Raw genomic sequence first — 115,343 nt, 5'->3', positions numbered from 1 at the left:
CCGAGCGTGGTGGCCGAGCGGGTGGTCGCATGGCTGTCGCACTCGACCGTCCTCCTCCAGGGCGCGGAGGCCGGCTTCTACCGCCGCTTCATGAAGAGCCTGGCGTTTCAGGTTCGCTACCTGCGCAAGATCGCTGGCTGCATTCCCGCCGACGAGACCCGGCTTCGTATCCGCATCGCGCTCGCCATGGCATCGGTTTCCATGCCCACCCGTGCGGCTTTCATCCGCCGCGAAGGTGCGCGGCTCGACCGTGAACTGGAATTCCAGATTCTGGCCGATGGCGGCCATCTCTCGCGCAATCCGCGCTCGATGCTCGATGCGCTGCTCGATCTTCTGCCGCTGCGGCAGACCTATATCAATCTCGGCCATGATCTGCCGCAAAAGCTGATCCCGACGATCGACCGCATCTATCCGGCGCTGCGCTTCTTCCGCCACCAGGATGGCGATCTGGCGCTGTTCAACGGTGCCACGGCGACACCGGCAAGCGAGCTGATGTCGGTGCTGCGGTATGACGAAAGCGGTGGCAAGCCATTCAAGGCGCTGCCGCATATGAACTATCACCGGCTGACGGCCGAGGACACGACGCTGATCGTCGATACCGGCTGGTCGGAGCCGGAATTCTCGCGCACGGCCCATGCCGGTTGCCTCGCCTTCGAGCTCTCGTCGGGCCGCAACAGATTCATCGTCAACTCGGGCTCACCGAAATTTTCCGGGCGCGGCCACCGCAGGATGGCGCGCTCGACGGCGGCGCATTCGACACTGACGCTGTCGGAGACGTCATCGAGCCGGATCGCCAAGTCGAAGCTTGCCGGGCCCATCCTGCTTCCCGGCGTCTCCGACGTCACGATCGACCGACGCGACGATGCGCATGGCAACGACTGGCTGCGGGCGACCCATGACGGGTATCTCAAGGAGTTCGGCTATCTCTACCACCGCGAGATCGGCCTCAACACGACCGGCAACAAGATCAAGGGCCATGACCGGCTGTTCGTGCCCGATGGCGAAGAGCCGGGCGACGAGAGACTGGTGGCCGTGGTTCGCTTCCACATCCATCCTGCCATCCGGCTGGTGCGGCGCGACCCCGAAAGCGTCGTGATGCAGGCGAGTGACGGCGAGAAATGGCTTTTTTCGGCGCCGGGTCTCGAGGTCATGATCGACGAGGACATCTTCTTTGCGGATGTTTCCGGCCCTCGCCCGAGCCAGCAACTGGCGATCGAATTTACCCTGCCCGAGGTCACCGAAATCCGCTGGATGCTGCGTCGCGCCGATTAGCCTTGGTTGGAATAGGGTTTCCCTGAAGGGGTAGCTGTGCTAACCGGCGGCCAATCCCTTTTAGCCCTTTCGGGGCACCCTCTTTCAGGAGAGACCGATGGCCGTCGCATCCAAAAAAATCCCAGCGCCAGACCGCGTCAAGATCCGCACAGCGCTTCTTTCCGTGTCCGACAAGGCCGGCATCATCGAGCTCGCCAAGGCGCTGACCGAGCAGGGTGTGAAGCTGCTATCGACCGGCGGCACGCACAAGGCGATCGCCGCCGCGGGTCTTGCCGTCACCGACGTCTCCGAAGTCACGGGCTTTCCTGAGATCATGGACGGTCGCGTCAAGACGTTGCATCCGACCGTACATGGCGGTCTTCTCGCCATCCGCGACGATGAGGAGCATGTCGCGGCGATGAAGACACACGGCATCGAGAGCATCGATCTTTCGGTCATCAATCTCTATCCGTTCGAGGAAGTGCGCGCGGCAGGCGGTGATTATCCGACGACGGTCGAGAATATCGATATCGGCGGCCCGGCGATGATCCGTGCGTCCGCCAAGAACCATGCCTATGTCACGATCGTCACCGATCCCTCCGACTACCCTGCCCTGATCGAGGCGCTGCAGGCCAATGGCGGCGAAACGGACTATGCGTTCCGCCAGAAGCTTGCCGCCAAGGCCTATGCCCGCACCGCAGCCTATGACACGGCGATCTCCAACTGGTTTGCCGAAGCGCTCGAGATCGAGACGCCGAGCTATCGGACAATCGGCGGCGTGCTGAAGGAAGCCATGCGCTACGGCGAGAACCCGCACCAGAGCGCCGGCTTCTACGTGACCGGCGAGAACCGCCCCGGCGTTGCCACGGCGGTGCTGCTGCAGGGCAAGCAGCTTTCCTACAATAACATCAACGATACCGATGGCGCCTTCGAGTTGATCGGCGAATTTGCGGCCAATCAGGGACCGGCTTGTGCCATCATCAAGCACGCCAACCCTTGCGGCGTCGCGACCGGCTCGACGCTGAGGGACGCCTATCTGCGGGCGCTGGCCTGCGACAGCACCTCTGCCTTCGGCGGCATCATCGCGCTCAACCAGTTGCTCGACGCCGAGACGGCGGAAGAGATCGTCAAGCTGTTTACCGAAGTAATCATCGCACCCGAGGTTTCCGACGAGGCGAAGGCGATCATCGCTTCCAAGAAGAACCTGCGCCTGCTGGTGACCGGCGGTCTGCCGGACCCGCGTTCGCGCGGCATTACGGCAAAGACCGTTGCCGGCGGCCTTCTGGTGCAAAGCCGCGACAGCGGTGTCATCGAGGATGTCGATCTGAAGGTCGTGACCAAGCGCGCACCGACGCCGACCGAGCTTGAAGACATGAAGTTTGCCTACAAGGTGGCAAAGCACGTCAAGTCCAACGCTATCGTCTATGCCAAGGACGGCCAGACGGCGGGCATCGGCGCCGGCCAGATGAGCCGGATCGATTCCGCCCGCATCGCCGGCCTCAAGGCCGAAGATGCGGCGAAGGCCATGGGCTGGGCCGAGCCGATGACCAAGGGGTCAGCGGTCGCATCGGAAGCCTTCTTCCCGTTTGCCGACGGTCTCCTCTCGGCGATTGCTGCCGGCGCCACAGCTGTCATCCAGCCCGGCGGCTCGATGCGCGATGCGGAAGTGATTGCGGCAGCCGACGAGCATGATGTGGCGATGGTGTTTACCGGCATGCGTCACTTCCGGCACTAATCTGAGCCGAAGACTTTCTATCCGGCCGGTCTATCGGCCGGATAGGGAACGGTCAGAAGCAGGATCAGGCCGGTGCCAAGAAAGACTGTCAGCGTCGCCATGCCGAGATGGGCCGAGCCCGTTGCATAGGTGACGATGGAAAACGACAGCGTGGCGAGGAAGCTCGTCGCGCGTCCCGACAGCGCGTAGATCCCGAAATAGCGGCCGGCCTCCGAGACATCGATGCTGCGGGCAAGGTATGACCGCGACGAGGCCTGGACCGGGCCGAAGGCGGCACCGATCAGAAGCCCGAACAGGATATAGGCCTTTTCCGCCGCGGTGCCGAACATTCCACCTGAGTCCTCCATGGAAAGCGGCATCAGGCCGAAGAAGACCTCGCCCGGGCTGGTGGAAACGATGCCGAGTGTTGCGATCAGCAGCAGGACGAGACTTGTAACCACCACCGTCTTTGATCCGAGCACGCGGTCGAGGACCCCGGCGGCGATACAGCCGAAAATCGCCACGACATTCAGGATGATGCCGTAGATGCCGATCTCGATGGTCGCCCAGCCGAACATGCCCGCCGCAAACGTGCCGCCCAGAATGATCAGGCCGTTGACGCCATCCTGGTAGAGCATGCGGGCAATCAGGAAACGGATGATGCCCGGGCGTTGCTTGAGTTCACGCAAGGTGCCTGCAAGTTCACGGAAGCCGGAGCCGACGGCCTTTGCGAGAGGCAGGCCTTTCGGGGCATCCGGCGTGAAGAAGAACATCGGCAGGATGAACAGAAGATACCAGATCGCCGCGATCGGGCCGGTGATGCGGGCGTCCTCGCCGAGCGCCGGATCCAGACCGAACAGCGGCGGAATGCCGATGAGCGTCAGACCCGTTTCCGGATTGGCCGCAAGCAGCGCAACGACCGCGATCAGGACGACCATGCCGCCGAGATAACCCAGACCCCAGGCGATGTTCGAGACCCTGCCGATATCGACCTTGGACACCAGACGCGGCATCATGGAATCGTTGAAGACGATCGAAAATTCGGCCGCGATCGAGGCAAGGATGATGCAGGTGACCGGCAGGGTGAGCGGAGAGCCGGGTGCCGCCTGCCAGAGCATGACGAGGCTTGCGACCTTGATCAGTGCAAAGCTTGCGATCCATGGCTTTCTGGCGCCCGACTGATCGGCGATCGAGCCCAGGATCGGAGACAGGATGGCGATGACGACGGAGGATGCCGTCGCCATGTTGCTCCAGGTGGTCTGGGCGGAGATCGGGTCGTCGGTGAGGCGCGCGACGAAATACGGGCCGAAGATGAAGGTGATGACAACGGTAAAGAACGGCTGTGCTGCCCAGTCGAACAGCATCCAGCCCCAGATGCCGCGCCGGCCTGGTTTAGCCGGCGCCTCGTCAAGTCCTGTCTCGGCCATCTTCTTTTCCCCGCAGCCCCTGCCCTCAAGTCGACCGTGCGTGTGCCAGATCTCCCAGCAGGCCGGCGGCGACGGAAATCTTCGAGAGGGTCAGATCGCCGCTTTCGCTGAGGCTCATCAGTTCAGCGCCGATGCGATTGACGCGCAGTCGATCGCCAGCGATCCAGGCTTCCACCGGCTTCTTGTCCTTGCGGTGCTCGGTCAAGACGGCAATGACGATGTCACGGCGGGCCGATGCGAGCTGTTGCAGGCTGCGTGACAGTGCCAGGCTTTCGTAATGGTCGCTTGTGCCAATCCGCTCGCCGGCCACGATCAGCCGGTTGACGCGGAACGTTTCGGTGACGGCGAAATAGCTCTCGATGGCGCGCGCCATGCTTTCGCCGGTCCGGTCGGCAATCCGCATGATCTCCGGCACGATGACGAGGGCCGATAGCAGGCGTATTTCTTTCACGAGACCGGACGGCGCCCCTTCGGCCTCAAGTTCTGCGGCAAGCGGGCCCGTTTCGGCGATGATATCGTCGGTCACGGCGGCGCGCAGACCCTTGATGGCGGCCCGGAGCCTGGCGATGGCCTCGGTCAGCTCCGTCGTGCCGATCTGCGTCTGAAGCGCGAGATAGGTGCCGATGCCGATGATGCGGCTAACCTGGGCGTAGAGATCATTCTGAACCCTGCCCGAGATCTTGCCATCCAGTTGGTCGATTTCGGCCCAGATGTTTTCGAGATCGAAGCCGTCGCGAACGAGGAAGAGTGCCTTGACGACATTGGCCGAGGTGGCCCCCGTCATGTCGCTCATCATGTGGACAAAGCCCGGGCCGCCGCGGTTAATGGCTTCGTTTGCCAGCGCCGTCGCGACGATTTCGCGGTGCAGGCGGTGGCCGGCGATATCCGCGGCATAAGCCTTCTGCATCTTCGCCGGGAAATAGGCTTTCAGCACGGAAGCAAAATATGGGTCGTCCGGGATGGTGCTGTCGATGAGTGCGTCGAATAGGACGATCTTCGAGTAGGAGACGAGCACGCCGATCTCCGGTCGTGTCAGCGGTCTCCCACTGGCGTAGCGCTCGGCAAGCTCGGCGTCGTCGGGCAGAGTCTCGACCTTGCGGTTCAGCCGCCCTTCGCTTTCGAGGACCGACATCAGGCGGGCGAGCTGCTCGCGATTGGCGGCACCCTTGCGCTCGACGAGCGAAATCGCCAGTGGTTGCAGGTAGTTGTTGCGCAAGACGAGATGACCCACGTCTTCCGTCATGGAGGCGAGCAGCGTGTTGCGCTTGGCGCGGGTCAGCCTGCCGTCCTGCATGGCCGGATTGAGCGCGATCTTGATATTGACCTCGACGTCGGACGAATTGACGCCGGCGGAATTGTCGATCGCGTCGGAATTGCAGCGCCCGCCGGCCAGCGAATAGGCGATGCGGCCCTTCTGGGTAACGCCGAGATTGGCGCCCTCGCCGATCACGCTGGCGCGCACTTCTGCGGCCGTGATGCGGATCGGATCGTTGGCGCGGTCGCCCACTTCGGTATCGGTTTCCGATGCCGCCTTGATATAGGTGCCGATGCCGCCGAACCAGAGAAGATCCACCTGGCTTTTCAGGATCGCCGTCAGGATCTCGAAGGGCGAGGCCGTCATCTTGTCGATACCGATCGCCGCTGCCGCCTGCTTGGTCAGTTTGACGGATTTTTCCGTGCGCGAAATGATCATTGCACCTTCAGACAGCGTCGAGCGGTCGTAATCCTGCCAGCTGGAGCGGGCAAGGGCGAACATGCGGCTGCGTTCGGCGAAGGACTTTTCGATATCCGGATCCGGATCGATAAAGATGTCGCGGTGGTCGAAGGCGGCGATCAGACGGATCTTTTCCGACAGAAGCATGCCGTTGCCGAAGACGTCGCCCGACATGTCGCCGACACCGGCGACCGAGAACGGCGTCGTCTGGATGTCGATGTCCTTTTCGCGGAAATGCCGCTTGACCGCTTCCCACGCGCCGCGGGCGGTAATGCCCATCTTCTTGTGGTCGTAGCCGGCCGAGCCGCCCGATGCGAAGGCATCATCCAGCCAGAAGCCGGCTTCCTGCGCCAGACCGTTCGCGGTGTCGGAGAAGGTTGCCGTTCCCTTATCGGCAGCGACGACAAAGTAAGGATCGTCCTCATCGATGCGCAGCGTGTTTTCGGGCGGGACCACCTCTCCGTCGATGATGTTGTCGGTAACCGACAGAAGCGTGCGGATATAGGTCTTGTAGGCTTCCTTGCCGGCGTTGAAGAAGGCGTCGCGCGCGGCGGCGGCGGGAAGCATCTTCGGGAAGAAGCCGCCCTTGGCGCCGACGGGAACGATGACGGCGTTCTTCACCTGCTGCGCCTTCACGAGGCCCAGCACTTCAGTGCGATAATCCTCGCCGCGGTCCGACCAGCGGATGCCGCCTCGTGCGACCTTGCCGAAGCGCAGGTGAACGCCCTCGACTTCGGTGCCGTAAACGAAGATCTCGCGGAACGGGCGCGGCTCCGGCAGGCCGTCGAGCATGTCAGGATCAAGCTTGAACGCCAGCATCGGCTTTGCGCCGCCGTTCTCGTCCACCTGGAAGTAATTGGTGCGAAGCGTTGCGTCGATCGCGTTGACGAAGCGGCGAAGCGTGCGGTCCTCGTCGAGGTTCGGGACGTTGCCGAGCGCTTCCTCGATCGTCTCGTGCAGCTCGGTCAGCTTCTTGATGCGGGCTTTTTCGGCAATCTTCGGATCGAACCCGTCGCGGAACAGGCGGAAGACGGCGGCGGAAATTTCCGGATACTTGTTGAGCGTATCGGCAATATAGGTCTGCGAGTAGACGATGCCGGCCTGGCGCAGATAGCGGGCATAGGCGCGCAGCACGGTCACTTCGCGGGCGGAAAGACCCGCAAGGAGAACGAGGCGGTTGAAGCCGTCATTGTCGATCAGTCCCTCGAACGCCCTGAGGAATGCGTCTTCGAGCCGCTGTCCCTCACGCGCAAGATCGATCTCGCGGGCACCGTCGAGCTGCAGTTCCATGTCGTGCAGGACGATGAGGTCCGCCTGCGGGCCGGCGTGGATTTCGAATGTCTGCTCGCTGACCACGTGAAAGCCGAGATTTTCGAGAAGCGGCACGCGGCGCGACAGGGAAAGATGCTGGTCGCGGTGGAAGATCTTTAGCGAAACTGTGTTCGCATCGTCACCGGGGCGCCGGTAGAAGTCGATCCGGATGGTCTCGCCGGCAGCGCAGGCGGCAATATCGGGCAGGTCGGCAAAGGTTTCTTCCGGAGAGAACGCTTCCTGGAAAGCGCGGGTGACGGAAAGGCGGGGGCTGTCTTCCGCAAGCAATGCGAACCTGTCTTCCCACGGCGTCGCGATAAGGCGCACAGCCTCCTCGAGCTTTGCCTGCGCGACACGCGGCGTCTTGCCGCCGCTGCGACCAATGATCATATGGACGCGGGCAACGCGGGCTTCCGGGAAGGCCGGGTAATAGGCCGAGACGTGGCCGTCGAAGATCTCGCAGAGATATGCGCCGACCTTTTCGCGGACGATCGAATTATAATCCTCGCGCGGCACGTAGACGATGACCGAAACGAAACGGTCGAAATGGTCGATACGCGGCAGCACGCGCACGCGCGGCCTCTCGCTCAGCTCCATGATCTGTTCGCAGAAGCTCGAGAGCACGTCGAGATCGATCTGGAAGAGATCGTCGCGCGGGTAGGATTCCAGCGTGTTTTCGAGCATGCGGCCCGAATGGCTTTCCGGATCGAACCCGAAATTCTTTTCAATACGGGCGATCTTTGCGCGCAGCAGCGGCACGTCGCGGACGGACTGGGTATAGGCAGTGGAGGTGAACAGGCCGACGATGCGCAGTTCGCCGACCACATTGCCCTTCTCATCGAAGCGCTTCACCCCGACGTAATCCATATAGGCGCGACGGTGCACGACGGATTTGACGTTGGCCTTGGCGACGATGAGGAAATCCGGGCCGTCGAGAAATTCGAGGATTTCTGGCGTCGTCGTGACCTGATCCTTGCCCTGACGCAGGACGAGCACATCCGGATCGGACAGAATGCCGAGGCCCCTGCCCTTGCCGCGCTCCACCTTGGCATCGGCGCCCTTGCCCGAATAGGTGTATTCGCGCATGCCGAGGAAGGTGAAATTGTCGTTCCTGAGCCAGTCGAGAAAAGCATACGCCTCGTCGGCATCGGCCTTCTTGCCTTTTTTAGCGTTGACGAGTTGGGCCTGGGCGTCTTTGAGAACGCCGAGCATCGCGGACCAGCCGGTAATGGCCTGGTGCACCTGGTTAAGAACAAAGCGGATTCGCTCGACCAGCCCGTCGGCTTGCTCGTCGTTGAGCTGAGGCACATGGATCTGGATCAGGCTGACGTGATGGGCCGGGTCGCCGGGTCGCTCGCTCGAGTGAAGCGTCGGCTGCTTGCCCGGTTCGATGACCAGGATCGGATGGACGGCCATCGTGAGGTCGCGATAGGCCGTCGTCACTTCACCCATGACCGAATCGAACAGAAACGGCATGTTGCGATCAATCACCGTAATGATCGAAACCGGCATTCCATCGGGCTCGACACCATCAAGGGTTTCGATTGTGATGTCGGCCTTGATTCGCGTCCAGGCTTTCAGCCGTCTTGCGGCATGTCCCGCGCACAGGGCGAGCATTTCTGGGGTGTAGTTTTCGAGATCGTCACTGCTGGCGCGGCTGAAGATCAGGAAGGGATCGAGATTGTCCTCCATGCCGGAAGCGGCCGCAATCTTGCCCGCCTTCTCGATCTGCTTGTCCCGCTTCGGGTTTTGCCGGCCTGCCATCTGTCTCTCCCTAAATTTTTTCTCAACGTGCGATAAAACGCAGCCAATGTCATTATGCTTTGCCGCGGTGTCTCACCGGTGCTTGCGGCTGGAATTTGTCATAGGCGTGTCACGTCTTGTTGACATGCCGACACAGAGATCCGATCAACGGTTCGATAACGTCGAAAGCAAGCATCATGCAGGGTAATTCAGGCGCGGTCATCGTCATTTCCAGCCATGTGATCCGTGGCTCGGTCGGTAACCGGGCCGCCGTCTTCGCGCTCGAGACCCTGGGATATCCCGTCTGGGCCATGCCGACCGTCGTGCTGCCCTGGCATCCCGGGCACGGTCCTTCGACGCGCCTGACGTTTCCCGAATCGGATTTCGACGAGGCTATAGACGATCTCATCCGGGCGCCATGGCTCGGCGAAGTGAAGGCGGTGCTGACCGGGTATTTCGGAAATGCCGCGCAGCCGCGCGCCGTGGCACGACTGATCGAGGCGCTGCGGAGAAACAACCCGGACCTTATCTATGTCTGCGATCCCGTGATGGGCGATCTCGGCGGGCTCTATATCCCGCAGCCGACAGCCGAAGCAATCCGCGACGAGCTTCTGCCGCTTGCCACCATCGCCACGCCGAACCGATACGAGCTTGCCTGGCTCTCGGGTGCACCGCTCGATGATAACAATGCGATCATGGAGGCAGCGATCGCGCTCGGGCCGCCGCGGATGCTGGTGACCTCGGCGGTGCCGATGATGACAGGCAGTACAGGCAATCTCTATCTCACCGGCAATCATGCGCTGCTGGCTGAACACCGGCTGATCGACCACGCCCCGAACGGGCTCGGAGACCTGCTCTCGGCGGTTTTTCTCGCCCGCGTCATGTCCGGCATGGATGAAGAGAAAGCCCTGCAGACAACGACTGCCAGCGTGTTCGAAGTGCTGGCGCGTTCGGTAAAGCGCGGGGCCAACGAGCTGACGCTGGAAATGGATGCCGCCAGCCTCTCGATGCCGATGGCGATGGTCCAGATGCGCCGGCTCGTGCATCCCCTTAAGAGGCGCAAGCCGTAAGCTCAAACAGCATGCGCATCCACACAATGGCCGTTGATTCTCGTCTGGCTGCACGATAATCGTGAGCCATGAGCGAATTTCCAGAAAAACTGCTTTCGGGCTACCGTAACTTCATGAGTGGTCGCTACAGCGACGAGCGGGAGCGCTATCGCGCGCTTGCCGATACCGGCCAGAAGCCGCATACGCTCCTGGTTGCCTGTTGCGACAGTCGCGCGGCGCCCGAGACGATCTTCGACTGCGGTCCGGGAGAACTCTTCGTGGTCCGCAACGTCGCCAACATGGTACCGCGCTACGAGCCCGACAGCCAGTTTCACGGGACATCGGCTGCGGTTGAATACGCGGTGCAGGTGCTTGAGATCCGCAATATCGTTGTCATGGGCCACGGCCGCTGCGGCGGTATCCAGGCAGCGCTCGACGCTTCCATGAAGCCGCTGTCGGAGGGGGATTTCATCGGCAAGTGGATGGGTTTGGTCAGGCCTGCGGCCACGCAGATCCAGAGCAACGACCTGATGACCCAGAGCGAGCGTCAGACAGCGCTCGAACGGGTGTCGATCCGCAATTCGATCGCCAATCTGCAGACCTTCCCCTTCGTCCGCGATCTCACGGAAAAGGGAGAACTCGACATTCACGGCGCCTGGTTCGATATCTCGACCGGCGAGTTGTGGGTGATGAACGAGAAGGGCGATTTCACCCGGCCAGACATCAGTGTACCGGCGATCGAGGCCGAGCAGAGCCCGGCCTGATCATTTCAACCGTGTAACGGCTCAGCCGCCGTCGATCTGGGCGCCCATGTATGCGATCGCCTGCTGGTAGACGGTTGCCGCGTTCCAGCCTTGGATGGCGACGAAATTCGGCTCGCCCTGCTGGTAACCGGCGCCTGTACGCCAGCCATGACCCTTGAGGAAGTTGGCGGTCGATGCCAGCGCATCGGCGCGCGAACGGACCATGTCGATATGGCCGTCGCCATCACCATCAGCGCCGTAGCGGATGACGTTGAGCGGCAGGAACTGCGTCTGGCCGATTTCGCCATGCGCTGCACCCTTTGCAGTGGTGCTGAGATCACCGCGGGCAACGAGCTGCAGGGCAGCGTAAAGCTGTTCGGTAAAGTAGGCCGAGCGGCGGCAGTCATAGGAAAGCGTCGCGACGGCCGACAGCGTATGCTGGTCGCCCATGTAATTGCCGAAACCGGTTTCCATGCCCCAGATTGCCAGGATCGGGCCGGCCGGAACGCCGTAGCGGCGCTCAATCGACGCAAACAGCGCTGCGTTGGATTTCTTCATGGACTTGCCGCGCGAGATGATCGTTGCGCCACCGCGCTTCTTCATGAACTCGTCGAAGGAAAGCTTGAAGCTTTTCTGGCCGCGGTCGGCGCGAATGGTCGGGCGGTTGTAGACGACGTTAGCAAAGGCGCGGTCGAGAACTGCAGGGCTGATACCCTTGGACGGTGCCTGCTGCTTGAAATCGGCGACCCAGCGGTCGAAACCGGCTCCATCATTGCCGCAGGCGGCGGCAAAGGCCGGGGCTGCGGTTGCAAGCGTTGCTGCTGCGATCAATCCTGCCAGAATAGTCTTCATCATGCGGTCAAACCCGTCGAAAGTCCGGATTGCTTGGCCGAAAGCTTCCGGAAGAATTGCGCTATATTCGGCCTTATGACCCCAGTGGCGGATAATCGCAATTCATCTTCCCATGAATAGTTCGTGAAGAGAGACGAATCGAAAAAACCCCGTCATTTCTGACGGGGCTTTCTAAGCGGATTTGCTTAATAAAGTACGTTACTTATTAAGCAGCAACCTTGCGTGGCTTGATCAGACCGCGATTGACCAGAAGTTCGGCGATCTGGATCGCGTTCAGCGCGGCACCCTTGCGCAGGTTGTCGGAGACGACCCAGATGTTGAGTCCGTTTTCGACGGTTGCGTCTTCGCGGATACGCGAAATGTAGGTCGCGTCTTCACCGGCGCATTCGAGAGGCGTGATGTAACCGCCGTCTTCGTGCTTGTCGATGACAAGGCAACCCGGCGCTTCGCGCAGGATATCGCGGGCCTGATCGGCCGTGATCTCGTTTTCGAACTCGATGTTGACGGATTCGGAGTGGCCGATAAAGACCGGAACGCGCACTGCCGTGCAGGTAACGCGGATCTTCGGGTCGAGCATCTTCTTGGTCTCGGCCAGAACCTTCCACTCTTCCTTCGTGTAGCCGTCTTCCATGAAGCTATCGATATGCGGGATGACGTTGAAGGCAATACGCTTGGTGAACTTCTTCGATTCGACCGGATCGGCCACGAACACGGCGCGCGTCTGGGTGAAGAGTTCGTCCATGCCTTCCTTGCCGGCACCGGACACCGACTGGTAGGTGGAAACGACGACGCGCTTGATCTTGGCAAAGTCATGCAGCGGCTTCAGCGCGACGACGAGCTGGGCCGTCGAGCAGTTCGGATTGGCAATGATGTTCTTCTTGGAGAAACCGACGATGGCGTCGGGGTTCACTTCCGGAACGATCAGCGGCACTTCCGAATCGTAGCGCCAGGCGGACGAGTTGTCGATGACGACGCAGCCCTGCGCACCGATCTTCGGCGACCACTTCTTGGAGGCATCGCCGCCGGCGGACATCAGGCAGATGTCGGTATCGGAGAAATCGTGGTTCTCGAGGTTGGAAACCTTGAGCGTCTTGTCGCCGAAGGAAACTTCCGTGCCCTGGCTGCGGGCGGAGGCGAGTGCGACGACTTCATCAGCCGGAAAACCACGTTCCGCGAGAATGTTCAGCATTTCCCTGCCGACATTGCCGGTTGCACCGGCGACTGCGATCTTGAAACCCATTTCTTTGCTCTCTTTCTGTCTCTCCTCGGTTTTCTGAGGGGGAAGCCCGTGTCGCGCGCGACGCGGTGTTCCTTGTCCCCGGCCGTACCGGGGAGAGAGCGGTGGCCAGAGACGTCAGACGATAATTTTCGTCGTCGTTTTGGCCGTGGTTTTGTCGGAAACCGAAAGGGCAACATCCAGCCGCCCGGCAGATACTGCCAGGTCATAGCACGCAGCAAAGCGAAAGTCGCGGCGAAGCATGGACACTCCTTTTCCAAAGCTGCTCATAAAAGATTTTGCCGCAGAGTCAAGGTTGATGCGATCGGACCTCGGCGCCGTTATCACGTTTCTGTCATTGCACTGTCATGGCATGGGGCTATCCCCGAACCTCTATGCGACGCAACGACGGGGGTTTTCCATGCGTATGCTTCTTGCTGCCTTTGCAGCCACCACAATTCTTTCCGGCGGCGTGCAAGCCGCCCACGCCGCGAACGTCTTTCCGCTTGATCGGGCGACGATCCTGACAGGCTCTCCATTCGATTTCAAGGTCGAGTTCAGCTCGGTCGTAAAGCCTGAGGACGTCAAGATCACCGTCAACGGCCAGGACTACAAGTCTGTGTTCGGCAAGGATGTCGAGTTCGTTGCAGAAGAGAAAAACAAGGACAAGGTTCTCGGTTCCGCCGTCGTGCTGCGCGCACTGACGATCGCGAATGCCGGCGACTACAAGGTTGAAGTCTCTGCTGGTTCGGAAACCAAGAGCGTGACCTGGAACGTTTATGGCACCGCGGCGCAGCCAAAGGCCAAGAACGTGATCTTCCTGATCGGTGACGGTCTTTCCGTGGCGCATCGCACCGCTGCCCGCATCATGGCCAAGGGCATGACCGAGGGCAAGGCGAACGGTCGTCTCGCAATGGACGACATCCCGCCGGCAGCCTTTGTCGGGACGTCCGCGACGGACGCTGTCGCCACCGACAGCGCCAACACGATGTCGGCCTATATGACCGGCCACAAGACAGCCGTGAACGCAATCGGCGTCTATGCCGATCGCACGCCTGACTCGATGGACGATCCGAAGGTTGAAACATACGCGGAAGCGGTCCGCCGCCAGACGAAGAAGTCGATCGGCATCGTCACGACCGCAGAAGTTCAGGACGCAACACCCGCAGCCGTCGTCGCCCATACCCGCAAGCGCGGCGACAAGGCGGAAATCAACGGCATGCTGTTCGACGTCAAGCCGGACGTCCTGCTCGGCGGCGGTTCCGCCTACTTCCTGCCCCAGGCGACGCCTGGATCCAAGCGCAAGGACGACAAGGACTATATCGCCCTGTTCAAGGATGCCGGCTACATGCTTGCGACCAGCAAGGCTGAACTGGCAACGGCAGCCGGCACCAATACCGGCAAGATCCTCGGCCTGTTTCACACCGGCAACATGGACACGACGCTTGACCGCGAATTCCTGAAAAAGGGCACGACGGCGAAGTTCCCGGATCAGCCGGGCCTCGTCGACATGACCAAGGTCGCGCTCGACACGCTGTCGAAGAACCCGGACGGCTTCTTCCTGATGGTCGAAGCTGCCAACATCGACAAGATGTCTCATCCGCTGGACTGGGACCGCGCAGTCGTCGATACGATCGAATTCGACAAGGCAATCGCCGCAGCCCGCGAATTTGCCGACAAGAACCCCGACACGCTGATCATCGTCACCGGCGACCATACCCACGGTGTTTCGATCATCGGTACGGTCAACGATGAAAAGCCGGGCGACGACATGCGCGAAAAGGTCGGGACCTATGCCGAGGCAGGTTTCCCGAACTATATGGACGAGAACAAGGATGGTTATCCTGACAAGGTCGATGTTACCAAGCGCCTGTTCCTGAACGCCAATAACGGCCCTGATCATTACGAGACATTCCGTCCGAAGCTCGACAATCCCTTCGTTCCCGCCATCCAGAACGAGAAGAAGGAATATGTCGCCAACGAAGCCTACAAGGATATCCCGGGCGCTGTTCTCGTGACCGGCATCATTCCGAAAAGCGCCGACAGTGGCGTCCATGCGGTTGACGATGTCGTGCTTCAGGCTGCCGGCCCAGGTTCAGAAGGCTTCCGCGGCTACATGGAGCAGAGCGACGTCTACAAGGTTCTCGCGGAGACTTTCGCGCTGGGCGCCAAGCAGACCAACTGATCAGACCGACTGGGTCTGAACGACCATGGTTAAAGAGGGGGCATGTCCTGAGGCGTGCCCCTATCTACTTCAGATATCGCGGGACTTGAAGATATGCCTCAGCTGCAGGATGATGACGGCGCTCGACAAGGGAGAGTGATCATGGGAGCGCTCGAGATGGTCGACCGTCGCCAGATGCTCAAGACCTCGCTTGGCATCATTGCCGGCCTGCCGCTGCTGATATCAGGCGCAACCGCCCGCGCAGAAAACGGCCTTTCCTTCGACGAACTCTATGGCAAGGTCAGCGTTCTCGGTCTGGAATTTTCCGACAAGGTCAGGCGGCTGAACGGCCAGGAGATCGCCATGCGCGGTTTCATGGCGCCACCGCTGAAGGCGGAAGCCTCGTTCTTTGTTCTGACCGAAGTGCCGATGTCGATCTGCCCGTTCTGCTCCACCGATGCGGACTGGCCGGACAATATCGTCGTTGTCTATCTCGATGAGAAGCAGACATTCACCCAGCCAAGCCAGACGATCGAGGTGCGCGGCACGCTCGAGATGGGCTCGTGGACCGATCCGGACACCGGCTTCGTGAGCCTGCTGCGGATCCGCCAGGCTGAATACGGTACGGTCTGACGACATGATGCCTCTTAAGGTGCAATCTCTCGCCATCTCGTTTCCCGGTCTGGCGACACCGGTTCTTTCCATCGATGCTCTCGAGATCGCCGCCGGCAGCCGCGTTGCGCTGACGGGCGGTTCGGGATCCGGCAAGAGCACGCTTCTCAATATCATTGCGGGGCTCGAGCGTGTTCGCACCGGTGAGGTCATCTGGGGTGGGCAGGATATTGCCAGACTGTCGGAAGGCCGGCGAGACCGTTGGCGGGCCGAAAATGTGGGTCTCGTAATGCAGGATTTCCATCTCTTTGCGGGTCTTTCGGCGCTGGATAACGTGCTGCTGCCGGCACGGCTTTCGCGGGTCTCGACCCCGAATCTGGTGAAAAGAGCGCATGAGCTGATCGAGACCGTGGGGTTGAAGCGACCCGGTCAGTCCGTCGAGACCATGTCGCGCGGCGAGATGCAGCGGGTGGCGATCGCCCGGGCGCTGCTGCGCAAGCCGGGTATCATCATTGCCGACGAGCCGACGGCAAGCCTCGATCTCGAAAACGGCGAGGCGGTGGGGGATCTGCTTCTGTCCGTCGCGGCCGGTGCCGGCAGCACGCTTGTTGTGGCGACCCACGACCAGCGCATGATCGAACGCCTCGACCGGCGCATCGTGCTCAGGGGCGGGTGCATCGTCGGCGATGATGTTGTCGGGAAGGTGCCGGTATGATCCGTTTTATCATCGCCGACCTGCGGCGTCTCTGGCTGGGCTGCGCCGTCGTGGTGCTTCTGGTTGCCTTAGCTACGGCGCTCGGGGTTGCCGTGACCCTGCAGGAACGGTCGCTGCGGCTCGGCAGTGCGCGTGCCGCCGACAAGTTCGATCTGGTGATCGGCGCCTCCGGCAGCGAAACGCAGCTGATCCTCTCGTCGATCTTCCTGCAGCCGGCACCCTTGCCGCTGGTCGATGGAGAAGTGCTGGCAAAACTTGCCGCCGATCCGCGCGTCGCCTGGGCAGCTCCCGTCGGTTTCGGCGATTCCTTTGCCGGCTATCCGATCGTGGGAACGACGACGAGGCTTGTGACCAGCACGACGCCGGGCTTTGGCGAGGGGCGCTTGTTTGCCGCGGAAGGCGAAGCGGTTCTCGGCGCTTCCGTCACTCTTCCGGTCGGCGCCGACGTCAAGCCGATGCATGGAACAGCCGAAACCGGTGGTCCAACCCATACGGACATCGCATACAAGGTCGTGGGCAAGCTGAAACCGACCGGCACGCCATGGGACCGCGCCATTCTCGTGCCGATCCAGGCCGTATGGCACGTTCATGGTTTAGGCGCTGAGCATGAGCACGAGGACGCAAGCACGGAGCCTGCGGCAGCTGTCGCCTCTACCAGCCATGACGAAGACCATCATCACGGCGGCATCGATCCGGATGCGCCGCTCGTCGAGGATTTCGGGGCTGATACCCCCGGCCTTCCAGCGATTCTGGTCAAACCGAAGTCGATTGCCGATGCCTATCGCCTGCGTCAGGCCTATCGCGCCAATGGCACGGTGGGGGTCTTTCCCGGCGAGGTGCTGACCGGCCTTTATGCGACGCTTGGCGATGCGAAAATGGTGTTGAGCGCGGTCGCTGCGGGATCGCAGGCTCTTGTCGCGGCGGCACTGGTGCTGGTGACGGTCATCCATGTGGGGCAACGGCGCCGGCAGATCGGCGCGCTGCGCGCGTTCGGGGCACCGCGCGGCGCCGTGTTCCTCATCGTGTGGCTGGAGCTGCTTCTCCTGGTTGCGGTCGGCATCGGGCTCGGCTTCGTCTGCGGGCTACTGGCGGCGCAGTTCGGCGCCCATCTGTTTACCGCGAAAAGCGGGGTCATCCTGCCGGTCGGGTTCACGAGAGACGACGTACGTCTGGCACTTTTTCTGCTGGGCTTTGCAGCGGTCCTTTCGGCCGTGCCGGCACTTCTTACCTATCGCCAGTCGCCCGCCCAGGCGCTTCGCTCCTGACCACTCCGGGCTACGTCATTAGACGAAAGTCATAAGCCGAAAGCATGTCTCATCCGGCGTGCCAAATTCTGTCACTCTGCAACGATTGCGCTAACCTGTCTGGCCGAGGAGGAGAATGGCCGGACAGGAAGGCACGGAGTTCATCTTGTTGGGAGGACGACAATGGCACACGTCGCAACGGCAGCCCGGACGAAGGCTAGCCCCATGACGCGCGAGGAAAAGAAGGTCATCTTCGCCTCGTCGCTGGGTACCATTTTCGAATGGTATGATTTCTATCTCTACGGAACGCTTGCCGTCATCATCGGCCGGCAGTTCTTTTCGGCGTTTCCGCCCGCCACGCAGGCCATCTTTGCACTGCTGGCCTTTGCTGCAGGCTTTCTCGTCCGCCCCTTCGGCGCACTGGTCTTCGGACGGCTCGGCGATCTTGTCGGACGCAAATATACCTTCCTCGTCACGATCGTGATCATGGGCCTATCGACATTCTTTGTCGGTCTTCTGCCGAGCTACGAGCAGATTGGTGCAACGGCGCCCATCCTTCTCATCGCGCTGCGCATGTTGCAGGGCCTGGCGCTCGGTGGCGAATACGGTGGTGCTGCTGTCTATGTGGCGGAGCACGCCCCGCCCGGTCGCCGCGGATTTTACACGGCCTGGATTCAGACGACGGCGACGCTTGGCCTGTTGCTGTCGCTCGCCGTCATCGTGACGCTGCGCGTCAACATGGGTGAAGAAGCCTTTGCCACAAGCTATCCGGTCATATTCGGTCTGCTGGGCGGCTGGCGCATTCCGTTCCTCGGATCGGCACTGCTGCTTGCCGTCTCCATCTACATCCGCTTGCAGATGAACGAGTCCCCCGTCTTCCAGAAGATGAAGGAAGAAGGCACCCGTTCGAAGGCACCGCTGACGGAAGCCTTCGGCACCTGGAAGAACGGCAAGATCGTCCTGATCGCACTGTTCGGTCTTGTCGTCGGCCAGGCCGTCGTCTGGTATACCGGCCAGTTCTACGCGCTGTTCTTCCTGCAGAGCATCCTGAAAGTCGACCTTCTGACGGCGAACGTACTGATCGCCTGGTCGCTTCTTCTCGGCACACCATTTTTCCTCGTCTTCGGTGCGCTGTCTGACCGCGTGGGCCGCAAATGGGTCATTCTGGCAGGCTGCGCGCTCGCAGCGGTCACGTACTTCCCGCTATTCCACGCATTGACCAATACCGCCAATCCGACCTACGCGGCAGCGATCAAAAACGTCCAGATCCAGGTTTCGGCGGATCCGGCGACATGCGGATCCCTGTTCGACCCGGTTGGTATCAGGACCTTCACGCAGCCCTGCGACGTCGCGAGACGCACGCTGTCGCAGCAGGCGTTTACCTACACGCTGGTGCCAGCAGCCGCCGGTGCGCCAACCACGGTCAGCGTGGCGGGCACGGACGTTCCCGTTGCCAATGTGACGTTGCCGGACGGCAAGACCGAAACCTTCGCCCAGCGTCTCGGCCCGGCCAGCGTGGCAGCCGGCTACCCTGCCGCCAACGATGCTGCCAAGGTGCGTGTGGATGGCTTCTTCGCGGTGTTCGGCAATGCCCAGGCTTTGACGGTCATCGCCATTCTCTGGGTCATGGTCGTCTATGTGACGATCGTCTACGGCCCGATCGCCGCGGCGCTGGTGGAGTTTTTCCCGACACGCATCCGCTATACCGCCATGTCGCTGCCGTATCACATCGGCAACGGCTGGTTCGGCGGGCTGCTGCCGGCCACCTCCTTCGCGATCGTTGCCTCGACCGGGGATATCTATGCCGGCCTCTGGTACCCGGTCGGCTTTGCCGTTCTCACGATCATCATCGGCGCGGTCTTCGTGAAGGACCGGCGCAATATCGATCTCAACGACTGATCAGTCAGCAAAAAAGAAGGGCCCGGCGGAAACGCCGGGCCCTTTTTCGTTTCAGGGAAGTGGTCCCCTCGCGGGATGCCTCAGGCCGAGAGGCCGGCAAATTCCTTGAGGATGGCGTCGCCCATGTCGCCGGTGCCGACCTGGCGGCAGCCGTCGGCCATGATGTCGCCGGTGCGGATGCCCTGGTCGAGAACGTTGGCGATCGCCTTTTCCAGGTTGTCGGCTTCGGTGATCATGTTGAAGGAATAGCGAAGACACATGGCAAAGGACGCGATCATGGCGATCGGGTTGGCAATGCCCTTGCCGGCAATATCCGGTGCCGAACCATGGACCGGCTCGTACAGCGCCTTGCGCTTGCCGGTCTTGCCATCGGGTGCGCCGAGGGAAGCGGACGGCAGCATGCCGAGCGAACCCGTCAGCATGGCCGCAACGTCGGACAGCATGTCGCCGAACAGGTTGTCGGTGACGATGACGTCGAACTGTTTCGGCGCGCGAACCAGCTGCATGCCGCCGGCATCGGCCAGCATGTGGTCCAGCTTCACATCGGAATACTTGGCCTTGTGGATCTCGGTGACGACCTGGTTCCACAGCACGCCGGATTTCATCACGTTGCGCTTTTCCATCGAGCACACGGCATTCTTGCGGGTGCGCGCCAGTTCGAAGGCAACGCCTGCGATGCGTTCGATCTCGTAGGTGTCGTAGATCTGGGTATCGATGCCGCGCTTCTGGCCGTTGCCGAGATCGATGATTTCCTTCGGCTCACCGAAATAGACGCCGCCGGTCAGTTCGCGGATGATCAGGATGTCGAGCCCGTCCACCAGTTCGGGTTTCAGCGAAGAGGCGGCGGCAAGCGCCGGATAGCAGATGGCCGGGCGCAGATTTGCGAAAAGCTCCATATCCTTGCGCAGGCGCAGCAGGCCGGCTTCCGGGCGCACCTCATAGGGCACACTATCCCATTTCGGACCGCCGACGGCGCCGAACAGGACGGCATCGGCCGCCATCGCTTTTTCCATATCCGCGTCGGAAATGGCGGCGCCATGCGCATCATAGGCGCAGCCGCCGACCAGACCTTCGTCGGTGACGAAATCGGCACTCATGGCGTCGTTCATATGGGCGATGATCTTGCGCACTTCGCCCATGGCCTCTGGACCGATGCCATCACCGGGAAGCAGGAAAAGGTGTTTTGCCATTGTGCAGATGTCCTTGATTGTTCAGGCGGCGGTTGGGCAGCTGTTTCAGGAAGCGCCGGCACCGATGCGTGCGGTCACTTCGATCTCGATTTTCATTTCAGGGGTGGTGAGGCCGCAGACGATCATGGTCGCTGCCGGCCGAATCTGGGCAAATACCGATCCGACGACCTCGACCACGGCATCGTAGTCGGCCATGTCGACGAGATAATAGCGCACGCGGACCACGTCCTTCAGGCTGCTGCCGGCTTCGCCAAGCGCTTTTGCGATAGTGGCGAGCGCGTTGCGGGTCTGGTCGGCAACATCGTCAGGCATCGTCATCAGGGCATAGTCATAGCCCGTCGTGCCCGAGACATAGACCATGTCGCGGTCGACAACCGCGCGGGAATAGCCGATCCGTGCTTCGAAGGGTGATCCGGAGGAGATATGCGTGACCATCTGATGACCCTCAGAGCCAGGGGCGTTCCGTGCTGTTCTTGTCCTCGAAACTCGAGATCACGGTGTCGCTCTTCAGCGTCGATGCAATATCGTCGAGACCTTCGAGAAGGATCTGGCGGCGGCCGGGATCGATGTCGAAATGGAGCGAGCCGCCATCCGGGCCGGTGATCTTCTGCGCTTCGAGATCGATCGAAATGACGGCATTGGAGCCGCGATCCGCATCGTCGAGCAGCTTTTCGAGATCTTCCGGAGATACGATGATCGGCAGGATGCCGTTCTTGAAACAGTTATTGTAGAAAATATCGGCAAAGCTGGTCGAGATCACGCAACGGATGCCGAAATCGAGAAGTGCCCAAGGCGCGTGCTCACGCGACGAGCCGCAGCCGAAATTGTCGCCAGCCACCAGGATCTTGGAATTGCGATAGGCCGGCTTGTTCAGGATGAAATCCGGGTTTTCTGACCCATCCTGATTGTAGCGGGATTCTGCAAACAGTCCCTTGCCGAGACCGGTTCGCTTGATCGTCTTCAGGTAGTCCTTGGGAATGATCATGTCGGTGTCGATGTTGACGACCGGAAGCGGCGCTGCGACGCCTGTGAGTTGCGTGAACTTGTCCATGATCTGCCTCCAAGGGAGTTGTCGTGAAGGCCAAATAAAGCAATTTGCCGCCGATTTGAAGGGCATTATGCCTTCAACCGGTACTCCGCTGCGCCAGAGCGCGCAGGCGGAGCGAACATGATGACGCTAGAGGTCGATGATGGTACCGCGGCCGTCGTTCCACACACGGATATCGCGGCTGGCCGGCTTTGGTCCGAACGATTTCGCTCGCACGGGTACAGGGTTCAACCTGGTCGAGATCGCCCTACCAATTGAAAGAAGGACGAGAATGCCGGCAAATGCGACGGTCAGAGACGCTGTAAAGAGCGCCGCCATGGCAAGCACCGCAATAGCTGAGGCGACGACGAAAAATGCACGAATGTTTTGCATGGATCATACCTTTCAACGTCTGAAATGTGGGACCGGCCGGCCCCGCTTACAAGTGGTTTCACGACCTCCTGTCTTGCCGAGGGCCAAAAAGCTTGTCACAACCACGTTATGACTTTTCCCAATGATTACATGGTCCCGAAGCGATGGCCGCTCTGATCCGGCGCTCGCTCCTGAGCGTTCCCGCGAGCAACACCCGTGCGCTTTCGAAAATCCCGCAGCTCGACTGCGACGGCGTGATTTTCGATCTGGAGGATTCCGTGGCATTCGCGCAGAAAGCGGAAGCGCGGGATAACCTCCGCAGAAGCTTTGCCGAGCTGAATTCCGATGGTCTCGAGACGGCTATCCGGATCAATCCGCTCACAAGCGAATTCGGTCCTGCGGATCTCGAGCTCATCGTCGAACTTCTGCCGGATGCGGTGGTCATTCCCAAGGTTGAGCATGCGGACGACGTCCGGTTGATCGCCGAGCGCCTTTCTCAGGCGGGCGTGCCGGAGAGGGTCTCTATCTGGGCGATGATCGAAACGCCGCTCGGCGTCCTCAACGCCGCCGAAATCTCGAGCGTGGGCGGACGGATCAAATGCCTCGTCGTGGGGCTCAACGATCTTCGCAAGGCAACGGGTGTTTTGCCGCAACCGGGGCGGGCCAATCTCATACCCTGGTTGATGCAGGTCGTGCTGGCGGGCAGGGCCTATGGTGTCGATGTGATCGACAGCGTGTTTAACGATTTCAGGGACGAAGTCGCGTTCGAAGCCGAGTGCGCCCAGGGCCGCGCCATGGGATTTTCAGGCAAGATGCTGATCCATCCGGCGCAGATCGACGCGGCCAACCGTCATTTCGGTCCTGATGATGATGCGCTTGAAGAGGCGCGCGCCATCATCGAGGCCTTCCGCCAGCCGGGAGCCGAAACGCTCAACGTCATCAACCTCGACGGTCGCATGGTCGAGCGTCTGCATCTCGAAGATGCGGAAAAGCTCGTCGCCAGCGCGGCGGTCATCGCCAACAGAAAGAGAAAGCCATGAAAGTATATCGTTTCATCACCGGTCCTGACGATGCCGCCTTTTGTCACCGGGTGACGGCGGCGCTGAACAAGGGCTGGGAATTATCCGGTTCGCCAAGCTACGCCTTCAACGGCAAGACGGGCGAGATGCATTGCGGCCAGGCCGTGATGAAGACCGTAGAAGGCAAGGAATACAGCCCCGAGATGAAGCTCGGCGAGCAGTAAAAAGCTAGGCCGAGGTGTGTCGGCCAGCGCTGGATCAGCGCTGGCTTGCTTCCTCGGCGCTCGCCTCGATGCGCTCCATGTCGTCGTCACTCAGGCCGAAGTGATGGCCGATCTCGTGAATGAGGACGTGGGTGATGATATCGCCCAGCGTTTCCTCGTTCTCCGCCCAGTAATCGAGGATTGGCCGGCGATAAAGCCGGATGCGATTCGGCAGTTCGCCGGTTTCCACCGTAAACCGCTCGGAAATGCCACGTCCTTCGAACAGGCCCAAGAGGTCGAACGGCGTTTCGAGCGCCATGTCTTCAAAAACGTCGTCGTCCGGAAACTCCTCGACCTCAATGGTGAGGTTCGTCGTGAGTTTGCGGAATTCGTCCGGAAGGTGGCTGTAGGCTTCTAATGCCAGCGACTCGAACGTGCTGATCGTCGGCGCATGGCGATCCTGCCAATCATCGGTCTGGTCAATGCGGGCCATGGGATCTCCTTCCAACTCAGGCACATATAATACCTGAAGCAGCTATTTCGAGAAAAGAATCATTGCGATAGCTTTTAGAGGAAAAGATTCCTGATCGGGAGCTGTTGACTCTTTGCCACGTGTCTGGAATCCATAAGAACATAAAGCGAACATTATCGATGGAGTTAACGCCATGGCCAAAGGTGCCTGGGCGCGGGAGAGACTTTTGCCCTGCGCAAGCCGATCTCGGAGACGGAAAGCGGTTGGCGAGCTTGCTCCTGATGCTCGCGTCTGGTCTGGATTGGAACCCGCATGACCGCCTGTTTTCGATTCCCTCTGGCGCATCGACAGAGGCGTATTCTGACACTCGTGTTCCCGCGTCTGTCAACCGACAGAATCGCGCGCCGCCGCTGGGGTATGGACTGGCGGTCTTCCCGCCATCATGATCATCCACCGATCGTCTTTGCCGGGCGCCACGCCGACAGGATGTGCCTGACAGCGCTCGACGCCGCCGCCGAACGCCTTAACCTGAAGCTGGGACAGGGCGTTTCAGAAGCGCGAGCGATCTTTCCGGAGCTCGACGTGATGGACGAAGACGATGATGCCGACGCGGCGCTTCTGATGGCGCTCTCCGACTGGTGCGACCGATATACGCCACTGGTGACGCTAGAAGGGCGAAACGGGCTCTCTCTGGATATCACGGGCTGTGCGGATTACGGTGGCGGAGAGCAGGTCTTGCTCGGCAATGCCTCCCGCAGACTCCGTCAGATGGGTTTCGACGTCAAAGGGACACTCGCATCTTTGCCGGGCGTGTGGAGCGATTCCGCTTCTGCCGCGGACGGAACCTGTGGCGGCGCGTTGTTTCGATCGAGTGACATCCGAGCCTTTCCAGAGATATCGCAGCGACACAGCAGCCGGTTAGGCATCACTGCCTCCGATCACGGATCGTTGATAAGGGGGTTATGATATGTCAATTACCGGGCTGGATTCTTTCTTGACATCGCTTGTCCTCTTTTGCAAAAAGTCTGTATCGAGGTCAATGTTCTCCAGGTCGATCCAAAATGCTGGTTTGCAGTTGCAATTACATCACCGAAAGGGAGATCAAGGATACGATCATCCAACTCCTCACTGAGGACTGTTGGCAGCTGATCGTTCCCGTCAAGGTCTACCATGCAATGGAAAAACGCGGCCGCTGCTGCGGTTGCTTTCCCAATGTCGTTGATCTGATCATCAAGACCACTGAGGAATATCACGCCCAGCGGCACTCGACGGAAGCTGACGTGATCGTCTATATGTCGCGCTTGAAACAACTCCACGAAGAAAACAGGAGAGCGGACATTGAAAGGCGACTTACAGGTCATCGAGCGGCTTAACGAGGCACTCTTCCTCGAACTTGGCGCTGTGAACCAATACTGGCTGCACTATCGTCTCCTGCATGATTGGGGTTTTACCAAGCTTGCCAAGAAGGAGAGGGCCGAATCCATCGAAGAGATGCAGCATGCCGATCGCCTGATCGACCGCATCATCTTTCTCGAGGGTCATCCGAACCTTCAGACGCTGGCACCGCTTCGCATCGGCCAGAACGTCAAGGAAGTTCTCGAAGCCGATCTGGCTGGCGAATACGATGCCCGCACCGCCTACAAGGCGTCGCGTGATATCTGTCACGCCGCCGGCGACTATGTCTCCATGAAGCTTTTCGAACAGCTGCTGATGGATGAGGAAGGTCATATCGACTTCCTGGAAACGCAGCTCGAACTTCTCTCGAAGATCGGCGAAGAGAGATACGGCCAGCTCAACGCGGAATCAGCCGACTCCGCTGAGTAAAGCTCAAATCATCGACACTCTATCGCTCGAGCCCGGTGGAAGATGCTTTCACCGGGCTTTGCTTTATCCGACCAGCGCTAACCGGACGTGCAATCAGCCTGCCGGCGCGAGGTGGGCAAATTCGGCGACGACCCTGTCATAGACCGCGCGCTTGAACGGCACGATCAGGCCGGGCAGATCCTGCATCGGCTTCCATTCCCAGGCATCGAATTCAGCCGTATGGCCGCCCGGCGGCGGGTTGATGGCGATCTCGCTTTCATCGCCGTCAAAGCGGAAGGCAAACCAGCGCTGCGTCTGGCCGCGATACTTTCCCTTCAGTCCGATACCGATCAGGTGTTCCGGAAGATCGTAATTGATCCACTCGCCGGCTTCGGCAAGCAGCGCGACGGAACGCATGCCCGTTTCTTCGTACAGTTCACGATAGGCGGCGGGCAGGGGATCTTCGCCCTTGTCGATCCCGCCCTGCGGCATCTGCCACAGTTGCGGAGACCCGTCGAATTCGCTGTTGCCGGCAGCAATGCGGCGTCCCGCCCAAACGAGGCCCTCGCTGTTGAGCACCATGACCCCGACGCAGGGACGATAGGGAAGATCGTCCGCTTTCACCGGTTTCTTGTGATCCTTGGCCATATCATTCCCCTTGCTTCAAGGTGCCACGCTCTCGCGGGCAAGCGTCGATACACCGACGATTTCAACACCGCGTTGCGAGGCTTCGTCGGCCCATTTGCGGATCGCCGCGATGCTCTCGTCGAAGGCGGAGGCGATGCCGATTGCCGTTCCCTTGCGTTGGGCTATCCGCTCCAGTTCGTCAAGTTTCTTGAGGATCGCGTCGGATTGAAGCTGACCGTCCAGGGTCAGGTCACCGAAGGCGTGCGGCAGTTGCATCGCCTTTGCCAGCACCTCCGTCTTCGACTGGGCCGAGGTGCCGTCATCGAGGAACAGCAGGCCGCGGGAGGCCATGTCGCGCAGGACAGGCTCAAGCGCCTTGACGTCGGAGAGATAGCGGCCGCCCTGGTAGTTCATGATCCCCGTATAGTTGGTGATCTCGCCCATCGCCACATGCAGTCGCTCAAGGTTCTTTGCCGCCGGATCCTTGACGAGAAGCGTGCCGGGTCCGGGGTCGTTGGCCGGGTAGTCGTAAGGCTCGAACGGGACCTGGATGAGGATTTCATGGCCCGCGCGGCGCGCTTCCTGCATCCAGCGCTGCAGACTGTTGCCGCTTGCGGCAAGGCCGAGCGTCACGCCTGATGGCAGTTGCTGGATTGCGCGCTGGGTGCCCGTCTGGCTGAGGCCGAGGCCACCGACCACGATCGCGATCCTTGTGCCGCGGGCGCCGGACCAGGGACGTGCATACTGGTCCATGGGCCGGCTGCCGTCCTCGCCGAGGATCGGCAGTTTGCCGTATTCCGTGTCTTCCAGAAGAGACGTATTCGGCTCTGCCGCAAATCGCGGGTCCTGGCCAATTCTCTGGGCATTGATGAGGACGGGACCGTTTCCATCCCTTGCGCGCGGCGTGTATTTTGTCACGACCGAGCCGTCCGCCATCCGGTTCTGCTCAATGGTCGCGCCGGAATTCGGATTGGACCGGGGCATGCCGTTGGGGTTGGCATTTTCGGGAGAAACTGCATCATCGGTAGGTGTCTTGGGGGCGATCGCCGTGGAGGAGGGGGGCTCGCTCGAGGCGATGCGCTCAAGCTGAGGGTCGTTTCGCATCGCATAGATCGACAAGCCGACGACGGCAATCACGCCGATGCTTCCTAAAACGGCAACGGCCGACAGGCGACGCGCCGTTCGTCGCTTCGGCGGCCGGTTTTGACCGAGCGGTGCATGGAGATCGCTGCCCAAGGGATATGCCCGCGTCTGCGCTGCCGAAATGAATGCGGTCAGGCGGCTGTGATGAAACAGCCGCCTGACCGGTTTGCCTGATTAGTTCTTGACGGCGGCCGCAGCCTTGTCGGGGCTTGCCGGGAAGGACGGGTCTGTCTTTGTCCCATGCAGCAGGTCCATGGCATAGTTCAGCTGCAGGTCGTCCTTGGTTTCCGGCGGCACATAGGCAGCCGAACCGGAACCCTCATCGGTCTCGGCCGCGCCCTGGATATGGCCCTTGAGGCTGGATTCGCCTTCGGCGCGGACCTTGCCTTGGAGTTCCGGCGGCAGCGGCTGCTCGACCTTGATGTCAGGCGTAATGCCCGTTCCCTGGATCGACTTGCCCGATGGCGTGTAATAGAGCGCCGTCGTCAGACGCAGTGCTCCGGATTCACCGAGCGGAATGATCGTCTGGACGGAGCCCTTGCCGAACGAGCGGGTGCCGACAACTGTTGCACGCTTCAGGTCCTGAAGGGCACCGGCGACGATTTCAGATGCGGAAGCCGAGCCGCCGTTTACCAGCACGACCACCGGCTTGCCATCGGTCAGGTCGCCAGGGCCAGCATTGAAGCGGCGTGTCTCATCTGCGTTGCGGCCACGGGTGGAAACCACTTCGCCGCGTTCCAGGAACGCATCGGAGACGTTGATCGCCTGGTCCAGCAGACCGCCCGGGTTGAGCCGCAGGTCAAGCACGAAGCCCTTCAGCTTGTCGGCAGGCACGTCAGCCTTGATCTTCTTGATCGCCTTTTCGAGATCGTCATAGGTCTTCTCGGTAAACGAGATGACGCGCACATAGCCGATGTCGCCAGCTTCGACGCGCGATTTGACGGCGCGCACGGCGATGATGTCGCGCATGACGGTGATGTCGAGTGGCTTGTCGGCACCCTGACGGATGACGGTCAGCTTGATGGGTGTGTTGACGGCGCCGCGCATCTTTTCGACCGCGTCTTCAAGCTTCAGGCCGCGAACCGCCTGGCCATCGATTTCGGTAATGAAGTCGCCGGCAAGAATTCCAGCCTTGGAGGCAGGCGTGTCGTCGATCGGTGTGATGACCTTGACGAGCTCGTTCTCCATCGTCACTTCGATGCCGAGACCACCGAATTCACCGCGCGTCTGGGTGCGCATGTCTTCGGCATCTTTGGAATTCATGAAGCTCGAATGCGGATCGAGCGAGCTCAGCATGCCGTTGATGGCATTTTCGACCAGCTTGTTTTCATCCGGAGGCGTCACGTACTGGGCGCGAACGCGCTCGAACACGTCGCCGAAGATCGACAGTTCCTTATAGGTGGAAGCCCCGGCGGCCTGAGCCGGGACACCGGCCGAATAAATGACGCTCATCGCGGTCGCACCCAACAGTGCTCCGACGATGACAAGAGAAGCCCTACGAATCATTTCGCGCCCTTCCAGTTTCTTTGCTGGCCCACCACGGTTTAGAATCAACCGGAGTGCCGTCTTTTCGGAATTCAATGTAAAGCGTCGGACGATCCGTTTCCAGCGCCAACGCGGTCGCACTTGCTACTCTTTTCTCACCCATGGCAGCGATCGGTTCGCCAGCAAAGACAAACTTGCCCTGCCGCGCGTTGACCATGTCCATTCCTGCCAGAACAACATGATAGCCGTCGCCGGCGTTCAGGATGATCATCTGGCCATAGCTCCGGAATGCACCGGCAAACACGACCAGCCCATCGGCCGGTGCCGTCACCACTGCGCCGGGGTTGGAGGCCACGGTCATACCGCGTGCCGGGTGTCCCGTCCCGTCTGCATCGCCGAACGCACGCAATATTTCGCCGGCAACCGGAAGCTCAAGTTTTTGCCTGAGGCTTGAAAACGCGTATGCGGGCGCAATGCGGTTTTTGTCGGGCACACCGCTTTCGGCCAATTGCCGGGCTTTTTCGCGTTCCTCTTCGGACATCTGCCGCCGACGCTCTTCCTCGGCACGGGCCAGATCCATGCCTTCGCGCACGGATGCGATCTGTCCTTCAAGCCCCTGAATAAGATCCTGAAGCGAGGTGGCGCGGCCGACAAGTTCCTGAGAACGCGCGCGTTCTGCGGCCAGCTGTCTTTCGTTCTCGGCATTCAGCTTGGCGTTTTCGGCGAGCAGCAGGTTCATGCGCCGCTCTTCCTCGACGCCTGCCGTGATGGTTTGCGAGACGGCTTCCTTTTCCCGTGCCGCTTCGGCTTGCAGGCTCGCGAGATTTTGAAGATCCGTGACCAGCCTTTCGGCCTCCGCCCGGATGCCGGGCACGACGGCGCCGAGCAGGATGGCGCTTCTGACGGAACCCAGCGCATCATCGGGGGAGACCAGCAGCGCCGGCGGCGGGCTGCGGCCCATGCGTTCCAGAGCACCCAGCACTTCGGCAAGAATGGAGCGACGCCCCCTCAGGGCCACGCGGATCTTGTCCTCCTGCACTTTCAGCGAGGCGAGCTTGTCTTCGCTCACCTGGATCTTCGACTGCAGGTCCTTGCGGCGTGCGGCTGAATCGATCAGGGCCTGGCGCATATCCGCAGACGTCTTCTTGATGCCGGAAATGCTGTGCTCGATCTGAGCGACCTTTTCCGACGAGAGGCTCATGCTTTTGGCCAGCACTTCCAGCTCGCCGCGGGTCTCGTTGCGTCTCTTTTGAAGATCGGCTGTCGGATCCGCCAAGGCTTCGGTCGCGGGCGGGGAGGGTTGGGCCGCAGGCGGTGCCGGCTCCTGTGCCAAGGCAATCCAGTGAAACGGGGGCAGGCGGAGAGGCGCGAAGGCAAGCGCCGATGCCATCGCTGGCAGCGCAAGGCCCAGGGCTATGGCTCTCCTGATCGTCATTGCGTTCTCGAATCTGCAGCGGACCTGCGAAGGCTAGGCTGATTCGCCGGGGCCAGCCATAAACAACATCGTGTTTCGCAACATCGGCCCGGAAGGTAAACGAAGTCTAAACGCGGTGGTAGGGATGGCCTGAAAGGATGGTGACGGCGCGATACAGCTGTTCGGCGATGAGAATGCGGACCAGCTGATGCGGCCATGTCATAGAGCCGAGATTGAGGACGACATCAGCGCGTGCCCGAAGATCCGGGTCCAGCCCGTCGGCGCCGCCGATCGCGAGCATCATGTCGCGCTTGCCGCCGTCCTTGTACTTGTCGATCAGACCGGCAAAGGCTTCGCTATCGAGCGCCTTGCCGCGTTCATCGAGCAGAACGAGGATGGCACCATCGGGAAGGGCCTTCTCGAGTGCGGCGGCCTCCTCGCGCTTTCGCGTTTCTGCATTGGAAGCACGGCTTTCCGGCACTTCGATCATCCTGGCAAGTTCGAGCCCGATCGCGGGCCCGGCCTTGGAGAAACGGTCGAGGTAACGGGACGCAAGATCCTTCTCCGGTCCGGCTTTGAGCCGTCCCACGGCAAAAAGGCTGATGCGCATGTCCTGATCCGTTGTTTTCAGAGCTCTCGGCTGCCACTGCGCCGCCACGTCGTCAACGCGCCGCCGTCAGCATGCAATCGTCGCCCCTTGTCGGCTCAGGAACGCCCCGGCCTGTTAGTGAAGCACTGTGCCTTCCTCGACATCCGGAGCGGCCCACATCTTTTCGATGTTGTAGAACTCGCGGATTTCGGGGCGGAACACATGGATGATGATATCACCAGTGTCAATCAGCACCCAATCACCCGTCTCCATGCCTTCGACACGGGCACCGCCGAGGCCCTCTGCTTTCAGGTCGGTGATGAGGTGATCGCAGATCGCCATGACATGCCGGCTCGATCGTCCGGAGACGACGACCATGTAGTCTCCGAGAGCGGATTTTCCGGCAATATTGATGGTGACGATATCTTCTGCTTTGGAGTCCTCGAGGCTCGTGAGGACCTGATCGAGGGCATGGGCGGCGGCATCATCGCCACGTTCCAGGCTCTGCGGAATGACGGAGGCCGTCCTTCCCTTGGCGTGTACTGTTGTCAGGGTCGTTCCTTTCGTCCGGTAACAGCAACATCCTCTTCGCGCGAATCCCGTCTGATGACCGGCCGCATACCGAAGGTGGCATCGAATGCTTTATCTTTCAAGTGATCGGAATGTTCCAGTTTTAGGAATCGGACGTCTTTCCCGATGCCCGGATTGCCGTTGAACTGAGGGCCGAACGCGGACCGTGGATAAAGGTCCAGGCGGGCGGACGGCGCTTCCACAGCGTGCCGGCATCCGTCTCGTCAACACGGGCATGCTGGAATGTCCGGGCCATCTTTGATGACAGGAAGGAAAGCGTTGCACCCGGCCGGTCTATGACGGCGATCGGGAAGGTGGAGACGATCTCCTGCCACTTCTGCCAATGGTGAAAGGTCCTGAGGCTGTCTGCACCCATGATCCAGATGAAATGGATATGCGGATTGCGCGCTTTGACGAAGGACAGCGTATCGGCGGTATAGGCGCCACCCAGCGCTTTCTCGAACGCGGTGACCTTGATGCGCGGATCCTGGATCAGCCGCTCGCTCATGGCGATGCGGTCTGGGAGCGATGCGAGTTCGGATCGGCTTTTCAGCGGATTGCCAGGTGTCACCATCCACCACAGCTGATCGAGGCCGAGGCGGCGAAGCGCGATCTCGGCGACCAGAAGGTGGCCTTCATGCGGTGGGTTGAACGAACCGCCGAAAAGGCCGACGGCCATGCCCCGTTCCACATGCGGCATGGCGAGATGGCGTCTTTCGATCCGCTCTATCGTCACGTCAGGGCCGGATCTGGCCGGTGCCGTGCACCCTGTATTTGAACGAGGTCAGCTGCTCGACGCCAACAGGGCCGCGCGCATGCATCTTGCCCGTGGAAATGCCGATCTCGCCGCCCATGCCGAATTCGCCGCCATCGGCAAACTGGGTAGACGCGTTGTGGAGCAGGATCGCCGAATCGATCTCGTTGAAGAAGCGCGCGACCACGGCCGGATCTTCCGCAATCACCGCTTCGGTGTGGCTGGACGAATAGGTGTTGATGTGGCGGATCGCACCGGAAATGCCATCGACGATCGCCACCGAAATCACGGCATCGAGATATTCCGTATGCCAGTCATCCTCGTTCGCCGGCTTGAAGCCCGGATGAACCTTGAGCACCGCCGCCGAAGCGCGGATTTCGCAGCCGGCCTGTGTCAGCGCTTCCAGCACCGGCATCAGGTGGGTGCCGATCGCAGCGCTGTCGACCAGCAGTGTTTCGGCCGCACCGCAGACGCCGGTGCGGCGCATCTTGGCGTTGACGACGATCGCCTTTGCCATTTCCAGATCCGCGGAGGCATCGACATAGATGTGGCAAAGGCCTTCCAGATGCGCAAAGACCGGCACGCGGGCTTCGGACTGGACGCGGGCGACCAGGCTTTTTCCGCCGCGGGGAACGATGACGTCGATGGCGCCTGACAGGCCTGACAGCATGGCGCCAACGGCCGCACGATCCGTCGTCGGCACGAGCTGGATCGCATGTTCGGGAAGACCCGCCTTCTTCAGTCCCGCCACCAGGCAGTGATGGATCGCCTGCGATGAATGGATTGAATCCGAGCCGCCGCGCAAAATCACCGCATTGCCGGCCTTGAGGCAAAGCGCGCCGGCGTCGGCCGTCACGTTCGGGCGGCTCTCGTAGATCACGCCGATCACGCCGAGCGGCGTGCGGACACGTTCGATATGAAGCCCGTTCGGGCGATCCCAGGCGGCGATCACTTCACCGACCGGATCCTTGATCGCGGCAATTTGGCGAAGAGCCTCCGCCATGCCGGCGATCGACTTTTCCGTCAGCGTCAGCCGGTCGATAAAGGAGGGGAGGAGCCCCTTGCCCTCGATGTTGCGGAGATCTTCGGCATTGGCGCTCAGGATCTCGGCGCTGTTGGCGAGAACCAGATCGGCCATGGCATTGAGCGCATCATTCTTCTGCTCGGTCGATGCCGTCGCCAATGCGCCGGCCGCAGCCTTTGCGTTGACGCCGATCGCATCCATGATTGCGGCAACGTCGGTCATCTGGACCTTATCCAACATGGACGGCATCCTCCTTGCGGGTGGTCGTGCGCCTGATCGCGCCTGTCATGACAAGGTCGTCGCGATGAACCATGGCGGCACGTCCTGCATAGCCCAGAATGGCTTCGATTTCCGCCGATTTGCGGCCGGTGATTTGGCGTGCCTCGTCGGCATCGTAGCTGACAAGACCGCGGGCAATCTCGCGGCCTTCCGCGCCGATGATCGCGACCGTGTCGCCCCGGTGGAAATTGCCCTCGATGCGGCGCACGCCGGCTGGCAGCAGACTTTTGCCAGATCCAAGCGCGCGTTCGGCGCCTTCGTCGACGACGAGTTCGCCGGCGGGCTGCAACTGTCCGGCAATCCAGGTCTTGCGCGCCGTCACCGGTGTGCCCGACGGGGCAAACCACGAGGAGCGCGCGCCCTGTTCGATGGCGCGCAGCGGATGATTGGGCTTACCGGATGCGATGATCATGGCGCAGCCCGCAGTCGTCGCGATCTTGCCGGCGTCGATCTTGGTGCGCATGCCGCCGCGCGACAGTTCGGATGCCGCACCGCCCGCCATCGCCTCGATCTCAGGCGTGATGACATTGATGATATCGAGAAACTGCGCGTCCGGATCGAGATGCGGCGGTGCCGTGTAAAGCCCGTCGATATCCGACAGGAGAACCAGAAGGTCTGCACCGGCCATGGTGGCGACGCGCGCCGCAAGCCGGTCGTTGTCGCCGTAGCGGATTTCGGATGTCGCGACGGTGTCGTTTTCGTTGATGATCGGGACAGCGCCGATCTTCAAAAGCTGGTTGATCGTGGCGCGGGCATTGAGATAGCGGCGACGCTCTTCCGTATCGCCCAGCGTCAGCAGGATCTGTCCGGCGACGATCCCATCACGGGACAGGCTTTCCGACCAGGCGCGGGCAAGCGCGATCTGGCCGACGGCCGCCGCTGCCTGGCTTTCCTCAAGTTTGAGGGCGCCGTGGGGAAGGTTCAGCACGGTACGGCCGAGGGCGATCGCGCCGGAGGAGACGACGAGAACATCGATACCCTTCGCCCGAAGCGCGGCGATATCGGCGCAGATCGCGTCGAGCCACGGAGATTTCAGGCCGGTCTTGCGATCGACCAAGAGGGCCGAGCCGATCTTGATGACGATCCGGCGATGGTCGCCGAGCGGCTTGCGACCGCCGGCTTGCCCGGAAGAGACTTGCTTGTGACCGATCTCGTGGCCGGGCGTCATTCGTCGACGTCCTCGTCGAACTCCTGAACAGGAACGGAGCGGTTCGGCAGGGCCGTGTCTTCGCCGACGCTTGCCGCGACGATGACATCGCGGAGCGCGCGCAGAACATCGGTCATGCCCGTGCCGGTGATGGCGGAGATCAGGAAAGGTTTCTGGCCGCAGGCTTTCTCAAGCTCCTTGGCCTTCTTCTTCAGTTCCTTCTCGTCGAGCACATCGATCTGCGACAGCGCAACGATTTCGCGCTTGTCGGTCAGACCGCCGCCATAGGCCTGAAGCTCGGTCTTGACCGTCTTGTAGGCCTTGCCGACTTCTTCCTCGATGGAGGAAACGAGGTGGAGCAGAACGCGGGTGCGTTCCACATGGCCGAGAAAGCGATCGCCGATGCCGACGCCTTCATGGGCGCCTTCGATCAGGCCCGGAATATCGGCGAGAACAAACTCGCGGCCGTCGATCGTGGCGACACCAAGGTTCGGGTGCAGCGTCGTGAAGGGATAGTTTGCAATCTTCGGGCGGGCGCGGGTAACCGAGGCCAGGAAGGTGGATTTTCCGGCATTCGGAAGACCGACAAGTCCTGCATCGGCAATCAGTTTCAGCCGCAGCCAGATGGTGCTTTCCTCGCCTTCAAGGCCTGGGTTTGCCCAGTTCGGCGCCTGGTTCGTGGCGTTCTTGAAATGCGTGTTGCCGAAGCCGCCATTGCCGCCCTTGGCAAGCCTGAAACGCTGACCTTCCTTGGTCATGTCGATGATCAGCGTTTCGTTGTCTTCCTCGAAGATCTGCGTGCCGACCGGAACCTTGAGCGTGACACTGTCGCCATTGGCGCCGGTGCGGTTGCGGCCCATGCCGTGGATGCCGACCTTTGCCTTGTAATGCTGCTGGAAACGGAAATCGATCAGCGTGTTGAGGCCGTTGACGGCTTCGACCCACACATCGCCGCCGCGGCCGCCATCGCCACCGTCAGGTCCACCGAATTCGACGAACTTTTCCCGTCGGAACGAAACTGCGCCCGCGCCGCCGTCACCGGAGCGGATATAGACTTTTGCTTCGTCGAGAAATTTCATCGGTCTGGTAGTCCTGTTCTTGGTCGCTCCCGCTCTCCGGCGGGACGTACTTAAGGTTTTCGATACCGTCCGACAGGCTTTAGGTCAAAGCCTATCGACAGAATGCGCTGAAAACGGCCCCGGCGGGCAAGGCATCCGCCGGGGCCGAACGTCAACAAGGCATGATCAGGCGCGATCATGCCGGGGAGTAGTGGCCAGAAGCCGGAAATCCTCCGGTGCAAGCGCCGTCTCGATATGCGGCACCATGACATTGCGGGCACGGTTGAACACATCGCTTGCGCCGGTGATGCGGAAGCCGAGCTTTGTCTGCACATTGAGCGAACCGAGATTATCGGCAAACGCGCCCGAATGGACGACAGTGTCCGGCATGCGGCGGAAGAACCGGTCGAGGACCCCCGACGCTGCCTCGCTCATATAGCCGCGATCCCAGTAAAGCCGGTTCAGCCAGTAACCGAGATGCCAGCGGCCGTGCCTGAGTTCCAGCCCGACAATGCCGATATGCACATCGTCGCCGGTGGTGATCGCCAGCTGCCAGTTTGGCAGGATGCCTGATGTCTGCGGCACCAGCCAGTCGAGCGCATCCTGACGGTCATAGGGCTGTGGCACGCGCGACAGCATGCGGCTGACCTTGAAATCGCTAAGCGTTTCGGCAATCGCTACCGCATCCGACAGGCGGTGCGGGCGAAGCGTCAGGCGCTGCGTGACGATTTCAGGGCAGGGGCCAGGCTCAGTGCGAACCGCTTTTGCCTTTTCGAGAACGACGGCACTCATCTCAGCTCTCCCCAGCTTCTCAGCGACATCCATGTCTTGCGGTCCAGCCGGAACCATTCGACGGGGACCATTCCGCCCACCGCCAGGCATTCGATCATGCCGGTGCCCTGGAACTGGAAGCCGCATTTCTGGATCACCCGCTTCGACGCGATGTTGGTGACCCGGCAACGGGCATCGATGTGATCGATATGGCTGCGGGTGCGGAAGGCCATGTCGATCAGCGCATGCGCCGCTTCCGTGGCATAGCCCTTGTTCCAGTGGGGTTCGCCCAGCCAGTAGCCGATTTCGAGGGTTCGTTCGTCAACCTGGGGTTCGAGCGCGCAGCAGCCGAGAAACTGGCCATTGTCAGCTCGGGTCACGGCATAAACGCATTTGCCAATCTCGCCCGCATTCGTGCGTCGCACGAAATCGGCCGCGTCTTTAGACGTGTAGGGATGCGGCATGCGCGACACCATGGTCGCAATGTTCGCATTGTTGGCGAGATGGGCAAGTGCGTCAATATCGTCTTCGTGCGGTGCGCGCAGAACAAGGCTCTGCGACAGTAAGACGGGGCAATCGCTTCTCAGCCGGTCCGGCCTGAGCCGTTCCTCTGGTCTTGTTTCCGGCGGCCGTAATTGGCCAGCCCTTACTAATTCGCCTTGCATGGTTCAGTCTCCTTTGAGGGATAAAAGAAAAAGGGAAGATGGGTAGCGCCCCATCTCCCCTTTTCTTTGACTGAACCTTCAAACGTTCAACCGGGTCGATGAGACGCCGGTTGCTAAACGCTTGCCGGCTTTATTCTGCGGCTTCGGCTTTCGGCATAACGGACACGTATACGCGGCCATTAGCGCGCGTACGGTAATTCACGTTGCCTGCCGTCAGTGCGAAGATCGTGTGGTCTGTGCCGATGCCGACATTGGCGCCCGGATGCCACTGCGTGCCGCGCTGACGCACGATAATGTTGCCCGGAATGACGACTTCGCCACCGAACTTCTTCACGCCAAGGCGCTTGGACTGAGAATCGCGACCGTTACGCGACGAGCCGCCAGCTTTTTTATGTGCCATTGGTGTTCTCCTTTAACTTTCGAAAACCTGGATTAGCCGAGGATGTCCGTGATGCGGACGACCGTGTGATGCTGGCGATGACCGCGAATACGCTTGGAATTCTGGCGGCGACGCTTCTTGAAGGACAGAACCTTCTTGCCACGGTTATGCTCTACAACTTCAGCCTTGACCGTCGCACCCGAAACGAAGGGAGCGCCGAACTTGGCATCGGCGCCGACGCCGATGACCAGGATTTCGTTGAATTCTACGATTGCGCCAGCTTCTGCTTCCAGCTTTTCGATGGTGAGCACGTCGTTGGCGGCCACGCGGTACTGTTTACCGCCGGTCTTGATGACTGCGAACATTGGTTATCCTTTCATGTTCGTTCCGGCTCTATCCCCAAAAGGACGGCCGTCTTTTTCTCAGTCGGGCTTTAGCAGGGTTGCGAAAGACGGATCTTCCAGAACGCATCTGCCGGTGATTTTCTGCGAGCCTTGGCGCGCAACGTCTAATCTGGACATTTTCCACACTTCGACGCGTCCGGCCTTACGCGAGGCCCTAAAAACTGTCAAGACGAAAGGATATGAAGACTTGCATTTCACCCCTTGCCAGCCCGATTTTTCGCCGCTATGAGACAGCCGCGCATCAAATGCGCCGACCAGCAAAGCGGAGAGGTGGCTGAGTGGTCGAAAGCACCGCACTCGAAATGCGGCATACGGGCAACCGTATCGTGGGTTCGAATCCCACCCTCTCCGCCATGGCTAACCCATTGATTTTCTATGAAAATCACATTGATGTCCGGGTAGAGGAATGGGTATAAACCTTCCGGCGGCTTGTCAACTATCGAAATTCAGGGTGAGCCGACTCGTAGATGATTCGTACGCGGAATGAAGTGTGCGACGGCAGCCGTCAGATGTGAGCCGCGATTCGATCGCCCTTCATGTTGTAGAAGCGGGTGTTGAGATCGAGAAATGCACCGTCGCCGTCAACAAACGTCTGCTGTCGTTCGTCGAGTATGTCCAAGTACCCGACGTTGACGTTCAACCAAAAGCGGAATTCGCCTGCATCGAATTCCCACAAATTTTCCCGAATGCAGTGCGCTTGATCGCGCTCACGCACCTTTCCCAGTTTTGTGACGGTCATCACAAGATTGACTGGAGTGTCGCCTGACATCTTCCAGAGGAAATCATCGTGTTGGAGGAAGTTGATGTCCTCCGGAGAGAAGTCCCAGCCCGAAATTTTTTTCACCTGATTGAGGTCGTCGTACGGATGAGTATGAAAGTCGCCGAGCAGCATGAGGTGCGGCGCCCATCTTTCCATTAGGTTGCTTTTCAGCTCTGCGGCATGCTGATGAGGCTGAACCGCGCTCCGACTTCTTTTGGCCGAGAGGCTGACGCTCATACGATCCAGGAAGAGCGTTGTGCTCTCGTTCTCCACTTTCTTTACACCCCAGATATAGCCGAGAGTTTCAACCTTCTCCCTGTTTCTCCTGCTGGATTGGTCTCCCAGCACATAAGCCTCCAAGGCTGCAAGGGTCATTGACTCGACTAACAGTTCCGACAATTTCACTCGGAAGTAGGGCTTCTCGATTGGGGTCATGGAAACGTCTTTATGATTGCCGTGCGAACGGCTGAAACTGGGAATTATTCTAGGAGGTCGGCCGCCTGCGCATATGCGGCCACCAGTGACGCCAACGTCGCGCTGGGCTTCACCGCGTCATGCGGCACGAGCACATAGGTCCATGGCTTCTCGCCAGTTTCCTTCGCGTGATTGTTCGCATGATGAATCCACTTACGGGCCGCCTTCGCTTTGGCCTGAACGACCGGATCATCCACCTCGTTCTTCGCCTTGATCTCGACGATGAGCTTTTCCTTGTCGGTTTCGACGACGAAGTCTGGTTCGTAGGATTGCCCTGCTGAATACTCGATCCGGAACTGGCCGACGCCTGGCTTCATCCACCGCTGTACCAACATTTCGCTCGCGGCCTCAATGATCACGGCGAATTCTCTTTCCTGGTCGGATTGGAATTTCTGGTACGGATAGCAGCACTTGGTGAAGCCCTCGAAGACGTATTTAGGCGTATCCTTCAGCGGGTTTGCAGATGTTCGGAAATTCCGAATGAAAGCGTCGCTGGGAATATTGTAGGCCTGCGGCTTCAGCATCACGAAGCCGCGCGACACGCTGGCGCGGTAGTCCGTAGGGCTTTCCCAATAGTGGGTCTTCATCTGCTCGAATACGAAGCGCGCTAGATCCCTTCCGTGTCCGATCAGCACGTTCTCGACGTCTTCTGGGCTCGACAGATAGGCTTCCAAGCGTTTGACCATTTGCCCAGCCAGCTTGAAGAGAAGCTCGCTCTGAGTGTCGTAGTCGATCTGCGGCAGGTCCATTAGGTGTCGGACCAGGTAGTTCTCCAACCGTTCTTCCTTTGCACTATCGACAGTGCGAGCGAGGAAGGCGCGGGATTCATCCCGAAGTTTCTGAACCATGATCTGATCAGAGAGTGGCTGCCGGGCGATTGTTTCGAGATTCGAAAGATCGAAATCATGGAAGCCGAAGTTGACCTCACTTGTCGGCAGCACGACAATTTCCGGAATGGAAATGGTGTGCATGACGAGCTGCCTTGTCACCTTGGCGACGGTCGCAGCGACGTCAGTATTTTGTTCGAAAGTTTCGAACGTTCCCTGTTCCGGAGCCATGACCTCCTTCACGATACGCGTGATTTCAGCCTGAACCTCTGGGGTTTCGAGCTTGTCGATGCCTGTCTTGATCTTGCGCTCGAACTCGCGCTCGATCACTTCCCAGGTGACACGGGCGACTTCTCGTTCTTCGAGAGTTTCAAACACATATGGCTTCTGTTCGGATTCTTCGAATGAACCTGAGCCACCCGTCAGCATCGTTTCGACATTCGAAGGAGCGGTAACAATCTGGGCGCCGACATTAGAAACGTCCCCGTTGCCTCCGACAATGACCGTCTTGCGGATCGAGATCAGCGAGTTCGGATCGCGTGCCGCCTTGATGACGTCATCGAAACGGTCATGAGCTATGACGGTGAGACGATCGACTGCTTCAACACCGGTCCGTTGGCCGTAAGGCAAGCGCAGCCCACGCCCAAGCGTCTGCTCAGTCAGAATGTCTGACGCGGAGGCTCGCAGGGGGACGATGGTATAGAGATTGGTAACGTCCCAGCCTTCCTTGAGCTTGTTGACGTGTATGACGATGTCGGTCTGTGCATCGTGCTCCAGGGCCACGAGCTTCGCAGTGGCCTCCTCCGTCTCCTCCGCTTTCGTGCCGGAGTGGACCTCAATGACGCGTCCCTTATAGCGGCCCTGGAAGAACTCCTCGGATTCGACGAACTTCCGAATCTCCCCAGCATGGGTTGTGTCCTGCGCCACGACGAGCATGAAAGGATGAACGAGCTTGCGTCCCGTCTGCTGCGCATAAATGGCCAATTCTGCCTTGGTATGTTCGTGGCAGTGGATGCCGTCTTCCAGCTTCATCCGTTCGAGCTGCTCCGGAGTGACACGATCAGCCCGAAAACCTTCGCGAGTGGCGACAGCCGGGTCCTTAACGTAACCATCCTCCATCGCCTGACCGAGGGGATAGTCGTAAACCACGTTCTTGAACGGAACCGACTTGGTGCCGACCGATCGCGGTGTCGCGGTGAGCTCCAGGCCCATAACTGGCTTGAGTTCCGCGATAGCCGACATTCCCGCCTTTGCACGATAGCGATGGGCCTCGTCCATCAGGAGGACGAGATCCGGCAGGCCGGAGAGATACTCGAAATAGGATTCGCCGATGTACTCGTGGAGCTTGCGAATGCGGCCCTGCTCCTTGTTGATCTTGTCGACGTTGAAGATGAATACGATAGCCGTCTCGCCGAGCAGGTCGCCACGCACGGCATAGCCACGCTCCCAGTTGTCACCCGTTTCCACGATCGGCGGAAGTTGAGCGAACTCGGCGATGCCCCGGAACACATACTTCGGCGATTTCTGCTGACTGAAGTCGGCAACCAGCTTGTTATAGATGGTCGTGTTTGGAGCCAAGATAAAGAAATGCTTCGAGCGCCCGGTAAGGTACAGGTAGGCGATGAAGGCACCCATCAGTCGGGTTTTGCCGACGCCCGTCGCCAAAGCAAAACACACGGAAGGGAATAGGCGCTCGAAATCGGTCACGCTCGGATAAGTGGCCTTGATCGCTTCCAAAGCAGCAACCGAATCCGCACTCTTCGAGAACTCGAAGGTATCAAGGACGTCGGCCAGGATGTCGAGCGCCTCCGACTGCGGCGTCCGAAGGGAAAGCCGAGCCTTGATCTGATGAATCTGCCGCTGCAACATCACTCGTCTCCCATGCTGTCGAACAGCGGCAGCGCGGCTGCCGGTCTGCTGGCATTCGTGGCGTTCCCATCGTTAGCAACATCAGCGGCCTCTTCAGCGACAGACGCTTGCGGCAGGTTCGCTATACGGAGCGAGTAATCGTCTCGCCCCCATTCACATTTTGAGAGGATTGAGTGAGGAATCTTCTTCACGGTGAGGTTCGGAAAGCTGTCTTCCTTGGCGTTGTAAGCCTTGCAACATACCAGTAGCGTCCGATTCGGACCGACTTCCTCAGATAGCTTCTTGAGTGCATCGTAAGTCAGCGACTGGGTGGTGACATAAATGAAATCGGTTTCCGTGGAGTGCCCATGCCGCCAGTAGTCCGCCGAATCGTGGCTGGGCGCATAAATAAAGCCGAGATGACTGCACAATGCCTCAGCGAGCATCGGCGCATTGTATTCTTTTGAAACCACCCAGTTTCCGAAGCGATCCTTTGTCAGCAACGAGGGTGCGAGGGTGTAAAACCGGAACCCACCACCACCCTGCCAACCGACCGCCTCGGTTATACCCCCATGATCGGTGCCGTCGATGACCTGCTGTAGTCGAGGCACGATGTGGGTGAGCGCGTGGTCACCGAGTTCTGCCATAATCCAGCGCCTACGCATTTTGTGCGCAACGGCGCCAGTGGTGCCGGAACCCGCGAACGAGTCGAGTACGATGTCTCCATCGACGGTGCACATCAAAATTAATCGCTCGATCAGTTCCTCGGGCTTGGGCGTCGAGAATTCTTGGCCCGTTCCGAAGATCTCCTTTTGATGCGCCTTCGTTTGGCGAGTCGTTGGCAGGTCGGCCCAAATGCTATTATAGGGCCGCGTTGGGCTTTCCTTTGCGTACTCACGCGTGTAGGGGACCCACCTTTCGGAACCTGGATCGCCTCGCTTCTTCCAGATAAGCTTTCCCTCCGCCACTAACTGGGTAACAGCATCCTTGCCGAGTGCCCAGCGTGCTTCGCGCCCATCATCATGTTCCGGGAATATGTTATTTCCATCCGGGTCGGTGACGCCAAAAAACATGGTTGGCCGGTCGATTCGGAGGCTATTTTTCCCGTTTTTCTTTAGCAGTCGGTCACGATAAAAGCGTCCGTCCTCGTCTGGTCCTCGGTAGGCTTGAAGAAGGGACTCATCGGCCCGTTGATGCAATTTCGCAGAAGATATATTTTTGGCATATCCAAATATAAACTCATGATCAGGTGTCACAGGAACTTTGTTATCATTAGGGCTATCAACCTTTCTCCAAATAAAACTCGATATAAAGTTTTTCCGACCGAATATTTCATCACAAACTACCTTTAAGTAGTGCGCTTCATTGTCGTCGGCTTGAACAAAAAAACATCCGTCTTCCCGAAGTAAACGATGAAGGATGCGAACACGATCAGCAATCATGCTCAGCCACAATGAATGCTCGAGTCCATCATCATAGTGGGCAAAGGCAGATCCAGTATTATAGGGTGGGTCAATGTATATTAGCTTCACGCTGCCGGAGTGGCTTGCCTCTAAAGCCCTGAGAGCGAGCAGGTTGTCACCATGGATGAGGATATTATCAAAAATGTCGTCATCAGATCGCCTCGCTTTGGCGTGACGTGACAACGTGCTATCCTCAAGCAATATGCGCGGCTCTATTTTCGGGCGCTGATCTTTACCAATCCAGGTAAGTTCAAGACGAGTTTTCTTGGTCACGCTACAATCTCCCACCGGATCGTCATCACCGGCGTCACATTTGGGGTAATGGCTAGCTTGGCAGCCACCTCGTCTAGCTTGTCATTCACTTCTTTGCGGATTTCCTTGAGAGTTTTGAACGTTGAGAGCTTCAACTCATCTCTCTCTTCCTCAAGTCTCTTGATCCGGCGCTCTTCGATGAGTTTGTCCGCCAAGGCGACGGATTGGTTGCCTCGCAACGCCTTCCGGGCTGCCCGCGCTTCGACGTCCAATTCCTTCACACGCAGATCATTGGCGCGCTCCAGGTCTTCGGCATAGGCCTCCAGCTTAATCGTCTCTTCATCGAGCCACTTGACGTTCTCGTCTTCTGCGGCCTGCTGCGCGGCTTTCAAAGCAGCGTCGTCGATGCTCGCCATCGCGCTTGTCGGATATTCCGCATCAACGACATCGACGACGGCTGGTAGTTGGAAGAAGCGCTCTGCTGTTTCAGAAGCGAGTACGGTTCCGTCATCCGTAATTGCTGCCAGGACGAGGCTGTCCCGTGAACCCATTGCTGTCTCGGCACGGAGCAAAGATACCCGCATCCATCCACGCTTCCCGACGTGCGCTTCAATGTCAGACAGCTTCGGTTGACCTTCCTCACGGTAGGACTGGTAGTCAAAGTGTAGCTTCGCGTCAGACAGCGGCCGCGAAAGGCTTTCCCGTACGAGGCCGTCGGCCAAGGTGCCGTCGCCGAGACGGAAGAACTGCCACCCCCTATGATCTGCCTCGGGCCACACCGTCGACCATGTTTTTCCGGCATGCTTGAACGATGGGATACCCTCGTTGCTGAATGTCGCCTCCGGGAGTTCTGAACGAGCGAGGAGCCATAGACGACGTTCGAATTCGGACATCGTCCTTTCTATCTCTCCCCCACGCTGGCGCAGCATGTCGACGATCGAGGCGTCGAAGAGATCAAAGAGCTGCTGCCGCGTCTCCGCCATGTCCGCCTTGATCTGATCTTCAAGCTCTGCCTCCAGCTTCTGAAAGGCTTCGTTCACCTGGGCTTCGGTCCGGCAGGATTGAACGACTGCAAGCACCTTCTTCTCGAAGTCGATGCCGGATTCGATGACGCCGAGGACCTGATCGCTGGCTCCGAAAAGCCCCTCGAACAGCCTGAACTTATTGCTCAGAAGTTCATAGATTCGGCGCTCGGCCTGGTTTTTCCGGTTCAGCATATTGACGACGGTGACATCGATCTTCTGCCCATATCGATGGCATCGACCGATGCGCTGCTCGACGCGCTGCGGGTTCCAGGGCAGATCGAAATTGATCAGCAATGAGCAGAACTGGAGGTTGATGCCTTCGGCGCCTGACTCCGTTGCGATCAGGATAGACTTCGCATCTGACTTGAACGCACTGACGATTGCGCTCTTCATGTCGGCGGATTTCGACCCCGAAACGGCGTCGGTTCCCTGTTTTTCCTTAAGCCAGTCCTTGTAAATCTTCTGGCTCTCCGGATCACTATTGGACCCATTCATGAGGGCAATTTGGCCAGAGTACCCGTTCTGTGAGAGGATCTCATAGAGGTAGTTCTGCGTACGAACGGACTCGGTGAAGATGACGGCCTTGCGCTTTCCTTCACGAGCCACGACTTCGTCAAGAACTTCCGGGAGCCGGCTGATGAGCTTCTCTCCCTTGGAGTTCGAACCGATCGATCTTGCAAGCGCAAGATAACCCTCCAGTTCGGAGATTTCTGCAGCGAGCTTTTTCGAGTCGATTTCCGGCCGATCCTCTTCAGAGACGTCCTCAGTAGACCCGTCTGCAGAATCGGCGAGGGTCGCGGCATCCGCTATCTCTTCCTGGATCTCTGCCGTGTCATCGATGTCCTCAACGACAGCTTCTGTCACCACCTGGTTGCGCTTCAATCTTGAAATTACATTCTCAAGAAACATCGCGATCGCTGCGATGGATGAACCGAGCGTTTTGCGTGCGCCGATGAGAACGAGCTGGTTCGGCTTCGAGCCGAAAGCAATGGAATCGGTCTTCTGAAGGTAGCTTGAAACGCCTTCGTAAAGCTGCTCCTCGAGGCTATGGGGCTCGAAGTCGAAAGTCACGGCAAGACGTCGGGTGTAGTTGACGTGGCCAGCGGCTTGCACGTCACGTCGCAGGTGGCGCTTGTAGAGCGGTGCCATTCGACGGCGAAGGGAAATCAGCGACTGCTTGTCGGTACCGCGTCCGTACATCACCCGGAAGGACTGCTCGTCACCAAAGAAGTTGTCGTCGATCATCGACACGAGCCCGAAGAGCTCCATCAACGAATTTTGCATGGGCGTTGCGGTTAGCAGCACCTTGAAACGAGAGGACAGAGCCTCTTTCAACCTCTTCGCCTGAGCCGAAGTGTTCTTCTTGTAGACGTTTCTCAGTCGATGAGCCTCGTCGATGATGACGAGGTCCCAACCGATACGATGGATCTGGTCGGAGTTGGCGGCTGCGTATTGATACGACGTGATGATGATTGCAGAGTCGTTATCGAACGGCGCGCGCTGGCCGTTCTTGACGGCGTCGCGATAGGTCTTGGAGTCGAGGATGACGCTCGGCAGAGAGAACTTCTCCTGCAACTCCTGTTGCCATTGCGTTCGCAAGGAGGCGGGGGCAATGAGCAGGACATTGCGGCGACGCTCTGCCCACTTCTGCGCGATCACAAGGCAGGCCTCAATGGTCTTTCCTAGACCCACTTCATCGGCCAGGATAACGCCCTTGGACAGAGGCGAATGCAGCGCGAAGCGGGCAGCCTCCACCTGATGCGGCTTCATATCCACGCGAGCAGTCGACAAGGACTTTGCAAATGCTTCGTCACTACGCCCTTCTAGCATAATCCGATGCGCGAAAAACTTGCTGTGGAAGGGGGTATAGGCAGACATGAGAACCTCATTTCGAATCGAAAGGATAAGACCAAAGGAGGCGTTGAAGCACAAGTCAAACCTGTAGCAATTCAAACGGCATGCAACTTTTACTAACAAGCGGAAGCATATTAACGTTCTTCGGCTTCCTCGCGTACCAGATCCCCGAAAAACGTAATTTCTGCCAACAGTTGATGGCCACGACGTGCCACGAACTTGCCTGCCCGAGTTGGTTCCTTTCGTTGCGGCCCACCGAATAGTTCGGCCCCGAAGAACTCCTCAGTTCGCTTCACACGGTCAGTGATCACTGATTTTTGGATCGCGTAACGGGCAGCTATACGATCCCTCGCTCCATCAACATTCGCATTTGCCTCAACCAACAGCTCGATCGTCGTTTCCAGGTCTGTCAGTCGCATTCGTTTCTAATCCCATCTGCTGTAGGCGCTCTCATCACCTGTTTCCGCTGGCCACATCTGTCGGTGGTTGGCGAGATACATATGGGTCGGGTATTAAGTAAACGGGAATAGGGTGACGGTTGCCGGAAGCTCTAAAAATGCTGCAAGCACTCATCAACCCTTGACGCAGGCATGCGGTCGCCTGAGCATGAAAAAACCGCCATCACAGAGGTTGGCTCCTCTCCGGCGGTTTCCATGGATGGTGAAAATGCTGACCGAAATCTCAGGTACTGTAAAGCTGCGGATGAAATCGGCATGAGCGCGAATCCAGAAGCATTCGAATTCCTCCGCAAAAGTGCGTATGGGCATGTGCAGCGGCATGGCAACGAAGCAGTTGCACTTCGCAAACATTGCCGGGACGCACTGGATGCGTGGCAGAGCGGCGAAGGTGTAGGCAGCGGCCTGGATCCCAGCGAAGCCGAAGCACTGGTCGAGGACGTGTCGTCCTGGGTGGGCCGAAAGTACCGCCGACCGAAGCGGAAGGCACTGAGACGACGGGAGGAACGCGCAGCGCAAGCGGCGGTCGCTCCGATCTTCCTCGAAGACGCTGCCGAAGCCGGGATGAAGCCGAGCGTGAGGAACGCCGCTCAGATGGCTGGCCGATCGAAATCCACGATGGCGCGGCATCTGCGCTTGCAGGGCATCGCTCCCGTCCGCGACGGCAGGATTGCGGCGCTGCCGACGACGGCGCGGCGCCTTGCCCGTATCCTGGACAGCAGCTTCCCGACCGATGGCGCGTGGCTCGTGCAACTCGATCATTGCATGGCGAGGCTCTGGGACGATCTGGATGCGCTTCCCGAATCCCTGCCGCGCTCCACCAAGTCCGAGCGCCGGAAGAAGCTGCCGGACCTGCTGGCGGCAGTAACGGCAGCGGGCGTCGGCTTCAACATCCTTGTCAACGGCGACCTGATCGCCATCCGCCGGGGAAGACGCTTCCACGGCATGAAGGAGGCTGCGATATGGATGGAGGAAGAGGAGCGAGTCAACGGTTTCAAGTTCCTGCGTAGTCCGGAGACCGAGGGCCGGAGACGGCAATACTTCTGGGCTGATCCGTGGGTTGCCGATGTGCTAGCGGTGATGTTTACGGGTGCCGGGTGGCGAACGTTCTCGTATGCTGACCAGTTGGAACCATGGCTGCGGCTGCTGCGCCCGCTGCTCGATCCTCGCCCGCTCGTCGCCGTCATCGACACGGCGGTTCGCCATGCCATGCAGGATGACTTTGTGGCCGATCTACGCAGCCTGTGCGCGGGCGTGACGGACAAGGAAGTCAGGAAGGCAGGATACACCCTGGCGAGCGCCATGGACACGATCCGATCGTATGCGGAACGGGGTTGGGAGCCCGTCGACTACTTCGGTGATGTCGACCATGAATTCCGGTTCATGGCGTACCTGGCGAGAACCGCGCCGAAGAGCTATGCCAAGCTGGCCTACTTCCGGGACGTCGTGCTTCCGAAAGTCGCGGCAGAGCATGAGGACGATCCCAGCCCGATCTACGCGACGATGAAGCGATGCAGGGCGCTGCCGGACGAGGAGAAGGCGGGGATATGGACGGCACCCACGGCCAAGGAGCTGGCGGCGTTCCTGCCGCCGAAGGAGTGACGCGGGGCGGGGCGTTCGGATTTTGGCAATTCTAAATTTAGAGAAAAGGTCGAATTTTCAGATGGTTAAATATGAATTCGTCCCGTTTTCGTATTATAGTAAGAAATCTACCCTGATTTCTTACTGGCCGGTTCGCCACCGCTGACGCGACAATGACAGGCGTGGAGCGGTGGCGCAAGCATCCGGTCGGCGTGTCAGACGGCGGGGCGGGATGGCAAGCGGCCGCCGTTGCGACGACATTGCGGATCGGCAAGGACAATTGCCGTTACGCAGGCATCACGTAAAATTACGTTATGCCTCGTCGTCCGGGAGGACGGCGATAAGCCCCCGGCAAGGTCCCCCTGAAAGGGCCGATGCTATGGAGCGAAGCGCAATAGCTGTATTCGGACCATACAACTTGTGTTGCGTGCCGCCGGTGACAATCCTGTTCGAAAGAGGAGGCAGTCATGACCATTCGCGTTTTCGATCTTCCAGCCACGATGGAGGCGATCCATCACGAGACCCTGCAACGGGCCTTAGGGCTTCTTTCCAATGTCGTTGAGGCGGAACTGGACGATGCAGCCGTGGCATCTGTCGCCCGCTTCTACATGGGCGCTTTCGATCGATGGGAGCAGTCGAAAGAGTGGCGGGGACGAGTGTTCCCCTGCCGGGACTGACCCATGGCATTCCAGTTCGTTAGGGTCGAGCTTTTCAGCCGCAAGGGCAAGGAGGGGCGGGGAACCGGATTCGTCTTCGATGAGGTCGCCCGCGTTCCGTCCGCGTGTGTCCATGTTCAGAACCCCGGCACGCCGATCGTGGTCCACGGCCTGGCACCGGACGCGCTGCGGGAACTCCACGACGAGAGGGCGGCGGCAGCCCGAACGGAGGTAAAGGGCGGGAAGCGGAGAGCGGTCAGGCAGGACCAGAACACGCTTGCCGGGGTCGTGCTGAGCTATCCCGTCACGATGGACGAATACCGAGCGAAGCCGGAGGTCGTGGCGCGGGTGCGGGACTGGGAACGGCGTTCTGTCGCCTGGTTGCGTGGCCAGTTCGGCGACCGCCTCGTATCGGTCGTCAGACACGAAGACGAGAGCCATCCCCACCTTCATGCGTATGTCCTGCCCGACGATCCGGCTATGACTGCCGCCTATCTGCATCCGGGGTTTCGGGCGAAGGCGGCTGCGAAGGCAGTCGTCATGCAGCCGGGGGAAGATGAGAAGGCCGTCAGCAAGCGCGCCGACGCGGCCTATAAGGCGGCGATGCGAGCGTGGCTGGACGATTATCATGCCAAGGTCGCCCAGCCCTGCGGAATGACGCGGCTGGGTCCTGGAAAGCGCCGTTTGACGCGGGAGCAATGGCATCAGGAGAAGCGGCAGGCCGAGGCGCTACGCGACACACTCGCCAGGGCGGAAGTCCTGAAGACGAAGGGGGATGCCTTCATCACCACAACGAGGGAGAAGGCCGACCGGATCGCACAAGAGGCTGCTGCGACACGCGCCGAAGCGGTCAAGGCGACCGAAACGGCTCAAGCGGCCATGGTTGCCGCGCGGGTGGCGGAGAAAGTAGCCCGCCAGCGAGCGGAAACGGCCCGTACAGCGTCGGAACGTGCCGTTCGCGACACGAGGGCGGCAAAACGGTTGAGTGGCCTTGGCGGGCTTCTTCGGGGGCTTTGGGATGGCTTGAGGAAATCGAAGGTCGCGGCGCGTATCCGCAAGGCCGTCGAATCCGAAGTGGAGGACCTGCGGAAGCAGGCTGCCGCAGCCTCCGACCGGGCGAGCGCCGCCGATGCCGGACGGCGAGAAGCGGAGACACGCGCCAGGAACCTGCGCGACAATCTGACGGACACCGGGCGGCAGCTTGCCGAGGCAAAGCAGGAACTCGCCGCGCTGCGCCCTCGCGCACCTGCTGCGGGTTCTATGCCTGCACGGCCGAGGCCGTAGCTCCGACTTCCGTGCCGGAATCAGCAAGAAACTCCCGTTTGCCTAAAATTTGTGCGTCGAAAGCGGCCCGTACAGCGCGTTTGGCGGGCCGGGTGGTGTCTGTACCCATCCAAAACCGGAGCCGGATCACGCTTGCCGAGGCCGTACCCCTCACTTCGGTTTGCGCCGGTCCCGGCTCCGTCTCATCCTTCTGGGGCAACGAGCAACGGAGCGCGGGACGATGACCAACGTGAGGCAGTTCGAAGCGAAAAAGAGACGTCGGCGAAACTGTGCGGATCGGCTGCGCCGCCATCTGGCGGAACGGCAGCGGCAAAGCCGGGGCGGCGATCCTGCGGGCAAGCTGCTGCTGCAACTGCTCGGGCTGCTCTCCGCCGCGCTCGCGCTGCTGCCGCCGCTGCCTGCCTTTTCCTTCTATTCCGCAAGCCGCCATTCGACAATCGGTCCCACGCCGTCGCGGGAGGCGCTGTCACGATCCGGCCAGCGGGCGAACCTCGATCGTCTCGACACTGAGGACCGCGGCCCGGTTGCCTACGCCATGGAATACGGGATCGAACCTGTCTTCTACCGCCTGTCCAGCCGCGCGGCTCCAACCTGGGCGAGGCTCGTCAAGGATTTGAAGCGCCGCCAAACGAAGGAACGCGCATGCCTACTGCTCGAATACCGCGTCCCTGCGGAAGCGGTCTTGTGGTTGCGGCATGTGATCGATCTTGAGGACTGGTCGGCCCTGCTGCGGCTCGGACGCGACGGTGCCAGCGACGATGAGATTGCCGCTGCGGCGCGGGTCGAAGCGAAGCGATGGGAGGCGACACTTGACCGGACGGCTGAGGACCCCGCGCCTGCTGTGGATGGCGACGCGGGCGCTGCGGCACCTCCGGCAGGCCCGAAACCGAAGTGATAGGGGTGGATCGGCTGGCATCGATGCCTTTGGCCGAAATAGCCTGCATGATCCCTAAATGCCAAAACCTGGCTGATCGGCGCTGCCGTCAACATTCCGATGCGTTTAAACGGTCCGTGGAGCGGTCCTGGCGAGGTAGGGGTGGTGTCTGTACCCATCTGGTTTCAGGATAGAATCCCAAAATTGCCTGTCCTCACGAAAAAGACCTTGACCGCTGCTGCGCCTGCTCTGACCATTTTATGTGACGGATGTCGTCACAGGAAATGATGAGGTGAGCGTGAAAAGTGTTGTAAGTTTGAAACGTGGCGGTGCGGGCTGGGTGGTCAGGGTTATTCGTCATGACTACCCTTATGGCAAGGAGATGGTCGAGCGGCTTGGCTTCGTGTGGCAGCCCGACCTGGGGGTGATTGGAGCCTATACGACTGGTGATGCCGCCACGGCTCTCGCCCTGCTGGATTCGAATGAACTGCATGTCGTTGGCGACAGGGGAGCTGAAGATGAGGTCCGGAAGGCGGCGGCGGCTATTTCCGTGACGGGTGATGCAACAGAAAAGCTTCTGGCGGGCGATATAATTTCGATGACGGAAGCCGTCACGGAAATACAAGCGGCAGAAGACAAAGATTCCGTGATGACAGGCGACACGGAAATTCCTGTGAAGCGTAAGCGTGGCCGCCCCGCCAAGGCGGAAGGGGCGATGACCGCAGCCGAGCGGGCGCGACGATACCGCCGCAAGCACGCACCATCATGGCAGACGCGGCGCGTTGATCTCGCCGCCTCGACCTTCGATCGTATCGAGAGAATCATGTCGGAGACGGGCCTTTCCGCCGATGAGGTGATCTATAACGCGGTGATTGCGGCAATGCCGGAATACTGGGAGCCCTTCAAGGCCGAGCATCATCTTCAACGGGACGCGCGGCGGTTGCTACATCGGGTGCAGGCAAACAGGTCGTAGGACCACGACTCTGCAAACTCCACATTTATCGTTCGCCTCCCGTCACGAAAATGAAAAGGCGGTTGCTGTGGCAAACCGATCAAGCGCACGGACGCCATGCTGCTGCACCGCCTTCAACAGCTCCTTGCCCGTGCCGGGAATACGGGTTCGCCGGACAAGGCGCTGGCTACCGGTCCCGCGTTCCCGCACAAGGATTTCGGCGTAGTAGAACGCGATGCCGACCGCATCGGCCTGCGTCGTCTCGATCACGACGATATCGATCGCCAGCAAACGAATAACGGTTGTCATCGTCTTCATTTACTTATCCCCCAAGCCTCTGAAATTAATGGTTTTATATCAGATTCAGGGAAGCGGACCCAGGCTCGTGGAGACCATCGGTGGAATACCCGGAAGGATGGCGATCGGTTCCTTAACAGCCTTGCTGCAAGCGGAAGGGAGGTCAATGAGAAACTGCGGAAGTGGGGCGGGAGCGGCAGCGACCCGGTTCCGCTGATTGTCGTTGACGGACCTGGAGTGTCCCGATCCTGTCGCCCCGGTCAGGGACAGAAGGCGAAATGCCGCAAGCCCTGATCGGACTAGGCCGAGCGCCAATGAGCGCGGGGGCGGACGAGCCGCAGGCGCGTCAGGGGGCCGAAGCCCCCGTGAGTACCAGGTAGGATGAGCATATCGGAGCCGTGAGCATAGCGCCCCATCGGGTCACGGCGGGAATTCGCGCATGTCACGATCGGTCAAGTGGGCAGCCATAGGAGCGCAAGCATAGCGACCCAACCGGATGTGCGGGACTGACTGCCCCCGACGTGGCATTCCTTGTCCATAAGTGGGATCGAAAGCACCTTTCGAGCCTATTCCTGCCGGGATTTCCTTCGGTCGTTCCTCTCCATGTAAGGACTAAGATCGAGCCCTTCCGGGAGCGGAAGAGCCGTCAACACCTCGATTTCCGTAGGCAGTTCTTCCAGATCCTTTGCTCCGTAACTCCCGGATACGGTCTTGAAGGCGTGCCCGGTCTGCAAATCGCTTGTACGACCATCGACACGCGCAAGCCGCATGATGTCCTTCGCAGTATGCCGGGTGCTATGGAATACCCGTTCCATGGGCTTGTGAATGCCCACATCTTTCAACATGCGATTCATACGCTTCGAAGCGGCGCGCGGGGGATCAGCGACACGCTTTTTGCCATGATAGAAGGAAGCAGGGAACAGCCAGTCGGCAGCTCGACGGCTCCTTACGTAGTCGATGAATCCGGCCTCCGTGAACACTTCATGGAGCGCAATTATGCGTTTCGAGGTCTCGGTCTTGGTCTTGCGTTCTTCAGAGCCGCCATCTTCCGCGACGAGTTCGAAACGCAGATCGATCACCCAATATTTGGCCCCGGTGAACGAGTTTTCCATCTGATAGATGTCCCTGCCCTGCAGGAAGATCAACTCTGCGATGCGCGCACCGGTGATAGCACCAAGCAGGGGCAACCAAATCATTTCTGCGCGCTCTTCCTGAGCGGCATGAGCAAACCACATGTTCAGTTGCTCGACCTTGAAAGGTCGACGCTTGACAGAACCCCGGCCATCCATACGAACGTCGGCATCGCCAAAGGGCGACTGGAAGCGATGTTCAGCGGCCATTTGCCTGAAGAAATGCTTGAGCGGCGAGAAATAGTTCGTTTCTATCGTCTTCGTCGTCATGGTTGCGCGAGGGATTTTGAGCCTGTCGTTATGGTCAGCCGCCTGCTGATGCGTCTTCCCTTTTAGGTGTGGCACTACGCTTATGAGCTTAGGAACGCGGGCAAGTAGGTTCGACCAGCGCTGGAATTCAAGAAACGTGTATTTGTCCACGGCCTTGTCACCCACGAATGCAATGAAATCCTTGATTCGGTTGTAATCTGTGTTGATCTTTTTCGGAGTGACTTTTGTCTTTCTTCTAACATCTGTCCACATTTCCAGCGCTTCGGAAGCATGCGGACGCGGTGGTCCCTCTATTGAGGTTTGAACCCTATCCGACAGGTCGGCGACCTGTTGAGACATGGCGCTGAAGCTCTTCATGATAAGCTTGAGGGAGGCCGGACTTTCCGAGGAGCGACCATCGTCGTGCCGTTGTTGTTGGATGACCTGATTTATTCGAGGCCGCACGTCGGCAATCGTGTCGCCGAGGGTCTTGAGCTTTGCACCGAGGACTTTCTGCCGCCTGTGTTCCTCCAGGAGAATTCGTCGTTCGGTGTTCTCAACTTCTACCGCAACATGCTTTTCGTGAAGGACTTCCATTTCATGAGCGTTGGTGATCAAGGCTGCGACCATATCGGTCAGTTCAGCAATGATCGCGTCCCGGATGTCTGCTGTCATGTTTTCCCGCCGCGATGTTCTGACAGCCGTGAATAGCTGCTCGGCGTGACCGGAGAGTAAACGAGCCTTCCGGCGCGCATCGGCTGCGGAAACGCGCCCGAGTGGGATACGTATCGGCGATCGCCCTATCCTGTCCTGAAGGTCGTTCGGGACGGCGATCTGAAATCGGACGCCGTTTTTTCGATGAGAAAGGTACATGGTTCACCTGGGTAGAGCTGTGGGTATAGCTCCCGGTTCACCATATAAGATCATTTAATATCAATAGGTTATTGGCAACTTGGGGATTTCTCCCACCCTCTCCGCCATGGTTGGCCTTCGGGTTTGCAGCACTTTCCCAACGGCTCTAAAGAGGCACTGTTTTTGTTTCGAAGATGCGCTCTCATCAACCGCCACACTCACGCCGCAACCATGTTCTCACCAATGATCGGCTAGCCTCGTTTTCGGACGTCATCGAACTTCAGGTTGAACCGCGCTAGATATTTTACGAGGCGATCCGCGTCGTTGCTGCTCTTCTTTTCCAGTCGCGAATTGGCGAACAGGGCTCGGCCGGCGGCGCTTGCAGTTGGCTGTTCCCGGCAGGTTCGGATGACTTCGGAAAGCTGGGTTGCGTCGAAGCGATCCAGACACGCGGCCGCTTCGGAACCCAAAAACTCCTCAATCAGTGTATCGGCCGCGTGACCGTCTGATGACGCGCGCCAAAAGGTGTTCAACCGCCGAACCTCGTCATCGACGACGTCCGTGGTGATCCGACCGTGGGGCGCCAACGTCGCCATGCGGGTGATCGAGGCCGACAGGTCACGGAAGTTGGCGCTCCAGATGCCATGCGGGCCGGTTGCGAAGCTGAGGTAACGCTCGCGTGCTTCCCTGTTAAAGGTGATGTTTTCGCCTTCGCGTTCCAGGTGGCGCTTCAATTCGAAATCAAGATTGGGCTCGATGTCCTCCTTGCGCTCTCGGAGGGCCGGCAACTGGAAGGTCCAGAGATTCAGGCGGGCGTAGAGATCCTCCCGGAACTTGCCCCTCCGCACATCTTCGCCAAGCTCGCGATTCGTGCCGGCTAGAAGCTGGAAATCGGCGGAAACTTCCCGATCGGCGCCAACGGGGAGAAAACGTTTCTCTTCGATTGCGCGCAGGCACATGGCCTGCTCGTCGATGCCCAGTTCGCCGATCTCGTCGAGAAACAATACGCCCTTGTCCGCTGACCTCAGCAATCCGGAACGCTCACCGGCGGCCCCCGTAAATGCACCTTTCACGTGGCCGAAGAGAGTCGACATCGCCTGGTCGCCGCGCAGGGTCGCGCAGTTGACCTCAATGAAAGGGCCGCTCACCTTGCGCTGGCTCTTCTTGAGTTCGTAGATCCTGCGGGCAAGCTGGGATTTGCCCGCCCCCGTCGGACCGGTCAGCAGAACAGGTGCTTTCGAGCGAATGACCACCTTCTCGATCTCGTCGATCATCCGGTTGAAGGCGGCGTTGCGGGTCGAAATCCCCGATTTCAGAAACGAGGCGGCATCTTCACGTTCGGAGGCGAAGCGCTTGGCGATCTCGTCGTAACGCGAGAGGTCTAGGTCGATGATCCTGTGCGTGCCGGCAAAGTCCTGGTCCGGTTCGCGGTCGCGTGGCGGCGAAAGTTGCAGCAATTGGCCGGGAATGATGCGGGCCTCGGTCAACAGGAACCAGCAGATCTGCGCTACGTGCGTGCCGGTAGTAATGTTGACGAGATATTCCTCCGTGTCTGGATCAAACTGGTAGCCGCGGGAAAAATCCCGAAGATTTGTGTAGACCTCTGAAAAATCCCACGGATCACGAAAGTTGATGACATTGCTTCGGACCTCCGTTGCCGGCGATACTGTTGCAATATCAGCGGTGATCCGATTGGCTAGCGCGCTGGCATGATTGTCATGGATGAGTTCCAACCGATCGATAAACAGGCCGGTTTGCTGGCAGAGCCCGACATTGGGTCGCCAGCGGCTCCAGCGGTTGTCCCATTTCCCCATGTCCAGGGTGGTTCCCAGTATGCTGATGGCAACACGCCGCTTCATGACTTATCCGTTTCTATAATGAACGATCATTTGGTATACATTATTGGGTAGCTAAGTGTCCTTAAATTGGATCTTCTTCTAATCGATAATATTTTTTATATCGCAATAACAGGTACCTAGAAGGAATTTATTGGAAATAAAGACGGATTCCGGAAACTGGCACGCGTCTTGAATTGTATCTGGCATGAACCAACGAAAAGGTGCTGTCATGGTCAACAAGGCGATCTTCAAAACCTATCTCGGAAAACTGCTTCCGGGCACGGACACGAAAAACCACGAAGCTGCGCCGGCTTACACACTGACGCCGCGCGAAGCGCTGGCGCAGTATGCCGTGACGGGCACGTTCAACGGAACCTTCTATGCGGATGGTGCCGATCAGTTGGAGGCGGTCAAGGCGCTTGCGCTTCAGGTCGAGCCGGAGTTCCTGGCCAAGGTGGCTATCCATGCTGCCGACAAAGGCCACATGAAGGACATGCCGGTCACCCTGCTGGCCATGTTGTCCGGTCTCCAGAGCGAGGCGTTTGCCCGTGCGTTTCCGCGCGTGATCAGGAGCGGCAAGATGCTGCGTGGTTTCGTCCAGGTGATGCGGTCGGGTGCCACCGGACGCAAGTCGCTCGGCACGCGGCCGAAGAAGCTGGTGCAGGCATGGCTGGAACGGGCAAGCACCGAGCAGATCCTGCGAGCGTTGGTCGGCAACGATCCTTCGCTCGCCGACGTGATCCGCATGGTACACCCGAAGCCGGCGTCGGAAGAACGCAAGGCGCTCTATGCCTGGGCGATCGGCAAGCCGCACGACTATGCGGCATTGCCGGACCTGGTCAAGGCGCTGGAAGCCTTCCGTCGCGACCAGACGGGTCCTGTGCCGGACGTGCCGTTCCAGATGCTGACCTCTCTGCCGCTGACGCGGGAGCATTGGGTCGAGATCGCCGAAAAGGGCGGCTGGCAGATGGTGCGGCAGAACCTCAACACCTTCGCACGCAACGGCGTGTTCGACGTCGAAGGGTTTGCCGAAGCGCTAGCTGCGCGGTTGGCCGATCCGGACGAGGTTCGCAAGGCCAAGGTCTTCCCCTATCAACTGATGATGGCGTGGAAGACGGTCAGTGGCCAGGTTCCTGATGTCGTGCGCAATGCGCTGCAGGCCGCGATGGATGTTGCGATCTCCAACGTGCCGTCGCTTGCCGGCAATGTGGTGCTCTGCCCGGACGTTTCCGGCTCCATGGGCTCGCCTGTGACCGGTTTCCGCAAGGGCGCGACATCAGCGGTTCGCTGCATTGATGTCGCCGGTCTGATGACCGCGGCGTTCCTGCAGCGCAACCCAAAGGCACGGGTGCTGCCGTTCGAGAATGACGTCGTGAGCATCTCGCTCAACCGTCGGGATTCAGTGATGACCAATGCCACGAAGCTGGCCGCAGTCGGCGGCGGCCGAACGAACTGTTCCGCGCCGCTGCGCAAGCTCGCAGACGAGAAGGCGAAGGTCGATCTCGTCGTGTTTATCTCGGACAACCAGTCCTGGGTGGATGTGGACAAGAGCGGCCAGCCGACAGGTGTGATGACGGAGTGGGCTAAGATCAAGAGGATCAACCCGGCTGCAAAGCTGGTCTGCCTCGATATCCAGCCCTATGCGACAACGCAGGCACCGACGCGCGACGACGTACTCAACATCGGCGGCTTCTCGGATGCCGTCTATGAGGTCATCACGTCCTTCGCGGCCAATCCGAAGGGAGCAGACAGCTGGGTGAAAACCATCGAGGCGATCGAACTCTGACGCCAAAAGCAATACCTCCGCGCCGGTGTGAACGGCGCGGAGACCGTGACGAATGCCGGAGAAACTACAGGCTGTCACCCTCCAGGTCGCGGGTTCGAGTCCCGCCGGGTCCTCCAATTTGTGGACCCGTAGCTCAGCGGATAGAGCAGGACGTTTCTCCACACCTCGTCGTCACGGACGAATGACATGGCGAATGCAAAGGAAACTACACCAGCCGCGGCAGGTTCAAACCCTGCAGGGGAAGTCACGACCTCAAATGGTAGCGGATGTTTCCTCGAATACTGGTCGCCATGATGACTGAGGCAAAATGCCCGGAAACGATATTGGTGCTCCGCGAATGGAGTTGCAGGTTCGAAGCCTGCTCCGCCGTCGTCTCCCATCGTGGAGGACCGGCGGGACGTTTCCGGGTGATTGTCATTCTGACGTGAATTGCAGCGGCGAATGCCGGACGAAACTACAGCACCGTTGGATGGTCTGGCAGGTTCGACTCCTCCTTGGCACACGCTCTCTGGCATGAGCGGGACCATCCGGTTTCGTCCACACTTGTCGCCGCTGCGACTACGACCCGGCAAATGCCGGCAGGACTACAGGTAGAGCAGCCGCCCGGTTTCCGGTCGGTGTGTCGGATGTTCAAATCATCCCGCGTTCCCGAAGGGAGTGCGTAGCTCAGAGAATACTGTCCCGCCACCCTTGTTGCCGGCGGAATTGAAGGAACGAAATGCCCGGCGAATGCCGGCAGGACTACATGGAAAGAGCAGCCCGCCGATCTTCGGCGGGAAGGTCGGGTGTTCGATTCATCCCGGTTACCGTGAGGTAACGCGTAGCTCAGACAACTGTCCTGTCAAAACTCGTCGCCGGGGTGACGAGAAGATCTTGGGCGAATGCCGCCGGAGACTACAGGGGCCGCATCGCGCCATGACCATGGAATGCGTGCGGTGAGCGATCTCCTGCAAATGCTTGTCGGCTAGGTGGCGTGACGAAATTGAAGTGAACCAGAAGGACTGCAAACGCAGAGAAGACAATGACAGAGGTAATGAGCGGACAGGACTTGATCGATGCCGGCATGAGCCAGGGCAAGTGGTTTCGAGATGCGCTGGAAGCGGCCAACCGGGTGCTGAGCGATGGCGGCTCTACGACCGATGCGCTGGCGGTTGCCCGCGGTTATCAGCCGGGGCCGACCCTGCCGCTTAAGGCGCAAAATGACGTGCTGATCCATATGAACATCCGTGCCGAAAACGCGTTCGAACAGGACAATATCGAGAAGGTGAGTGCGACGATGCGCGAGCTTTGCCGAACGCCGGTCGTGCGTGCAGCCGCGATCATGCCCGACGCCTGTCCCGCCGGCCCGGTCGGCACGATCCCGGTTGGCGGCGTGGTGGCGTCGGAAGCGATCCACCCCGGCATGCATTCGGCCGATATCTGCTGCTCGATGGCGATCTCGATCTTCCCGGGTATCGAGCCCAAGGCCTTGCTCGATGCCGTCCACGCGGTGACGCATTTCGGTCCGGGCGGACGTCCGCGCGGCGCCCAGATCAAGCCTTCCGAGACGACATTGTCGGCGTTCCACGCAAACCCTTTGCTGAGGGAAATCCTCAGTGTGGGCATCGATCAATTCGCCACGCAGGGCGACGGCAATCATTTCGCCTATGTCGGCCAGATGAAATCAACCGGCGAGACGGCGCTCGTTACCCATCACGGGTCGCGCGCTCCTGGCGCACGACTGTATGATCGCGGCATGAAGATCGCCAACCGGTTCAGGGAAGTGCTTTCGCCCGAAACGCATCGGGAGAATGCCTGGATTCCGGCCGAGAGCGAAGAGGGGGAAATGTACTGGTCGGCATTACAGACGATCCGCCAGTGGACGAAGGAAAACCACTACGCCATCCATGACATGACGGCAGAAAAGCTGGCGGCGAAGGTGAGCGACCGTTTTTGGAACGAGCATAACTTCGTATTCCGCAAGTCCGACGGTTTGTTCTACCATGGTAAGGGTGCCACGCCAGCTTTCGACAACTGGGCGGACGACGCGACCGATCTGACGATCATCCCGCTCAACATGGCCGAACCGATCCTGATCGTGCGCGGCTCGAATGCGCCCCATGGCCTCGGCTTCTCGCCGCATGGCGCCGGCCGCAATTTCTCGCGTACGGCGCATATACGTCGCCTCGGCGAGGAATTCGGCGCCGATAACCGGGGTCTCAGCCCGAATAACATCGCGGCTGTCATGGAGAGGGAGACGTCGGGCCTCGACGCCCGCTTCTTCTCCGGCACGCCCGATATTTCGGAGCTGCCGAGCGCCTACAAGAACGCCGCCAATGTCCGGTCGCAGATCGAACATTACGGCCTTGCCGAAATTGTCGACGAGGTCATCCCATACGGGAGCATCATGGCCGGCGACTGGCAGAAGGACGCGCCATGGCGCAAGAAGCGCCGATAGTTGGAAAGTGAGGGCGGGATTTTCCGGCGGCCGACCGGCACGGACCGGCGCGCTTGTCTCCATGGCTCCGTCACATCACTCGATATACTCGCAGCCGGCTTCCTTCAGTACCTTGTCAACCCAGTCGCGGTTGACTGTACCAGCTTCAGTCTCGGCCATCTGCTTGGTTTCGGCGTCGTGCTTCTTGATCGTGGCCGTCAAAATATCATGCGCATCGACCTTCGGCACGCTGACGACGCCGTCGAGATCGCCAAGGATTAGGTCGCCCGGTTCTATGACGGTGCCGTTGATCGCAATCGGAAGACCGATTTCTCCAGGGCCGGTGCGATAGGGGCCTCGATGGGTCACGCCGACGGCGAAAGTTGGAATGTTCCGTTCCAAAAAGGCTTCGGCGTCGCGGATGGCGCCGTTCAGCACGAAGCCGGCCACGCCGCGCCGGATGGCATGGGCAAGCATCAGCTCGCCCATCAACGAATTGGCCAAATCCGCGGCAGCATCAACGACGATTACGTCGCCTGGCTGAGCCATGTCGATTGCCTTGTGCAGCATCAGGTTGTCGCCCGGCCGGGTGCGGACGGTCAGCGCCGAGCCTGCAAGGTTGCCCGACCGATGCATCGGCCGCATTCCTGTGCCGAGCGCACAGATGCGCGACATGGAATCGCTTACATTGGCAACGGGAAGGCTTCGGAAGGACTGGACAAGAGCCGGCTCGATGCGATTCCAGTTCAGTTTGATGCGAAATCCGTACGTCATGAATACCTCAGGCAGAGAGTTCGGTTGGACGTGCAATCGAGCGTTCGTCCGGCGCATTGCCGTCGAGAACGCTGATTATGTGCTGGGCGGCGATGATTGCCATCGCATCGGCGGAGCCGTATGTGACACCGCCGATGTGTGGCGTTGCGATCAGCGTGTTGAAGGCCCAAAGCGGGTTGTCGACCGCCGGCGGCTCGGTGGCGAAACTGTCGAGAGCTGCCCCTGCGACAGTCCCAGCGGCGAGAGCCTCTGCAAGTGCCGCTTCGTTGACAATACCGCCGCGTGCGGTGTTCACCAGAACCGCGGAATTCTTCATCATCGCGAGCCTCCTCGCGTCGATCAGATCGCGTGTTGCCGCGGTCAGCGGGCAGTGAATGCTGAGAATGTCCAGCGCCGGCAGCATGGCGTCGATATCGTCTGAAGTTGCGAAACCATCGGCTTCTGCTGCGTCCGGCGCGAAGGGGTCACAGACCACGACTTCCATGCCAAGAGATTCCGCCATGCGTGCCGTCTCGCGACCGATCCCGCCGTAACCGACAAGACCTATTGTGGCGCCTAGGAAATCCTTGCCGATAAATGTCGGCTTCGGCCATTCACCGCTTTTCACGGCGCAATCGAGCGGCAGTATTTCCTTGATCAGACTGAGCACCAGCGCGATCGTGTGCTCGGCGACGGCACGCGAATTCGAGCCCATCGCCCGAAGCACGGGGATGCCAAGCTTGGCGGCGGCGGTGATATCGACATTGTCGACACCGACGCCATGCTTGGCGATGACCTTGAGATTGGGAGAAGCGGAAATCACCGCTTCGTCGATGCGGCCTTGGCGCACCATCAGTCCGTCAATCTTGAGATCGGCGGCGCGCTTGGCCACCACATCGGACGGATCGTAGGGTGGCGAGAAGAACACGTCGATATCATGCGCATTCAACAGTCTGATCGCCTTTTCAGCGATCTGGTTGTGGCTCACAAGGATGCGTCGGCCACGCCTGCCGTGCTCGACCCCTTGGATGATGTCATGGATCATCAGCTAGCGCGTCCTTTCTGCGATTTGCGAATTAGATTTTCGGCGCGCGTGACGATCGGTGCGTCGATAAACTTGCCGTCCAGCATGAAGGCGCCTCGTCCAGCGGCCGCCTCTCTCTCGTTAGCCGCAACGACTTTCAGCGCCCAGGCGACCTCCTGCGGACTTGGCGCGAAACCTTCGTTGAGGATAGGAACGACGGAAGGGTGAATGCAGCTTGCCCCGTCAAAACCGAAGTCACGCGCCTCCAGTACGGCGGCGCGAAGGGCCTCCTTGTCTGCGAAATCCGCGATGGTTCTGAGAAGCCCGAGAGACAGCACGCCGGCCTCCTTGGCCGCGTAATGGATCATGAGCTTGGGATAACGCAGCACCTCCGGCGTCGGCTTCGCATCCATGGCGGTCGCAAGATCCTCGCCGCCGCAGGCAAGGGCCATGACGCGCGGCCCCTTGGCAATGGACCGAACCTCGAACAGGCCCTGCATGTCCTCTATTAGCGGCACGAAGGCGATCGGCGAGCGATCCTTTTCGTGGTTTTCGAGGCTCTTCGCCAAACGGTCGAGAACATCGGGGCTGCAGACCTTCGGGACGTAAAGTCCGTCGGCACCGGCTTGCGTCGCGGCGATCGCGTCCTCGATCAGCCGCTCAGAGTGGTTGACGCGCACGAACACCCGGCCGCCGGCCTTCTTGATCGCCGGTACCCATCTCGCCAATCCATCTCGGGCTTCGGTCTTGGCTGCCTCGGGTACGGCATCTTCAAGATCGACGATAACGGCATCGGCCCCGCGCTGACCGGCCTTTTCCAGAAAACGGGGCGCGTTGCCCGGTACGTAGAGGAGTGACGAGATCATGCCTTGTCCTCCAGGTCAGCCAAGGTCATGCCGATCTCGGCAAGGATTTCTTCGGTCTGTTCTCCGATGCCCGGTGCCGGATGACGAAAGCCCCCTGGAGTCGTCGAGAAGCGCGGAAAGATGTTGTGTTGCGGAATGCTGCCGAGATCGGCATCTTCCACATCCACGACGATTTGCCGCTCGGCAAAATGCGGGTCTGTGCTGATATCGGCAATGTCATAGACCGGACCAACGGTTGCGCCAGCGGCACGCATGGCTTTCAACGCATCGTCGCGGGTGCGGGTGACGAACCACGCGCCGAGTGCTTCATCCACCAGCTCGCGATGGCGGACACGTTCGACATTGGTCGAAAACCGCGGATCGTCCTTCATCTCCGGGCGGCCGACAATGTCGAAAATCCGCATCGCGATGACCTGGGTCGATCCCGAAAGCGCCACATATTTGCCGTCGCTGCACAGATAGACGTTGCGCGGTGAGACCGTATTGGAGCCTGAGCCGGAGCGCTGCTTGACCTTGCCAGTGACGCTATAGATCGATGCTTCCGGCCCAAGCGAGGCGAAGATCGGCTCCAGCAGGGAAAGATCGATCACCTGACCCTCGGCGTCACCGCGTTCGCGGGCAAACAGCGCCATCATTACGGCATTGGCACCCGTCAGTCCTGAGATCATGTCCGCCAGCGCCAGAGGTGGCAGTACCGGTTCGCGATCCGGAAAACCGGTGCGCGAGGCAAAGCCGCTCATCGCCTCGACCAACGTGCCGAAGCCGGGCAGCTTGGCATAGGGGCCGGTCTGGCCAAAGCCCGAGATCCGCACGATGATAAGCCCCGGGTTGATTTCCAGGAGGCTTTGCGGCGAAAGCCCCATTTCCTCCAGCGTGCCCGGCCGAAAGTTTTCGATGAAAACATCCGCCGTTTCCAGCAGCTTCTTCAGGGTTCTCAGCGCCTGCGGCTGCCGCAGGTTGAGCGCGATCGAGCGCTTGTTTCGGCCATAGGTTTTCCAGTGAAGCGAATGGCCATGGTCGCGCCATTCGCGCAGCGCATCACCCTGTGGCGGCTCCACCTTGACGACGTCGGCGCCGAAATCGCCGAGCTGCAGCGACAGCATGTTTCCGGCAACCACGCGGCTGAGGTCAATGACCCGGATACCGTGCAGCGGGCCCTTTTGTTCCGGCTGAAACCGGACGGTTGTTTTCGTCTCTGCCATGAAAACCTCAATTCGCGCCGGGCTTGTCGGGGAAGACGGCGCAATGTTCCTGAGGAATGCGCACGAGGATCGAATCCTGCTTCAGCTCTGAAGGCGTCTGAACCCGGAACTCGATCGGGCCCGACCGGACCGCATATTGCCAGACCGAGCCGAGATAGGTCCGCTGATCGATCGACACCCGCATCGTGTTCGGGCCAGTCTCGTTCGTGAGCTCGATCTTTTCAGGGCGGATGGCAACGACGACGGAACCGTCCTTGCCGGCGGCACCGGGGGGCGTGACGAGCTCGCTGCCATCGGCCAAGCGGATGCGGGCTTTGTCGGCACCGTTCTCGACCATCGTTCCGTCGAAAAAGTTAGACGAGCCAATAAAGTCCGCGACAAAGCTGTCGGCTGGTCGCTCGTAGATTTCGCGCGGCGTGCCGAGCTGGCGCATCCGTCCCATGCTCATCACCGCAATCCGGTCGGAAACGGCCAGTGCCTCTGCCTGGTCGTGGGTGACGTAGATGGTGGTGACCTTCAATCGTTCCTGCAGCTCTCGGAGCCAGACGCGGGCACGCTCGCGCAGTTTGGCATCGAGGTTGGAAAGCGGCTCGTCGAGGAGCAGAAGCGGCGGGCGGTAGACGAGGGCTCGAGCAAGTGCGACGCGCTGCTGCTGGCCACCGGAAAGTTCGAACGGAAAGCGGTCCGCATAGGGAAGCATTTCCACGAGGCCGAGCGATTCCCGGATGCGCTCGTCACGCTCTGCTCTTCCAATCTTTCGGAGCGTCAGAGGAAAAGCGAGGTTCTCGGCAACGGTCTTGTGTGGCCACAGCGCGTAGGACTGGAATACCAGACCGATATTGCGCTTCTCCGGCGGCACCGTGTTTTTGGCGTTGCCATCGAACAGGATTCGGTCGCCGATGCGGATCGTTCCTGACGTAGCATGGTTGAGACCGGCGACCGCGAACAGCGAGGTCGACTTGCCGCAGCCGGACGGCCCGAGTAACGTCAGAAACTCTCCGGATTGAACATGGATGTTGAGGTTGTCGACAGCCGTGACGGCGCCGTACTTGATGGTCAGGTTCTGAAGGACGAGATCAGCCATAGATTTTGGCTCCCATGACGCGGCGAGCGATGATCACGAACGCGGCGGTAATGACGACTTGTATGGTTGCGAGGGCGGAGACCGGGCCGTTGTCACCTTGAGCGACAAGCTGCAGCATGGTGGTGCCGATGATTTCGGACCCCGGTTGATAGAGGAAGGCCGCCGTCACGTATTCCTTGAAGAAGTGGATGAACAGCAACGCATAGCAGCTGAACAGCGCGGGCTTGAGGATCGGCACAATGATGCGTGTCACGGTCGTCCACCAGTCGGCGCCGGAAATGCGCGCACCGCGGTCGAGTTCCTCACCGACCTGAGCAAGCGCCGGCGCGATGGCACCAAAGCCGACCGGAATATAGCGGATCATGAAAGCAAGGATCAGCACCGCGATCGTGCCGCGGATGACGTCTGCTCCGGGCAGCCAGATAACTGCGTAGAAGAACCCGAGGCCAGCGATGATGCCGGGAAGCGCGCGCGGGAAAAGCGCGATATATTCTAGCGCCCGGCTATGCTTGAAATCCGACCGGCGGGCGACCAACGCGATGACCAGAATGAAGAATGTGCCGATCGCAGCACCGATCGTCGCGACCAGAACGGAATTGACGATCGAGCGCACGTAGGTGGCCGAGCCAAGAACCTGCTCGAAATTGGCGGTCGTCATCACCTTCCAGACTGGAATGAGCGGTGTGAGGAAGCTCACCGCCGAGCGCAGAAAAATGCCTCCGAAGATTGAAATGATCGTCAGGAATGCGAATGCGAAGACGAACAGGAACGCCGGCCAGCGCCAGGCACCGAGATCGAGCGTCGAGGGACGGCTTGCCTTGCCGCGCACGGTGACGAAGCGGCCAGCGCCTTTCATCAGAAAGCCCTGTAACCAGACAAGCAAGGCAACGACGACCAGTAGGATGACGGCAGCCGCGCCCACAATTCCGTATTCTGGCCGTACCGCAGCGTTGATGCCGGCGTTATAGAGAAAGGTCGTGACCGTCTGAATTCCAGACGGACCGCCGAACAGCAGCGGGATGGCCAACATCTCGATGCCAACGACGAAGTTCAGCACGGCCGAATAGATGATCGCGGGACGGATCATTGGGATGGTGACCGAAAACAGGGCTCGGAAGGGACCAGCTCCGGTCGAGCGCGCCGCATCTTCGAGCAGCGGGTCGGCCTTTGTGACGGCGGCAAGACACATGAGATAGGTGAGCGGCGCCTGGCTGAGACCTGCGACGATACCCATGCCAGTGACACTGTAGAGATTCCAAGGCGCACCGCCGAGATAGGTTTTCGCCGCCAGCGTCATGAAGCCTGACGGTCCGTACATGGTGAACCAGCCGAAGGCGATGACGAGGTTCGAGACGAACAGCGGCCAGATAAAGATCTCGCCCAGCCACTTGCGACCCGGCAGGTTGGTACGACCGACGAGCACCGCCATGACAGCACCGAAGACCTGCGCGACGACCATCGTCAACGCACCGAAATAAAGGGTGTTGAAGAAGACGCCGGCTATGCCCGGTTCGCTAAACAGGCGGCTGAAATTGCCGACCGTCATGACAGCCGTATCGTCGTAGAGCGGCTTGTCGAGGAAGGCCTGGAAGACAATCGGGGTGATCGGACCGAATACGAGGATCGTCGTCAGCGCCGCAACGCCCCAGTAGATCGCACGCGATCGGTCTATCCCCCGTCCGGCCGTGCCGGGGTGGCTGATATCCGTCATCGATATTTCCTGTCAGGGTTGATGGAAGGGCCGACGACCAGTCGGCCCTTTGGCTCGGCTTACTTGCCGGCGATCGCAGCGTTCCACTTTGCGACGAAGGGACCGGCTTCCGTAATCAAGCGCTGGTCGAAACCGGCCGTGATCACATTATCCTTGCCGACGATTTCGCTTATCTTCTGAAACGTGTAGCGAACCTGGTCCTCTGGAACGTCCTCGCGATAAGGCACAAGACCGCCCTTGCCGACCTGAGTCTGGCCATCCTGGCTCAGCGCATAATCGACGAAGAGTTTTGCTGAGTTCGGATTAGCCGCGCCCTTCGGAATACCCATGCCGCGCAGCATCATGATCGTGCCGTCGTCTGGAAAGGCAAAGCCGAGGATTTCGCCACCCGGCTGTTCGAGGCGCGGGAAGATGGTGATGCCGGAAACGGCAATGCCCATGAGATATTCGCCGGTGGCGATCTTCTCGTTCATCGGACCGCCCGAGGTTTCGCCGCGGATCATCGGACCGATCTTGCGAAGTCCGGCCCAGCCGGCTTCACCTTTCTTGTCCATATAGGCCCACCATGCGGTAAGGCCGAAGCTGTTGCGGGCCGCATCGTAGGTGGTAATCTTTTCCTTGAACGTATCCGGATCGGCAACGGCGTCTTCAACCAGTGAGGCGAAACCTTTCGGGCGCTGATCTTCCGGCAGAAGAGCGGCATTGTACGTGATGACCAGCGGATCGGTGGAAAGCACATTCACGCCGGGATAGGGGTGGGCGAATTCCGGGAGCTTGGCGATCTCGGGGCTCTTGTAATCCTCCATCAGGCCGTCTTTGCCGTAGGATGCCCAGCGGTCGTTGGCGCCAGAGACCAGCACGTCGGCGGTGCGGGCGCTCGAGCCTTTTTCGGCTTCCCAGCGCGAATGGACAGTGCCTGACCCCAGATCGACAGTCTCGATCTTCACCCAAGGATACTTTGCGTTAAAGCCCTTGATGAGCGGCTGCCAGTTGTTGTCGGCCATGTTGGAATAGATCATCAGGCCCTTTTCGGAGCGCGAGCCTTCGATGATCTTCGAGTAATCAGCGGGATAACCGGCTGGGGCATCCTGAGCCTGCGCGAAACCGGCAATGCCGGCCAAAAGCCCGGCCACGGCCGAAAATGTTACAAATTTCATTCCTTACCTCCCTTTGGATAAACGACGACTGCGGCGCGCCAACTCCTCGGTAATCGCGACTGCAGTTTCCCTGACCACGTGACTGATGCGGTCGGAATTTTGAATGAAGCGCCCTTGCGGGCCAGATATATTGAAAGCAGCGATGGCTTTGCCATTTGCAGCAATGATCGGCGCTGCAGCACCGGCAGCACCTTCAACGACACCCATCTCATTGACGTAAAAACCTGATGCGCGCGCACTGGCGATGGCTTCTTGAAGTTTCGACTGCTCATCCTCGGACAGGGACGACGCTTCCGCATAGGCTTCCACATCCGCATCGCTGCCCGATGCCAAGAGAACGACGCCGCTCGCAACCTTGTGTGCTGGACGCGTCGGCACGATGTCGCGATCGTAAAGGATCTCTCGCTTGGGTAGCACTTTGTTGAGATAGCGGATCGATGGACCTTCCAGCACGGCGATGAACCCGCTCTCCCCCGTCTCTTGGACGGCATTCAAGAGATAAGGTGACACAAGCGCAATCAGCGCCCCGTAGTTTGGACCGTCTGCAGAGATCTCACCCGGGAGCCTGATGAGTTGGTACTCACCGCTGCCCAGTCGGTGTATGTAGCCGCGCTCGGCCAGCGATTGCAGCATGAGAAGCGCGCTCGATTTGGGCATGGCAAGTGCAGCCGCGATCTCTGAAAGGCTCGCGCCCTCCGGTGAAGCCGCAAACCACTCGATCATATCCAAAACACGCTCGACACCACGACCGCTCACGATAACCTCTATCTTCAAAAGTTCAGCATAATGAACAGATACAGAATAGTGAAAATTGACGAGGTAGTCAACACGCGACCATTTTGTTGCGTCTCTCCGTCTCGTGCTGCGGCATGCTGAGAGGCTTGAGTATCAGAGCCGGATACAGCAGCGGCGTGAAGGTTGGCGGCTCATTGACCAAAGCCGCAGTCCTGCGAATGGACGCGATCCAAGCCTGGCCTTGATCTGGCGATCCAGCGCGACAAATAGCTGTCTGATCGATGGGGAAATGCATCCGATGAAGACGCTCGCAAAGGCGGTTACCGCCTCGGTTCTGGTCCTGATCCTTCAGGGTTCGGTCCCATATCTTTTGGGGACATCCCCCGTACAGGCCCAGTCGCCACCCGATGCCACCGTATCTGACGCGTCGATGGGCAAGATGAACACGTACGTCGAGTTTCTCAACCAAACCCTGCGCGCGTCCGAGTCGCTACAGCGTTACGACAGTTGGGTCGACATGAAGAAGGGCCCGACCGGCAAGGAGCGCATCATCTATGGCATGTACTCTCTATACGACGTGAGAGAGTTGGCGGGCAAAGCCTTGGCTTCCGCTCAGGAAGAGCCAAAGCTGCCGGAGCTTGACGCTGCCATGACAGCCTATGTCGAGACCTACCAGCAACTGGCTCCCGTCATCGAGCGGGCGAACAAGTATTACGAGCGCCAGGACTATAAGTCGGACAAGATGGCAGACGGTAAGGCGTTCCATAAGGACATTGCTGCCCTATCGCCCGTCTATGAAGAACGCCGGAAGACAGTGGACGCCGCAATGAGGACCGAAAAGGTCAAGCTCGACCGCGCATCGCTACTCGCGCTCGAAAAGGCCGAGGGCAAGAAATCGCGCTGGCATGTGCGAAACGTCATGTTCCGGGCAGAGGCCGTGATGGACGTTATGCCGACAAACGAAAGGCCCGTGGTCGCCATGCCTGCATTCAGATCAGTGCTTGCCGCCTACGCTCAGGCTGTCCGGGAGTTCGACGACTACGCTCTCCAGCATCCCAACTCATTCCACGTGTTTGAGTCCAGCCCGGCGTCGCTCCTGTCCAAGCTTCGCAATTTCGACGAAAAACTCGAAATGGCCAAAGGCGACGCCCGCAAAGGCGCGGGCGACGATCTCGAATGGCTTGTCTCTGACTACAACACGATGGTCTCCACCTCAGAGTCCGCTACGGTGTTTGCCAAGGACTGATATGCGTATGGCGATGATGGCGAAGGAGTGGCTGCATAGATGAGAACCCATCTCGAGAACGGAACCTGGGTCAACGAGCCTGCGAACTGGGAGGTCTCGGCCGATCGTCTTACCATGACGACCGACCAGAAGACCGACTTCTGGCAGAAGACGCATTACGGGTTCGAGCGGGATAGTGGACATTTTCTTGGAGTTTCGGTCAGCGAAGGATTCACAGCGCGGGTCCGGGTCCAGGGAGTTCCGATCCCTGTATGACCAGGCGGGTTTGATGTTGCGGATTGACGAGACACGCTGGATCAAGACCGGTGTCGAGTTTACGGACGGCGAGCGCTTTCTGTCAACGGTTGTCACCACCGGAAGCTCGGACTGGTCCGTCTCGCAGCCGTTTCAAGGATTGGAAGACTTCATCATACGGATCACGCTCAAAAACGGAGCGGCAAGGATACAGGCCTCGTCGGACGGCAAGGTATGGCCGCTTCTCCGCCTGGCGCCGTTCCCTTCCGCGGATCGCTATCTCATTGGACCGACCGCCTGTACGCCGGAGCGCGGCGGGCTGAACGTGCGCTTTTCAGACTTTGATGTGGGTGAGGCCATAAGGAGCGATCTCCACGATCTGTCGGTATGAGGCCAGCTTGGAGTGGTGAAAGACTGATGAGCGCTGCGTGGTTCAACCGCCACGGCTCTCTGCCCTCAGAACCAGTTCTTCAACTCAACGCCAGAAAGGCGGCAATCAGCGCCCTTAAGAATACAATAGGGATGCGAGAGAGGCTGTCCGTAAGCCGACGTTCGAAACCTTACAGACCAGAAAACCCGGGCTTTTTCGTACCTCGAAACGGCCAGCGGCATCGCGACGGCTCCTGCTATCAGGCTGGACACCGATAGAGCTGATCCTCAACGTCCTGCACTCAGTCCGGTGAGTCCGCGGGCGAGCCACCCGTTCGATCTTTCCGAAGGGGTTACCGGACGTTACGCCGAGCGACGCGAGGGGAGCACCGCATGCACGGCCGTTACGCCAATGACGACGATGGCGCCAAGGATGATGCCCAGCAAAGCCTGAAGCGAGGATGTCGTAAGCCACCCGACCACAGCCGGAGCAACCCCGATGGTAGTCGTCATGAAATGGGATGCCCCTTCTATGACATGCTCGGGTGTTGACAGCCCGAGCCCATCCAGCCCGTGGACGACGATACTGCCGCCGACCCAGAGCATGGCCGCAGTGCCCACGGCCGCCAGGATCTGTAGAAACACCGGCACACCCTTGACCAGGCTGCGGCCGATCACCCGTGCCGTGCCAGATCCCGCCTTTGCCATGTGCAATCCGATGTCATCGGCCTTTACGATGAAAGCCACGACGCCATAGACGGCAACCGTTATCAGCACTCCTACGGCAGCGAGCACCATAGCCTGGGTATAGATGCTGGAATCCGCAACATCGGCAAGCGTCAGGGCCATGATCTCTGCGGATAGGATGAAGTCCGTGCGGATAGCCCCGGCGACCTTCTGTTCTTCGAGCGCGACCGGGTCAACCGGTGTCGACGAGTCACCCACATCGTGCGCGTGGGGGGCCAGCAGACCGTATATTTTCTCAGCGCCTTCGAAGCACAGGTACAGGCCGCCGATCATCAACAGCGGGGTGATCAGCCAGTTGGCGAAGTAGCCGAGCAGGAGGCAGATGGGCAGGAGGAAGACCAGCTTGTTGCGCAGCGAGCCCAGAGCGATGCGCAAAATTATCGGCAGCTCCCGGGCCGGTGATAGCCCAACGACATAGGTCGGGGTTACAGCCGTGTCGTCGATAACAACGCCTGCAGCCTTGACGCTTGCTTTTGCAGTCTGGGCCGCAACATCGTCCAGCGACGTAGCAGCCAGCTTCGCTATTGCAGCGATATCGTCGAGTAGTGCTATCAGGCCTGTCGCCAACGAAATGCTCCGTTAATTTCCGATTGGACACTCACAACAGATCAATAGCACGTCAAGTTCCGTCATCTCTTTCCCTAGCTTTTTGAAGGTAGGGCACGCCTTTACCCCGCATTTTCGAAGCTAGGAACTAAGCTTAAACCCCCGTACTTCAATCACTCCAACCAGGGCAGGGTGCCCTTCGGCATGCTTGAGCCAATCAATGTCGCTCCCCCGGCAAGGCTCAACACGAGGAGGGTTGAGAGAACTGCGACTGCCGCTGCGCCAGTCGAGTTTCCTTCATACTGCAGGGCAAAAATCATCACACCTATGGTTTCCTTTCCCGACGACCAGAGCAGTGTCGAAAGCGTCAGCTCGTTGAGCGCCGTCATCACGACCAGAATCGCCCCGGCAGCCGCGGCCGGTAGCACGCCGGGCAAGAAGATGGAGAGGATGCGGCGATTAAGACCGGCGCCGGTAATGCGAGCCGCCTCGTCCAGTGCGGGGTCGGCTGATTGCGCGGCGGCGGCCACGGGCCGGAGCACCAGCGGCAGGAAGCGCGAGAGATAGGCGATGACGAGGATCGCCATGGTCCCGTAGAGCGACAGCCCGATCAGCGGCAGCGGCTTGAGGAACGCGAGGATCATGCCGAGCGCGACAACAGTGCCGGGAACGACCCAGGGCCCCTCGATGACGAAATCAAGCAGCCGGAGCACAGGATTTGTACGGCGTTGAGAAAGAAAGGCCAGCGGCACGGCCACCAGCATCGAAATTGCGGCCGTAATCACAGCGAGCAGCAGCGAATTGGCGAAAGCCCTTCGCACGGTCGGATTGTCGAGCACGGCTCGGAACTGGTCGAGGCTTATCGTGTCGGGTCCGAAGGCCACCCCGATTGCCGGCAAAAGCGCAGTCATGGTCAGCGCCGCGAGCGGCACGAGCGACAGGATGAGCACCACGATCCACAGCAGGAACTCGATTACAGGCGCGCGGCGGGTAGGCACGAAGGGTGTCCCGGCCGGAAGCGGCACGGCGATGCGGGTCGTGACGATGTTGCGCAGGACGATGGCAAGCGCCGCCATGGCAGCGAGCATCAGCGCCAGTGTCGCCACTTGGCCGGCGGCGGCCGGGCCGAAGCCGTTCAGCCGTTGGTAGATCAACGTTGTCAGGACCGAGATGCGGCCCGGAATGCCAAGAAGTGCCGGCACGCCGAAATTGCCAATCGCCGCGGTGAACGCGATCAAGCTTCCAGCCAGCACCGAAGGCATGACGATGGGTAAGACGATTCTGAGGCCGATCCTGCCTGGCGAAATACCGAGGATGCGCGCGGCCTCGACAAGGTCGGCCGGCAGTGCCCGCAGCGCCGCCCGCACAGCAATGAAAACCAGCGGCATGTGTTCGATGCCCATCACAAGCGCGATCCCGCCAGTTGAATAAAGCGGGTTGGTGGAGCCCGGCGGTGGCGCAAGGCCGAGCGGTTTCAGGATCGGCGACTGCGCGCCAAAGAGTTCAATCCAGGCAAGCGCCATGGTTTGCGACGGCACGATCAGCGGGATCAGGATGAGAAAGGTCATTGCGGCGCGGGTGCGGAGTTTCAAAAGGCTGACGGCAAAGGCGAGCGCCACGCCGATGACAGTCGAGACGGCAACGGACAGAAGCGCGGTCTGCAGCGTTCCCGAGAGCGCCCTGAGTGCCGAGCGACTGGTGAGCGTGGTCAGCATCAGCCCGAGCGGCGTGCCGTCCTCGCCGGGTTGGAAGGCGGCTGAAAAGAGCCGCGCGAGCGGCCATAGCGTCGTGAAGGACACGTATAAAACGAGAAGGGAGACGAGCAGATGCTCGCCTCCCAAACGATGCGGCCGGCCCATAACGGGTCTGCGGATCATAGGGTCAACCGCCAAACAGTTCCGCGAACTTTTCCTTGGTTTCCTTGTCGGCTTTGAGCATGGCATCGCTATCGGCGGGCAGGATCTTCAGTGTGGTAAGCGCCGGGTACCCTTCCGGTTGCGCGACACCGGGCAGGATCGGGAAATAGCCTTGGGCGGCGGCCTGTACCTGGGCTGCCTTGGAGAGCTGCCAGGCGACGAAGGTTTTGGCTGCCTTGACCTGATCGGACCCCTTGAGCACGGCGACTGGCTGGGTGATCGAGCTTACACCTTCTGCGGGAAAGACGAAGTCGACGGGTGAACCCTTCTTCTTGGCGTTGAGGGCCATGTATTCGATGATGATGCCGTAGGCCTTTTCGCCGCGCGCAACGGCTTCGACAACCGTGCCATTGCCCTGGCCGGCAACGGCGCCGGCCTCGGCCAGCTTTTCGTAATACGCCCAGCCGAATTCAGGCTGCTGCGTTACCGTGCCGACATGGATGACGGCCGCACCGGAATAGAGCGGGCTTGGCATGATAAGGCTCTTGGCCGCATCGGCGGCAAGCAGGTCGTTCCAGCTCTTCGGGGCGGTCTTCACGAGGTTCGTGTTGTAGATGATCCCTGTGGTGATCACCTTGGTGCCGAAAAAGGTCTTGTCGGCATCGATGAAGGCCGGGTTTATGCCCGCAACCGGAGCGTCGGTAAAGGCCAGAAGGCGGTCGTCGTTCTTCAACTGCGTCATCGCGACGGTATCAGCGATCAGGATGACGTCGGCCGGGCTGTTGCCAGCGGCATATTCAGCCTGCAGCTTGGCCATGACCTCGGTCGTGCCGGAACGGAAGAGTTCAACCTTGATCTCTGGATGGTCGGCGTTGAACGCCTCGATGACCTTGGTCATCTGATCCTGCGGCTGCGAGGTGTAAACGGTGATCGTGTCTGCGGCCGCGGCCTGGAAGGCGAGGCCGGCAAGAATGGTTGTGGCGACGAGCGTGCGGAAGAACATGAGAACCTCGTTGATAGGGCAGATTGTTTTGAACGCGGCCCCGCCCGGGCGATGGGGAGACGGCCACCGGTTCGGCAGGTGCTGTTTCGCCTAGCTCACAGAGATGACGGCAGAACGACAGGTTGACGATCGACCAGTGACACGGCCGGCCCAGGTTTGGCCTGTTCCGCCGTCGCCGATCACCCAGCCGCCCGTAAGGACGAGTTCGATCGATGTGCCGGGCGCTAACCGCTCCTCGAGCGGCAGGCTGACGACGTCGCCGTCAATCTCAGTCGGCAGACAGTGGCTGAGGAAGACGCCGTTCTGAAAGACCTGACCCAGGAGCTCGACCTTCAGGTGGCCGCCCTCAGGCACGCGCTTGAAATCGGAGGCATGACAGCACAGCCAGCCATAGCCTGTCGGGGCCTCGCCCGGCATGTCGAGGAGCTGCTGGCCGAGCATGACCTTCGTTCGACCCGCTCCGGACTCAACCACTTGGACCGGCAGCGTCCGTCCCCGACCGATGAAACGGGCAACCATGCTCGAAGACGGCTGGCGGTAAAGCTCTTCCGGCGTACCGAGCTGCTGTAGCCGGCCCCGGTCCAAGACGGCGACATGCGTCGCAACCGCCATCGCCTCGTCCTGATCATGGGTGACGAATACGAATGTGGCGCCGGTCAGACTATGGATACGGCGGAATTCCGCGAGCATGGCCTCACGCAAGTGAGAATCGAGATTGGCAAGCGGTTCATCGAGCAGGATGAGTTGCGGTCTGGTTGCGAGCGAGCGAGCAAGCGCTACCCTTTGCCGCTGTCCACCCGACAGTTCGTGCGGTCGGCGGCCATCCAGCCCCCGAAGCCCGACGACGTCCAGAACCTCATCGATGCATTGGTTTCGCTCCTGAACCGTGAGCCCGGCGACTTTCAAGCCGAACTCGATATTTTTTCGTACGGTCATCGTCGGCCAGAGCGCATACGACTGAAAGACCATGCCAACGCGACGCTTTTCCGGTGGGACAAAGACGGCATCACCGGCGACTAACTGATCGTCGAAACGGATCTCTCCTTGATCGGGATGCTCAAGCCCGGCGATCAGGCGCAGAAGAGTGGTCTTGCCGCAGCCTGAAGGTCCAAGCAAGGCGAGAAACGCTCCGTCGGGTATCGCGAGCGAGACGCTATCCAGCGCTGTGAACTGGTCGAAGTGCTTCGATATCGCGTTGAGGCATAGATACGGCACGTAATCGCCCTCCGATCGTCAAGATCAGATTCCACGAATATGTGACGTGTGGATGACGGTCAGGTGCGAGGCATAGCCAGTTCCGACTGGGTAGGGCAGTAGAACGAGGTCGATATTCTCGCTATCGAATTCGTACTGAAGGCCATCAAGCCCTTGGAAATTGCTGTGACGGACGTGCCCGATGGACGCTGAGTGCGTCGGATTGAGCGGTGCCTATCTGCACTCAATGGATGCCTTTAGACGGTTCGGGTAATGTCGCGTCCTCTCGAATGGCCGGAATAATCGAAACCGTGCTTTCGAGCCGGTTTCTCAGTTCCTGTGAAACAAGTGGAGCCGGACTGTTTTCGTCATCTGTCTCCTGAGTTTCTTCATCGACCCCCAGCGAGGACAGGCGATAGTCGATAGCAAGCGCGTAGATCGCTTCCAGCAGACCCCTCTCCTTGATGTCCGGGTCGGACAACGCAAACAGGGAGGCTTTGACAATGCGTTTGCTCGATGTCTTCGGGCATTCGTCTACGACATGAGCATAGAGTTCTTTGCCGGTTAGACCGTCGGCTGCGCCACTGACGAGCGCCTCGTAGACCTTGTTCAGTTTCTTGCCCATGAGGACGATTCCTTTTTCGGATGAAAGTTCGGTTCCGATGACGACGGTGTGCGAATGTCGTTCAGGGCAAATTGATCCTGACGACTGCCCGGCCTGGTGTCAAACTGGATCGGACAGACCTCGTGTCAGGATCGCACACGGGGCAGCCATCATGGCTCTCAAGTCCATCAGGGGACGCCCGCCCAGGATTACGCAGACGACTGCTTGGGCAAGGCCATCTTATTCCTCAAGCCGCGTCACAAAACTGAAATAGACCAGGGATAGCTGGAGACAGCATTGTCGCTTCGGCGCGTGTTGCGCTGATCGAGAGTGTTACCTGGAGACCCGGTCGTTGAGAACCCATCTCGAAGTTGTGCATGCTTTATCGGATCTATTGCGACGATTGCGGCTGAGGCCGCCGTCGCAGATTCGGTTTCGCACGATCGCAAACACGCCGACGACAGTGAAGTTTTCCAGGCACGAGCTACTCAACGCTCTCTATGCCCTTGAATACGAGGGTGTTATCGCACTCCACAATGATCACAGCTTCAGTGTGCTGAAGCCCTCTTCCGCAATCTAGCCGAGGGGGCAAGTGAGCTGCGCCGCACCGGCACGCACGCGGCTGTGTCACAGTAAATTCACACTCCGTAGACATTTGCTTAAGAGCCGAAGGGCATTGATGCCGCTGTTTTCTTGCCTTTGAGGTCTAAGCCTTTGCTCTTCGCCCATCTTCGAATCTCGCAGCGCGTCATGCTCCTGGCGGCGATGGCGCTCGTCGGTATCATCACGATCTGCGCCATCTTTATCGGTCAGCGCCACGTCGAGCACGGATATCTTGCCGCTGCAGATGCGCTTGCCGAGAGCAAAGCCGACGTTGCAAGCCTGTCGGCCAGCGTGAGCGCCAGCTACATGTTCCAGCAGGCATTCCTGCTCGAAAAAGAGATGGCCAGCACGGAAAAGTTCAAGGCAGCCGTTTCTCAAGGTCGTAGCGTGCTGGCGAGCCTTCGTCGTTCCGCCACTCCTGATCTCGCAGCCCAACTCGACCAACTGAGCATTGGCCTGACCGCCTACGAAGCAGCGTTTGATACGCTTGTGAAGAACAATCAGGACCTTGGTCTCGATCAGGACAATGGCTTGCAGGGCGCCATGCGCTCGGCGGTTCATTCGATCGAGGGACGTCTGGACTCCGTCGACGATACCGCTATTCGCGCCAGCATGTTGATGCTGCGGCGTCATGAGAAAGACTTCATACTGCGTGGCGATGCCTCATATCTGCAAAAACACACAGAGGAGGCTGAGACGTTCGCGACGCTTGTGAAAAACGCCTTCCGCCCGGGTGCGCAGCGCAGCCGGGTGCTCGATGGCCTGGAAATTTACCGATCGGCATTTCGCTTTTACGCCGAAGCCAGCATTGGGGAAGCAGAGACCCGCAAGGATGTTGCAGCTGCCTACCTTGCGTTAGAGCCGCAGGTGCAGGCTGTCAGCGCAGCTTACGAAACGGAGCGCGAGACTATCCTCGTGGAAAATGAAAGAGTCGCGTCTCGCAACCTTACCGTCGTCGCCGGCCTGGTTCTGCTGGCGATCGTCGGGCTTGGTGGCGGCGTCTGGATTATCGGCCGGTCCATTACGCGGCCAGTCGCGGCGATGACCGGTGCCATGGGTAAGCTCGCAGAGGGACAGACGGATCTTGCGATCCCGTCGTTTGGATCTCGCAGCGAATTCGGTGCCATGGCCGGCGCGCTGCACACGTTTCGGGAGGCGGCGATCGCCAACCGTCGTTTGGAAGAAGAAGCAGCGACCGTACGGGCCAACGCGGAAGGTGAACGCGTCCGCCTGCAACGGGAAGCAGAGACCGAGGCAAGGGCACGATTGAGCCATGCAACCGGAGGTCTCGCCGAAGGGCTGCGGCGTTTGGCAAGCGGCGATCTCGCTTTCGAACTGACCGAGCCATTTGCGCCGGACTTCGAAAATCTGCGCCGCGATCTCAATGCAACAGTCGCCCAGTTGGCCGATGTCATGAGCTCGATCGCCCATGCAAGCATTTCCATCGAGGGGGGAAGCCGCGAGATCGCCTCGAGCGCTGACGATCTGTCCCGCCGTACCGAGCAGCAGGCCGCATCGCTCGAAGAGACCGCGGCAGCGCTCGAACAGATCACTGCCAATGTCGGCAACGCGTCGCGCCGATCGCAAGACGCCCATCGTATTGCCAGCGAAACCAATGCCGCGAGTGAAAGCACAGCAGTGCTCGTTTCAAATGCGTTGAAAGCCATGGCACGCATCGAGATCTCGTCGACCAAAATCGGCGGAATCATCAGTGTGATCGACGAGATCGCTTTCCAAACCAATCTTCTGGCTCTCAACGCCGGGGTCGAGGCGGCAAGGGCGGGGGAGGCAGGACGAGGATTTGCGGTGGTTGCCCAGGAGGTCCGCGCTCTGGCAGGACGGTCGGCGGAAGCCGCACGAGAAATCAAGCAACTGATCCAGACGTCTGACCGAGAAGTTCTAGACGGCGTTCGCTGCGTCCGTGAGACCGGCGAAGGACTGACCGAAATCACCGGCCGCGTGAAAGCGATCACCACGCAAGTCGAAGCGATTGCCCTTTCGGCTCGCGAACAATCCGTCGGCCTCAACGAGATCAACACGGCCGTCAACATGCTCGATCACGGAACACAGCAAAATGCCGCGATGGTCGAGGAAAACAATGCGGCAAGCGCACTGCTCATGAACGAGGCGCAACGCCTACGCGGTCTCGTCGGCATGTTCCAGCTCGCGCAGGGACCATCAACATGCGACACTCACGCGAGTGGAGTGGACCACGCTGCTTAATTTCAGCGAGATTTCTGGAGCCGGCGCCTCGATCACCGGAGAGCAGCATCTTCACATTGAGATGACTACGTGTCGGTGACGGGCGACGATCAGCGACCGCTCTCGTGGGAGACCCGCACCTCGCGACCGCGAGGAAGGTTGCGCGTCGTTGCGAAACCGTAATTAGTCCCGAACAACGCGCCTGAATGCACCGGACGAATCGAAGCGGCACTCGAACGTGGTGACCCGCGATCCCTCGGGTGGGAACTGGCCGTAGACAGTAAACCCGCCCCCCGTACGCTCCACCGGGAGAGTAAGGATTTCCTGAGGCCTGCGGCCGAACGTGGCTGATGCCTCTCCCTGGCAGAATTTGCCCATGCTTCCGATGGAGACCCTTTGCCGCGACTTCGTTTCGATATCGCGTTCCGGCGGCGGTGAATACGTGTTGCCGCGGAACGGGAAGTCCGGCTTGTCGCCACGGGAGTTCGGACATTCGTAGCTCATGGAGTACCAGGTCACCGGTCCTGGAACGCTGTCGCCGAGGAGCCCTCCTGCGTGGCTCTCACTGAAGAGAACGTGGTATTCGCCACCGCAGACGCGTTGGGCCTCCTGGATGCATGCTCCGCTGTTGCCCTTGCACTTTGTCTGATGAACGTCGTTTGCGGACGCGGGGAGGGCCGACAGCAGGACCATGCCCATGAGAGATTTCGCTACGAGACGCATTCCAAGTCCTTTCGTTCGAACGTTGCGGCACGAAGGCCATGAGGTGGATTTCTCAACGACCACTGGCCTTCGAGATTCACTCCACTGCTTTGATCGGCACGTGGCCGAACTCCAACATGAAGACAAATCCAGTCCAGTCGTTGATGATATGGGCGCCCGCGGAGACCCAGAGATTTCTCGTGACGATATAGGCGAGCGTGAGTATCAGGCGGGCAAAACCGATGCCGATGAGAGACTGTGCAAAGTGCCAGTCATAGGTCGGCAGATGCGCCGCGCCGAAGAGCAGAGACGAAACGACAACGGCGATCAGGATCCCCAACCTTCGTGACAGGTGCAAACGCTGTACGCACAGCCACAAAACAGCGAGGAAAGGCAGTATTCCGAAAAGCTCTTCCCCTACCAACTGGATGCCGGTCACCAGAAGCGTGGCACTCACCTGGGTTGCCGACATCGCGGCGATCGCATCCGCGACGGGATTGGAGTAAAGTTCGAAAAACTGTTGCAGGACCAAGCCCATCGCCATGGATCCGAGCAGCGTAGCAACCCCGAACAGCACCATCAGCCCCACGGACCGAAATCCGACAGGACGGAACAGGCACTTCCAGTGCCCGGCTACCTTGCTAAGCGCCAACACGGGGACTGCGACGAACAGCAGTGCCGGAATGAGATTGTAGGGGAAGGTGCGAAGGGGAACGAGGGAGAGCACAAGCAAAGCGGCCGCCAACGATACCATGACAAGGAGCCAGCCCGGTCCATCAATTTCGACGGGCTTGCCGTTGTAGAACGGGAAATCGCGATCGGTTGAAATCACCCTTCGAACCTCGACATTTCCGGACGACCGTGTCGCACGCGGTTCGGATGACTACTCGACGTAGAGCGTGAGATCGTAACTCGCGGTCTCATTGCGCCTTGCGGCATTGCGCATCAGATAGACGTCGATGAGGTACTTGCCGCTCGACGGGATCGTGATGCTGGTGCCGTTTCCATCGATCGAGCTGTTGTACATCGCCGCATCGGCGCCCGGAGCGGTCACATTGAAGTAGAGGCTTGTATTGCGGGAATCGAGCTGGACGCTCATCTTCTGGCCGGCCGTAACCGACAGCGCGTACTGAACCGTCTGGTAGCCTTTGACCGACGATTTGATGGTCGAGCTTGAGGATCCCGTAGCAAAACGAACCGTCTCGCGCCGCATCTCGTCGGCGACAGAGGGCACGGCTGCTATCATGGCGACCCCGAATATCAGGCTTTTCATCATCTTCATCGACTGGCTCCTCCCGTTCGATCTACGAGCAAAGTCCCAGGCACGGCTTAGCGCCTTGGCGAAGTTGTTCGGGTTCATGTGACGACCTCACGGTGTCTATTTCAAAAACCTACATTAGCTGAATCGGCATGGGAAGCCTGTTCGGCCAAGTCCTTCACCGTGGCAGGTGCCCGCCTGCGCGCAAAGACAGGGCACTGCACAGTGACGTCTGGTGCCGACGCTGGTAAGAGGGTGCAACCACACGCAGGCATCAACGGAAAGGACTGGCACGTGGACTTCATGAAACTGCTGAAGTCGCTCGAAGAGCTCCTCTACGAGCTGGTGTCGTGGCTGGTCTTTTATCCCGTTACCATGTGGCGTGCGGTCGTCAGGCCACTCAGCATGATGCGCTACGCAGACATCGAACTCGCCGACGAGCCGGAAGAACAGTATCAGGACACGCTTAGTCCGCCCCTGTTCCTGCTCATTACGCTGCTTCTCTCACAGGCGCTGTCTGGGGCACTGCCATCGGTCTACGATCCGACGGAAGCTGTCCGCGAGCTCGGTTCGGGCTCCAATCTTCTGATCGCAAGAGGGGTGATCTTCGGTATCTTTCCGCTCTGCATGGCGGTGACGCTGCTGCGATCGAAGAGGGTCAGGATCACCCGAAATTCTCTCCGCCCGCCCTTCTTCAGCCAGTGCTATGTCGCAGCACCCTTCGCCTTCTTTCTCGTGCTGGGCCTCGATTTCTTCAGCATCCCGCAGGAGCAAGGAAATCTCGCCGGCGTCGTCGCAGTGGCGGTTGCCACCATCTGGTACGCGCAGGCGCAGGTCCGCTGGTTCAGGCACGACCTTGGCGTCAGCGCGCTGAAAGCCATCGCTATTTTCGTCGGCGCATTCCTGTTTGCCACCATCGCGGCGTTTACCGTTGCAGCGGTGATCACTCTCGACGCTAAGAGCATTGCTCCCGGCCCTGGTTGATTGACTGGCCGAGAAGAGCGACCGGTGCCATGTCGTCATTTTCGTCCGTGACGGATGATCAGCCACATGGGGATGAAAACTCCGATGACGGCCCAGAGAACTACGGAGGCACCGAAGTGAAGTCTTCCTGTTTCGGCAAGTGATATGCCGAGGACAATGGCCGCTACGGTTGTCACAAAGACTGTGACGGACATGATGATCCAGAAAAGCATTGTCATTCCATGATGATGTGATCGGCATGGTACTTCACAAGACCATCCCAGCCGACGGGGGTCACGCCGGCCTTGGCGCAGATAGAATCTCAAACCGGCTCCCGCGATCAAAACGCGTGCGCCGTTTTGATGGCCTTGCAGCATCAGGGTCTCTGTGTGACGATCCAACACTCAGGAGGGACCTCATGAACCGCGGCGAAGATTTTGCCCACATCGTCTACACGCTTCTCGTGGTGGAGAAGCAGATGTCGGTTGAGGAAGCGGCGGCCGCCTTGGGGATGAGCTACGCCTCGCTTCACTCGCGACTGATTGCTCGCAGCCCTTTTTCCGCCGACGAGATCCAGGCTCTGATCAGAGTGTTACCGGACCCGAGACTGGCGTCTTATCTTCTGGACGGAAGCGTCTTTGTGGCAGCGGAGCGTATAATGCCTCCGGTCGAGGGACGCCTTGCCAACGAAGCGGTACAAAGGGGAGCGACTAAGGTCGTGGTCGAAGCGGCCGATATCCTTGAGCTTGTGGACGCTGTGTTGGCAGGCGGCGGGCTGGACCACCGTCACAAGAGGCTTCTACTGAAGGATATCGTTGAGGCCGAACGAGCGCTTGCAACACTTCGGTTGCAGATTTCGGAGGACTGATGGGATGCTGTTGCGTTTGAGAAATCTGCTTTGCGGAACTCAAGCTCGATCGCCGCGTCGTCCAGTACTGCTATAAGCTCGTAGTGCCTGTCAGACTCTTCAATCGCAAAATGACGGGCGGCTGCTTCGTTGACGAAGATGCCACCGACCAGCCCGAGGCGGTCGTTTACGATCCAACCACCCCGACGACTTCTGCCAATCAGGAATCTTGGTCCAGCGAAAGCTGTGTTGCCCGGGAGGGGAATCTTCTCATTCGCGGACTGTTTTTCGATCATCATTTGTTTCTCCTTCTGCTCAAGACGCATTCAAAAGCGGCAAAAGAAAAATAAGTCTGAGGGCATGTCGAAATCGATGTGGCTTCGCGACAAAGAAATATAGACGGCGTAGTTTTCAGGCTGGGGCGTGGTCAACGGTCGCTCCTCAAGAACTCCGCGCATACGGTGCGAAGGACGATTTCTTCGTCCCGCTCGAGCGGCATCAACGGCAACCGAACGTCGGTGGGAAAGGGGCGATCCAACGAGACGGCAACCTTCAGCCCCGCGACATCACACGTATCCAGTTGCGGTGTGGACCTTGCATCAACGGACCAGTTCGGTGACGTTACCGGTGCTGGGCGGATGTTGTTCAGCGCAGATATCACGCCCGATCCACCAAGTGCGAGGAAGGAAGACAGGGAGTGGTCGTCCCGGGACAAGTGCTTGAACCGGTTGCGCAACGAGGCCCTGATATTGGCGAAGTGGGCAAGACGTGCGGGGCCGTGGCAAATACCGACGACCTGAGCGAGGTCAGCAAGCTCGACAAGCATCTCTTCCCCGAAATCTCGCGCCGTCCTTGACGGATCGTCGTCGATCAGGATGGGAAGCCGGACCGCAGCGTCGATCTGTCGGAAATGATCGACTACGCCTTTCAGGGTTGGCTTCGTGTAATAGGGCACCGTCAGCAGCAAGGCCTTTGCCCCCAGTTCCTGCGCCCTCAGCGAACGTTCAATCGTCTTCGCCGTACAGTTCGATCCTGTCGCGGCGATGACAGTCAGTTGGCTATCCGCACAGCGGACGGCCGTTCTCAAAAGCAGGTCCTGTTCCCTCTGCTCAAGCGCGCAGCTCTCCCCGATGACATCGTGGACGACGATACCGTCGATTCCCGCCGCGACTTGGTGGCGGACTTCAGCCTCGAAGACTGCGATATCGACGCTGGTGGCTGAGAACGGCGTCAGCATCGCTGTGATAGAAAAAGGCCCTGGCCCCCGAAAGAACGTCATGGTGATTTCCCGTTGAGACGAGACCGACGTCGAACTGATCGCCGATCTTCCAGATGTCGATGGGTCGGACGAACTCGTCAGCTTTCCGTGTGCAAGGATGGCGTCACGCTGTCAGGATTGCATAAACCTGGTCACCGGTCCTGGCCGCCCGTAGCCCTCGAACAGCGTCGCCCTCTCTAAAGCGCCTGGCGACGCATGACAGGACATTGAGGGCTTCCGTCCGTGCGGAAGCGGGTGTCAGAAGCAGAATGACGATGTCGACGGGCTCGCCGTCCACGGCCTCGAAGTCGATCGGGTGCGCCAGAAGAACCACAAGGCAAAATACGGATTCCAGTCCAGCGACTGCAGCATGCGGAAGGGCCACACCGCCCCCGATACCCGTAGAGCCCAGGACCTCGCGGTCGGATAGTGCTTTGGCGATTATACGGTAAGGAACCGAGGTCGCTTCGCCAGCCTTCTCAGATATCTGCCGCAGGAGGTGTTGTTTTGACGATGAACTCAACCCAACGAAGACGTTCTCCGCCAGGAGAAAATCGTGGACCAACATTTTCTCTCCTCCGTTAAATTCCGAAGCCTGGTTCGTCTCTGAACGAGCTGCACCACCAGCTGCGGGGTTTGCCCTTGTTCGGAAGTCGTGCTGCGTCATCGTGCCCAACACGATGACGCAGCACGACGGGCTTGCCCTGTTGTTTCCGACATTTCAGTTGACGGATGCAATGTTGGTGATGACCTTCGCCACGAACATGACCGAGCCAAGTGCGCAAACAATTCCGAAGATAACGTTGGAGCCACAACATGCCATCCTTGCGTTCCGGCGGGGAAAGACGGCGTTGCGAACAAAGCGGGCGAACATCACGAAACGCACTGAAGCCGCTCCTGACACCACTGCATGTGGGCAAGACAAGCCTCGAAAAGGATCGTCGAAGCTCCGAATAATCTGTAGTCGAACATCATGTCGCACCTTTTTCGGGTCGATGCCCAGGCGCAGGTTGGCGTGGGTCTCCGTCTTTATGGATCGGATACGCATAGGGATTCGAGACGGGGAGCAGGACTAGAATATAGAAAATGCATAGTGATTTTTCACACTTCGCGCCAGGTCACTAGCCCGCCCAACACACCTCCATCTGCCTTGACGCGGTCACAGCGTTTCCACGTCGGAGCGGCGTTCCTGTATGACGTCTTGTCTGTTCCTCGGGCGCTCTGACCTATGCGCATTTCGGAAGTCTTCCTCGCCAAATCGCCACTCGTCGCCATTGCATCTCCGCATGTCGTTGTCGCGGCAGTCGAATGGGAATGATGGTGGTCTGCTGCTGGGGTTGAGGTACATTGTTTTGCTCGCCTGATCTTTTCGAGGAGGAAGAGATCGAGGAATGCGGCGGAAGTGCCGCTTTTGGCGAACTGCCGGCGAGCAGCATTGGCTTTCCGTCTAACCCAGAGGAGGAATGGGCATGAGCAGGAACAGAGGTGTAGTCTATTTGCGGCCGGGCAAGGTCGAGGTAAGGGATATCGACGACGCCAAGCTCGAGGCGCCGGATGGGCGCCGGATCGAGCATGGCGTTATCCTGAAAGTGATTTCGACCAATATCTGCGGGTCCGACCAGCATATGGTGCGCGGTCGCACGACGGCCTTGCCTGGTCTCGTGCTTGGCCACGAAATCACCGGCGAGGTCATCGAAAAGGGCGTCGATGTCGAGATGCTGGAGATCGGTGATATCGTTTCCGTGCCCTTCAACGTCGCCTGTGGCCGCTGCCGCTGCTGCAAGTCGCAGGATACGGGCGTCTGCCTCACCGTCAATCCGTCGCGCGCGGGCGGCGCCTATGGTTATGTCGATATGGGCGGCTGGATCGGCGGCCAGGCGCGTTATGTCACTGTTCCCTATGCGGATTTCAATCTGCTGAAATTCCCGGATCGCGACAGAGCGATGTCGAAGATCCGCGATCTGACGATGCTGTCGGATATCCTGCCGACTGGTTTTCACGGGGCGGTCAAGGCAGGCGTCGGGGTCGGGTCGACGGTCTATGTTGCGGGTGCTGGTCCGGTCGGTCTCGCAGCGGCTGCGTCGGCGCGCATTCTCGGTGCGGCGGTCGTCATGATCGGTGATTTCAACAAGGATCGTCTCGCGCATGCCGCCAAGGTCGGCTTCGAGCCGATCGATCTGTCGAAAAGCGACCGGCTCGGGGACATGATCGCCGAGGTGGTTGGGACAGACGAGGTCGATAGCGCCATCGATGCTGTCGGTTTCGAAGCCCGCGGACATTCGGGTGGCGAACAGCCGGCTATCGTCTTGAACCAGATGATGGAGATCACCCGCGCGGCGGGCTCGATCGGTATTCCCGGCCTCTATGTGACGGAAGATCCCGGTGCGGTGGATGACGCCGCCAAAAAGGGCAGTCTGTCGCTTCGGCTGGGTCTCGGCTGGGCGAAGGCCCAGTCCTTCCACACGGGCCAGACGCCGGTGCTGAAATACAATCGTCAGCTCATGCAAGCCATCCTTCACGACCGGCTGCCGATCGCCGACATCGTCAACGCCAAGATCATTTCGCTTGATGAAGCGGCGCAAGGCTATGAAAGCTTCGACCAGGGGGCTGCGGTCAAATACGTGCTGGATCCTCATGGAGACCTGACGAAAGCCGCGTGATCACGCCGGCCGAGTTGCAGCCCGCTACCCTTGTCCGGCGCCGTATTGGTGCCGGACAAGCAGTTCGCCGCCTCAACGCTGCCAAGTCCTCACGCCACATGCTTCCAGAAGCCGCTCTTGCTTCCGTGCAGGCGCTTTAGCGCTGCGACATAGGCCTCGTGGGATATGAGCGTGCCGGGATCGAGGATATGGGGCGCGAGGGCTTGCGCTGTGGCGAGGTGCCGGGCTGCGTGCTTGTAGCGGCTGGCTTTTCCATGATCGAGCGAGAAGTCGATCATGCTGCGCAGGATCAGGGTTGCGGCAAGAGGATGATGGGGTGAGAGCGCTTCGGCAGCTGATGTCATCAGGTCGTAGAGATCGCCATTCAGCTCTGCCGGTCTGTTGATCACCAGCTTCGCCGCCTGGCCCAGTGCCGGCCAGCGCAGGAAGAAGGCGAGCGCCTGGTGAACATCCGGAAATGTCCGGGCATGGGCAAACGCCCTTTCCTCGGAGTCCATATCGTCGAAATCCGGCAGGCGTTTCAAGAATGCGCGCAGGTGAATGTCGCTGAGCGACTGTTCGAACCATCGCCAGCGATCGACCTGCGCTTCGTCGGTGCGTCCCAGGGTTTCCAGCGTCTCGGCGCGGGCAAGCTGCCACTCCATCTCGCGTTCGGGCGAACCGGTTACGTCCGCGCCATCCAGCGCCTGCAGCGCGTCCTCGGCGCGCCCTGCGGAGAGGAGACGGCGGGCGATTTCGGCGGCGATTGCCGGTATCAGACGGGTTTTCTCCGGCTGCTCGGCAATGTAGGCATCCACATCACCCGTGGCATCGGCGATTGCCTGGAGCGCGATACGCACTGTCGTCTCATGATCTCGGACGCTCTCGTTGGGCTCGTTCAACCACTGCAAAAGCAGGGATTTCAGGCGGTCGAGGCCTTCGTTGCCGAGGGCCGGGGCCATGGCCGGAATGAACGGGTCGAATTGACCGTATCCATTGTTCTGAACCGCCGCCAGAACCCTGTCTGCCAATATATCGGGGTCGATGCCCGAGGCGCTGGCGATGGTGCCGGCATCGCTGCAGGCCTGATGGAAACTCGCAAGCAGCACGCCGCTCGCATCGTCCGTTCTTTCGAAAATCGGCTCACCGAGGGAAAGGAACTGCCAGATCAGCTCGAAGCCTTCGCCTGGATCGTCCGGCGCCACGGTCTCGACGATCGTCTTGCGCTGGGTTTCGAGGTCGGCCTTCGTCGATTTTACCCGTCTCCAGCTGATGACGGTTCGGGCGCGCGCGATGCTGCCGAGCCGTTTGCGAACTTCGCGCGCCACTTCTTCGCTGCTGTGGCTGCCGGCCAGTTCCATGCGAAGCTTGCGCTTGTTTGCGGCGCTGCCCATGCTGATCTCAATCAGCAACTCGGCAAGTCGTTGCGAGCCGAGCGCTTCCAGGTTCTTCGCGTTGAGGGTCGTCTTCGTGGCCATGGCGATGTCGATACGGTCTTGCGTGAGGTGTCGGGAGCGACAGTTCAGAACCGGACCGGGATTTGCAAGTGTTTCGGCCCGCATTTCGCCATCGGGTTGCTGCCGAGCGCTGTCGAGGACCTTTCACCCTAACGGAATCATTGGTAGATGGTCGCCATGAACGCGCTTTCCGATGCCGATCCGATCTATAACCCGCCGCAGGATCCCTATCTTTCGCTGCTGCACCGTGATGCGCATCTGCTTGTGTTCAACAAGCCGAGCGGCCTGCTGTCGGTGCCTGGGCGGCATCCGGCGCTCTCGGACAGTCTTTTGACGCGGGTGCAGAAAGAGTATCCGGAGGCGCTGATCGTGCACCGTCTGGACAAGGATACATCCGGTGTCGTGGTGATGTCGCTCAACCGCCACGCACATGCGCTTGTCGCAGCGCAGTTCGAAGGTCGCACCACGCGAAAATCCTATGTGGCCGAGGTCTGGGGAAGGCTCGAGCAGGCGGAAGGCTTGGTCGACCTGCCGTTGGCGATCGATCCTGACAACAAGCCGCGCCACCGCGTCGATCCTGACCATGGCAAGCCGGCCCAGACGCGTTGGCAGGTGATGGGATACGGCGAGAACAGGACGCGGCTGCGATTGTTTCCGCTGACGGGCCGCACCCATCAGCTGCGTGTTCATATGAAAGCGCTGGGCCACGTTATTCTCGGGGACGAGTTCTATGCGGATGGCGATGCGCTTCTGGCCGCGAACCGTTTGCTTCTCCATGCCGAAGAACTAAGCTTCCGTCATCCTGCCGGTTCGGACGTCACGTTCACCGCACCAACTCCCTTCTGAGATCGGACATTGGCACAAAACCTCGAGAAAACGCCGCTGATCGTCGATTTTGTCGGCGGCGCGGTCGGCCACCGTTTCCGCTCCGGCGAGGGCCGCAAACAAGACCTGCCGAAGGCCGTTGGGTTTTCGAGCGGCACGATCCCTGACGTCGTCGATGCGACGGCAGGCCTCGGCCGGGATGCGTTTCTGCTGGCATCGCTCGGCGCGCGGGTCACGCTGATCGAGCGATCCGAGACGATGCATGAGCTACTTCTGGAAGGGCTCGAACGGGCGCGGGCGGAAGGCGGGCGGCATGCGGAGACGGTCTCCCGGATGACGCTGGTGCACGGGGATTCCTGTGTTCTCCTTCCGCAGATGAAGCCGCAGGTGATCCTGATCGATCCCATGCATCCGCCACGCGACAAAACGGCTCTCGTCAAGAAAGAGATGCGGCTGATCCGGGATATCGTCGGGACCGATGCGGATTCCGTACAGCTCATGCAAGTCGCGCTGGAGGCGGCCCAAAACCGGGTCGTGCTGAAATGGCCGTTGCGCGCCGAGCCGATGGCGGGCGTGCGCAAACCGTCCCACCAGATATTGGGGAAGAGCACGCGGTACGATGTCTTCGTGAAGGCGAAGATCACCGGCGAGTAGTTGGGTGACGGTACTGCCATTGTTGCCCTGTGGCGGAGATTGCGCATAGTATCCCGCATTCTTTGGGAGTGCCTTGCCGATGTCAGAGAGTGACCAGAAGTCCGGCCCGTTTCCGGAAGAGCCCGGGATCCTCGAATTTCTCGATATCTGCGATCGCTTTTATCCCGCCGACGCCGTGGATGCGCCGATCGCGCAGCAGCGGGACTGGTATGATGCGCTCTGCGCCCGCTTCGACCAGCCGCTGCCGCAGGGCCTGACGTTTCAGGAAGAGATGCTCGTCGTGCCGATCCGGCGTTACCGACCCGCGACGATCAGCAGCGAAAAGGTTCTTCTTTACCTGCATGGCGGCGGGTTCGTCGTCGGGTCGCTGGATAGCCACCACGCTATCTGTGCGGAGATTGCCGATTTCGCGCAGGCGGAACTGGTCTCGGTCGATTACCGGCTTGCGCCCGAACATCTCTGGCCGGCCCAGACGGACGATTGTTTCGGTGTGATGAAGCAGCTTCTAGGCGAGGGGCGAAAGGTCGTGCTGATCGGCGACAGCGCAGGCGGCAATCTTGCGGCGGGCCTTGCGTTGCGCGCGCGGGACGAAGGACTGTCGGGGATTGCCGGCCAGGTGCTGATCTATCCAGCGCTCGGCGGCGATCTGGTGTCTGGGTCTTACCGCGAGATGGCCTATGCGCCGGGGCTCACCACGGCCGATGTCGCCTATTACCGGGCAGTCCTCAAGGCGCCAGAGATCGAACCCGTCGCGCATCCGCTTCTGGCCCGCGACCTATCCGGCCTGCCGCCGGCCTATATCACCGTTGCGCATTTCGATCCGTTGCGGGACGACGGCGACGTTTATGCGCGACGGTTACGGGAGGCGGGTGTTGAGGCGACGTTCCGCGACGAGCCGCAGATGGTGCATGCCTGGCTGCGTGCCCGCCACATGAGTGAGGGCGCGCGCAGCGGTTTCGAGGCGCTCTGCGAGGCCGTGCGGCAGATGGCGGCTAGCTCTTAGCCTTTGACACCAGAACCGGATCGGCGCGGAATGCGCTTGGGAAGATCGCCTTCAGATTATCGATCTTCGGCATGTCGTTATAGACGATATACGGGTAGCTGGGATTGAGCGTCAAAAAGTCCTGGTGATATTTTTCGGCCGGGTAAAAGGCGGAAAGCCTGGAGATCCTCGTGACGATGGCGGCGGGATACAATTTCGTCGCGTCGAGCTGGGCGATATAGGCCTCGGCCACCTTTTTCTGCTCGTCGCTGGTGGTGAAAATCGCGGAGCGGTACTGCGTCCCGTGGTCGGGACCCTGGTAGTTCAGCTGGGTCGGATTGTGGGCGACGGAAAAGAAGATCTGCAGCAGCTTTCCGTAGCTCACCTCCTTCGGGTCGAAGGTAATCTCCACGGCCTCCGCATGGCCCGACTTGCCGGAGCTTACCGTCTCATAGGTCGCGGTTTTCTTGTCACCGCCGGAATAGCCGGAGACGGCGTTGCTGACGCCCTTCACATGCTGGAAAACGCCCTGAACGCCCCAGAAGCAGCCGCCGGCGAAGATAGCTTTCTCGACGTCGCCCTTCGCGGCTTCATCGATCGCCGGCGCCGGAATGGCAACGGCGGCCTCCTGCGCACGCAGCGCCGATGCCGGGAACGCCATCACGACGGCGCAAAACATTGCCGCCGCCAGACGATTTGCGAAGACTGCCATGAGAACTCCTCCTGTTCGCATGGACTGTCTCAGGGATACCGGCCCGGCGTCAAATCACATCGGCGTAGGCCGCCAGCCACGGCGGGCGACGCCTACATGTGATCGCGGTGAATGGCCTTCTCGAAGGTCTTTTCAAAGATCTTCTTCTCTCCGTCATAGGCGAGGACCGAAGCGCTGATCAGCCAGTCGGTTGCCGTGCAGGCGAGTTTTGCCGTGGAGACGGTACGGACGGACCACCGGTCGCGCCTCATGTCGCAGGTCCAGACCGAAGTGCCCGTCATCGACAGCGGATCGGTCGGGTCGATCGACCAGGTCTCCTCGCGCAACTGCCGGGTGGAAAGGCCGGTGCCCGGATGTTCGAACAGGCCTGTGTCTTCAGCCACTTCGTAGCGCGTCTGGTTTTCAGCAAGGTCACGGGTGACGCTGCGGCGGGTAGTGGACGGCGCGTGCTCGATATATTTCGGCAGCGGATCCGGGTTCGCCGGCTGCTTCATCTCGAATGTCTCGTGATCGCCGAGAAGCGGCATGGCAAGGCCAAGCGAAGCGATATCGATCGTCAGGCCGGGATCGACCGGCGGCGGCAGGATCATCGGCCAGTAGGCGGTCGAGAGCGATAGCCGGATTCGGTGACCCTCGCCGAACCGGTAGCCGCAGGCATCGAGATCAAGACGGATCTCGACCGGCTGGCCGGGAGTAAGCGGCTGCGGATCCTCGTTGCCGTCGCGATGGGCGAGGTTGATCACGCCGAAGGAGACGCGGGTCGCGGTGCCGTCGGGATGGATATCGACGATCCCGGCGCAAAGATTGGCAAGCTCGGCGTCGGCGCTGAGCGTCAAGGTGATGCTCGGGCGTCCGAGAAAGGTTTTGGCCGTGGCAAGCGGCGCTGTCTGGAAGACCAACGATCCGGCATCGTCGCTGCGCTGGTCACCGGCGAGTTCCGCGTCGGGTTTGAGGGTAAACCATTCGCCGGCCGCCGTTCCGGTGTCGAGCGGCGACTTCAGATAGATCTCGTGCGCCTGTGCATGCGGGATGGGCATCCCCTCCAGCAGCGTGCCGAACTGGTCGACATAGAAGCACTCGCTCTCCGGCGCGCTCCAGCGCTGCTTGGAAACCCAGAAGCCCGGATCGACATCGCGCCGTACCGCCGGTTTCGGGCCGTCGAGGATATAGGCGCGAACCTGGGGCAGGGTTTCTATGCCGTTTTCCTCACCCCGCAGCCAGCGGTTCCAGAAGGCGATTGCCTCGCCATGAAAATCGGCGCGCGGTTTCGGCCAGGCGAAATGCGGATATTTGTGCACCCAGGGCCCGAGCAGGGCCTTCGCCTTGTCACCGAGCCCTTCGACGGCCAGCAGCGGCGTGTTGCGATACCCGTCCGCCCAGCCGGCAATGACGAGCGCCGGAATTTCGATAGCCGCATAATCTTCGCGGATGGAGCCGTGTTTCCAGAAGGAGTCCCGGCGCTGGTGGGAAAGCCATTCCTCCAGGAAGAAGGGTTCGTTTTCCAGTCGCTCCATCCACATCTCAAGCCAGCGATCGCCGACGATGTCGGGATCGGGCGATCGCGACTGGTAGGCGAGCATGGTGGCGGCCCAGGAGAGCTGGGCCGACAGGTGGCAGCCATTCTTGTAATGGATGTCGTCATTGTAGCGGTCGGTGGTTGAGGCGATCGAGATCACGGCCTTGAGCGCCGGTGGTCGAAGCGCGGCCACCTGCAGGCAATTGAAGCCGCCCCAGGAAATGCCCATCATGCCGACGCTGCCGTTCGACCAGGGCTGTTGTGCAATCCAGGCGATCAGCTCGCAGGCATTGGCAAGCTCCAGCTCGGTATATTCACCGTCGATGACGCCGTCGGATTCCCCGGAGCCGCGAATATCGACGCGAACGCCGGCGATGCCTGCTGCCGCAAACACCGGATAGGTGGATTCGTCGCGCGGGCTGGTTCCATCCCGTTTGCGATAGGGCAGAAACTCAAACACGGCCGGCACCGGATCGGCGTCTGCATTGTCAGGCATCCAGATGCGGGCGGCAAGACGGGTTCCGTCCTTTAGCCTGATCCACTGGTTCTCGATGACGGTGAAGGGGCGGTCAGTCATGGTCATGCGCTCTCAAATATCGATCTTCAATTTCCCGCGCTTTCCATCCGCCGTGTCGTCAAGACCTTCTCCAGCCAGCCGAGCTGCATCTCGGGCACGGATTTGAGGAGAAGGTCGGTATAGTCGTCGAACGGTGGCGACAGCGCCTGGGATTTCGGCCCGAAGCGGACGAGCTTGCCGCGATGCATGACGGCGACCGAGTCGGCGATTGCCTTCACGATTGCGATGTCATGGGTGATGAACAGATAAGACAGCTGCTGTTCTTCCTGCAGCTTCATCAGCAGCTTCAGGATCCCTTCCGCCACCAGCGGATCGAGCGCCGATGTGGGTTCGTCGCATAGGATGAGCTCGGGCCTTGCGGCAAGGGCGCGGGCAATTGCCACGCGCTGCTTCTGGCCGCCGGAAAGCTCAGCCGGATAGCGATCGATAAAGCCGGTGCCCATCTCGATCTGGTCGAGCAGTTCCTTGACGCGTGCGGTCTTGGCCGAGCCACGCAGGCCGTCATAGAAGGTCAGCGGACGGCCGATGATGTCGCGCACCGTCTGGCGCGGGTTCATGGCCGTATCGGCCATCTGGTAGATCAGCTGGATGCGGCGCAGGTCGTCTCTCGGCCGGCTTTTCAGCAACGGCGTCAGCGGCCGGCCCTCGAAGGTGATCGCGCCGCTGCTAGGCGCCAACAGGCCGGTGATTACGCGCGCCAGCGTCGACTTACCCGAGCCGGATTCGCCGACGACCGCAAGCGTCTGGCCCTTGCACAGATGCAGGGAAACATCGTGCAGCACCTTGAACCCGTTCGAATACTGGGCGCTGACATGATCGACCCTGAGAACCGCTTCGGTCTGGTCAACTGCCTCCTCGCGGGCTGCCTGGCGCACATTGACCAGCGCACGGGTGTAATCCTGTCTCGGTGCCTCGATGATCTGCTGCACGGGACCGTATTCGACCATCTTGCCGTGGCGCAGCACCATGATGTCGTCGGAGATCTGCGCGACGACGGCCAGATCGTGGGTGATGTAGAGCGCTGCCGTATCGGTTTCCTCGATCGCGTGCTTGATCGCCGCGAGAACGTCGATCTGGGTCGTCACGTCGAGCGCGGTCGTCGGTTCGTCGAACACGATCAGGTCGGGTTTGGAGCAAAGCGCCATCGCCGTCATGGCGCGTTGCAACTGGCCGCCGGAAACCTGGTGCGGAAAGCGATCGCCGAAAGTTTCGGGGTTCGGCAGACCGAGAACCTGGAACAGGTAGAGAGCGCGCTCGCGAGCATCTTCCTTGCTCATCAGGCGATGCTTGACAGTCGCCTCGATAACCTGGTCGCCGAGCTTGTGGGCGGGGTTGAATGCGGCAGCTGCCGATTGCGCGACATAGCAGACGCGGGCGCCGCGCAGCTTGCGGATGCCACTCTTCCCCAGTTGCAGGATGTCGGTGCCGTCAAGTTTCACTTCGCCGCCGGTGATTTCGGCGCCGCCGCGGCCGTAGCCTAAAGCCGCGAGCCCGATCGTTGACTTGCCGGCACCGGATTCGCCGATCAGGCCTAAAACCTTGCCCTTGGCGAGATCGAAGGAGACGTCGTCGACAATGGTGATCCGCTTTGGCTGCTCGCCGGGCGGATAGCTTGTCGCCTCGATCTTGAGGTTACGGACGGACAGGAGATGGGATGAAGCTTCACGCATCGCCGCGGCCTCCCTTCAGGCTGGAGGTTCGCTTCAGGAGCCAGTCGACCACAAGGTTGACGCAGACGGCGAGAGCCGCAATCGCCGTTCCAGGCACCAAGGCCGCGGGAATGCCGAAGATGATGCCGTCCTTGTTGTCCTTCACCATGCCGCCCCAGTCGGCGGTCGGCGGCTGGATGCCGAGCCCAAGGAAGGAGAGGGTGGAGAGAAACAGGATCGCAAACGCGAAACGCAGGCCGAATTCGGCCAGCAGCGGCGAGAGCGTATTGGGCAGAATTTCGCGAAAGATGATCCAGATCTTGCCTTCACCGCGGAGCTTCGCCGCTTCCACGAATTCCATCACGGCGACATCCAGCGCCACGGCCCGGCCAAGCCGGTAGACGCGGGTGGAATCAAGGATCGCCATCACCAGGATCAGCACGATCAGGTGTTGCGGCAGAACGGCCAGCACCACGAGCGCGAAGATCAGCGTCGGAATCGACATCATCAGGTCGTTGAAGCGGGAAAACACCGTATCGAGGAGGCCACCTGAAACGGCGGCGGTAAAGCTCAGGATGATCCCGAGCGAAAAGGAAATCACGGTTGCCGCCAAAGCGACAATCAGCGTCGTGCGCGCACCGAAGATCAGGCGCGACAGGATATCGCGGCCGAGATTGTCGAGGCCGAAGAAGAATTGCGCATCGGCCTCCTGCCAGACATTGCCGACGACTTCCGTCTCGCCGTAAGGGGAAATCCAGGGCGCGAACAGGGCGCAGAATAGTGCGAGCGCGATACCGAACAGGCCGACCCAGGCGGTGATGGGGATTTCTCTCAATCTCATCGTGGATGCCTCAGACGGGGGTTGGCGATGATCGCGAGAATGTCCGCCACCATGTTGAGGAGGATGTAGACGGCTGCAAAGATCAGGCCGCAGGCCTGGACGACCGGCATGTCGCGCACGGTTACCGCATCGACCATGTACTGGCCCATGCCGGGATAGACGAACACAACCTCGACCACCACGACGCCAACGACGAGGTAGGCGAGGTTCAAGGCGACGACATTGATGATCGGGGCGAGCGCATTGGGTGCCGCATGCTTGACGATCGCGCGCCAGCCGGACAGGCCCTTGAGCTCGGCGGTTTCCATATAGGCCGAGGACATGACGGAGAGGATCGCCGCCCGCGTCATGCGCATCATGTGGGCGAGCACGACGAGAACGAGTGTCGCGGTCGGCAGGGCGATCGTCTGGAGGCGCTCCAGAAAGCCCATGCCCTGATAGACGGTGGCCGGGAAGGTGGCGATGCCGAAATTGACGGCGAAATAGAGGATCAGCAGGTAGCCGACGAAGAATTCCGGAAGCGAGATGGCCGCAAGCGAAATCACGTTGATGATCTTGTCCGGAATGCGATCGCGGAAATGCACCGAGAGCATGCCGAGACAGATCGCCAGCGGCACGGCGATGACGGCGGCGAAGGCCGCGAGGAAAAGCGAATTGCCCAACCGGTTGCCGACCTGTTCCGAGACCGAATTGCGGCTTGCCCAGGATGTGCCGAAATCGCCTTGCAGGACACCGCCCAGCCAGTCGAAATAGCGGGTGACAAGGGGCCGGTCGAGGCCGAGTTCGGCGGTGATGTTGGCCACAGCCTCCGGTGTCGCGGACTGACCGAGATAGGTGGAGGCGAAATCGCCGGGCAGCGCTTCGACGCCGCCGAAAATCAGGGCCGACACTGCCAGAAGCAGGATCAGCGAAAGCACCATGCGCTGGGCGATAATGCTCAGCAGCGGAAAGCGCTCTCTCAAGCTGCGGGCCGGCGAACCGCCAGCCTCTGTGGAATTGGACATATGGCGCGATCCCGTATCCGAAATGAAGGGTTCAGACCGCAGGTTTTCCTGCGGTCCATATTCATCGGCGGGGCTGGACAAGCCCCTATCGGGTATCAGGCGTCGAGCCAGACGCGGGTCGCGACATAGCCGTTCGACATGTCGTTGCCGATGTCCTTGACGTAACCCTGGAGCTTCTTCGACGCCGCGTTCACGAAGTCGTTGAACATCGGCAGGATCGTGCCACCTTCGTCGCGCACCAGCACCGCCATCTCGCGGTACATTTCACGGCGTTTGGCTTCATCCAGTTCACCGCGGGCGGTGATCAGCAGCTTGTCGAACTTCTCGTTCTTGAAGCGGGTGTCGTTCCAGTCTGCAGACGACAGATAGGCGCCGGAATAGAACTGGTCCTGCGTGGCGCGGCTGCCCCAATAGGAGGCCGAGAACGGTTGCACGTTCCAGACGTTCGACCAGTAGCCGTCACCCGGCTCGCGCTTGATCTCGATATCGATACCGGCCTTCTTCGCGCTCTGCTGGAAGAGAACCGATGCATCGACAGCGCCCGGGAAGGCAACTTCCGACGTGCGCAGAAGCACCGAGCCGCTATGGCCTGATTTCTTGAAGTGGAACTTCGCCTTGTCCGGATCGTAGGAGCGTTGCTCGATGCCCTCGGGGAAGAGCGCATAGGTATCGTTGATCGGGAAGTCGTTGCCGACCTTGCCGTAGCCGCCCAAGATGCGCTTGACCATTTCCTCGCGGTCGATGGACAGTTTCAGGGCCATGCGCAGATCGTTGTTGTCGAACGGCGCCTTGTCGCAATGCATGATGAAAACGTAGTGGCCGCCGCCGGACGTGGTCAGAAGCTGCACCGTCGGGGCGCGCGTCAGAAGCGGCACGGTCTTTGGATCGACGCGGTTGATGAACTGCACCTGGCCGGACGACAAGGCCGCGATGCGGGCGGTTGCGTCGTTCATGGTGATGATTTCGACCGTCTCGACATGACCGCGGTCGGAACGCCAGTCGCTAGTGTTCTTCTCGAAGGTCATGCGAACGCCAGGCTCGAAGCTCTTGACCTTGTAGGCACCGGTGCCGATGCCGGCATTCGGCGCGTCGACACCGCCGTTCGGCTGGATGACGAGATGGTAGTCGGTGAAGATCGCGGGAAGGTCGGCGTTGCCGCTGTCGAGCGTCACGACCAGATCGCCGCTCTTGTTTTCGATCGACTTGATGGATTTCAGAACGCCGGCTGCACCGGATTCGGTCTTGCTATCGCTATGGCGCTTCAAGGTCGCGACCACGTCGTCGGTGGTCATTTCCTTGCCGTCGTGGAACTGCACACCCTTGCGGATCTTGAAGGTCCAGGTCTTGGCGTCCGGCGATGGCGACCAGGATTCGGCAAGCGATGGAACCGGTGCGCGGGTTTCCGGATGGGTTTCGACCAGCGTATCGCCCCAGGTGCGGACCGCGGTGAACATCACCTGGGAGGTCGCCTTGGCGGGATCGATGCTGTCGGTCGCGGCACCACCCTCGAGGCCGAGCTTCAGGTTGCCGCCCTTCTTGGGGGCCCGTGCGGAGGCGCTGGTTGCGTAGAGCTGGCTTGCTGCAGCCAGCGTCACGCCCGCTGCCATGGCGCGGCCCATGAATTCGCGGCGGTTCATGCCACCGGTGGTGACCCGGCCGGCGAGATATTTCGTAATGTCGTTCATTTCCCTGTTCCCTTTTATTCGATGCAGTTTTCTGCGTTCGTAGTCTGCGCTGTCTCGCCGGGTTTCCTCTTCCACAGCGGTTTGCGCATTATTCCGTCGATCGTGGGAAATGGTTCGGTTGCGGCCGACATAACTTCCTTTCTGATGCAGTCCCCGGCTCTTATCGTGCGAGCTCTATGCCTCGGGAAATAGTCTGCTTAGCGATCGAAGGCCCGTTGAGGCGTGATGGAGATTACGGTCGCGTTGCCGCGTGGGTGAGCCTTCGCTACGACATTAAGTGCCTTCGATGCGACACATTTAGCAACCCCCCATGGGTTGCGAAAATTAGGCCCCTTTCGAAAGGGAGGCAAATCCTGCTAATCGCGCGCTATCGCATGGAAAAACGTGCCGGTCACCCTTCCCCGAAAACCGCCCGACGGACCTATTTCGTCGCCTCGACCATCTGCAATCATAGCGAGAGGTTGGTCGGTTCCGGCTTCGATCACTCGAGCATAATGGAATTCGTGGCCCCGCACCACGTCGCCTATTTTACCAATGGCACTTTCTCTCATCAGGCGCGCCTGGCGGTAGCCGAGGTTCATCTTACGCTTGGAAAAGCTTGTGGAATGGGAAAGCAGGCCGGTCATCGCGTGGCTTGCGCCGTCGGCATCCTCCAGCCTTTCGCCAAGCACCATGTAACCACCGCATTCGCCGTGAACCGGCTTTGTGTCCGAGAAGGTCTTCAGCCCCGTCTTGAACGTTTCAGCCGCTGCAAGCTGTCCCGCATGCAGTTCTGGATAACCGCCCGGCAGCCAGCAGACGTCGCAGTCGGCCGGCGGCGCTTCGTCGGCAAGCGGCGAGAAGCGGATGATCTCGGCCCCCATCGCCTGCCATTCCCGCTTGATATGCGGGTAGAGAAAGGTGAAGGCGGTGTCTTCGGCAAGTGCGATCCGCTGTCCCGGCGGCGGTAATGCCTTTTCAGTCGTACCGGAGGGGATATCGAACGGACGCGCTGCCTCGAAAATCGCGTCGAGATCCAGCGAATGTTCCATCGCATCGGCCAGCCGGTCGATATGGGCGTCCATCTGCGGATGTTCGCTTGCCTGCACGAGGCCCAGATGGCGTTCGGGCAGCGTCAGGGTCGGATCGCGCAAAATCGTGCCGACAACCGGAAGCCCGATTGCGGAGATGGCGTCGCCCGAGAGTTTTCGGTGGCGCTCACTTCCGGCCCGGTTGAGCACGCAGGCTGCCATCTTCACCGTCGGATCATAATGCATGAAACCGCAGGCGACGGCTGCGGCCGTCTGGCTCTGTCCTGATACGTCGAGCACCAGCAGAACCGGCAGGCCGAACAGGCGGGCGAGATCGGACGCGGCACCTGAGCGACCGGGTTCGCCCAGAATGCCGTCGAAAAGACCCATGGCGCTTTCGATCAGGATAAGGTCCGCATCCTCTGCCTGGCCGCGGGCCAGATGCCGCAGAAGATCGGGGGCCATGGCCCAGCTGTCGAGATTGAGCCCGGGCAGGCGGGTTGCCGCTTCGTGGAAGCCGGGATCGATATAGTCAGGCCCGGTCTTGATGCCGCGCACCTTGATGCCCCGCCGCTGGAAGGCGCGCAAAAGGCCGATGGTGACGCTGGTCTTGCCGGAACCGGAGCGCGGTGCGCCGATGATCAATGCGCGGGCCGTCATGGTGCAGGTCCCGTAAGAACCGCCTGCATCTCGACGATCCGGCCGATCACGATCAGCGCCGGCGCCTGGAAATCCTGGCGCTGCACTTCTGCTTCAACGGTCGCAAGCGTCGCAATCATCGAGCGCTCCAAGGGTGTGGTTGCCGCCATCAGAACCGCGACGGGTGTATCGCCTGCCAATCCGCCCTCCATCAGCAGCCGCGCGATCGTGCCGATCGTGCTCACTCCCATATAGACGACGATGGGCTCGCCCGTCTTTGCCAAAGCTTTCCAGTCGAGATCGCCAGGCGTGCCGGCGGCATGGCCGGTTGCGAGTGTGATCGAACGGCTGATGCCGCGCATCGTCGCCGGAATGTTGGCGCAGGCGAGTGCGGCAAGGGCAGAGGTCATGCCGGGCAGAATCCGGAAGGGGATATCCGCCTTCACCAGCGCTTCCGCCTCTTCGCCGCCGCGCCCGAAGATAAACGGGTCGCCGCCCTTCAGACGCAGCACGCGTTTGCCTGTTCTCGCGAGCTCGATCAGCCGCGCGGTGATATCGTTCTGCGCGACCGAAGGTTTGCCGCCTCGTTTTCCGACGAAGATCATGTCGCGTGTTTTCGCCAATGCAAGGACGGCGTCGGAGACCAGCGCGTCATGCACGATCACGTCGGCTTTTTGCAGCGCATCGGCGACTTCCAGCGTCAGATAGCGCGGATGACCGGGGCCAGAGCCGGCCAGCCAGACATGGCCGGGCTCGAATTCCGGCGCTTCGACGATGGTTTCGATCAACTCATTCATGGGCATGGAGTGCAAACCTTTTGCCGGCCGGTGAAGGCCGGGCTATAGAAACGACCATGGAAGCCGCCATCGATATTGACAGCAAGACCCTGCGACGTGGCTGGACCACGGGAACCTGCGCTGCGGCCGCCACGAAGGCTGCCTGTCTGGCGCTGATGACAGGCGAATTTCCGACGCTGGTGGAGGTGACCCTTCCCGGCGGCCAACGGCCGGGTTTTACGCTGGCCATCGAAGAAGTGGGCGAGGGTTTCGCCAAGGCCGGCATCATCAAGGATGCCGGCGACGACCCCGACGTGACCCATGGCGCGCTGATCATGAGCACAGTGCGGCGCGGTGCGGCGAAAAGCGGCATCACCTTCAAGGCCGGACCCGGCGTCGGCACGGTAACGCGGCCCGGTCTGCCGCTGCCACCCGGCGAACCCTCGATCAACCCGGTGCCGCGGCAGATGATTGCGCAGGCGATAACAGAGGTTGCCGGCGAGGGCGCCGATTTCGAGGTGGAGATTTCGGTGCCCGACGGCGAAAAGATCGCCGAGAAGACGCTCAACGGCCGGCTCGGCATCGTCGGCGGTATATCGATCCTCGGCACGACCGGGATCGTCATTCCGTATTCGTGCTCGGCCTGGATCCATTCCATCTGGCGTGGCATCGATGTGGCGCGCGCGGCCGGCCTCGATCACATTTCCGGCGCCACCGGCAATACGTCCGAAAAGGCGGCTCAGGCCTATCATGACCTCTCCGATGTCGCGCTGATCGACATGGGTGATTTCGTCGGCGGCATGCTGAAATATATCCGCAGCCATCCGGTCAAGAAGGTGACCGTTGCCGGCGGTGTCGCCAAGATGACCAAGCTCGCCCAAGGCATGCTCGACGTGCATTCCAAGCGCGGGCTTGCCGATCTTGAAGCGCTTGCCAAGGTGGCGGAAGACGCCGGCGCCGATGCTGATCTCGTCGCGCGGATCATCGCTGCAAACACTGTCGCGCAGGCGTTCGAGATGGCCGGCGCGCGTGGTCTGAAGCTCGGTGACCGCATTGCCGCGCTTGCCTGGAAGACCGCCGCAAAGTCGCTCGGCGACCCTAAGATCGCGCTGGAGATCCTGGTGTTCGACCGGCACGGGCAGCTTGCCGGACGGACGGAATTCACGCCGTCCGATCATTCCGGGTCCTTAGCCGCAGAGAGCTGATCCCAGCCGGGGCGGAAACGCCTTACATAGTCTGCATTGTATAGCTGGCTCTCGACGAAATCATTCGCTCCCAGTCCTTTGCCGACGAAGATCAGCGCGGTGCGCTCCGCCGGTTCTGCTGCCAGTATCGCGACGATATCGGCAAGCGTGCCGGTTATGATGCGCTCTTCCGGCCATGAGGCGCGCACGACGATCGCGACCGGGCAATCGGGACCGTAAAGCGGCGTCAGTTCCTCGACGATCCTGTCGAGTGCATGGATGGCGAGATGGATCGCAAGCGTTGCACCTGTCGCGCCAAACGCTTTCAGCGTTTCGCCCTCGGGCATTTTCGAGGCGCGACCGGATACGCGGGTGAGAACGAGGCTTTGCGCGACTTCGGGAATTGTCAGCTCCCGCCGCAACGCGGCGGCGGCAGCGGCAAAGGAAGGGACGCCGGGGGTCAGCGTATAGTCGATGCCGTATTTCTCGAGCCGGCGGATCTGCTCGGCCACAGCGCTCCAGACCGAAAGATCGCCCGAATGCAGGCGGGCTATATCCTTGCCGGCCTTGTGAGCGGCAACATACTCGGCCTCGATATCATCGAGCGACAGGGAGCCGGTATCGACGATCCGTGCATCGGTCGGGCAATAATCCAGCAGTTCCTTCGGCATGATCGAGCCTGCATAAAGGCAGACCGGCGAGCGGCTTAGGATGTCGCGACCACGGACGGTGATCAGATCCGCGGCACCGGGGCCGGCACCGATGAAATGGACGGTCATGGATAGTCTTTCGTTTGCGCCAAGGCGCAGGTGGCGCCCTGGGATATCAGCCGCGGCACGATGATTTCGGACCATTCCCCCGCAGCTGCAAGCGCCGCACCCTCGGACAGGCTGGATGACGGCGTCTGCGCAAGGCTGTGGCGGGAAACGGTCTTGGTCCGCGGCTCGGCCTCCAGCAAGGCCTGGTCGCTGACGATGTGAAGCGGAATGCCCAGCGTTTCGGCCAGTTGCAGAATGCCCGGTTCCTGCCGCTTGATCTCTCCGGTGGCGAGTGCCCCGATCGATCCCCTGACGATACCGGCCTCCGTGCAGGCCGCATCGAGCGCGGACAAGAGGTCTGCGCGCGTGGTGCCCTTGCGGCAACCCAAACCGGCGACGATCATGGTTCTGTTCCTTTTGTCCAAGTCCACTGCGTGACCGGCATGGCCGGTTTCCAGCCCTGCATCGACCCGACGGGCGAGGCGCGCGAGACGTCCATGCGGATGAGGCTTCCGCCGAGCGTGGCTTTTGCGGTCAGCAGCACCGCTTCCATCTCCAGCGTCACGGCGTTGGCAACGAGCCTGCCGCCGGGCTTGAGTCCTGCGACGGCTGCATCAAAGACGCCCGGTTCGCTGCCGCCGCCGCCGATGAAGATCGCATCCGGTGGGGGGAGGCCATGGAGCGCCGACGGTGCTTCGCCCTCGACCACGACGAGGCCCGGAACCCCGAGGCGTGCGGCATTGCGCCTGATACGCGCGGCCCGCTCGGGATGGGCTTCAATGCCGATCGCCTTCATCGACGGATCGGCCAGCATCCATTCGATGCCAATCGAACCGGATCCGGCGCCGATATCCCAGAGCAGTTCGCCGCGCCGGGGCGAAAGAGCCGACAGCGTCAAGGCGCGGATCTCGCGTTTGGTGATCTGACCGTCATGCTCGAACAGGGCGTCATCGAGGCCGAAGCCCAGCGGCAGAACGCGCGCCGGACCGTTTGCGGCAACGTCGATCGCGACGACGTTCAGCACGTTGATATCCTGCAATGCAAATTCGTCCGCCTGCACCTTGCGAATGCGCTCCGCTTCGCCGCCAAGCGCTTCGAGCACGGTCAGCTGCGATTTCCCGAAGCCGCTCTCCGTCAGGAGCGCCGCCAGTTCCGCAGGCCCCCGTTCATCCGATGTCAGCGCGATTACGCGCCGGCCTGGATGCAGGAGCGGGCGGATGAGATCCAGCGGACGACCATGAAGCGAGACCGTCTCGATCTCCTGCAGCGGCCAGCCGAGACGGGACGCTGCGAGCGAAAATGCGGACGAGGACGGATAGGAGACGAATTCGTCGGCCGGCACATGGCGTGACAGGGTTGCACCCACGCCGAAGCAGAAGGGATCGCCGGAGGCGAGTACGCAGACCCTCTTTCCACGCAGAGCGACGACATCGCGCATCGCTGGATCGAAGGGCGTCGACCATGGCCGTGATTCGCCTGTGATGAGGGATGAGGCGAGCTCCAGATGCCGCTTTCCGCCGAACACAAATGCGGCGGCGGCGATCGCGTCGCGGGCATTGTCGCCGAGACCCTTCACGCCATCCTCGCCGATGCCGACGATGGACAGCCAGCGGCTTTGGTTTAAAGCTCTCACTTCTGATTCAGGAGGCAACTTGACTTACTCCATCCTCATTCTGGGCGGTACGACCGAGGCGAAGGCCTTGGCCGGCCGGTTGGCGACCGACCCGGAATACCAGATCCTCGTTTCGCTTGCCGGCCGCACCAAGGCGCCGGCGCAGCAGCCGGTGCCCGTGCGGATCGGCGGGTTCGGCGGTGCGAAGGGCCTCGATGCCTTTATCCGTGAGCAGGGCGTGGATCTGCTGATCGACGCGACGCATCCGTTCGCGGCGCAGATTTCTCGCAATGCGGCTGAAGCGGCGGCGTCCTCGGGCGTCGAAATCCTGGCTCTGCGGCGTCCCGCGTGGTTGCGGCAGGACGGCGATCGCTGGCAGCAGGTCGGCAGTATCGAAGCCGCGGTCGCAGCGCTCGACATTGCCCCGCGCAAGGTTTTCCTGACGCTCGGCCGACAGGAACTGCTGCCGTTCGAGGTGAGGAAACAGCATCGATACCTGGTGCGCAGCGTCGATCCGGTCGATCCGCCGCTGGACCTGCCGGAAGTGACCTACATCACTGCCCGCGGGCCATTTTCCGAGGGTGACGAGATCCGGCTGCTCGAGGAGCACGGCATCGACCTGATCGTCTCGAAGAACAGCGGTGGTCGTGCCAGTGTGGCCAAGATCAGCGCTGCACGGCGGCTTGGCATAGACGTCATCCTGATCGACCGGCCAGAGCTGCCGGATGTGCCGTCTGCCACAAGCGTGGACGCGCTGGTCGACCGGGTGCGTCACTGGACGCTCTCCCGCAGGAACCGCGGCGAATAGACGATCGGTCGCTTGCCGGTTCTTTCGATCAGCTTGGTCTCTGTCGTGCCGACGATGACGCAGGTCGCCATGTCGGCCATGTCGCCCTGAGCTTCCGCCAAGGGCACGATCCGGATAGCCTCGTCAGGCCTGCCGGCGGCGCGACCGAAGATGACCGGAACCGTGCCCGGCAGGTTGGCGCGCAGGATATCGAAGGCTTCGTCCAGCTGATGCGGCCGCGCCTTGCTGATCGGATTGTAAAAGGCCATGACGAAGCCGGCCGTTGCCGCTGCAACAAGGCGCTTTTCGATGATTGCCCAGGGTTTCAGGTTGTTCGACAGCGAAATCGCGCAGAAATCATGGCCGAGAGGCGCTCCAGCCTTTGCCGCAACCGCCAGCATGGCGGTGACGCCAGGTACGATGGACAGATCAATGTCGCGCCATTCTGCCGGACCTTCATCGATCGCTTCACAGACGGCTGCCGCCATCGCGAAGACGCCGGGGTCTCCACCCGAGACGACGCAGACCTTGCCGCCTCTGGCTGCCATGTCGATTGCCGCCTTGGCGCGTGCCAGTTCCTCGCGATTGTCGGATGCATGGCGGCGTTGGTCCGGCCGCAGGTTCAACCGGTCGATATAGGGGAAGTAGCCGAAGAAATCGGTCGCCGACGCAACCGCCGACAGCGCTTCCGGGGTGATCTGGTCCGGATTGCCGGGGCCGAGGCCGACGACGGTCAGCGATCCCGTCATTCTGCCGCTCCATGATCGGGTCCCGGACGGTTGGTCCATCCGGGAACGAGCACCAGCGAGAAATAGGGCGCAGGGCTTTCGTCGCGGGTTTCCAGTCGCTCCGAGGCGCCGTTGGCCATGGTGCCGCGTTCGACATAGAGCGCGCCTGAAAGCTTGCCGACTGCGGCCAGCGCCCGGCGGATCTTCGGCAGGTTGCGCCCGACCTTCATGATCACGGCGCCATCGGTATCGGCGAGACGCTCGATCAGCTTTTCCTCGGACAGAGTGCCGGGCAGCACGCTCAGGATATCGTCTCCCTGCACCAGCGGCAGGCCGGTCATCGACCAGCAGCCGGACATTGCGGTGACACCGGCAATGACATCCACCTCGTAGCGATCCTTCAGCCGGACATGCAGATGCATGTAGGACCCGTAGAACAGCGGGTCTCCTTCGCTCAAAACGGCGACGGTCTTTCCGGCATCGAGATAAGCTGCGACTTCTTCGGCCGACCGATCGAAGAAATCGTTGATCGGCGTCTTGTAGTCCGCCTCGTCCTTGTGGGTCTCAACCGTGACCGGATAGACCAGCGGCAGTTCGATCGTGCCCGGGCGGATATGGGCGTCGACGATGGTGCGGCCGTTGCCTGAGGATCCCTTCTTGCAGAAGAACGCCAGCACATCCGCTTCATTGATGGCACGCACGGCCTTCAACGTCATCAGTTCCGGATCACCCGGTCCGGTGCCGACGCCGATCAGCCTGCCTTTGGTACCATTGGGGTTCAAAGGCCTGTCCTCGCCAGCGCGTTGACGGCGGCAGCGGTCATGGCCGAGCCGCCCATGCGGCCGCGGACCACGGCATAGGGAATGCCATGTGCCGATTCCATCAGTGCTTCCTTGGATTCAGCCGCACCCACGAAGCCGACCGGCATGCCGATGATTGCGGCTGGGCGCGGTGCACCGGCATCCAGCAGTTCCAGCAGGTGAAACAGGGCCGTCGGCGCATTGCCGATGGCGACCACCGAACCTTCCATCGCGTCCCACAGATCCAGTGCCGCTGCCGATCGTGTATTGCCGATCGTCTTTGCCAGTTCGACCGTGCGGCTGTCGCGCAACGTGCAGATCACCTCGTTATCGGCCGGAAGCCTTGCCCGGGTTATCCCCTGCGCCACCATGAACGCGTCGCAATAGATGGGCTTGCCGTCCAGCAGCGCATTGCGGGCTGCAGAAACAAAGTCGTCGGAGAAGCGGAAATGTTCGGCCGCCTCGACCAGGCCGCAGGCGTGGATCATGCGGACCGCGACATCCGCCTGCTCTTCCGAAAATGCGGAAAGGTCGGCTTCCTCGCGGATGATCGCAAAGGACTTCAGATAGATCGCATCGCCTTCGTGGATATAGTCGTAACTGGTCATGGTCATCCTGGTATGGCCGCCTGGCGAAGCCGGTCCGGACCGATCCGGGCAAGGCAGGCAGCGGAATTTTCCCCCGATCGCCGTTCCGATCGAACGAGAGCGGCAAGGCGGCGAAGCGTGGCGTTGGTATCGGCAAACGCGATGGAAGCAAAGGGTTGGCCGCTCGCTTTCGCAGAGGCAACCAGCGAAACGTGATCCGGCATGCCGCACAGCGTCAGTGCCGTTGCTTGCGGATGGGCGCAGCCCTTAGGGCAGCCGCTCACATGCAGCTTGAACGAACCGTCCAGCAGATCGGCGCATTCTGTGGCAGCGCGCGTGGCGATCTCGTGGGTGGCAATGGTGCCGGAACGGCAGGCCGGGCGTCCGGTGCAGGCAGCGATATGACCGCGCGGATCGGCAGCCGACGTCACGAAACCGGTGTCTGCGGCAAATGCCGTCAATGTGCGGCACGCGGTCTCGCTGCCGAAAAACAGGAGCGAGTGATCGAGTGCCGGTTTGACGGTGCGGAGGTCCAGGCGGGTGGCCTCGTTGCAGAGGGCAATCAGGTTTCCGGCATGGGTCTGGCCGAATGCCGGGCCGATGCCGGTCGCGAATGTTTCTTTCGACAGGGTATGCAGCGTGAAGGGGGAGACAGTTGCGGCAGTGAAATCGTTGACCGGCAAGTCTGAAGCGAGGTCGCGACCGCGGGCATCGCTTCCAAGCGAGGCGAGGTTTTCGAGCAGTGAGACGGTCGCCTCGACGGCCTGTGCTTCAGTCAAAACATTGAAAACGCGCCCGGAACCTTCGGTGCCGCCAAGCAGGATCTTCCAGCGGATTTCGCCACCCGCTTCCACCGCGACCAGCCGGATATCGGCGATCAACCCGGAAAGCGTCAGCCGACCTGCACCATCGACGATGACAGACGTCTTTGGCGCAAGGCCTTTGATGTCACGGGCGCCGTGGCTGATGGCGTCCGCCAGCGGGCGCGGATCGGCGATTTCGGTTGCGTCCTCACCGGCAAGCGGCGGCACTTCGACGGCAAGGCCATCGCGCAGCGGCAGGTCCAGCGCTCGCACCTCGGCCTCGAGACGCGGCGCGGAAGTCTCGCTCAAGCCACGGATCTGTAGATTGCCGCGGGCTGAAATGTCGATCATGCCATTGCCGTAGCGTATTGCCAGGCGGCAGAGATCTGCCAGTTGCTCCGGCGCGATTGCAGCGGTCAGCGGCACGCGCGCAAGCAGGCCGTCGCCCGTCATCATCGGCGCAGAGAGTGCAGGGCAGGCGCCGCGTCTCATATCCGGATCGGCTCGATCGCGTGCGATTGCCGTCATGCGACCAGCCTTTCGCAGTCTTCGGCCAGCATCTCCAACTCGGCATCCACCGCGTTGCGGCGTGGATGCCAGAGACCGCGATCGAGCGCGGCGCGGAACCGCAGGCCCATGTAGCGGGCGCCTTCGGGGTTCTGCGACAGCAGGAAGTCGCGCACTTTCTCGTCACCCAGATAGGCATCATAGGTCGCGTCGATCAGCGATTGCGGAACGGCGTGGGTGGTCTCGGCAAAGCCGATCAGCCGGTCGACGGTTTCGACCAGTTCGGCTGCACCGCGGGGGCCGTGGCGCATCTGGCCGGCGATGAAGCGTGGGTTGACGGCACGGGCGCGCACGACGCGGGTCACGGCCTCGGAAATGGAGCGTGCTTTCGGCTTTTGCGGATCGGTCGTATCGAGCGCGATCACATCCGCCTTGCCGCCAAGTGCCGCCACAGCTGCTGAAAAGCCGCCGATGAAGGCAACGTCGGCGGACCCGTCGAGAAGATCGCGGCCGGGATCGTCGCCGGTATGGACAAGCAGGTCGGCGCTGCCGATTCGCTCGGCAAACCCGCCGGGAACGTGGACGCCATCTCCATCGGCACCGCCGAATGCGTGGCTGGTGGCGTCGAGATAGAGACGGCCGAGTTCCTCGCGTTCGCCCCAGCTGCCGTCGGCAAGCTTTTCCTCGATGCCGGAACCGTAGGTACCGGGGGCCGAGCCGAAGATGCGCGGGGGCACATGGCCGAGCGTCTGCGCATCCTCTGCCAGCGGATTGTCGCCCGGTGCTTCCTCACGCGCGGCAATCGCCCGCATGGCGGCATCAAGAAGCGCGATCAGTGCCGGAAACATGTCGCGGAACAGGCCGGAAATTCGAAGGCTCACATCGATACGCGGGCGTCCAAGCGTTGCAGGCGCCAGAACCTCGATACCGGTGACGCGGCCGGTTGCGGCGTCCTGGACGGGTCTGGCACCCATCAGCGCCAGAACCTGCGCCACTTCCTCGCCGCCGCTTCGAAGCGAAGCGCTGCCCCAGAGGTCGAAGACGAGGCTTTTCGGCCAGTCGCCATGGTCCTGCAGGTATCTGCGCAAAATCTCGTCGGCGGCGCGCTTGCCGAGCTCGAACGCGGTCGGGGTCGGCAGGGTGCGCGGATCGCTGGCGTAAAGATTGCGGCCCGTCGGCATCACATCGCGGCGGCCCCGTGATGGTGCGCCCGACGGACCGGGGCGGATATGCCGGCCATCGAGAGCATCGAGCAGCGCCTGCATTTCGGTTCCGGCACTGGCGATCCGCAGCGGATCGTCGTCACCGTCGGCGATTTCGCCGAACACGTGCTGGCCGTCCTTGATGGCGAAGTCCTTGAGATCGCAGAGAAACGCGTCGATGCGGCTGAGCGCCGTGTCGGGGTCGTCATCACCGGTTATGCCGGCCTCGGATGCCAGTCCGCAGTCGCCGGCAGTCTCGACGATCAGTTTCGCCAGCCTGTCGCGGCGGCGCCTGTCCAGCCCGTCGGCCTGCGCGTACTCATCGACCAGCAGCTCGAGTTTCGTCTGCTCGTCCGAAAGGCCTGCGCCTGTCAGAACCGGCGGCAGGTGGCCGATGGTCACTGCGGAAATGCGCCGCTTGGCAACCGCCGCCTCGCCGGGATTGGACACGATGAAGGGATAGATGACCGGCAGGCCGCCGGTCACAAGTTCCGGGAAGCAGTCTTTTGACAGCGCCACGGTTTTCCCAGGCAGCCATTCCAGCGTGCCATGGGCGCCGACATGAACGATCGCATGGGCACCCACGGCACTGCGCATCCATTGACCGAAGGCATGAAGGGCATGGCGCGGCGGCAGGTCGGGGCTGTGATAGTCAGTGCGCCGGTCGGCATCGCGGCCTCGGTCCGGCGCAAGCGCTACCGTCACGTTCCCGAACTGCGCGGCGCGGAAACGATAGGCACCGTCTTCCAGATCCGCGTCCATGGCCGGTTCGCCCCAGGCGGAATCGATTCCGCTTGAAGGGCTGTAGGTGGCAAGTGGATATTGCGCCGTCCTGGCGGCCAGGAGATCCAGAAGCGCGCGCGGAGTTTGCGGGATATCGGAAATCGAATAGCCGGCTGTCGATAGCGTGCTGAGGATCGTGAGAACGCTTTGCGGTACATCCAGACCGACGGCATAACCGGTGCGGCCCGGCGCACTCGGATAATCCGGCATCAGGACGACGAGTTTCCGCTTCGCCCGGGACACGGTCTTCATCGCCAGGAAGGCGGCGATCCGGTCTGCGAAGTGTTCGATACGGTCCGGTTCGGGCTGGTTGACGAGATCGGCCGTCTTGTCGCCTGCCTTGAACGAGATCGCGCCGGCAAGGATGCGGCCATCCAGTTCCGGCAGCACGACATGCATGGCAAGGTCGGAAGGGTTGAGGCCGCGGCGGCCTTCCATCCATCCGTCCCGCCGTGTCGTTGCGGTGACCAGCTGGAAGACGGGAATCCCTGAGCGGTCGAAAATCGTGTCGCCGTTGTCGTCGGTCGCACTTGCAAAGGCGGTCGTGGTGAGAATGGCGGCCGGATCGAGCTCTGCGATCGCTTGTTCGACAAAGCCGATGGTGTCCGCATCCTTCAGGCCGCCGACGAACATCGGCATCGGTGCGAACCCGCGGGCGGCCAGCGCCTCGTACATCGCGTCGATCGGGGCCGCATCATTGGCAAGCAAGGTGGAGCGGTAGAACAGGATCGGCAGCCGCTGCGCATCGGGCGGGAAGCCAGCAGTAAGCTCATCTGCGGTCGAGATGCCGTGGCCGGGCTTGTAGAAGCCCCGTTTCGGCATCGGCGTCGCGGTTGGCAAGCTTTGCGTATCGCCGCTTGCCAGCGCATCCAGGCGGCGCGCCAGAAGCTGCATATTGTCCGGCCCGCCTTCGCGGAAGAAGGCGAGAACGTCCATCAGCGTTGCATCGGGCACGGTCGAGGCAGCGGCCAGGCGGTCATCGCTGATGCTGCATTCGCCCGGCAGCATTGCGAGCGGGATCTTCTTGCGCTTCGCCAGCCGCGACAACTGATCGGCGCCATAGGCCCAGCGATCGTAGCCGCCTAGAATGCGCACGAGGATGAAGCGCGCATGGGCCGCGGTCTTTTCGAGCCAGAGATCGACGGACATCGGATGGCGCAGGTCGGAGATATTGGTAAGGCAGAGGCTCGCCTTGCCATTACTCCAACCCGCTGCGATGCCGTTGAGGTCACTGCCGGAAAAAGACAGCACCACCACATCCGCCGGCGACTGGTTGAGGTCGACCGGCTCGATCAGGTCGTCGAGCGACGACGAGGTGGTGGCGAGAATATGCATCCTTTTCCTTCTACAGCCCTCTTATGCCGTCAGCATCTTTTCGATCGCAGCCCGGTCTATGCCTTTTTCGCCGATCACCACGAGGCGGCTCTGACGGCTCTCGCCGGGGCCCCAGGCGCGGTCGAAATAGTGGTTCACGCGTGAACCGACCGCCTGCACCTGAAGGCGCATCGGCTTGTTCGCAACGTCGACAAAACCCTTGATGCGCAAAACGTTTTCCGCTTCCGCCGTGGCGGAAATGCGGGCAGCGAGCTCGTCCGCATCGGCAACGGCTGGAATATCGATGACGAAACTGTCGAAATCGTCGTGATCGTGGTCAAGCTCATCATCGTGATGGGTCTTGCGGTTTTCGATATCGTCCTCGACGGCAAGACCGAGACCGATCAGCACGCTCGGATCGACGGCGCCGTTTGCGGCCGGCACGATCTTCACCGCCCGTGGCAGATGCGCCTGGACACGGCCCTTGGCGGCGGCAAGCGATGCCTGGTCGAGAAGGTCGGTCTTGGTCAGCACAATCATGTCGGCGCAGGCGATCTGGTCCTCGAACACTTCCTCGACCGGATCGTCGTGGTCGATCGAGCTGTCCTGGCTGCGCTGCGCTTCCAGCGCTTCGTGATCGTCGGCAACGCGACCTTGCGCGAGAGCCAGACCATCCACCACGGCAATGACGGCATCCACGGTGACGCGGGCCTTCACGTCCGGCCACTGAAAGGCCTGGACGAGCGGCTTCGGCAGGGCAAGGCCGGAGGTTTCGATCAGGATATGATCGACGCGCGGTTCGCGGGCCAGGATCTGGTCGATCGCCGGAACGAAATCGTCGGCGACGGTGCAGCAGATGCAGCCGTTGGCAAGTTCGATGATGTTGTCATCTGGGCAGCTTTCGATGCCGCAGCTCTTCAACACGTCGCCATCGATGCCAACATCGCCGAACTCGTTGACGATGATCGCGAGCCGCTTGCCCTTGAGGTTTTCGATCAGGTGACGGATCAGCGTGGTCTTGCCGGCACCGAGAAACCCGGTGATGACGGTGCAGGGAACGCGGTCGAATGAAACGCTCATGAAGGCAGGTCCTCGTGGTGCTGGAATGGGGGAATGCGGGCCGTCATGCCCTTGCCGCGAAGGCACATGGGGCGGCCGCGAAGGGGAAGTAGACCGCGCTCGTCGTCAGCCAGCATCATCGCGCCGACCAGGATGTCCTCGACCGTGTCGAGCGACAGATGACCAAAGACATAGGACCAGCCGGAGCGATGGTTGAAGGCAGCACTTGGGCCTTTTTCGCAGTTGGCAAGGCAGGTGACGGGTTTGATGGAGAGCGGTTTGCCGGCGGCCGCCTCGCGAAGTGCCGCCATCAGGCCGATGCCCGGGCGCGCTTCGCTATTGGAAGCCTCGCGACAATTGGTGCAGACGAAAATCGTCACATCCGGCTCGCCGGCAAGGCCGTCTACGGACGCGTCGCGCTCGTCTTTTCGTTCGTCAATCACCATCGTGTCGCACTACCGCCCAAGTCAATAACATCGGGGTGCACGACAGGAAGGCAAGCCTATCCTGCAGAGTGAAAGAAGCTTTTCCGGAGCACCCCGCCCGGAAAGGCACGTTTTCGAACGGCAGGTCTCCTGGCTCGCGGGTCGTCACCATCCGCCTGCCTTCCCGGATTTCTCCAGTGGCTTTCGTGGCAGGATGGCTCGCCGCTTACAGTTGCGGGGGCAGCCGCGGCATTGAACCATGGGATCTTAAAGATGATCCCGGGCTCGCACCGCATTCTCTCTTAGCCCCTACCGTTGCCGGCAAGGGACCGTATCGCAGTCACCTAAGCCTTGTCGCAGGGCAGTGTCAATGTCGCAAAGGCGATTGCCCGTATGGGGAAACCGTCTATAGTGATCACGTCTTTGGTGCCCGAGAGGGCTCATCGAAGGGAATGCGGTGCGACGACATCTTGGCGTCAAACCCGCGGCTGCCCCCGCAACTGTAAGCGGAAAGTCTCTGCTCAACATGCCACTGGAGACATCCGGGAAGGCGGGTCAGAGGCGTTCGATCCGCGAGCCAGGAGACCTGCCGGAGACGATAGGCACAGTGAAAGTCCTCGGGTGGAGGGCAGAAAGACGACGTCCATGGTTACGAACTCTGCTGCCGGTGCAGCCAGCGTTTCCGCATCGAAAATCATTCCTCTTGGCATGACAGCCATACTCGGCCTGTTCATCGTCGGCT

General features: G+C 60.5%; 102 protein-coding genes, 1 tRNA gene, 2 pseudogenes and 2 riboswitches (2 of these 107 running past the window's edge). Of the genes and pseudogenes, 35 read left to right on the top strand and 70 right to left on the bottom strand.

The features are described 5' to 3' along the window. A protein-coding gene (locus IFT66_RS21615) for a heparinase II/III family protein (RefSeq protein WP_192078948.1) crosses the window boundary here: on the top strand, positions 1–1,272 show its 3' portion. It extends 402 nt beyond the left edge of the window; only the last 1,272 of its 1,674 coding nucleotides appear in the window; its start codon lies off the left edge, out of view; it ends in the stop codon at positions 1,270–1,272. Positions 1,273–1,369: 97 nt separating this feature from the next. Further along, positions 1,370–2,986 carry a bifunctional phosphoribosylaminoimidazolecarboxamide formyltransferase/IMP cyclohydrolase gene (gene purH, locus IFT66_RS21610; protein ID WP_192078894.1) on the top strand — a complete coding sequence of 539 codons (1,617 nt, stop codon included), beginning with the start codon at positions 1,370–1,372 and terminating at the stop codon, positions 2,984–2,986. A gap of 17 nt (positions 2,987–3,003) precedes the next feature. Here the strand turns inward: purH and IFT66_RS21605 are convergent, their stop codons facing one another. Beyond that, positions 3,004–4,392: an MFS transporter gene (locus tag IFT66_RS21605; RefSeq protein WP_192078893.1), complete on the bottom strand. Its 1,389-nt coding sequence runs from the start codon at positions 4,390–4,392 to the stop codon at positions 3,004–3,006. Positions 4,393–4,417: 25 nt separating this feature from the next. Beyond that, positions 4,418–9,181 carry an NAD-glutamate dehydrogenase gene (locus tag IFT66_RS21600; protein WP_192078892.1) on the bottom strand — a complete coding sequence of 1,588 codons (4,764 nt, stop codon included), beginning with the start codon at positions 9,179–9,181 and terminating at the stop codon, positions 4,418–4,420. Positions 9,182–9,357: 176 nt separating this feature from the next. Here IFT66_RS21600 and pdxY point away from each other — a divergent pair, with 176 nt between their 5' ends. Together pdxY and IFT66_RS21590 are read left to right on the top strand one after the other, a co-directional pair. Beyond that, the gene (pdxY, locus tag IFT66_RS21595) at positions 9,358–10,230 is read left to right on the top strand and encodes a pyridoxal kinase PdxY (RefSeq protein WP_192078891.1); all 873 of its coding nucleotides are present in this window, start codon (positions 9,358–9,360) and stop codon (positions 10,228–10,230) included. Between the two features lie 68 nt (positions 10,231–10,298). After that, positions 10,299–10,973, top strand: coding sequence for a carbonic anhydrase (locus IFT66_RS21590; RefSeq protein WP_113109984.1), 675 nt, complete (start codon positions 10,299–10,301; stop codon positions 10,971–10,973). 21 nt (positions 10,974–10,994) lie between these two features. Here the strand turns inward: IFT66_RS21590 and IFT66_RS21585 are convergent, their stop codons facing one another. The 3 genes from IFT66_RS21585 to IFT66_RS23790 form a co-directional block, all read right to left on the bottom strand. Next, positions 10,995–11,807, bottom strand: coding sequence for a lytic murein transglycosylase (locus IFT66_RS21585; protein WP_062462825.1), 813 nt, complete (start codon positions 11,805–11,807; stop codon positions 10,995–10,997). A 202-nt stretch (positions 11,808–12,009) separates the two neighbouring features. Beyond that, positions 12,010–13,044 carry an aspartate-semialdehyde dehydrogenase gene (locus IFT66_RS21580; RefSeq protein WP_192078890.1) on the bottom strand — a complete coding sequence of 345 codons (1,035 nt, stop codon included), beginning with the start codon at positions 13,042–13,044 and terminating at the stop codon, positions 12,010–12,012. Between the two features lie 114 nt (positions 13,045–13,158). Then, positions 13,159–13,284 (bottom strand): hypothetical protein, encoded by a 126-nt coding sequence (locus IFT66_RS23790; protein ID WP_274604908.1) that lies wholly within the window; start codon positions 13,282–13,284, stop codon positions 13,159–13,161. A gap of 157 nt (positions 13,285–13,441) precedes the next feature. On the opposite strand from IFT66_RS23790, the gene IFT66_RS21570 reads away from it, so the two are divergent. The 5 genes from IFT66_RS21570 to IFT66_RS21550 all read left to right on the top strand — a co-directional run bounded on the left by IFT66_RS21570 (position 13,442) and on the right by IFT66_RS21550 (position 19,654). Then, positions 13,442–15,205: an alkaline phosphatase gene (locus IFT66_RS21570; protein WP_192078888.1), complete on the top strand. Its 1,764-nt coding sequence runs from the start codon at positions 13,442–13,444 to the stop codon at positions 15,203–15,205. Positions 15,206–15,346: 141 nt separating this feature from the next. Next, on the top strand, positions 15,347–15,817 hold the full coding sequence (locus IFT66_RS21565; protein ID WP_245341581.1) for a hypothetical protein: 471 nt from the start codon (positions 15,347–15,349) through the stop codon (positions 15,815–15,817). Positions 15,818–15,821: 4 nt separating this feature from the next. Beyond that, positions 15,822–16,511: an ABC transporter ATP-binding protein gene (locus IFT66_RS21560; RefSeq protein WP_192078887.1), complete on the top strand. Its 690-nt coding sequence runs from the start codon at positions 15,822–15,824 to the stop codon at positions 16,509–16,511. Beyond that, positions 16,508–17,776: an FtsX-like permease family protein gene (locus IFT66_RS21555; protein ID WP_192078886.1), complete on the top strand. Its 1,269-nt coding sequence runs from the start codon at positions 16,508–16,510 to the stop codon at positions 17,774–17,776. The genes IFT66_RS21560 and IFT66_RS21555 overlap by 4 nt, the downstream gene beginning before the upstream one ends. A gap of 162 nt (positions 17,777–17,938) precedes the next feature. Then, on the top strand, positions 17,939–19,654 hold the full coding sequence (locus IFT66_RS21550) for an MFS transporter (RefSeq protein ID WP_062462807.1): 1,716 nt from the start codon (positions 17,939–17,941) through the stop codon (positions 19,652–19,654). A gap of 80 nt (positions 19,655–19,734) precedes the next feature. On the opposite strand, the gene leuB is transcribed toward IFT66_RS21550, so the two are convergent. From leuB to IFT66_RS21530, 4 genes are all read right to left on the bottom strand, one after another. Next, positions 19,735–20,844: a 3-isopropylmalate dehydrogenase gene (gene leuB / locus IFT66_RS21545; protein ID WP_192078885.1), complete on the bottom strand. Its 1,110-nt coding sequence runs from the start codon at positions 20,842–20,844 to the stop codon at positions 19,735–19,737. Positions 20,845–20,889: 45 nt separating this feature from the next. After that, a complete protein-coding gene (locus IFT66_RS21540; protein ID WP_192078884.1) occupies positions 20,890–21,279 on the bottom strand; it encodes a RidA family protein in 390 nt (129 codons plus the stop codon). 10 nt (positions 21,280–21,289) lie between these two features. Beyond that, a complete protein-coding gene (leuD, locus tag IFT66_RS21535) occupies positions 21,290–21,895 on the bottom strand; it encodes a 3-isopropylmalate dehydratase small subunit (RefSeq protein WP_192078883.1) in 606 nt (201 codons plus the stop codon). Positions 21,896–22,021: 126 nt separating this feature from the next. After that, entirely contained in the window at positions 22,022–22,264 is a 243-nt protein-coding gene (locus tag IFT66_RS21530; protein WP_062462792.1) for a hypothetical protein, read from the bottom strand. A gap of 143 nt (positions 22,265–22,407) precedes the next feature. On the opposite strand from IFT66_RS21530, the gene IFT66_RS21525 reads away from it, so the two are divergent. Further along, complete coding sequence (locus IFT66_RS21525) at positions 22,408–23,283, top strand: HpcH/HpaI aldolase/citrate lyase family protein (RefSeq protein ID WP_192078882.1); 876 nt, start codon at positions 22,408–22,410, stop codon at positions 23,281–23,283. Beyond that, positions 23,280–23,486 (top strand): DUF1737 domain-containing protein, encoded by a 207-nt coding sequence (locus tag IFT66_RS21520; protein WP_184655584.1) that lies wholly within the window; start codon positions 23,280–23,282, stop codon positions 23,484–23,486. The genes IFT66_RS21525 and IFT66_RS21520 overlap by 4 nt, the downstream gene beginning before the upstream one ends. A gap of 34 nt (positions 23,487–23,520) precedes the next feature. Here IFT66_RS21520 and IFT66_RS21515 read toward each other — a convergent pair whose 3' ends face one another. Continuing rightward, positions 23,521–23,958, bottom strand: coding sequence for a metallopeptidase family protein (locus IFT66_RS21515; protein ID WP_062462782.1), 438 nt, complete (start codon positions 23,956–23,958; stop codon positions 23,521–23,523). 291 nt (positions 23,959–24,249) lie between these two features. Here IFT66_RS21515 and IFT66_RS21510 point away from each other — a divergent pair, with 291 nt between their 5' ends. The 3 genes from IFT66_RS21510 (at position 24,250) to bfr (ending at position 25,761) form a co-directional block, all read left to right on the top strand. Further along, on the top strand, positions 24,250–24,903 hold the full coding sequence (locus IFT66_RS21510; RefSeq protein ID WP_192078881.1) for a hypothetical protein: 654 nt from the start codon (positions 24,250–24,252) through the stop codon (positions 24,901–24,903). Positions 24,904–24,998: 95 nt separating this feature from the next. Continuing rightward, positions 24,999–25,310 (top strand): (2Fe-2S)-binding protein, encoded by a 312-nt coding sequence (locus IFT66_RS23620; protein WP_062462776.1) that lies wholly within the window; start codon positions 24,999–25,001, stop codon positions 25,308–25,310. Continuing rightward, positions 25,276–25,761 (top strand): bacterioferritin, encoded by a 486-nt coding sequence (bfr, locus tag IFT66_RS21505; RefSeq protein ID WP_062462773.1) that lies wholly within the window; start codon positions 25,276–25,278, stop codon positions 25,759–25,761. Before IFT66_RS23620 ends, bfr begins: the two co-directional genes overlap by 35 nt. A gap of 93 nt (positions 25,762–25,854) precedes the next feature. Here bfr and IFT66_RS21500 read toward each other — a convergent pair whose 3' ends face one another. From IFT66_RS21500 to rplU, 14 genes are all read right to left on the bottom strand, one after another. After that, positions 25,855–26,388 carry an RNA pyrophosphohydrolase gene (locus IFT66_RS21500; RefSeq protein WP_062577041.1) on the bottom strand — a complete coding sequence of 178 codons (534 nt, stop codon included), beginning with the start codon at positions 26,386–26,388 and terminating at the stop codon, positions 25,855–25,857. 15 nt (positions 26,389–26,403) lie between these two features. Further along, on the bottom strand, positions 26,404–27,603 hold the full coding sequence (locus IFT66_RS21495) for a divergent polysaccharide deacetylase family protein (RefSeq protein WP_249406544.1): 1,200 nt from the start codon (positions 27,601–27,603) through the stop codon (positions 26,404–26,406). Positions 27,604–27,684: 81 nt separating this feature from the next. Continuing rightward, complete coding sequence (locus IFT66_RS21490; protein WP_192078880.1) at positions 27,685–29,016, bottom strand: S41 family peptidase; 1,332 nt, start codon at positions 29,014–29,016, stop codon at positions 27,685–27,687. Continuing rightward, the gene (locus IFT66_RS21485) at positions 29,006–30,430 is read right to left on the bottom strand and encodes a murein hydrolase activator EnvC family protein (RefSeq protein ID WP_249406543.1); all 1,425 of its coding nucleotides are present in this window, start codon (positions 30,428–30,430) and stop codon (positions 29,006–29,008) included. Before IFT66_RS21485 ends, IFT66_RS21490 begins: the two co-directional genes overlap by 11 nt. Before the next feature lie 106 nt (positions 30,431–30,536). After that, complete coding sequence (gene rlmH, locus IFT66_RS21480; RefSeq protein WP_062463039.1) at positions 30,537–31,019, bottom strand: 23S rRNA (pseudouridine(1915)-N(3))-methyltransferase RlmH; 483 nt, start codon at positions 31,017–31,019, stop codon at positions 30,537–30,539. 114 nt (positions 31,020–31,133) lie between these two features. Continuing rightward, positions 31,134–31,550 carry a ribosome silencing factor gene (rsfS, locus tag IFT66_RS21475; RefSeq protein ID WP_062577032.1) on the bottom strand — a complete coding sequence of 139 codons (417 nt, stop codon included), beginning with the start codon at positions 31,548–31,550 and terminating at the stop codon, positions 31,134–31,136. Between the two features lie 121 nt (positions 31,551–31,671). Continuing rightward, a complete protein-coding gene (locus tag IFT66_RS21470; protein ID WP_113110014.1) occupies positions 31,672–32,268 on the bottom strand; it encodes a nicotinate-nucleotide adenylyltransferase in 597 nt (198 codons plus the stop codon). Positions 32,269–32,305: 37 nt separating this feature from the next. Then, positions 32,306–33,586, bottom strand: coding sequence for a glutamate-5-semialdehyde dehydrogenase (locus tag IFT66_RS21465; protein ID WP_192078879.1), 1,281 nt, complete (start codon positions 33,584–33,586; stop codon positions 32,306–32,308). Then, on the bottom strand, positions 33,576–34,793 hold the full coding sequence (proB, locus tag IFT66_RS21460; protein ID WP_192078878.1) for a glutamate 5-kinase: 1,218 nt from the start codon (positions 34,791–34,793) through the stop codon (positions 33,576–33,578). Before proB ends, IFT66_RS21465 begins: the two co-directional genes overlap by 11 nt. After that, positions 34,790–35,851 (bottom strand): GTPase ObgE, encoded by a 1,062-nt coding sequence (obgE, locus tag IFT66_RS21455; RefSeq protein WP_062462745.1) that lies wholly within the window; start codon positions 35,849–35,851, stop codon positions 34,790–34,792. The genes proB and obgE overlap by 4 nt, the downstream gene beginning before the upstream one ends. A gap of 165 nt (positions 35,852–36,016) precedes the next feature. Then, a complete protein-coding gene (locus IFT66_RS21450; RefSeq protein ID WP_192078877.1) occupies positions 36,017–36,622 on the bottom strand; it encodes a GNAT family N-acetyltransferase in 606 nt (201 codons plus the stop codon). Further along, the gene (locus IFT66_RS21445; RefSeq protein WP_174197286.1) at positions 36,619–37,266 is read right to left on the bottom strand and encodes a GNAT family N-acetyltransferase; all 648 of its coding nucleotides are present in this window, start codon (positions 37,264–37,266) and stop codon (positions 36,619–36,621) included. Before IFT66_RS21445 ends, IFT66_RS21450 begins: the two co-directional genes overlap by 4 nt. 130 nt (positions 37,267–37,396) lie before the next feature. Next, positions 37,397–37,666, bottom strand: a complete 270-nt coding sequence (gene rpmA, locus IFT66_RS21440; protein WP_062462735.1) for a 50S ribosomal protein L27 — start codon at positions 37,664–37,666, stop codon at positions 37,397–37,399. A 32-nt stretch (positions 37,667–37,698) separates the two neighbouring features. Then, positions 37,699–38,010 carry a 50S ribosomal protein L21 gene (gene rplU, locus IFT66_RS21435; protein WP_062462732.1) on the bottom strand — a complete coding sequence of 104 codons (312 nt, stop codon included), beginning with the start codon at positions 38,008–38,010 and terminating at the stop codon, positions 37,699–37,701. A gap of 303 nt (positions 38,011–38,313) precedes the next feature. Here rplU and IFT66_RS21430 point away from each other — a divergent pair. Next, positions 38,314–38,403, top strand: a tRNA-Ser gene (locus tag IFT66_RS21430). 151 nt (positions 38,404–38,554) lie between these two features. On the opposite strand, the gene IFT66_RS21425 is transcribed toward IFT66_RS21430, so the two are convergent. The 5 genes from IFT66_RS21425 to IFT66_RS21405 all read right to left on the bottom strand — a co-directional run bounded on the left by IFT66_RS21425 (position 38,555) and on the right by IFT66_RS21405 (position 46,971). Further along, on the bottom strand, positions 38,555–39,244 hold the full coding sequence (locus IFT66_RS21425; protein ID WP_192078876.1) for a hypothetical protein: 690 nt from the start codon (positions 39,242–39,244) through the stop codon (positions 38,555–38,557). A gap of 44 nt (positions 39,245–39,288) precedes the next feature. Continuing rightward, positions 39,289–41,979, bottom strand: coding sequence for a DEAD/DEAH box helicase (locus tag IFT66_RS21420; RefSeq protein ID WP_192078875.1), 2,691 nt, complete (start codon positions 41,977–41,979; stop codon positions 39,289–39,291). After that, entirely contained in the window at positions 41,979–43,694 is a 1,716-nt protein-coding gene (locus tag IFT66_RS21415) for a DNA methyltransferase (RefSeq protein WP_192078874.1), read from the bottom strand. Before IFT66_RS21415 ends, IFT66_RS21420 begins: the two co-directional genes overlap by 1 nt. Next, positions 43,691–46,576, bottom strand: coding sequence for an SNF2-related protein (locus IFT66_RS21410; RefSeq protein ID WP_192078873.1), 2,886 nt, complete (start codon positions 46,574–46,576; stop codon positions 43,691–43,693). The genes IFT66_RS21415 and IFT66_RS21410 overlap by 4 nt, the downstream gene beginning before the upstream one ends. A 110-nt stretch (positions 46,577–46,686) precedes the next feature. Further along, on the bottom strand, positions 46,687–46,971 hold the full coding sequence (locus IFT66_RS21405) for a LysR family transcriptional regulator (protein ID WP_192078872.1): 285 nt from the start codon (positions 46,969–46,971) through the stop codon (positions 46,687–46,689). Positions 46,972–47,265: 294 nt separating this feature from the next. On the opposite strand from IFT66_RS21405, the gene IFT66_RS21400 reads away from it, so the two are divergent. From IFT66_RS21400 to IFT66_RS21380, 5 genes are all read left to right on the top strand, one after another. Further along, positions 47,266–48,609, top strand: a complete 1,344-nt coding sequence (locus tag IFT66_RS21400) for a hypothetical protein (RefSeq protein WP_192078871.1) — start codon at positions 47,266–47,268, stop codon at positions 48,607–48,609. Between the two features lie 446 nt (positions 48,610–49,055). Beyond that, positions 49,056–49,265 carry a hypothetical protein gene (locus IFT66_RS21395; protein ID WP_192078870.1) on the top strand — a complete coding sequence of 70 codons (210 nt, stop codon included), beginning with the start codon at positions 49,056–49,058 and terminating at the stop codon, positions 49,263–49,265. Between the two features lie 3 nt (positions 49,266–49,268). Then, a complete protein-coding gene (locus tag IFT66_RS21390) occupies positions 49,269–50,528 on the top strand; it encodes a plasmid recombination protein (RefSeq protein WP_192078869.1) in 1,260 nt (419 codons plus the stop codon). Between the two features lie 220 nt (positions 50,529–50,748). Beyond that, a complete protein-coding gene (locus tag IFT66_RS21385) occupies positions 50,749–51,423 on the top strand; it encodes a hypothetical protein (RefSeq protein ID WP_192078868.1) in 675 nt (224 codons plus the stop codon). 271 nt (positions 51,424–51,694) lie between these two features. Beyond that, positions 51,695–52,375, top strand: coding sequence for a hypothetical protein (locus IFT66_RS21380; RefSeq protein ID WP_192078867.1), 681 nt, complete (start codon positions 51,695–51,697; stop codon positions 52,373–52,375). A gap of 42 nt (positions 52,376–52,417) precedes the next feature. Here IFT66_RS21380 and IFT66_RS21375 read toward each other — a convergent pair whose 3' ends face one another. The 4 genes and pseudogenes from IFT66_RS21375 to rtcR form a co-directional block, all read right to left on the bottom strand. Further along, a complete protein-coding gene (locus IFT66_RS21375) occupies positions 52,418–52,672 on the bottom strand; it encodes a hypothetical protein (protein WP_192078866.1) in 255 nt (84 codons plus the stop codon). Positions 52,673–53,217: 545 nt separating this feature from the next. Next, the gene (locus tag IFT66_RS21370; protein WP_192078865.1) at positions 53,218–54,705 is read right to left on the bottom strand and encodes a site-specific integrase; all 1,488 of its coding nucleotides are present in this window, start codon (positions 54,703–54,705) and stop codon (positions 53,218–53,220) included. A gap of 27 nt (positions 54,706–54,732) precedes the next feature. Continuing rightward, positions 54,733–54,903 (bottom strand): annotated as a pseudogene (locus IFT66_RS23980) (DUF6538 domain-containing protein); the annotation flags it as partial. A 230-nt stretch (positions 54,904–55,133) separates the two neighbouring features. Continuing rightward, entirely contained in the window at positions 55,134–56,741 is a 1,608-nt protein-coding gene (gene rtcR / locus IFT66_RS21365) for an RNA repair transcriptional activator RtcR (RefSeq protein ID WP_192078864.1), read from the bottom strand. 208 nt (positions 56,742–56,949) lie between these two features. Between rtcR and IFT66_RS21360 the strand changes: the two genes are divergently transcribed. Together IFT66_RS21360 and IFT66_RS21355 are read left to right on the top strand one after the other, a co-directional pair. Beyond that, entirely contained in the window at positions 56,950–58,506 is a 1,557-nt protein-coding gene (locus tag IFT66_RS21360; protein WP_113469179.1) for an RNA-binding protein, read from the top strand. 1,033 nt (positions 58,507–59,539) lie between these two features. Continuing rightward, positions 59,540–60,943 carry an RtcB family protein gene (locus IFT66_RS21355; RefSeq protein ID WP_092665073.1) on the top strand — a complete coding sequence of 468 codons (1,404 nt, stop codon included), beginning with the start codon at positions 59,540–59,542 and terminating at the stop codon, positions 60,941–60,943. 75 nt (positions 60,944–61,018) lie between these two features. On the opposite strand, the gene IFT66_RS21350 is transcribed toward IFT66_RS21355, so the two are convergent. From IFT66_RS21350 to IFT66_RS21315, 8 genes are read right to left on the bottom strand one after another with little or no spacing between them, the layout of a single operon-like run. Then, positions 61,019–61,696, bottom strand: coding sequence for an RraA family protein (locus tag IFT66_RS21350; protein ID WP_192078863.1), 678 nt, complete (start codon positions 61,694–61,696; stop codon positions 61,019–61,021). A gap of 7 nt (positions 61,697–61,703) precedes the next feature. Continuing rightward, positions 61,704–62,720 (bottom strand): hydroxyacid dehydrogenase, encoded by a 1,017-nt coding sequence (locus tag IFT66_RS21345; RefSeq protein ID WP_192078862.1) that lies wholly within the window; start codon positions 62,718–62,720, stop codon positions 61,704–61,706. Continuing rightward, entirely contained in the window at positions 62,720–63,565 is an 846-nt protein-coding gene (locus IFT66_RS21340; RefSeq protein ID WP_192078861.1) for an HpcH/HpaI aldolase/citrate lyase family protein, read from the bottom strand. Before IFT66_RS21340 ends, IFT66_RS21345 begins: the two co-directional genes overlap by 1 nt. Then, positions 63,562–64,767 (bottom strand): CaiB/BaiF CoA transferase family protein, encoded by a 1,206-nt coding sequence (locus IFT66_RS21335; protein ID WP_062576985.1) that lies wholly within the window; start codon positions 64,765–64,767, stop codon positions 63,562–63,564. The genes IFT66_RS21340 and IFT66_RS21335 overlap by 4 nt, the downstream gene beginning before the upstream one ends. Before the next feature lie 7 nt (positions 64,768–64,774). Continuing rightward, positions 64,775–65,851: an ABC transporter ATP-binding protein gene (locus IFT66_RS21330; protein ID WP_062576983.1), complete on the bottom strand. Its 1,077-nt coding sequence runs from the start codon at positions 65,849–65,851 to the stop codon at positions 64,775–64,777. Then, positions 65,844–67,562 carry an ABC transporter permease gene (locus IFT66_RS21325; protein WP_062576981.1) on the bottom strand — a complete coding sequence of 573 codons (1,719 nt, stop codon included), beginning with the start codon at positions 67,560–67,562 and terminating at the stop codon, positions 65,844–65,846. The genes IFT66_RS21330 and IFT66_RS21325 overlap by 8 nt, the downstream gene beginning before the upstream one ends. A gap of 59 nt (positions 67,563–67,621) precedes the next feature. Next, the gene (locus IFT66_RS21320) at positions 67,622–68,719 is read right to left on the bottom strand and encodes an ABC transporter substrate-binding protein (RefSeq protein ID WP_113166359.1); all 1,098 of its coding nucleotides are present in this window, start codon (positions 68,717–68,719) and stop codon (positions 67,622–67,624) included. A gap of 3 nt (positions 68,720–68,722) precedes the next feature. Continuing rightward, positions 68,723–69,475 carry an IclR family transcriptional regulator gene (locus IFT66_RS21315; RefSeq protein WP_092665052.1) on the bottom strand — a complete coding sequence of 251 codons (753 nt, stop codon included), beginning with the start codon at positions 69,473–69,475 and terminating at the stop codon, positions 68,723–68,725. 277 nt (positions 69,476–69,752) lie between these two features. Here IFT66_RS21315 and IFT66_RS21310 point away from each other — a divergent pair, with 277 nt between their 5' ends. Together IFT66_RS21310 and IFT66_RS21305 are read left to right on the top strand one after the other, a co-directional pair. Continuing rightward, positions 69,753–70,700 carry a YiiG family protein gene (locus tag IFT66_RS21310; RefSeq protein WP_192078860.1) on the top strand — a complete coding sequence of 316 codons (948 nt, stop codon included), beginning with the start codon at positions 69,753–69,755 and terminating at the stop codon, positions 70,698–70,700. A gap of 39 nt (positions 70,701–70,739) precedes the next feature. Beyond that, positions 70,740–71,325, top strand: a pseudogene (locus IFT66_RS21305) (DUF1349 domain-containing protein). 341 nt (positions 71,326–71,666) lie between these two features. Here the strand turns inward: IFT66_RS21305 and IFT66_RS21300 are convergent. The 5 genes from IFT66_RS21300 to IFT66_RS21280 form a co-directional block, all read right to left on the bottom strand. After that, positions 71,667–72,617 (bottom strand): DUF808 domain-containing protein, encoded by a 951-nt coding sequence (locus IFT66_RS21300; protein WP_092665391.1) that lies wholly within the window; start codon positions 72,615–72,617, stop codon positions 71,667–71,669. A gap of 152 nt (positions 72,618–72,769) precedes the next feature. Further along, the gene (locus tag IFT66_RS21295; RefSeq protein WP_192078859.1) at positions 72,770–74,473 is read right to left on the bottom strand and encodes an ABC transporter permease; all 1,704 of its coding nucleotides are present in this window, start codon (positions 74,471–74,473) and stop codon (positions 72,770–72,772) included. A 4-nt stretch (positions 74,474–74,477) separates the two neighbouring features. Continuing rightward, positions 74,478–75,455 (bottom strand): ABC transporter substrate-binding protein, encoded by a 978-nt coding sequence (locus IFT66_RS21290; protein ID WP_192078858.1) that lies wholly within the window; start codon positions 75,453–75,455, stop codon positions 74,478–74,480. A 90-nt stretch (positions 75,456–75,545) separates the two neighbouring features. After that, on the bottom strand, positions 75,546–76,670 hold the full coding sequence (locus IFT66_RS21285; protein ID WP_192078857.1) for an ATP-binding cassette domain-containing protein: 1,125 nt from the start codon (positions 76,668–76,670) through the stop codon (positions 75,546–75,548). Positions 76,671–76,893: 223 nt separating this feature from the next. Further along, complete coding sequence (locus IFT66_RS21280; protein WP_174197535.1) at positions 76,894–77,274, bottom strand: hypothetical protein; 381 nt, start codon at positions 77,272–77,274, stop codon at positions 76,894–76,896. 729 nt (positions 77,275–78,003) lie between these two features. Here IFT66_RS21280 and IFT66_RS21275 point away from each other — a divergent pair. Further along, a complete protein-coding gene (locus tag IFT66_RS21275) occupies positions 78,004–80,079 on the top strand; it encodes a methyl-accepting chemotaxis protein (protein ID WP_192078856.1) in 2,076 nt (691 codons plus the stop codon). A 162-nt stretch (positions 80,080–80,241) separates the two neighbouring features. Here the strand turns inward: IFT66_RS21275 and IFT66_RS21270 are convergent, their stop codons facing one another. The 3 genes from IFT66_RS21270 to IFT66_RS21260 form a co-directional block, all read right to left on the bottom strand. After that, the gene (locus IFT66_RS21270; RefSeq protein WP_156466544.1) at positions 80,242–80,781 is read right to left on the bottom strand and encodes a hypothetical protein; all 540 of its coding nucleotides are present in this window, start codon (positions 80,779–80,781) and stop codon (positions 80,242–80,244) included. A gap of 76 nt (positions 80,782–80,857) precedes the next feature. Next, positions 80,858–81,592: a CPBP family glutamic-type intramembrane protease gene (locus tag IFT66_RS23860; protein ID WP_199864908.1), complete on the bottom strand. Its 735-nt coding sequence runs from the start codon at positions 81,590–81,592 to the stop codon at positions 80,858–80,860. Between the two features lie 51 nt (positions 81,593–81,643). Then, entirely contained in the window at positions 81,644–82,042 is a 399-nt protein-coding gene (locus tag IFT66_RS21260) for a DNA breaking-rejoining protein (protein ID WP_192078855.1), read from the bottom strand. A gap of 270 nt (positions 82,043–82,312) precedes the next feature. Between IFT66_RS21260 and IFT66_RS21255 the strand changes: the two genes are divergently transcribed. The 3 genes from IFT66_RS21255 to IFT66_RS21245 all read left to right on the top strand — a co-directional run bounded on the left by IFT66_RS21255 (position 82,313) and on the right by IFT66_RS21245 (position 84,178). Further along, on the top strand, positions 82,313–83,002 hold the full coding sequence (locus IFT66_RS21255) for a permease (protein WP_192078854.1): 690 nt from the start codon (positions 82,313–82,315) through the stop codon (positions 83,000–83,002). 397 nt (positions 83,003–83,399) lie between these two features. Then, positions 83,400–83,849: a phage regulatory CII family protein gene (locus IFT66_RS21250; protein ID WP_192078853.1), complete on the top strand. Its 450-nt coding sequence runs from the start codon at positions 83,400–83,402 to the stop codon at positions 83,847–83,849. A gap of 83 nt (positions 83,850–83,932) precedes the next feature. Next, on the top strand, positions 83,933–84,178 hold the full coding sequence (locus tag IFT66_RS21245; protein WP_192078852.1) for a hypothetical protein: 246 nt from the start codon (positions 83,933–83,935) through the stop codon (positions 84,176–84,178). Between the two features lie 77 nt (positions 84,179–84,255). Here IFT66_RS21245 and IFT66_RS21240 read toward each other — a convergent pair whose 3' ends face one another. Both IFT66_RS21240 and IFT66_RS21235 read right to left on the bottom strand, forming a co-directional pair. Continuing rightward, on the bottom strand, positions 84,256–85,107 hold the full coding sequence (locus IFT66_RS21240; RefSeq protein WP_062576962.1) for a dihydrodipicolinate synthase family protein: 852 nt from the start codon (positions 85,105–85,107) through the stop codon (positions 84,256–84,258). Positions 85,108–85,210: 103 nt separating this feature from the next. Next, complete coding sequence (locus IFT66_RS21235) at positions 85,211–85,654, bottom strand: PTS sugar transporter subunit IIA (RefSeq protein WP_062576960.1); 444 nt, start codon at positions 85,652–85,654, stop codon at positions 85,211–85,213. Positions 85,655–86,555: 901 nt separating this feature from the next. On the opposite strand from IFT66_RS21235, the gene fdhA reads away from it, so the two are divergent. Continuing rightward, positions 86,556–87,746: a formaldehyde dehydrogenase, glutathione-independent gene (gene fdhA / locus IFT66_RS21230; RefSeq protein WP_192078851.1), complete on the top strand. Its 1,191-nt coding sequence runs from the start codon at positions 86,556–86,558 to the stop codon at positions 87,744–87,746. A gap of 89 nt (positions 87,747–87,835) precedes the next feature. Here the strand turns inward: fdhA and IFT66_RS21225 are convergent, their stop codons facing one another. Further along, the gene (locus IFT66_RS21225) at positions 87,836–89,203 is read right to left on the bottom strand and encodes a DUF6880 family protein (RefSeq protein WP_192078943.1); all 1,368 of its coding nucleotides are present in this window, start codon (positions 89,201–89,203) and stop codon (positions 87,836–87,838) included. A 156-nt stretch (positions 89,204–89,359) separates the two neighbouring features. Here IFT66_RS21225 and IFT66_RS21220 point away from each other — a divergent pair, with 156 nt between their 5' ends. From IFT66_RS21220 to IFT66_RS21210, 3 genes are all read left to right on the top strand, one after another. Further along, the gene (locus tag IFT66_RS21220; RefSeq protein WP_192078942.1) at positions 89,360–90,028 is read left to right on the top strand and encodes a pseudouridine synthase; all 669 of its coding nucleotides are present in this window, start codon (positions 89,360–89,362) and stop codon (positions 90,026–90,028) included. Positions 90,029–90,037: 9 nt separating this feature from the next. After that, on the top strand, positions 90,038–90,661 hold the full coding sequence (locus IFT66_RS21215; RefSeq protein WP_192078850.1) for a class I SAM-dependent methyltransferase: 624 nt from the start codon (positions 90,038–90,040) through the stop codon (positions 90,659–90,661). 79 nt (positions 90,662–90,740) lie between these two features. After that, positions 90,741–91,664 (top strand): alpha/beta hydrolase, encoded by a 924-nt coding sequence (locus IFT66_RS21210; protein WP_192078849.1) that lies wholly within the window; start codon positions 90,741–90,743, stop codon positions 91,662–91,664. Here IFT66_RS21210 and msrA read toward each other — a convergent pair. From msrA to cobA, 8 genes are all read right to left on the bottom strand, one after another. Then, positions 91,654–92,355: a peptide-methionine (S)-S-oxide reductase MsrA gene (gene msrA / locus IFT66_RS21205; RefSeq protein ID WP_192078848.1), complete on the bottom strand. Its 702-nt coding sequence runs from the start codon at positions 92,353–92,355 to the stop codon at positions 91,654–91,656. The two genes, IFT66_RS21210 and msrA, sit on opposite strands and share 11 nt — an antisense overlap. 92 nt (positions 92,356–92,447) lie before the next feature. After that, positions 92,448–94,454, bottom strand: a complete 2,007-nt coding sequence (locus IFT66_RS21200) for a CocE/NonD family hydrolase (RefSeq protein ID WP_192078847.1) — start codon at positions 94,452–94,454, stop codon at positions 92,448–92,450. 20 nt (positions 94,455–94,474) lie between these two features. Beyond that, positions 94,475–96,118: an ABC transporter ATP-binding protein gene (locus IFT66_RS21195; protein ID WP_192078846.1), complete on the bottom strand. Its 1,644-nt coding sequence runs from the start codon at positions 96,116–96,118 to the stop codon at positions 94,475–94,477. Next, positions 96,111–96,938 (bottom strand): ABC transporter permease, encoded by an 828-nt coding sequence (locus IFT66_RS21190; protein ID WP_192078845.1) that lies wholly within the window; start codon positions 96,936–96,938, stop codon positions 96,111–96,113. The genes IFT66_RS21195 and IFT66_RS21190 overlap by 8 nt, the downstream gene beginning before the upstream one ends. Continuing rightward, a complete protein-coding gene (locus tag IFT66_RS21185; protein ID WP_062576949.1) occupies positions 96,935–97,942 on the bottom strand; it encodes an ABC transporter permease in 1,008 nt (335 codons plus the stop codon). Before IFT66_RS21185 ends, IFT66_RS21190 begins: the two co-directional genes overlap by 4 nt. Before the next feature lie 95 nt (positions 97,943–98,037). Continuing rightward, positions 98,038–99,627 (bottom strand): ABC transporter substrate-binding protein, encoded by a 1,590-nt coding sequence (locus IFT66_RS21180; RefSeq protein ID WP_192078844.1) that lies wholly within the window; start codon positions 99,625–99,627, stop codon positions 98,038–98,040. 356 nt (positions 99,628–99,983) lie between these two features. Beyond that, positions 99,984–101,297: a cobyrinate a,c-diamide synthase gene (locus tag IFT66_RS21175; protein WP_192078843.1), complete on the bottom strand. Its 1,314-nt coding sequence runs from the start codon at positions 101,295–101,297 to the stop codon at positions 99,984–99,986. Beyond that, complete coding sequence (gene cobA / locus IFT66_RS21170) at positions 101,294–102,079, bottom strand: uroporphyrinogen-III C-methyltransferase (RefSeq protein ID WP_192078842.1); 786 nt, start codon at positions 102,077–102,079, stop codon at positions 101,294–101,296. The genes IFT66_RS21175 and cobA overlap by 4 nt, the downstream gene beginning before the upstream one ends. A gap of 62 nt (positions 102,080–102,141) precedes the next feature. On the opposite strand from cobA, the gene IFT66_RS21165 reads away from it, so the two are divergent. After that, positions 102,142–103,257 (top strand): cobalt-precorrin-5B (C(1))-methyltransferase, encoded by a 1,116-nt coding sequence (locus IFT66_RS21165; RefSeq protein ID WP_192078941.1) that lies wholly within the window; start codon positions 102,142–102,144, stop codon positions 103,255–103,257. Here the strand turns inward: IFT66_RS21165 and cobM are convergent. Genes cobM through cbiE form a run of 3 tightly spaced genes read right to left on the bottom strand, consistent with a single transcriptional unit; the run spans position 103,227 to position 105,645 of the window. Then, positions 103,227–104,015, bottom strand: coding sequence for a precorrin-4 C(11)-methyltransferase (gene cobM, locus IFT66_RS21160; RefSeq protein ID WP_192078841.1), 789 nt, complete (start codon positions 104,013–104,015; stop codon positions 103,227–103,229). The two genes, IFT66_RS21165 and cobM, sit on opposite strands and share 31 nt — an antisense overlap. Next, positions 104,012–104,398, bottom strand: a complete 387-nt coding sequence (locus IFT66_RS21155) for a cobalamin biosynthesis protein (RefSeq protein ID WP_192078840.1) — start codon at positions 104,396–104,398, stop codon at positions 104,012–104,014. Before IFT66_RS21155 ends, cobM begins: the two co-directional genes overlap by 4 nt. Beyond that, a complete protein-coding gene (cbiE, locus tag IFT66_RS21150) occupies positions 104,395–105,645 on the bottom strand; it encodes a precorrin-6y C5,15-methyltransferase (decarboxylating) subunit CbiE (protein ID WP_192078839.1) in 1,251 nt (416 codons plus the stop codon). Before cbiE ends, IFT66_RS21155 begins: the two co-directional genes overlap by 4 nt. Before the next feature lies 1 nt (position 105,646). On the opposite strand from cbiE, the gene IFT66_RS21145 reads away from it, so the two are divergent. Further along, a complete protein-coding gene (locus tag IFT66_RS21145; protein WP_249406541.1) occupies positions 105,647–106,414 on the top strand; it encodes a cobalt-precorrin-6A reductase in 768 nt (255 codons plus the stop codon). Here the strand turns inward: IFT66_RS21145 and IFT66_RS21140 are convergent. From IFT66_RS21140 to IFT66_RS21110, 7 genes are read right to left on the bottom strand one after another with little or no spacing between them, the layout of a single operon-like run. Next, entirely contained in the window at positions 106,378–107,142 is a 765-nt protein-coding gene (locus IFT66_RS21140; RefSeq protein ID WP_192078837.1) for a precorrin-3B C(17)-methyltransferase, read from the bottom strand. The genes IFT66_RS21145 and IFT66_RS21140 overlap by 37 nt on opposite strands. Beyond that, positions 107,139–107,903 carry a precorrin-2 C(20)-methyltransferase gene (locus IFT66_RS21135; RefSeq protein ID WP_192078836.1) on the bottom strand — a complete coding sequence of 255 codons (765 nt, stop codon included), beginning with the start codon at positions 107,901–107,903 and terminating at the stop codon, positions 107,139–107,141. The genes IFT66_RS21140 and IFT66_RS21135 overlap by 4 nt, the downstream gene beginning before the upstream one ends. Then, positions 107,900–108,529, bottom strand: coding sequence for a precorrin-8X methylmutase (locus IFT66_RS21130; RefSeq protein ID WP_192078835.1), 630 nt, complete (start codon positions 108,527–108,529; stop codon positions 107,900–107,902). The genes IFT66_RS21135 and IFT66_RS21130 overlap by 4 nt, the downstream gene beginning before the upstream one ends. A 2-nt stretch (positions 108,530–108,531) precedes the next feature. Next, positions 108,532–109,839, bottom strand: a complete 1,308-nt coding sequence (cobG, locus tag IFT66_RS21125; RefSeq protein ID WP_249406540.1) for a precorrin-3B synthase — start codon at positions 109,837–109,839, stop codon at positions 108,532–108,534. Beyond that, entirely contained in the window at positions 109,836–113,138 is a 3,303-nt protein-coding gene (gene cobN, locus IFT66_RS21120) for a cobaltochelatase subunit CobN (protein ID WP_192078834.1), read from the bottom strand. Before cobN ends, cobG begins: the two co-directional genes overlap by 4 nt. A gap of 21 nt (positions 113,139–113,159) precedes the next feature. Further along, a complete protein-coding gene (gene cobW, locus IFT66_RS21115) occupies positions 113,160–114,197 on the bottom strand; it encodes a cobalamin biosynthesis protein CobW (protein ID WP_192078833.1) in 1,038 nt (345 codons plus the stop codon). Next, positions 114,194–114,622, bottom strand: a complete 429-nt coding sequence (locus IFT66_RS21110) for a DUF1636 family protein (protein ID WP_192078832.1) — start codon at positions 114,620–114,622, stop codon at positions 114,194–114,196. Before IFT66_RS21110 ends, cobW begins: the two co-directional genes overlap by 4 nt. A 102-nt stretch (positions 114,623–114,724) precedes the next feature. Next, positions 114,725–114,951, bottom strand: a riboswitch (cobalamin riboswitch). A gap of 57 nt (positions 114,952–115,008) precedes the next feature. Further along, positions 115,009–115,209: riboswitch (cobalamin riboswitch) on the top strand. A gap of 37 nt (positions 115,210–115,246) precedes the next feature. Here IFT66_RS21110 and IFT66_RS21105 point away from each other — a divergent pair. Next, on the top strand, positions 115,247–115,343 hold the 5' portion of the coding sequence (locus IFT66_RS21105) for a CbtB domain-containing protein (RefSeq protein WP_062576923.1). Its footprint extends 80 nt past the window's final position; 97 of the gene's 177 nt are visible here — the first part of the coding sequence; its start codon is at positions 115,247–115,249; its stop codon lies beyond the right edge, outside the window.

The organism is Rhizobium sp. CFBP 13726 (assembly GCF_014841925.1).
GTDB classification, from domain to species: domain Bacteria; phylum Pseudomonadota; class Alphaproteobacteria; order Rhizobiales; family Rhizobiaceae; genus Neorhizobium; species Neorhizobium soli.
The sequence above is the reverse complement of the archived record's forward strand: the minus strand, read 5'-3'. Positions and strand labels throughout refer to the sequence as shown.

Bases quoted from the DNA above. Each gene is read 5' to 3' on its own strand.
- purH (WP_192078894.1), top strand. From the start codon at position 1,370: ATGGCCGTCGCATCCAAAAAAATCCCAGCGCCAGACCGCGTCAAGATC.
- IFT66_RS21605 (WP_192078893.1), bottom strand. From the start codon at position 4,392: ATGGCCGAGACAGGACTTGACGAGGCGCCGGCTAAACCAGGCCGGCGC.
- IFT66_RS21600 (WP_192078892.1), bottom strand. From the start codon at position 9,181: ATGGCAGGCCGGCAAAACCCGAAGCGGGACAAGCAGATCGAGAAGGCG.
- pdxY (WP_192078891.1), top strand. From the start codon at position 9,358: ATGCAGGGTAATTCAGGCGCGGTCATCGTCATTTCCAGCCATGTGATC.
- IFT66_RS21590 (WP_113109984.1), top strand. From the start codon at position 10,299: ATGAGCGAATTTCCAGAAAAACTGCTTTCGGGCTACCGTAACTTCATG.
- IFT66_RS21585 (WP_062462825.1), bottom strand. From the start codon at position 11,807: ATGATGAAGACTATTCTGGCAGGATTGATCGCAGCAGCAACGCTTGCA.
- IFT66_RS21580 (WP_192078890.1), bottom strand. From the start codon at position 13,044: ATGGGTTTCAAGATCGCAGTCGCCGGTGCAACCGGCAATGTCGGCAGG.
- IFT66_RS23790 (WP_274604908.1), bottom strand. From the start codon at position 13,284: ATGCTTCGCCGCGACTTTCGCTTTGCTGCGTGCTATGACCTGGCAGTA.
- IFT66_RS21570 (WP_192078888.1), top strand. From the start codon at position 13,442: ATGCGTATGCTTCTTGCTGCCTTTGCAGCCACCACAATTCTTTCCGGC.
- IFT66_RS21565 (WP_245341581.1), top strand. From the start codon at position 15,347: ATGGGAGCGCTCGAGATGGTCGACCGTCGCCAGATGCTCAAGACCTCG.
- IFT66_RS21560 (WP_192078887.1), top strand. From the start codon at position 15,822: ATGATGCCTCTTAAGGTGCAATCTCTCGCCATCTCGTTTCCCGGTCTG.
- IFT66_RS21555 (WP_192078886.1), top strand. From the start codon at position 16,508: ATGATCCGTTTTATCATCGCCGACCTGCGGCGTCTCTGGCTGGGCTGC.
- IFT66_RS21550 (WP_062462807.1), top strand. From the start codon at position 17,939: ATGGCACACGTCGCAACGGCAGCCCGGACGAAGGCTAGCCCCATGACG.
- leuB (WP_192078885.1), bottom strand. From the start codon at position 20,844: ATGGCAAAACACCTTTTCCTGCTTCCCGGTGATGGCATCGGTCCAGAG.
- IFT66_RS21540 (WP_192078884.1), bottom strand. From the start codon at position 21,279: ATGGTCACGCATATCTCCTCCGGATCACCCTTCGAAGCACGGATCGGC.
- leuD (WP_192078883.1), bottom strand. From the start codon at position 21,895: ATGGACAAGTTCACGCAACTCACAGGCGTCGCAGCGCCGCTTCCGGTC.
- IFT66_RS21530 (WP_062462792.1), bottom strand. From the start codon at position 22,264: ATGCAAAACATTCGTGCATTTTTCGTCGTCGCCTCAGCTATTGCGGTG.
- IFT66_RS21525 (WP_192078882.1), top strand. From the start codon at position 22,408: ATGGCCGCTCTGATCCGGCGCTCGCTCCTGAGCGTTCCCGCGAGCAAC.
- IFT66_RS21520 (WP_184655584.1), top strand. From the start codon at position 23,280: ATGAAAGTATATCGTTTCATCACCGGTCCTGACGATGCCGCCTTTTGT.
- IFT66_RS21515 (WP_062462782.1), bottom strand. From the start codon at position 23,958: ATGGCCCGCATTGACCAGACCGATGATTGGCAGGATCGCCATGCGCCG.
- IFT66_RS21510 (WP_192078881.1), top strand. From the start codon at position 24,250: ATGACCGCCTGTTTTCGATTCCCTCTGGCGCATCGACAGAGGCGTATT.
- IFT66_RS23620 (WP_062462776.1), top strand. From the start codon at position 24,999: ATGCTGGTTTGCAGTTGCAATTACATCACCGAAAGGGAGATCAAGGAT.
- IFT66_RS21500 (WP_062577041.1), bottom strand. From the start codon at position 26,388: ATGGCCAAGGATCACAAGAAACCGGTGAAAGCGGACGATCTTCCCTAT.
- IFT66_RS21490 (WP_192078880.1), bottom strand. From the start codon at position 29,016: ATGATTCGTAGGGCTTCTCTTGTCATCGTCGGAGCACTGTTGGGTGCG.
- IFT66_RS21485 (WP_249406543.1), bottom strand. From the start codon at position 30,430: ATGACGATCAGGAGAGCCATAGCCCTGGGCCTTGCGCTGCCAGCGATG.
- rlmH (WP_062463039.1), bottom strand. From the start codon at position 31,019: ATGCGCATCAGCCTTTTTGCCGTGGGACGGCTCAAAGCCGGACCGGAG.
- IFT66_RS21470 (WP_113110014.1), bottom strand. From the start codon at position 32,268: ATGCCGCATGTGGAACGGGGCATGGCCGTCGGCCTTTTCGGCGGTTCG.
- IFT66_RS21465 (WP_192078879.1), bottom strand. From the start codon at position 33,586: ATGTTGGATAAGGTCCAGATGACCGACGTTGCCGCAATCATGGATGCG.
- proB (WP_192078878.1), bottom strand. From the start codon at position 34,793: ATGACGCCCGGCCACGAGATCGGTCACAAGCAAGTCTCTTCCGGGCAA.
- obgE (WP_062462745.1), bottom strand. From the start codon at position 35,851: ATGAAATTTCTCGACGAAGCAAAAGTCTATATCCGCTCCGGTGACGGC.
- IFT66_RS21450 (WP_192078877.1), bottom strand. From the start codon at position 36,622: ATGAGTGCCGTCGTTCTCGAAAAGGCAAAAGCGGTTCGCACTGAGCCT.
- IFT66_RS21445 (WP_174197286.1), bottom strand. From the start codon at position 37,266: ATGCAAGGCGAATTAGTAAGGGCTGGCCAATTACGGCCGCCGGAAACA.
- rpmA (WP_062462735.1), bottom strand. From the start codon at position 37,666: ATGGCACATAAAAAAGCTGGCGGCTCGTCGCGTAACGGTCGCGATTCT.
- rplU (WP_062462732.1), bottom strand. From the start codon at position 38,010: ATGTTCGCAGTCATCAAGACCGGCGGTAAACAGTACCGCGTGGCCGCC.
- IFT66_RS21425 (WP_192078876.1), bottom strand. From the start codon at position 39,244: ATGACCCCAATCGAGAAGCCCTACTTCCGAGTGAAATTGTCGGAACTG.
- IFT66_RS21420 (WP_192078875.1), bottom strand. From the start codon at position 41,979: ATGTTGCAGCGGCAGATTCATCAGATCAAGGCTCGGCTTTCCCTTCGG.
- IFT66_RS21410 (WP_192078873.1), bottom strand. From the start codon at position 46,576: ATGTCTGCCTATACCCCCTTCCACAGCAAGTTTTTCGCGCATCGGATT.
- IFT66_RS21405 (WP_192078872.1), bottom strand. From the start codon at position 46,971: ATGCGACTGACAGACCTGGAAACGACGATCGAGCTGTTGGTTGAGGCA.
- IFT66_RS21400 (WP_192078871.1), top strand. From the start codon at position 47,266: ATGAGCGCGAATCCAGAAGCATTCGAATTCCTCCGCAAAAGTGCGTAT.
- IFT66_RS21395 (WP_192078870.1), top strand. From the start codon at position 49,056: ATGACCATTCGCGTTTTCGATCTTCCAGCCACGATGGAGGCGATCCAT.
- IFT66_RS21390 (WP_192078869.1), top strand. From the start codon at position 49,269: ATGGCATTCCAGTTCGTTAGGGTCGAGCTTTTCAGCCGCAAGGGCAAG.
- IFT66_RS21385 (WP_192078868.1), top strand. From the start codon at position 50,749: ATGACCAACGTGAGGCAGTTCGAAGCGAAAAAGAGACGTCGGCGAAAC.
- IFT66_RS21375 (WP_192078866.1), bottom strand. From the start codon at position 52,672: ATGAAGACGATGACAACCGTTATTCGTTTGCTGGCGATCGATATCGTC.
- IFT66_RS21370 (WP_192078865.1), bottom strand. From the start codon at position 54,705: ATGACAGCAGACATCCGGGACGCGATCATTGCTGAACTGACCGATATG.
- rtcR (WP_192078864.1), bottom strand. From the start codon at position 56,741: ATGAAGCGGCGTGTTGCCATCAGCATACTGGGAACCACCCTGGACATG.
- IFT66_RS21360 (WP_113469179.1), top strand. From the start codon at position 56,950: ATGGTCAACAAGGCGATCTTCAAAACCTATCTCGGAAAACTGCTTCCG.
- IFT66_RS21355 (WP_092665073.1), top strand. From the start codon at position 59,540: ATGAGCGGACAGGACTTGATCGATGCCGGCATGAGCCAGGGCAAGTGG.
- IFT66_RS21350 (WP_192078863.1), bottom strand. From the start codon at position 61,696: ATGACGTACGGATTTCGCATCAAACTGAACTGGAATCGCATCGAGCCG.
- IFT66_RS21345 (WP_192078862.1), bottom strand. From the start codon at position 62,720: ATGATCCATGACATCATCCAAGGGGTCGAGCACGGCAGGCGTGGCCGA.
- IFT66_RS21340 (WP_192078861.1), bottom strand. From the start codon at position 63,565: ATGATCTCGTCACTCCTCTACGTACCGGGCAACGCGCCCCGTTTTCTG.
- IFT66_RS21335 (WP_062576985.1), bottom strand. From the start codon at position 64,767: ATGGCAGAGACGAAAACAACCGTCCGGTTTCAGCCGGAACAAAAGGGC.
- IFT66_RS21330 (WP_062576983.1), bottom strand. From the start codon at position 65,851: ATGGCTGATCTCGTCCTTCAGAACCTGACCATCAAGTACGGCGCCGTC.
- IFT66_RS21325 (WP_062576981.1), bottom strand. From the start codon at position 67,562: ATGACGGATATCAGCCACCCCGGCACGGCCGGACGGGGGATAGACCGA.
- IFT66_RS21320 (WP_113166359.1), bottom strand. From the start codon at position 68,719: ATGAAATTTGTAACATTTTCGGCCGTGGCCGGGCTTTTGGCCGGCATT.
- IFT66_RS21310 (WP_192078860.1), top strand. From the start codon at position 69,753: ATGAAGACGCTCGCAAAGGCGGTTACCGCCTCGGTTCTGGTCCTGATC.
- IFT66_RS21295 (WP_192078859.1), bottom strand. From the start codon at position 74,473: ATGATCCGCAGACCCGTTATGGGCCGGCCGCATCGTTTGGGAGGCGAG.
- IFT66_RS21290 (WP_192078858.1), bottom strand. From the start codon at position 75,455: ATGTTCTTCCGCACGCTCGTCGCCACAACCATTCTTGCCGGCCTCGCC.
- IFT66_RS21280 (WP_174197535.1), bottom strand. From the start codon at position 77,274: ATGGGCAAGAAACTGAACAAGGTCTACGAGGCGCTCGTCAGTGGCGCA.
- IFT66_RS21275 (WP_192078856.1), top strand. From the start codon at position 78,004: ATGCTCCTGGCGGCGATGGCGCTCGTCGGTATCATCACGATCTGCGCC.
- IFT66_RS21270 (WP_156466544.1), bottom strand. From the start codon at position 80,781: ATGCGTCTCGTAGCGAAATCTCTCATGGGCATGGTCCTGCTGTCGGCC.
- IFT66_RS21260 (WP_192078855.1), bottom strand. From the start codon at position 82,042: ATGAAGATGATGAAAAGCCTGATATTCGGGGTCGCCATGATAGCAGCC.
- IFT66_RS21250 (WP_192078853.1), top strand. From the start codon at position 83,400: ATGAACCGCGGCGAAGATTTTGCCCACATCGTCTACACGCTTCTCGTG.
- IFT66_RS21240 (WP_062576962.1), bottom strand. From the start codon at position 85,107: ATGACGTTCTTTCGGGGGCCAGGGCCTTTTTCTATCACAGCGATGCTG.
- IFT66_RS21235 (WP_062576960.1), bottom strand. From the start codon at position 85,654: ATGTTGGTCCACGATTTTCTCCTGGCGGAGAACGTCTTCGTTGGGTTG.
- fdhA (WP_192078851.1), top strand. From the start codon at position 86,556: ATGAGCAGGAACAGAGGTGTAGTCTATTTGCGGCCGGGCAAGGTCGAG.
- IFT66_RS21225 (WP_192078943.1), bottom strand. From the start codon at position 89,203: ATGGCCACGAAGACGACCCTCAACGCGAAGAACCTGGAAGCGCTCGGC.
- IFT66_RS21220 (WP_192078942.1), top strand. From the start codon at position 89,360: ATGAACGCGCTTTCCGATGCCGATCCGATCTATAACCCGCCGCAGGAT.
- IFT66_RS21210 (WP_192078849.1), top strand. From the start codon at position 90,741: ATGTCAGAGAGTGACCAGAAGTCCGGCCCGTTTCCGGAAGAGCCCGGG.
- msrA (WP_192078848.1), bottom strand. From the start codon at position 92,355: ATGGCAGTCTTCGCAAATCGTCTGGCGGCGGCAATGTTTTGCGCCGTC.
- IFT66_RS21200 (WP_192078847.1), bottom strand. From the start codon at position 94,454: ATGACCATGACTGACCGCCCCTTCACCGTCATCGAGAACCAGTGGATC.
- IFT66_RS21195 (WP_192078846.1), bottom strand. From the start codon at position 96,118: ATGCGTGAAGCTTCATCCCATCTCCTGTCCGTCCGTAACCTCAAGATC.
- IFT66_RS21190 (WP_192078845.1), bottom strand. From the start codon at position 96,938: ATGAGATTGAGAGAAATCCCCATCACCGCCTGGGTCGGCCTGTTCGGT.
- IFT66_RS21185 (WP_062576949.1), bottom strand. From the start codon at position 97,942: ATGTCCAATTCCACAGAGGCTGGCGGTTCGCCGGCCCGCAGCTTGAGA.
- IFT66_RS21180 (WP_192078844.1), bottom strand. From the start codon at position 99,627: ATGAACGACATTACGAAATATCTCGCCGGCCGGGTCACCACCGGTGGC.
- IFT66_RS21175 (WP_192078843.1), bottom strand. From the start codon at position 101,297: ATGACGGCCCGCGCATTGATCATCGGCGCACCGCGCTCCGGTTCCGGC.
- cobA (WP_192078842.1), bottom strand. From the start codon at position 102,079: ATGCCCATGAATGAGTTGATCGAAACCATCGTCGAAGCGCCGGAATTC.
- cobM (WP_192078841.1), bottom strand. From the start codon at position 104,015: ATGACCGTCCATTTCATCGGTGCCGGCCCCGGTGCCGCGGATCTGATC.
- IFT66_RS21155 (WP_192078840.1), bottom strand. From the start codon at position 104,398: ATGATCGTCGCCGGTTTGGGTTGCCGCAAGGGCACCACGCGCGCAGAC.
- IFT66_RS21140 (WP_192078837.1), bottom strand. From the start codon at position 107,142: ATGACGGGATCGCTGACCGTCGTCGGCCTCGGCCCCGGCAATCCGGAC.
- IFT66_RS21130 (WP_192078835.1), bottom strand. From the start codon at position 108,529: ATGACCAGTTACGACTATATCCACGAAGGCGATGCGATCTATCTGAAG.
- cobG (WP_249406540.1), bottom strand. From the start codon at position 109,839: ATGACGGCAATCGCACGCGATCGAGCCGATCCGGATATGAGACGCGGC.
- cobN (WP_192078834.1), bottom strand. From the start codon at position 113,138: ATGCATATTCTCGCCACCACCTCGTCGTCGCTCGACGACCTGATCGAG.
- cobW (WP_192078833.1), bottom strand. From the start codon at position 114,197: ATGAGCGTTTCATTCGACCGCGTTCCCTGCACCGTCATCACCGGGTTT.
- IFT66_RS21110 (WP_192078832.1), bottom strand. From the start codon at position 114,622: ATGGTGATTGACGAACGAAAAGACGAGCGCGACGCGTCCGTAGACGGC.